Annotated in this window: 106 protein-coding genes and 1 tRNA gene (1 of these 107 cut by a window edge); 59 read left to right on the forward strand and 48 right to left on the reverse strand. The window is 68.2% G+C overall.

Going from position 1 to position 114,301, the window contains the following annotated elements:
• On the reverse strand, nt 1-553 hold a 553-nt coding region (locus PSV00_RS10705; RefSeq protein ID WP_300446932.1), incomplete at its 3' end, for a gamma-glutamyltransferase.
• A 133-nt stretch (nt 554-686) separates the two neighbouring features.
• On the opposite strand from PSV00_RS10705, the gene PSV00_RS10710 reads away from it, so the two are divergent.
• On the forward strand, nt 687-1,031 hold the full coding sequence (locus PSV00_RS10710; RefSeq protein WP_300446934.1) for a hypothetical protein: 345 nt from the start codon (nt 687-689) through the stop codon (nt 1,029-1,031).
• On the opposite strand, the gene phoB is transcribed toward PSV00_RS10710, so the two are convergent.
• From phoB to PSV00_RS10740, 6 genes are all read right to left on the reverse strand, one after another.
• A complete protein-coding gene (gene phoB, locus PSV00_RS10715; RefSeq protein WP_300446936.1) occupies nt 1,028-1,717 on the reverse strand; it encodes a phosphate regulon transcriptional regulator PhoB in 690 nt (229 codons plus the stop codon). The two genes, PSV00_RS10710 and phoB, sit on opposite strands and share 4 nt — an antisense overlap.
• Before the next feature lie 28 nt (nt 1,718-1,745).
• Complete coding sequence (gene phoU, locus PSV00_RS10720; RefSeq protein WP_300446938.1) at nt 1,746-2,474, reverse strand: phosphate signaling complex protein PhoU; 729 nt, start codon at nt 2,472-2,474, stop codon at nt 1,746-1,748.
• Nucleotides 2,475-2,488: 14 nt separating this feature from the next.
• Complete coding sequence (gene pstB / locus PSV00_RS10725; RefSeq protein WP_300446940.1) at nt 2,489-3,385, reverse strand: phosphate ABC transporter ATP-binding protein PstB; 897 nt, start codon at nt 3,383-3,385, stop codon at nt 2,489-2,491.
• Between the two features lie 4 nt (nt 3,386-3,389).
• Nucleotides 3,390-4,694, reverse strand: coding sequence for a phosphate ABC transporter permease PstA (gene pstA, locus PSV00_RS10730; RefSeq protein ID WP_300446943.1), 1,305 nt, complete (start codon nt 4,692-4,694; stop codon nt 3,390-3,392).
• Nucleotides 4,687-6,132: a phosphate ABC transporter permease subunit PstC gene (gene pstC, locus PSV00_RS10735; RefSeq protein WP_300446945.1), complete on the reverse strand. Its 1,446-nt coding sequence runs from the start codon at nt 6,130-6,132 to the stop codon at nt 4,687-4,689. The genes pstA and pstC overlap by 8 nt, the downstream gene beginning before the upstream one ends.
• Nucleotides 6,133-6,248: 116 nt before the next feature.
• A complete protein-coding gene (locus PSV00_RS10740; RefSeq protein WP_300446947.1) occupies nt 6,249-7,637 on the reverse strand; it encodes an ATP-binding protein in 1,389 nt (462 codons plus the stop codon).
• Nucleotides 7,638-7,795: 158 nt separating this feature from the next.
• Here PSV00_RS10740 and PSV00_RS10745 point away from each other — a divergent pair, with 158 nt between their 5' ends.
• Nucleotides 7,796-10,093, forward strand: coding sequence for an ATP-binding protein (locus tag PSV00_RS10745; RefSeq protein ID WP_300446949.1), 2,298 nt, complete (start codon nt 7,796-7,798; stop codon nt 10,091-10,093).
• A gap of 22 nt (nt 10,094-10,115) precedes the next feature.
• Here PSV00_RS10745 and PSV00_RS10750 read toward each other — a convergent pair whose 3' ends face one another.
• Both PSV00_RS10750 and aceA read right to left on the reverse strand, forming a co-directional pair.
• The gene (locus PSV00_RS10750; protein ID WP_300446951.1) at nt 10,116-10,325 is read right to left on the reverse strand and encodes a hypothetical protein; all 210 of its coding nucleotides are present in this window, start codon (nt 10,323-10,325) and stop codon (nt 10,116-10,118) included.
• A gap of 14 nt (nt 10,326-10,339) precedes the next feature.
• Nucleotides 10,340-11,620: an isocitrate lyase gene (gene aceA / locus PSV00_RS10755; protein ID WP_300446953.1), complete on the reverse strand. Its 1,281-nt coding sequence runs from the start codon at nt 11,618-11,620 to the stop codon at nt 10,340-10,342.
• 158 nt (nt 11,621-11,778) lie between these two features.
• Here aceA and PSV00_RS10760 point away from each other — a divergent pair, with 158 nt between their 5' ends.
• Nucleotides 11,779-13,209, forward strand: coding sequence for a short-chain fatty acyl-CoA regulator family protein (locus PSV00_RS10760; RefSeq protein WP_300446955.1), 1,431 nt, complete (start codon nt 11,779-11,781; stop codon nt 13,207-13,209).
• A 3-nt stretch (nt 13,210-13,212) separates the two neighbouring features.
• On the opposite strand, the gene PSV00_RS10765 is transcribed toward PSV00_RS10760, so the two are convergent.
• Together PSV00_RS10765 and PSV00_RS10770 are read right to left on the reverse strand one after the other, a co-directional pair.
• The gene (locus PSV00_RS10765) at nt 13,213-14,643 is read right to left on the reverse strand and encodes a hypothetical protein (protein WP_300446957.1); all 1,431 of its coding nucleotides are present in this window, start codon (nt 14,641-14,643) and stop codon (nt 13,213-13,215) included.
• Nucleotides 14,644-14,675: 32 nt separating this feature from the next.
• Nucleotides 14,676-15,680, reverse strand: coding sequence for a WYL domain-containing protein (locus tag PSV00_RS10770; RefSeq protein WP_300446959.1), 1,005 nt, complete (start codon nt 15,678-15,680; stop codon nt 14,676-14,678).
• An 89-nt stretch (nt 15,681-15,769) separates the two neighbouring features.
• Between PSV00_RS10770 and PSV00_RS10775 the strand changes: the two genes are divergently transcribed.
• Entirely contained in the window at nt 15,770-16,009 is a 240-nt protein-coding gene (locus PSV00_RS10775; protein ID WP_300446961.1) for a hypothetical protein, read from the forward strand.
• Nucleotides 16,010-16,014: 5 nt separating this feature from the next.
• Here the strand turns inward: PSV00_RS10775 and PSV00_RS10780 are convergent, their stop codons facing one another.
• Nucleotides 16,015-17,562 carry a carboxylesterase family protein gene (locus PSV00_RS10780; RefSeq protein ID WP_300446963.1) on the reverse strand — a complete coding sequence of 516 codons (1,548 nt, stop codon included), beginning with the start codon at nt 17,560-17,562 and terminating at the stop codon, nt 16,015-16,017.
• A 124-nt stretch (nt 17,563-17,686) separates the two neighbouring features.
• Between PSV00_RS10780 and PSV00_RS10785 the strand changes: the two genes are divergently transcribed.
• Nucleotides 17,687-19,204 (forward strand): HWE histidine kinase domain-containing protein, encoded by a 1,518-nt coding sequence (locus PSV00_RS10785; protein ID WP_300446966.1) that lies wholly within the window; start codon nt 17,687-17,689, stop codon nt 19,202-19,204.
• Nucleotides 19,201-19,578: a response regulator gene (locus tag PSV00_RS10790; protein WP_300446967.1), complete on the forward strand. Its 378-nt coding sequence runs from the start codon at nt 19,201-19,203 to the stop codon at nt 19,576-19,578. The genes PSV00_RS10785 and PSV00_RS10790 overlap by 4 nt, the downstream gene beginning before the upstream one ends.
• A 22-nt stretch (nt 19,579-19,600) precedes the next feature.
• On the opposite strand, the gene PSV00_RS10795 is transcribed toward PSV00_RS10790, so the two are convergent.
• Genes PSV00_RS10795 through PSV00_RS10810 form a run of 4 tightly spaced genes read right to left on the reverse strand, consistent with a single transcriptional unit; the run spans nt 19,601 to nt 24,014 of the window.
• On the reverse strand, nt 19,601-21,187 hold the full coding sequence (locus PSV00_RS10795) for an NAD(P)/FAD-dependent oxidoreductase (RefSeq protein WP_300446969.1): 1,587 nt from the start codon (nt 21,185-21,187) through the stop codon (nt 19,601-19,603).
• Complete coding sequence (gene hutI / locus PSV00_RS10800) at nt 21,184-22,401, reverse strand: imidazolonepropionase (RefSeq protein WP_300447317.1); 1,218 nt, start codon at nt 22,399-22,401, stop codon at nt 21,184-21,186. Before hutI ends, PSV00_RS10795 begins: the two co-directional genes overlap by 4 nt.
• Entirely contained in the window at nt 22,401-23,303 is a 903-nt protein-coding gene (locus tag PSV00_RS10805; RefSeq protein ID WP_300446971.1) for an agmatinase family protein, read from the reverse strand. The genes hutI and PSV00_RS10805 overlap by 1 nt, the downstream gene beginning before the upstream one ends.
• A 3-nt stretch (nt 23,304-23,306) precedes the next feature.
• A complete protein-coding gene (locus tag PSV00_RS10810; protein ID WP_300446973.1) occupies nt 23,307-24,014 on the reverse strand; it encodes a UTRA domain-containing protein in 708 nt (235 codons plus the stop codon).
• A gap of 67 nt (nt 24,015-24,081) precedes the next feature.
• Here PSV00_RS10810 and hutU point away from each other — a divergent pair, with 67 nt between their 5' ends.
• Nucleotides 24,082-25,746, forward strand: a complete 1,665-nt coding sequence (gene hutU / locus PSV00_RS10815; protein ID WP_300446975.1) for a urocanate hydratase — start codon at nt 24,082-24,084, stop codon at nt 25,744-25,746.
• Nucleotides 25,747-25,954: 208 nt separating this feature from the next.
• Complete coding sequence (gene hutH / locus PSV00_RS10820; protein ID WP_300446978.1) at nt 25,955-27,484, forward strand: histidine ammonia-lyase; 1,530 nt, start codon at nt 25,955-25,957, stop codon at nt 27,482-27,484.
• A 10-nt stretch (nt 27,485-27,494) separates the two neighbouring features.
• On the opposite strand, the gene fni is transcribed toward hutH, so the two are convergent.
• Together fni and PSV00_RS10830 are read right to left on the reverse strand one after the other, a co-directional pair.
• A complete protein-coding gene (fni, locus tag PSV00_RS10825) occupies nt 27,495-28,526 on the reverse strand; it encodes a type 2 isopentenyl-diphosphate Delta-isomerase (protein ID WP_300446981.1) in 1,032 nt (343 codons plus the stop codon).
• Nucleotides 28,527-28,563: 37 nt separating this feature from the next.
• A complete protein-coding gene (locus tag PSV00_RS10830) occupies nt 28,564-30,417 on the reverse strand; it encodes a PPC domain-containing protein (protein WP_300446984.1) in 1,854 nt (617 codons plus the stop codon).
• Nucleotides 30,418-30,513: 96 nt separating this feature from the next.
• Between PSV00_RS10830 and PSV00_RS10835 the strand changes: the two genes are divergently transcribed.
• From PSV00_RS10835 to PSV00_RS10855, 5 genes are all read left to right on the forward strand, one after another.
• Nucleotides 30,514-31,437 carry a bifunctional methylenetetrahydrofolate dehydrogenase/methenyltetrahydrofolate cyclohydrolase gene (locus PSV00_RS10835; protein ID WP_300446986.1) on the forward strand — a complete coding sequence of 308 codons (924 nt, stop codon included), beginning with the start codon at nt 30,514-30,516 and terminating at the stop codon, nt 31,435-31,437.
• Nucleotides 31,438-31,504: 67 nt separating this feature from the next.
• Nucleotides 31,505-32,185, forward strand: a complete 681-nt coding sequence (locus PSV00_RS10840; protein ID WP_300446989.1) for a LemA family protein — start codon at nt 31,505-31,507, stop codon at nt 32,183-32,185.
• On the forward strand, nt 32,182-33,021 hold the full coding sequence (locus PSV00_RS10845) for a TPM domain-containing protein (protein ID WP_300446992.1): 840 nt from the start codon (nt 32,182-32,184) through the stop codon (nt 33,019-33,021). Before PSV00_RS10840 ends, PSV00_RS10845 begins: the two co-directional genes overlap by 4 nt.
• Nucleotides 33,021-33,707: a TPM domain-containing protein gene (locus tag PSV00_RS10850; protein WP_300446995.1), complete on the forward strand. Its 687-nt coding sequence runs from the start codon at nt 33,021-33,023 to the stop codon at nt 33,705-33,707. Before PSV00_RS10845 ends, PSV00_RS10850 begins: the two co-directional genes overlap by 1 nt.
• Before the next feature lie 63 nt (nt 33,708-33,770).
• Complete coding sequence (locus PSV00_RS10855) at nt 33,771-34,529, forward strand: endonuclease/exonuclease/phosphatase family protein (RefSeq protein WP_300446998.1); 759 nt, start codon at nt 33,771-33,773, stop codon at nt 34,527-34,529.
• Here PSV00_RS10855 and PSV00_RS10860 read toward each other — a convergent pair.
• Nucleotides 34,480-35,994: a phospholipase D-like domain-containing protein gene (locus PSV00_RS10860; RefSeq protein WP_300447001.1), complete on the reverse strand. Its 1,515-nt coding sequence runs from the start codon at nt 35,992-35,994 to the stop codon at nt 34,480-34,482. The two genes, PSV00_RS10855 and PSV00_RS10860, sit on opposite strands and share 50 nt — an antisense overlap.
• Nucleotides 35,995-36,180: 186 nt before the next feature.
• Between PSV00_RS10860 and PSV00_RS10865 the strand changes: the two genes are divergently transcribed.
• From PSV00_RS10865 to PSV00_RS10875, 3 genes are all read left to right on the forward strand, one after another.
• Complete coding sequence (locus PSV00_RS10865) at nt 36,181-36,366, forward strand: hypothetical protein (protein WP_300447004.1); 186 nt, start codon at nt 36,181-36,183, stop codon at nt 36,364-36,366.
• Between the two features lie 124 nt (nt 36,367-36,490).
• On the forward strand, nt 36,491-39,052 hold the full coding sequence (locus tag PSV00_RS10870; RefSeq protein ID WP_300447007.1) for a tipN: 2,562 nt from the start codon (nt 36,491-36,493) through the stop codon (nt 39,050-39,052).
• Between the two features lie 113 nt (nt 39,053-39,165).
• On the forward strand, nt 39,166-39,765 hold the full coding sequence (locus PSV00_RS10875; RefSeq protein WP_300447009.1) for a hypothetical protein: 600 nt from the start codon (nt 39,166-39,168) through the stop codon (nt 39,763-39,765).
• On the opposite strand, the gene PSV00_RS10880 is transcribed toward PSV00_RS10875, so the two are convergent.
• The gene (locus tag PSV00_RS10880) at nt 39,762-40,940 is read right to left on the reverse strand and encodes an MFS transporter (RefSeq protein ID WP_300447012.1); all 1,179 of its coding nucleotides are present in this window, start codon (nt 40,938-40,940) and stop codon (nt 39,762-39,764) included. The two genes, PSV00_RS10875 and PSV00_RS10880, sit on opposite strands and share 4 nt — an antisense overlap.
• A gap of 50 nt (nt 40,941-40,990) precedes the next feature.
• On the opposite strand from PSV00_RS10880, the gene PSV00_RS10885 reads away from it, so the two are divergent.
• Both PSV00_RS10885 and pip read left to right on the forward strand, forming a co-directional pair.
• Entirely contained in the window at nt 40,991-41,362 is a 372-nt protein-coding gene (locus PSV00_RS10885; RefSeq protein ID WP_300447015.1) for a DUF423 domain-containing protein, read from the forward strand.
• A gap of 28 nt (nt 41,363-41,390) precedes the next feature.
• A complete protein-coding gene (gene pip, locus PSV00_RS10890; RefSeq protein ID WP_300447018.1) occupies nt 41,391-42,371 on the forward strand; it encodes a prolyl aminopeptidase in 981 nt (326 codons plus the stop codon).
• Between the two features lie 3 nt (nt 42,372-42,374).
• Here pip and PSV00_RS10895 read toward each other — a convergent pair whose 3' ends face one another.
• The 9 genes from PSV00_RS10895 to PSV00_RS10935 all read right to left on the reverse strand — a co-directional run bounded on the left by PSV00_RS10895 (nt 42,375) and on the right by PSV00_RS10935 (nt 51,796).
• On the reverse strand, nt 42,375-42,815 hold the full coding sequence (locus PSV00_RS10895; RefSeq protein WP_300447021.1) for a DUF6173 family protein: 441 nt from the start codon (nt 42,813-42,815) through the stop codon (nt 42,375-42,377).
• A gap of 41 nt (nt 42,816-42,856) precedes the next feature.
• Entirely contained in the window at nt 42,857-44,008 is a 1,152-nt protein-coding gene (rodA, locus tag PSV00_RS10900) for a rod shape-determining protein RodA (protein ID WP_300447024.1), read from the reverse strand.
• Nucleotides 44,005-46,083 carry a penicillin-binding protein 2 gene (gene mrdA, locus PSV00_RS10905; RefSeq protein ID WP_300447026.1) on the reverse strand — a complete coding sequence of 693 codons (2,079 nt, stop codon included), beginning with the start codon at nt 46,081-46,083 and terminating at the stop codon, nt 44,005-44,007. Before mrdA ends, rodA begins: the two co-directional genes overlap by 4 nt.
• Nucleotides 46,080-46,598: a hypothetical protein gene (locus PSV00_RS10910; RefSeq protein ID WP_300447028.1), complete on the reverse strand. Its 519-nt coding sequence runs from the start codon at nt 46,596-46,598 to the stop codon at nt 46,080-46,082. Before PSV00_RS10910 ends, mrdA begins: the two co-directional genes overlap by 4 nt.
• Nucleotides 46,595-47,791: a rod shape-determining protein MreC gene (mreC, locus tag PSV00_RS10915; protein WP_300447033.1), complete on the reverse strand. Its 1,197-nt coding sequence runs from the start codon at nt 47,789-47,791 to the stop codon at nt 46,595-46,597. The genes PSV00_RS10910 and mreC overlap by 4 nt, the downstream gene beginning before the upstream one ends.
• 140 nt (nt 47,792-47,931) lie before the next feature.
• Nucleotides 47,932-48,972, reverse strand: a complete 1,041-nt coding sequence (locus PSV00_RS10920; protein WP_300447036.1) for a rod shape-determining protein — start codon at nt 48,970-48,972, stop codon at nt 47,932-47,934.
• 215 nt (nt 48,973-49,187) lie between these two features.
• Nucleotides 49,188-49,805 carry a glutathione S-transferase C-terminal domain-containing protein gene (locus PSV00_RS10925; protein ID WP_300447039.1) on the reverse strand — a complete coding sequence of 206 codons (618 nt, stop codon included), beginning with the start codon at nt 49,803-49,805 and terminating at the stop codon, nt 49,188-49,190.
• A 70-nt stretch (nt 49,806-49,875) separates the two neighbouring features.
• Entirely contained in the window at nt 49,876-50,589 is a 714-nt protein-coding gene (locus PSV00_RS10930) for a VTT domain-containing protein (RefSeq protein WP_300447042.1), read from the reverse strand.
• A 382-nt stretch (nt 50,590-50,971) separates the two neighbouring features.
• The gene (locus tag PSV00_RS10935) at nt 50,972-51,796 is read right to left on the reverse strand and encodes a hypothetical protein (protein ID WP_300447044.1); all 825 of its coding nucleotides are present in this window, start codon (nt 51,794-51,796) and stop codon (nt 50,972-50,974) included.
• Nucleotides 51,797-52,012: 216 nt separating this feature from the next.
• Between PSV00_RS10935 and PSV00_RS10940 the strand changes: the two genes are divergently transcribed.
• Complete coding sequence (locus PSV00_RS10940) at nt 52,013-53,218, forward strand: pyridoxal phosphate-dependent aminotransferase (RefSeq protein WP_300447047.1); 1,206 nt, start codon at nt 52,013-52,015, stop codon at nt 53,216-53,218.
• Between the two features lie 22 nt (nt 53,219-53,240).
• Here PSV00_RS10940 and PSV00_RS10945 read toward each other — a convergent pair whose 3' ends face one another.
• A complete protein-coding gene (locus tag PSV00_RS10945) occupies nt 53,241-54,257 on the reverse strand; it encodes a polyprenyl synthetase family protein (RefSeq protein WP_300447050.1) in 1,017 nt (338 codons plus the stop codon).
• 132 nt (nt 54,258-54,389) lie between these two features.
• Here PSV00_RS10945 and PSV00_RS10950 point away from each other — a divergent pair, with 132 nt between their 5' ends.
• The 11 genes from PSV00_RS10950 (at nt 54,390) to PSV00_RS11000 (ending at nt 67,475) form a co-directional block, all read left to right on the forward strand.
• Nucleotides 54,390-55,154: a methyltransferase gene (locus PSV00_RS10950; protein WP_300447053.1), complete on the forward strand. Its 765-nt coding sequence runs from the start codon at nt 54,390-54,392 to the stop codon at nt 55,152-55,154.
• Nucleotides 55,155-56,250: 1,096 nt separating this feature from the next.
• Entirely contained in the window at nt 56,251-56,574 is a 324-nt protein-coding gene (locus tag PSV00_RS10955; RefSeq protein ID WP_300447055.1) for a hypothetical protein, read from the forward strand.
• A 73-nt stretch (nt 56,575-56,647) separates the two neighbouring features.
• Complete coding sequence (locus tag PSV00_RS10960) at nt 56,648-57,952, forward strand: amidohydrolase family protein (protein ID WP_300447057.1); 1,305 nt, start codon at nt 56,648-56,650, stop codon at nt 57,950-57,952.
• Between the two features lie 10 nt (nt 57,953-57,962).
• Nucleotides 57,963-58,574, forward strand: coding sequence for a TIGR02466 family protein (locus PSV00_RS10965; RefSeq protein WP_300447060.1), 612 nt, complete (start codon nt 57,963-57,965; stop codon nt 58,572-58,574).
• A gap of 131 nt (nt 58,575-58,705) precedes the next feature.
• Nucleotides 58,706-60,373, forward strand: a complete 1,668-nt coding sequence (ettA, locus tag PSV00_RS10970; RefSeq protein ID WP_300447063.1) for an energy-dependent translational throttle protein EttA — start codon at nt 58,706-58,708, stop codon at nt 60,371-60,373.
• Nucleotides 60,374-60,484: 111 nt separating this feature from the next.
• Nucleotides 60,485-61,429 carry a 2-hydroxyacid dehydrogenase gene (locus tag PSV00_RS10975; RefSeq protein ID WP_300447066.1) on the forward strand — a complete coding sequence of 315 codons (945 nt, stop codon included), beginning with the start codon at nt 60,485-60,487 and terminating at the stop codon, nt 61,427-61,429.
• 68 nt (nt 61,430-61,497) lie between these two features.
• Nucleotides 61,498-62,460 carry a metalloregulator ArsR/SmtB family transcription factor gene (locus PSV00_RS10980; RefSeq protein WP_300447068.1) on the forward strand — a complete coding sequence of 321 codons (963 nt, stop codon included), beginning with the start codon at nt 61,498-61,500 and terminating at the stop codon, nt 62,458-62,460.
• Complete coding sequence (metF, locus tag PSV00_RS10985; RefSeq protein WP_300447070.1) at nt 62,460-63,407, forward strand: methylenetetrahydrofolate reductase [NAD(P)H]; 948 nt, start codon at nt 62,460-62,462, stop codon at nt 63,405-63,407. The genes PSV00_RS10980 and metF overlap by 1 nt, the downstream gene beginning before the upstream one ends.
• The gene (locus PSV00_RS10990) at nt 63,404-64,471 is read left to right on the forward strand and encodes a homocysteine S-methyltransferase family protein (RefSeq protein WP_300447072.1); all 1,068 of its coding nucleotides are present in this window, start codon (nt 63,404-63,406) and stop codon (nt 64,469-64,471) included. Before metF ends, PSV00_RS10990 begins: the two co-directional genes overlap by 4 nt.
• The gene (gene metH / locus PSV00_RS10995; RefSeq protein ID WP_300447320.1) at nt 64,459-67,116 is read left to right on the forward strand and encodes a methionine synthase; all 2,658 of its coding nucleotides are present in this window, start codon (nt 64,459-64,461) and stop codon (nt 67,114-67,116) included. Before PSV00_RS10990 ends, metH begins: the two co-directional genes overlap by 13 nt.
• A 101-nt stretch (nt 67,117-67,217) precedes the next feature.
• Nucleotides 67,218-67,475 (forward strand): DUF6289 family protein, encoded by a 258-nt coding sequence (locus PSV00_RS11000; protein WP_300447075.1) that lies wholly within the window; start codon nt 67,218-67,220, stop codon nt 67,473-67,475.
• Nucleotides 67,476-67,584: 109 nt separating this feature from the next.
• Here PSV00_RS11000 and PSV00_RS11005 read toward each other — a convergent pair whose 3' ends face one another.
• Nucleotides 67,585-68,124 (reverse strand): hypothetical protein, encoded by a 540-nt coding sequence (locus PSV00_RS11005; RefSeq protein WP_300447077.1) that lies wholly within the window; start codon nt 68,122-68,124, stop codon nt 67,585-67,587.
• Nucleotides 68,125-68,300: 176 nt separating this feature from the next.
• Entirely contained in the window at nt 68,301-71,285 is a 2,985-nt protein-coding gene (locus tag PSV00_RS11010; protein ID WP_300447079.1) for a TonB-dependent siderophore receptor, read from the reverse strand.
• A gap of 283 nt (nt 71,286-71,568) precedes the next feature.
• On the opposite strand from PSV00_RS11010, the gene PSV00_RS11015 reads away from it, so the two are divergent.
• On the forward strand, nt 71,569-72,126 hold the full coding sequence (locus tag PSV00_RS11015) for a hypothetical protein (protein WP_300447081.1): 558 nt from the start codon (nt 71,569-71,571) through the stop codon (nt 72,124-72,126).
• 40 nt (nt 72,127-72,166) lie between these two features.
• Here the strand turns inward: PSV00_RS11015 and PSV00_RS11020 are convergent, their stop codons facing one another.
• Nucleotides 72,167-72,313, reverse strand: a complete 147-nt coding sequence (locus tag PSV00_RS11020) for a hypothetical protein (RefSeq protein ID WP_300447083.1) — start codon at nt 72,311-72,313, stop codon at nt 72,167-72,169.
• 69 nt (nt 72,314-72,382) lie between these two features.
• Here PSV00_RS11020 and PSV00_RS11025 point away from each other — a divergent pair, with 69 nt between their 5' ends.
• Nucleotides 72,383-73,285, forward strand: a complete 903-nt coding sequence (locus tag PSV00_RS11025) for an MBL fold metallo-hydrolase (RefSeq protein WP_300447085.1) — start codon at nt 72,383-72,385, stop codon at nt 73,283-73,285.
• Here PSV00_RS11025 and PSV00_RS11030 read toward each other — a convergent pair.
• Entirely contained in the window at nt 73,270-73,968 is a 699-nt protein-coding gene (locus tag PSV00_RS11030) for a DUF1499 domain-containing protein (protein ID WP_300447087.1), read from the reverse strand. The two genes, PSV00_RS11025 and PSV00_RS11030, sit on opposite strands and share 16 nt — an antisense overlap.
• A 20-nt stretch (nt 73,969-73,988) precedes the next feature.
• Nucleotides 73,989-75,620 (reverse strand): long-chain-fatty-acid--CoA ligase, encoded by a 1,632-nt coding sequence (locus tag PSV00_RS11035; protein WP_300447089.1) that lies wholly within the window; start codon nt 75,618-75,620, stop codon nt 73,989-73,991.
• 162 nt (nt 75,621-75,782) lie between these two features.
• Here PSV00_RS11035 and udk point away from each other — a divergent pair, with 162 nt between their 5' ends.
• Together udk and PSV00_RS11045 are read left to right on the forward strand one after the other, a co-directional pair.
• Complete coding sequence (gene udk / locus PSV00_RS11040) at nt 75,783-76,451, forward strand: uridine kinase (protein ID WP_300447091.1); 669 nt, start codon at nt 75,783-75,785, stop codon at nt 76,449-76,451.
• Between the two features lie 64 nt (nt 76,452-76,515).
• Nucleotides 76,516-77,199 carry a TetR/AcrR family transcriptional regulator gene (locus PSV00_RS11045; RefSeq protein ID WP_300447093.1) on the forward strand — a complete coding sequence of 228 codons (684 nt, stop codon included), beginning with the start codon at nt 76,516-76,518 and terminating at the stop codon, nt 77,197-77,199.
• On the opposite strand, the gene pdxH is transcribed toward PSV00_RS11045, so the two are convergent.
• Nucleotides 77,146-77,820 carry a pyridoxamine 5'-phosphate oxidase gene (pdxH, locus tag PSV00_RS11050; RefSeq protein ID WP_300447095.1) on the reverse strand — a complete coding sequence of 225 codons (675 nt, stop codon included), beginning with the start codon at nt 77,818-77,820 and terminating at the stop codon, nt 77,146-77,148. The genes PSV00_RS11045 and pdxH overlap by 54 nt on opposite strands.
• Before the next feature lie 97 nt (nt 77,821-77,917).
• Here pdxH and PSV00_RS11055 point away from each other — a divergent pair, with 97 nt between their 5' ends.
• From PSV00_RS11055 to PSV00_RS11070, 4 genes are all read left to right on the forward strand, one after another.
• The gene (locus PSV00_RS11055) at nt 77,918-78,649 is read left to right on the forward strand and encodes a DnaJ C-terminal domain-containing protein (protein ID WP_300447097.1); all 732 of its coding nucleotides are present in this window, start codon (nt 77,918-77,920) and stop codon (nt 78,647-78,649) included.
• A gap of 12 nt (nt 78,650-78,661) precedes the next feature.
• A complete protein-coding gene (gene aroC, locus PSV00_RS11060) occupies nt 78,662-79,747 on the forward strand; it encodes a chorismate synthase (RefSeq protein WP_300447098.1) in 1,086 nt (361 codons plus the stop codon).
• Nucleotides 79,748-79,830: 83 nt separating this feature from the next.
• Entirely contained in the window at nt 79,831-80,526 is a 696-nt protein-coding gene (locus tag PSV00_RS11065) for a pirin family protein (protein ID WP_300447099.1), read from the forward strand.
• Between the two features lie 63 nt (nt 80,527-80,589).
• Entirely contained in the window at nt 80,590-80,862 is a 273-nt protein-coding gene (locus PSV00_RS11070; RefSeq protein ID WP_300447100.1) for a hypothetical protein, read from the forward strand.
• 4 nt (nt 80,863-80,866) lie between these two features.
• Here the strand turns inward: PSV00_RS11070 and PSV00_RS11075 are convergent, their stop codons facing one another.
• Genes PSV00_RS11075 through queC form a run of 3 tightly spaced genes read right to left on the reverse strand, consistent with a single transcriptional unit; the run spans nt 80,867 to nt 82,586 of the window.
• Nucleotides 80,867-81,229, reverse strand: coding sequence for a 6-carboxytetrahydropterin synthase (locus PSV00_RS11075; protein WP_300447101.1), 363 nt, complete (start codon nt 81,227-81,229; stop codon nt 80,867-80,869).
• Nucleotides 81,230-81,237: 8 nt separating this feature from the next.
• Nucleotides 81,238-81,873, reverse strand: a complete 636-nt coding sequence (gene queE / locus PSV00_RS11080) for a 7-carboxy-7-deazaguanine synthase (protein WP_300447102.1) — start codon at nt 81,871-81,873, stop codon at nt 81,238-81,240.
• Nucleotides 81,870-82,586, reverse strand: coding sequence for a 7-cyano-7-deazaguanine synthase QueC (gene queC / locus PSV00_RS11085; protein ID WP_300447103.1), 717 nt, complete (start codon nt 82,584-82,586; stop codon nt 81,870-81,872). The genes queE and queC overlap by 4 nt, the downstream gene beginning before the upstream one ends.
• Nucleotides 82,587-82,792: 206 nt before the next feature.
• Between queC and PSV00_RS11090 the strand changes: the two genes are divergently transcribed.
• The 7 genes from PSV00_RS11090 to PSV00_RS11120 all read left to right on the forward strand — a co-directional run bounded on the left by PSV00_RS11090 (nt 82,793) and on the right by PSV00_RS11120 (nt 87,467).
• A complete protein-coding gene (locus PSV00_RS11090) occupies nt 82,793-84,415 on the forward strand; it encodes a response regulator (RefSeq protein ID WP_300447104.1) in 1,623 nt (540 codons plus the stop codon).
• A gap of 100 nt (nt 84,416-84,515) precedes the next feature.
• Nucleotides 84,516-84,989, forward strand: coding sequence for a PaaI family thioesterase (locus PSV00_RS11095; protein ID WP_300447105.1), 474 nt, complete (start codon nt 84,516-84,518; stop codon nt 84,987-84,989).
• A complete protein-coding gene (locus PSV00_RS11100; protein WP_300447106.1) occupies nt 84,986-85,387 on the forward strand; it encodes a PaaI family thioesterase in 402 nt (133 codons plus the stop codon). The genes PSV00_RS11095 and PSV00_RS11100 overlap by 4 nt, the downstream gene beginning before the upstream one ends.
• A gap of 63 nt (nt 85,388-85,450) precedes the next feature.
• The gene (locus PSV00_RS11105; RefSeq protein ID WP_300447115.1) at nt 85,451-85,843 is read left to right on the forward strand and encodes a hypothetical protein; all 393 of its coding nucleotides are present in this window, start codon (nt 85,451-85,453) and stop codon (nt 85,841-85,843) included.
• Between the two features lie 39 nt (nt 85,844-85,882).
• Entirely contained in the window at nt 85,883-86,245 is a 363-nt protein-coding gene (locus tag PSV00_RS11110) for a hypothetical protein (RefSeq protein ID WP_300447117.1), read from the forward strand.
• An 89-nt stretch (nt 86,246-86,334) separates the two neighbouring features.
• Nucleotides 86,335-86,763, forward strand: a complete 429-nt coding sequence (locus PSV00_RS11115) for a hypothetical protein (RefSeq protein ID WP_300447119.1) — start codon at nt 86,335-86,337, stop codon at nt 86,761-86,763.
• A gap of 68 nt (nt 86,764-86,831) precedes the next feature.
• On the forward strand, nt 86,832-87,467 hold the full coding sequence (locus PSV00_RS11120; RefSeq protein WP_300447121.1) for a helix-turn-helix transcriptional regulator: 636 nt from the start codon (nt 86,832-86,834) through the stop codon (nt 87,465-87,467).
• A gap of 259 nt (nt 87,468-87,726) precedes the next feature.
• On the opposite strand, the gene PSV00_RS11125 is transcribed toward PSV00_RS11120, so the two are convergent.
• The 3 genes from PSV00_RS11125 to PSV00_RS11135 all read right to left on the reverse strand — a co-directional run bounded on the left by PSV00_RS11125 (nt 87,727) and on the right by PSV00_RS11135 (nt 91,457).
• Nucleotides 87,727-88,194, reverse strand: coding sequence for an SH3 domain-containing protein (locus PSV00_RS11125; RefSeq protein WP_300447122.1), 468 nt, complete (start codon nt 88,192-88,194; stop codon nt 87,727-87,729).
• Nucleotides 88,195-88,299: 105 nt separating this feature from the next.
• Complete coding sequence (locus tag PSV00_RS11130; protein WP_300447323.1) at nt 88,300-89,970, reverse strand: lysine--tRNA ligase; 1,671 nt, start codon at nt 89,968-89,970, stop codon at nt 88,300-88,302.
• 56 nt (nt 89,971-90,026) lie between these two features.
• Nucleotides 90,027-91,457 (reverse strand): response regulator, encoded by a 1,431-nt coding sequence (locus PSV00_RS11135; protein WP_300447124.1) that lies wholly within the window; start codon nt 91,455-91,457, stop codon nt 90,027-90,029.
• Between the two features lie 119 nt (nt 91,458-91,576).
• Between PSV00_RS11135 and queA the strand changes: the two genes are divergently transcribed.
• Genes queA through tgt form a run of 3 tightly spaced genes read left to right on the forward strand, consistent with a single transcriptional unit; the run spans nt 91,577 to nt 94,247 of the window.
• Nucleotides 91,577-92,668 carry a tRNA preQ1(34) S-adenosylmethionine ribosyltransferase-isomerase QueA gene (queA, locus tag PSV00_RS11140; RefSeq protein ID WP_300447126.1) on the forward strand — a complete coding sequence of 364 codons (1,092 nt, stop codon included), beginning with the start codon at nt 91,577-91,579 and terminating at the stop codon, nt 92,666-92,668.
• Nucleotides 92,665-93,135, forward strand: coding sequence for a hypothetical protein (locus PSV00_RS11145; protein WP_300447128.1), 471 nt, complete (start codon nt 92,665-92,667; stop codon nt 93,133-93,135). The genes queA and PSV00_RS11145 overlap by 4 nt, the downstream gene beginning before the upstream one ends.
• On the forward strand, nt 93,132-94,247 hold the full coding sequence (gene tgt / locus PSV00_RS11150; protein ID WP_300447325.1) for a tRNA guanosine(34) transglycosylase Tgt: 1,116 nt from the start codon (nt 93,132-93,134) through the stop codon (nt 94,245-94,247). Before PSV00_RS11145 ends, tgt begins: the two co-directional genes overlap by 4 nt.
• Here the strand turns inward: tgt and PSV00_RS11155 are convergent.
• Nucleotides 94,244-94,801 (reverse strand): hypothetical protein, encoded by a 558-nt coding sequence (locus PSV00_RS11155; RefSeq protein ID WP_300447130.1) that lies wholly within the window; start codon nt 94,799-94,801, stop codon nt 94,244-94,246. The two genes, tgt and PSV00_RS11155, sit on opposite strands and share 4 nt — an antisense overlap.
• Nucleotides 94,802-95,098: 297 nt before the next feature.
• Nucleotides 95,099-95,175: transfer RNA gene (locus PSV00_RS11160), tRNA-Lys, on the reverse strand.
• 123 nt (nt 95,176-95,298) lie between these two features.
• Between PSV00_RS11160 and PSV00_RS11165 the strand changes: the two genes are divergently transcribed.
• Entirely contained in the window at nt 95,299-96,387 is a 1,089-nt protein-coding gene (locus tag PSV00_RS11165; RefSeq protein WP_300447131.1) for a CaiB/BaiF CoA-transferase family protein, read from the forward strand.
• Here the strand turns inward: PSV00_RS11165 and PSV00_RS11170 are convergent.
• On the reverse strand, nt 96,384-98,123 hold the full coding sequence (locus PSV00_RS11170) for an ATP-binding protein (protein ID WP_300447132.1): 1,740 nt from the start codon (nt 98,121-98,123) through the stop codon (nt 96,384-96,386). The two genes, PSV00_RS11165 and PSV00_RS11170, sit on opposite strands and share 4 nt — an antisense overlap.
• A 145-nt stretch (nt 98,124-98,268) precedes the next feature.
• On the opposite strand from PSV00_RS11170, the gene PSV00_RS11175 reads away from it, so the two are divergent.
• The 3 genes from PSV00_RS11175 to PSV00_RS11185 all read left to right on the forward strand — a co-directional run bounded on the left by PSV00_RS11175 (nt 98,269) and on the right by PSV00_RS11185 (nt 104,677).
• Complete coding sequence (locus PSV00_RS11175; protein WP_300447133.1) at nt 98,269-98,532, forward strand: hypothetical protein; 264 nt, start codon at nt 98,269-98,271, stop codon at nt 98,530-98,532.
• Nucleotides 98,533-98,645: 113 nt separating this feature from the next.
• Nucleotides 98,646-100,436 (forward strand): autotransporter assembly complex family protein, encoded by a 1,791-nt coding sequence (locus PSV00_RS11180; protein ID WP_300447134.1) that lies wholly within the window; start codon nt 98,646-98,648, stop codon nt 100,434-100,436.
• A complete protein-coding gene (locus PSV00_RS11185; RefSeq protein WP_300447135.1) occupies nt 100,433-104,677 on the forward strand; it encodes a translocation/assembly module TamB domain-containing protein in 4,245 nt (1,414 codons plus the stop codon). Before PSV00_RS11180 ends, PSV00_RS11185 begins: the two co-directional genes overlap by 4 nt.
• 4 nt (nt 104,678-104,681) lie before the next feature.
• Here the strand turns inward: PSV00_RS11185 and PSV00_RS11190 are convergent, their stop codons facing one another.
• Nucleotides 104,682-105,137 (reverse strand): hypothetical protein, encoded by a 456-nt coding sequence (locus tag PSV00_RS11190; RefSeq protein WP_300447136.1) that lies wholly within the window; start codon nt 105,135-105,137, stop codon nt 104,682-104,684.
• A 116-nt stretch (nt 105,138-105,253) separates the two neighbouring features.
• Between PSV00_RS11190 and PSV00_RS11195 the strand changes: the two genes are divergently transcribed.
• From PSV00_RS11195 to PSV00_RS11220, 6 genes are read left to right on the forward strand one after another with little or no spacing between them, the layout of a single operon-like run.
• Entirely contained in the window at nt 105,254-106,504 is a 1,251-nt protein-coding gene (locus PSV00_RS11195; RefSeq protein WP_300447137.1) for a hydrolase, read from the forward strand.
• Between the two features lie 4 nt (nt 106,505-106,508).
• Complete coding sequence (locus PSV00_RS11200) at nt 106,509-107,516, forward strand: arginine N-succinyltransferase (RefSeq protein WP_300447138.1); 1,008 nt, start codon at nt 106,509-106,511, stop codon at nt 107,514-107,516.
• A 23-nt stretch (nt 107,517-107,539) separates the two neighbouring features.
• Nucleotides 107,540-108,958, forward strand: coding sequence for a succinylglutamate-semialdehyde dehydrogenase (gene astD / locus PSV00_RS11205; protein ID WP_300447147.1), 1,419 nt, complete (start codon nt 107,540-107,542; stop codon nt 108,956-108,958).
• Complete coding sequence (gene astB / locus PSV00_RS11210; protein WP_300447156.1) at nt 108,955-110,292, forward strand: N-succinylarginine dihydrolase; 1,338 nt, start codon at nt 108,955-108,957, stop codon at nt 110,290-110,292. The genes astD and astB overlap by 4 nt, the downstream gene beginning before the upstream one ends.
• A 60-nt stretch (nt 110,293-110,352) precedes the next feature.
• Nucleotides 110,353-110,970, forward strand: a complete 618-nt coding sequence (locus PSV00_RS11215) for a DUF998 domain-containing protein (protein ID WP_300447158.1) — start codon at nt 110,353-110,355, stop codon at nt 110,968-110,970.
• Nucleotides 110,967-112,259, forward strand: coding sequence for an MFS transporter (locus PSV00_RS11220; RefSeq protein WP_300447160.1), 1,293 nt, complete (start codon nt 110,967-110,969; stop codon nt 112,257-112,259). Before PSV00_RS11215 ends, PSV00_RS11220 begins: the two co-directional genes overlap by 4 nt.
• Here the strand turns inward: PSV00_RS11220 and phhA are convergent, their stop codons facing one another.
• Both phhA and hspQ read right to left on the reverse strand, forming a co-directional pair.
• A complete protein-coding gene (gene phhA / locus PSV00_RS11225; protein WP_300447162.1) occupies nt 112,260-113,135 on the reverse strand; it encodes a phenylalanine 4-monooxygenase in 876 nt (291 codons plus the stop codon).
• A gap of 83 nt (nt 113,136-113,218) precedes the next feature.
• Complete coding sequence (gene hspQ, locus PSV00_RS11230; protein ID WP_300447164.1) at nt 113,219-113,533, reverse strand: heat shock protein HspQ; 315 nt, start codon at nt 113,531-113,533, stop codon at nt 113,219-113,221.
• A 145-nt stretch (nt 113,534-113,678) separates the two neighbouring features.
• Here hspQ and PSV00_RS11235 point away from each other — a divergent pair, with 145 nt between their 5' ends.
• On the forward strand, nt 113,679-114,301 hold the 5' portion of the coding sequence (locus PSV00_RS11235) for a Ppx/GppA phosphatase family protein (protein ID WP_300447166.1). Its footprint extends 484 nt past the window's final position; 623 of the gene's 1,107 nt are visible here — the first part of the coding sequence; it begins with the start codon at nt 113,679-113,681; its stop codon lies off the right edge, out of view.

Raw genomic sequence — 114,301 nt, forward strand, 5'->3', positions numbered from 1 at the left:
GCAGCTTGCCGTAGCGCTGGTGCGCGCTCCACCAGGCGTCGACCGTGCCGGGCACATTGACGGTGACGGCGCCGTATTTGGGCAGGAAGCCGTCGACGGCCTTCGACCGCGCCGTGTCCAGCGACAGGCCGCGTGGACTGTTGCCCGAGCCGTTGAGTCCGACCACCTTCCGCTGCGCCGGGTCCCACAGCATGCAGAAGGCGTCGCCGCCGATGCCGTTGGCCGTCGGCTCCAGAAAGCCCAGGGCCGCATTGATGGCGATGGCCGCGTCAATGGCCGAGCCCCCGCGCCTCAGGGTGTCGATCCCGATCAGGGTCGCGCGCGGATGGGCGGTGGCGGCCGCCCCATGCGCGCCCCAGACCGTCGAACGCCCGACGAACTGCAGGCCGCTGTTGCGATTCCCGGGCCCGACCCCGGCATAGGGGTCGACGGACGGGGCATTTTGAACGGCGGGGCGGGTGGCGGCGGCCTGAACCGCTGCGGCATTGGCGACGCCGGCGCCGGCGAGGATGGCCCCGGCGGGCAGGGTCGAGAGAAAGGTGCGGCGACGCATGGGCAAACTCCTGTCGGGTACGAGGGAGCCTAACCCGTTCGCGTCCGGTGGGAAGACGAAACCCGACGAAAGCGCTCACCCCGTGACAGACTTCGCGACCTCGAGTAGGCTGGTGGCACACGGAGAAGTTGTCATGTTGCCGCTTATACTGATGCTGGTTCAGGCTCCAGTCACCACGACCGGGCCTATCCCGCCACCTGCATCCGAAATTCGCGTGCGGGAGATCGACGCCAATGGCCTGACCTTGGCCCGCTGCGATCGCGGCGGATTTCAGCGGATTGACCAGTCGACCGGCGATGTCCGGGATTTGCGGCCCGATCTGACCTACAGGACGGATGGCCAGGTCAGGCACTATCTGTTGCTGGATCGGAGTGTCAGGGGCTGTCCGGCACCGATCTCATATGCGCTTCCGGACCGGCAGGGGGGCTTCATTCGGGAACTGGGAAGCGCCGCGACGCCAGCCCCGGACCGCGATTAGCCGCCCAGGTCCAGCGAATAGCCTGCCGACCGGACCGTGCGGATCGGATTGACCGTGCCCTCGACGTTCAGCGCCTTGCGCAGCCGACCGACGTGCACATCCACCGTGCGGGCCTCGACATAGACGTCCGAGCCCCAGACCGCGTCCAGCAACTGCTCGCGGCTGAACACCCGGCCCGGATGCTGCATCAGGTGGTCCAGCAGGCGGAACTCGGTCGGGCCGAGGTGGATCTCGTTGCCGGCCCGGCGCACCCTGTGGGCGACGCGGTCGATGACGATGTCGCCGTGGTTGATCCGGTCGTCGGCCAGGCCGGGCCGGATGCGGCGCAGCACCGCGCGGATGCGGGCGATCAGCTCGATCATCGAGAACGGCTTGGTCAGATAGTCATCGGCCCCGGTGTCGAGCCCGCGGATCCGGTCGCTCTCCTCGCCGCGTGCCGTCAGCATGATGATCGGCAGGTTGCGGGTCTCGGACTTGCCGCGGATTCGCCGGCAGACCTCGATCCCCGACAGGCCCGGCAACATCCAGTCCAGCAGGACCAGGTCCGGCAGCCGCTCGTCGATCTGCAACATACCCTCGTCACCGTCCGAGGCGATGACGACACGATAGCCTTCCTTCTCCAGATTGTACTGGAGCAGGGTCGCCAGGGCGTCCTCGTCTTCCATCACAAGAATATAGGGCTGCATGGGTGCGCTCCGGTCTCGGATCGTTCAGCTAGTGGGCGTCGGGGTCGGTAGTCGGGGCCGCCGCGTCATCGGGCGTCGGGGTCCAGCGGGGGCGGTCACCGACGATCTCCTCGCCCGTGATCTCATAGTGGATCGACTCGGCGATATTGGTCGCATGATCGCCGATCCGCTCGAGGTTCTTGGCGATGAACAGCAGGTGGGTGCAGGCCCCGATCGTGCGCGGATCACCCATCATGTAGGTCAGCAGTTCCCGGAACAGGGCGTTGTAGTGTTCGTCGACCTCGTCGTCCGTGCCCCAGACCGCCAGGGCCCGGTCGACCTCGCCGGCCGTATAGGCGTCCAGCACATCGCGCAGCCGGGTCGAGACCAGCTTGCCCATCCGCTCGATCGACCGCGTCAGCGGCTGCATCGGCTCGCCCTCGGCCAGGACCAGGGCGCGTTTGGCGATGTTGCGGCCCAGATCGCCCATCCGTTCCAGATCAACGGCCAGCTTCATCGCCGACAGGGTCTTGCGCAGGTCACTGGCCACGGGCTGGCGCAGGGCGATCAGGCGGATGGCCTTTTTCTCGATGTCGCGATGCATGGCGTCGAGCCGGGCGTCGCGCTCGACGACCGCCTTGGCCAGGGCGACATCGCGGCGGGCGACCGAGTCGACGGCGTCGGCCACCTGGGCCTCGGCCAGGCCGCCCATGCGCGCGACCTCGGCGGTGAGCTGGTTCAGCTCGTCCCCATAGGCCTTGACGGTGTGCTGGTTCATGACAGTCGTCGATCCTAGCCGAATCGGCCGGTGATATAGTCGAGCGTGCGACGTTCGCGCGGGTTGGTGAAGATGTCCTCGGTCGAGCCGGTCTCGACCAGCCGGCCCATATGGAAGAAGGCCGTGCGCTGGCTGACGCGCGCCGCCTGGGCCATGGAGTGGGTGACGATGACGATGCAGTAGCGCTCGCGCAGCTCGTCGATCAGCTCCTCGATCTTGGCCGTGGCGATCGGATCCAGCGCCGAGCAGGGCTCGTCCATCAGGATCACTTCCGGATTGACCGCGATGGCCCGGGCAATGACCAGACGCTGCTGCTGGCCACCCGACAGCCCGGTCCCCGGCGAGTGCAACCGGTCGGCGACCTCTTCCCACAATCCGGCCCGCTTCAGGGAGACCTGGACCACCTCGTCCAGTTCCGCCTTGGTACTGGTCAGGCCGTGGATGCGCGGCCCGTAGGCGACGTTTTCATAGATGGTCTTGGGAAAGGGGTTCGGCTTCTGGAACACCATGCCGACCCGCGCGCGCAACAGCACCGGGTCGACGGATTTGGCATTGATGTCTTTGCCGTCGATCTCGATCCGTCCGCTCACCTTGCAGCCCGGGATGGTGTCGTTCATGCGGTTCATCGTCCGCAGGAAGGTCGACTTGCCACAGCCCGACGGACCGATCAGGGCGGTCACCGTCTTGTCCGGAATATCCAGGCTGACGTCGAACAGGGCCTGTTTGTCGCCATAGGAGACCGACACGTCGCGGGCAGCGATCTTGGTCGGGCCGACGGGAACGTCGCCGTTCGAGCGCGGCTGCGGCACATTCAGGGCCCGGGAGGCAGCCGTCCGGGAATCGGCGGGCGCAGAGGCACCGGTCCCCCCGCTCTCACCGCCGTCCGCGGCGCGATAAAAATTGAACTTCATAGGCTTACCACCGGCGTTCGAAACGCCGACGCAGCACGATGGCGGCGGCGTTCATGACGATCATGAAGGCGAGGAGCACCAGGATGGCGGCGGCGGTCCGCTCATGGAATGCCCGCTCCGAAGCATTCTCCCAGATATAGATCAGGGACGGCAGGGCCCCGGTCGGTTGATCGATCCCGGCCGGAATCCCCGGCACAAAGCTGACCATGCCGATCAGCAGCAGGGGCGCGGTCTCGCCGAGGGCGTGGGCCATCGAGATGATCGCGCCGGTCATCACGCCCGGCATGGCCAGCGGCAATGTATGGTGGAACACCGTCTGGGTGCGGCTCGCCCCCATGGCCAGGGCGGCCTCGCGGATCGACGGCGGCACCGCCTTCAGCGACGACCGGGTGGCGATGATGATGGTCGGCAGCGCCATCAGGGCCAGAACCAGACCGCCCACCAGCGGCGAGGACCGCGGCAGGTGCATCCAGTTGATGAACAGCGACAGACCCAGCAGGCCGTAGACGATCGACGGCACGGCCGCGAGATTGTTGATATTGACCTCGATCAGATCGGCCAGCCGGTTGCGTGGCGAGAACTCCTCGAGATAGACCGCCGCCCCCACGCCCAGCGGAATGGCGATCAACGCCGTGACCAGCAGCATCAGGGCCGAACCGATCACCGCACCGGCGACCCCGGCCAGTTCCGGCTGGGTCGAATCCCCGTTGGTGAACAGGGCGGTGTTGAAATGGGCCGAGACCACGCCTTCGGCCTTCATCCGGTCCAGCCAGTCCAGCTGCTCATTGCTCAGCCGTCGTTGGGCAGCCGGCGTATCCCGGGAAATGGCCCCCTTGAAATACTGATCGGACTGGTCCGACATCGGGGCCGCCACCGGTATCGTCTCGCCGATCAGCCCCGGCTGACGCTGCAACTGGTCAGCCATCCGGTATTTCAGTTCCGACGAGAACAGCTCGCGCATCTCGCGGGACGCCAGACCCCGGGCGTCATCCTGGATGCCGAACCGGGCCAGGGCCTGTTCGGCGACCATCTGTTCGAAATTGGTCCCCGCCGGATAGGCGCGGTCGATCCGGGCGGGGTCCATATAGACCGGTACCGTCACCGTATGGGCGTAGAAGGCCGTGTGGCCCTGTTCGATGATCCGGCCAAGCAACAGCAGCAAAAAGCCGACCGAGACGGCAATCGCCAGCAATCCATAGGTGCGGAACCGGTTTTCCCGGGCGTAACGGCGCTTCAGGCCCGCCCGCAGACGGTCCACACTCTGGTCGGCTGCCGCCGCCTCGGTGATCCCGGGGGTCGGTTCAGTCATACTGCTGCCGATAGGTCTGGACGATGCGCTGGGCGATGATGTTCAGCACCAGGGTCACCAGGAAAAGGGTCAGGCCCAGGCCGAAGGCCGACAGGGTCTTGGGCGTGTTGAACTCCTGGTCGCCGGTCAGAAGCGTCACGATCTGGACGGTGACCGTGGTGACCGTATCCAGCGGATTGAACGTCAGTTTGGCGGCCAGGCCCGCGGCCATGGTCACGATCATCGTCTCGCCGATGGCGCGCGACATGGCCAGCAGCATGGCCCCGGCCACACCCGGCAGGGCGGCGGGCAGCAGCACGCGCTTGACCGTCTCGGACCGCGTCGCCCCCATCGCATAGGAGCCGTCGCGCAGGCTCTGGGGCACGGCATTGATGATGTCATCGGACAGGGACGAGACGAACGGGATCAGCATGATCCCCATCACCGCCCCGGCGACCAGCGCCATCTGGTTCTGCACCAGCATCAGATACTGGCCGATCCCGTCCAGCGGCCCACCGGCCATCTGGGCCCCGAGGCCGTTGAAGAAGGCGCGGAAGGCCGGTCCCACGGTCAGGGCGGCGAAGAAGCCGTAGACGACGGTCGGAACCCCGGCCAGGATCTCGAGCACCGGCTTGATCACAGCCCGCATTGTCGGGCTCGCATATTCCGACAGATAGATGGCCGAGAACAGGCCGACCGGCGCGGCCACCATCATGGCGATGGCCATGATCAGGAAGGTGCCGGCGAACAGGGGCAGCGCCCCGAAAGCGCCGGTCGAGCCGATCTGGTCGGCGCGAATGGCCGTCTGCGGACTCCATTTGGTCCCGAACAGAAAGTCCATCACCGGTACGCTGGAGAAAAAGCGAACGGAATCATACAGCAACGAGGCGATAATCCCGATGGTGGTCAGAACGGCCACCGCCGAACAGGCGAACAGCAGGCCGATGATCCAGCCCTCAACCCGGTTGCGGGCCCGCATGCCGGGGCGGATCTGGCTGAAGACGAACAGGCCGCCCAGCAGGGCCGCCAGCAAGGCACCGACCATGCCCCCGACCTCGAGGGTCAGATGGATGCTCGCCGCGCGTCGCCCTTCCGGCGGAAGCTGCGCGGCCAGCGGGGCCGGCCAGATCTGGGCCGCGGGCTCGCCCGCCCCGACCCGGCGCGCATCGGCGAAAAAGGCCTCGCGGCGGAAGGGTTCAAGCTGGGAGACACTGTCCGGCGCGCCGGCCGACAGCAGCCGGTGTTCGATATCGCCGGAAAACACATTCGCCGCGATCAGCACGACCAGTGCCGGCACCGCCGTCCAGATCAGGGCGTACAACCCGTGCTGGGACGGGCGCGAATGCGGCGGCAACCCCTCGGCCAGGGCGCGCTCCCCGCGACGACGCGCAAGCGCCCGCGCACCGACATAGGCCGACGCCACGAACACGAACAACAGAGGTAGAAAAAGCCAGCTCATCGACATCCGGGGAAGCGAAGAATCACATCCAGTCCGGCACCCGGATCAGACGGGGGGATCAATGCCCGTGATTGGTTGGCGGATTACGACGGCTCCGTGACAGTTCTGTTACGTCGTCAGCCCCCGGACGCCGCCGGGAAATAGACGGTGAAGCGCGCACCCTGCCCCGGCGCGCTCTCAACGGTCAGACCACCCCGGTGGCGATTGACGATATGTTTGACGATGGCCAGTCCCAGGCCGGTGCCCGACTTCTCGCCACTCTTCTGTCCCTCGACCCGATAGAATCGTTCGGTCAGGCGAGGCAGGTGTTCCCGCGCCAGGCCGGGACCATGGTCGCGCACACTGACGGCGGCGTAGCGCATTCCCGGGACCCGGTCCGGCGTCAACAGTGGCAGACGCGTGGCCCCGTCGCCCCGGCTGCCGCCGGACCATGGGGTCGAGACCTCGTCCAGACTGACGTTCGGACGGATGGTGATCTCGACCGTCCCGCCCGTCGGAGAATATTTGATCGCGTTGTCGACGAGATTCTGGACCACCTGGATGATCTCGTCCCGGGTGCCCTGGACCGGCGCGGCCGGCTGGCCGTTGCCCGCGAGCTGCACGCTCACCTTCCGGTCGTCCGACAGCACGCTCACCGCGTCCACGACATCGCTGCAGACCCGGGACAGATCCACCAGCCCCGACGGCGGAATGTGTTCGTTCAGCTCGATCCGGCTCAGGGACAGCAGGTCGGCCACCAGCCGGCTCATCCGGTCGGCCTGGATGGCCATGATGTCCAGGAACCGGTCGCGGGCCTTCTCGTCGTCGCGGGCATGACCCTTCAGGGTCTCGATGAAGCCCGACAGGGAGGCCAGAGGGGTACGCAGTTCGTGGCTGGCGTTGGCCAGGAAGTCGACGCGCATCATCTCCATCCGCCGCACATCCGTATCGTCGTGCAACACCACCAGAGCCTGCGGTTCGCCGTCGCCGGACGGCAGGGGGCGGATCAGGGCCCGCCAGTGCCGCTCCCGTGACAGATAGTCGGTGGCCCGGGTCACATTGCCGAACAGGGCTTCGTCGACCGCCTCCAGCACCGTCGGGTCGCGCAGCACCGAAACCAGCAGGGCCCCCTCCCGCTGAATGCGCAGCAGTTCCCGCGCGGCCTGGTTCGCCAGCAAGACCCGCCGGCCGGCGATATCGTCCGGTTCGCCGCCGGCGATCACCAGCACAGGATCGCTCAGGGCTTCGAACAGCGCATCCAGCAAACGGGTCTCGGCCTCGCCGCCGCCGTCCCGATCCGCCTCCGGTGCGGCCAGGTCGAACGGGGTCTCAGGGCCCCGTCGGTTGACCCAACCGACCGAGATCGCGACCAGCAGCGCCGCACCGATCAGCCATCCGGCCAGGGACGGCTGAAGGAAGGCCAGCCCCAGCAGGATGATGATCGGTCCCCCCGCACTGGCGACCACCGTCGGCCAACGCGCGGCGATGGGGGGCACGACGGGGGATGGCGACAGTTCGTAGGGCATTCCGTCTCGCAGTCTGCCGGTCCGGTGACCGGAATCAGCATCGAGCACCATCCTTGCACGGAAATTGTGACGATGACGCCATGCAGCCGGAGCGCGTGAGCCACCCTTTATTCACGTCTTTCTGCCAGAGATCGGTCAAGGGAAAGATACTTGCGTCCATGATCGAGCAGCTCATTTCACACCATGACTGGCGCTGGATCGGGCCGGCGACGTTGATTTGCGCTCTGGGCATCGGCACGGCGCTTCATCTGATGGCCGTGGCGCGCACCCAGTCCGGCCGGCGCCGTCGAACCACCGGCATACTCGGTGCCCTGGTCGGCGGCATGGCCATCTTCACCACCCATTTTGCCAGCCTGCAGGGCATGCACTGGGCCACCAGCGCCCGGTACGACATCGCCCTGACCCTGCTGTCCTTCCTTGCCGCGACCGGCACCACCCTGGTCGCGGTCATGCTGATTCTGGCGGGCGACAGCCGCCGGCGTCGTATCGCGGGCGGAACCCTGGCCTTCTGCGGCCTGATTGCGATGCATTTCATCGGCTTTGCGGCCCTGCAACTGCCCGGCCACCTGACCTTCGCCCCCGCAGCGGTCGCCGCCAGCGTCGGCTTCGGATTCATCCTGGCCATCGCCACGGCCGGGCTCATCTTCGGATCGAGCCTGACGCGACTCGCCGCCACCACCGCCGCCTGCTCCATCCTTGTCCTCGGCCTCCATTTCATCTCGTTGACCGGCATGACCTTTATCAGCGATCCTCGCGGCATGAGCGTCACGGACGGGGCCTCCGCGGCGGCCATGTCCGTGATCGTGATCGGGATGATCCTGCTCATCACCATCGTGGCCGGTGCCGTCAGCGCCATGGGCTGGGCCACCCGCTCCAGCGCCCTGCGGCAGATCCGCGAGGCCATCGAGGCCATGCCCGACGGCCTGGCCTTCTTCGACGCCGAAGACCGCCTCGTGCTCTGGAACAGCCGCTACGCCGAAATCAACCCGGAGCTGAAAACCGCGCTTCAGGCTGGACAGACCTTCCGGGAGATCATCCAGATCGGCCTCGACGAGGGCCTCTACGCCGAGGCGAAAGGCCGTGAGGCGGACTGGATCGCCGAACGGCTTGCGGCCCGTCGCGAGCTGTCGACCACGATGGAGCAGCAGGTCGCGGGCAACCGCTGGCTCAGGGTCGCCGATCGCCGCAGTTCCGCCGGCGGCATCGTCACGGTCACCACCGACATCACCGACCTCAAACGGGCCGCCGCGAACCTGGCCGAGGCCCGCGATGCGGCCGAGGCGGCCAACGGGGCCAAGAGCCAGTTCCTGGCCAATATGAGTCACGAGATCCGCACGCCCCTGAACGGCGTGATCGGCATCGCCCAGGCCCTGGCCTCGACCGAACTGACATCGCACCAGCGTGAGATGCTGGACCTGATCCATTCCTCCGGCCGGACGCTGCAGGCGCTACTCAGCGACATCCTCGACCTGGCCCGCGTCGAGTCCGGCCGACTGTCCCTGTGCGACGACGCCTTCGATCTCGCCGCCGCCGTGCAGGAGGCCGCCCGGCTCTATGCGGCGACCGCCAGCGACAAGGGGCTTCAATTCTACGTCGAGGTCAGCCCCGAAGCCGAGATCTGGGTTTCGGGCGACGTCATTCGTCTGAAACAGATCCTGACCAACCTGGTCTCCAATGCCGTCAAATTCACCACCTCCGGCTTCGTCAGCCTGACGGTGGCTCTCGGCCCGGACAACGCGGCGGGCGACACCCTGCGGTTCACCGTCGAGGATACCGGTATCGGTTTCGACAGCGAGACCCGGCACCGTCTGTTCAAACGGTTCGAACAGGCCGACGGCGCGATCACCCGTCGCTTCGGCGGCACCGGTCTGGGCCTGGCCATCTCCCATCAGCTGGCGACCCTGATGGACGGAAACCTGGATTGCGAGAGCGAGCCGGGTGGCGGCTCTGCCTTCATCCTGACCATTCCCCTGCGCCGCGCCGCAAGCCCGGCCGCGACCGCCCCGGATGTAGCCGTGGTCGCCGCCAATCCGGACAGCCGCCCGCTGCGCGTGCTGGTGGCAGACGATCATGCGACCAACCGCAAGGTCGTCGAATTGATCCTCGCCCAGGCCCCGGTCGAGCTGACGATGGTGGAGGACGGTGCCCAGGCCCTGGAAGCCTATCGCGCCGGTGAGTTCGATCTGGTGCTGATGGACATGCAGATGCCGGTGCTGGACGGGCTCGCCGCGACCCGGGAAATCCGCCTGCATGAAACCACGATGGGGCTGCCGCGCACGCCCGTCATCATGCTGACGGCCAATGCCCTGGCCGAACATGTCGCGGCCGCTGCAGATGCCGGGGCCGACCTGCATCTGGCCAAGCCGTTCAACGCGGCCCAGCTTCTGTCCGTGGTGTTCGAAATGCCGGCCGCCGCGGCAGCCGAAGCCGCCGCGGCGAACGTCGCCGCCGCCTGACCGAAGCCGGCGAAGACCCTTTCTACTCGTAGCCGTGGGCCGCCTCGTTGATGACCTGCGAGGGCATCGACGAGAAGTCGACCGCGATCGGCCGGGCGGCCTTGGTCTGGAAGGTCTTGATCACATGCTCCAGCCGGCGGCGCACCTCACGGCTGGCCTCGGACTGCGGATCAAGTTCCAGCGGGGCCAGGCAGAAATCGATGATGGCCTTGGGGCGTTCCAGGGGTTCCATGGTCAGTCTCCTGTCTATTCGGCGGCGATGAACTGGGCGGTCTCGGTCGATTCCTTCATGGCGGTCGTGGACGACTGCCCGTTGGAGATCACGGTCGCGACCTGGTCGAAATAGCCGGTGCCGACCTCGCGCTGGTGGCGGGTGGCGGTGTAGCCGGCGGCCTCATTGGCAAACTCGCGCTGCTGCAGCTCGGAATAGGCCGACATACCGCGATCGCGATAGCCGCTGGCCAGTTCGAACATGCCGTTGTTCAGGCTGTGGAAGCCGGCCAGGGTCACGAACTGGAATTTGTAGCCCATGGCTCCCAGCTCGCGCTGGAATTTGGCGATCGTCGCCTCGTCCAGCCTGGCCTTCCAGTTGAACGACGGCGAGCAGTTGTAGGCCATCAGCTTGCCCGGATGCTCTTTCTGCACGGCTTCGGCGAACTTCTTCGCGTCATCCAGATCGGGATGCGACGTCTCCCACCACAGCAGGTCGGCGATCTTGGCGTAGGACAGGCCGCGGGCGATGCAGTGGGCCAGACCCGTGCCTTCCTTCAGGCGGAAGAAGCCCTCCGGCGTGCGGTTGTCGCGGTCAATAAAGGGACGGTCCCGCTCGTCGACGTCCGAGGTGATCAGCTGGGCGCTCTCGGCGTCGGTGCGGGCGACGGTGATCGTCGGCACGCCCATGACGTCGGCGGCCAGACGCGCGGCGACCAGATTGCGCTCATGCGCCTGGGTCGGGATCAGCACCTTGCCACCGAGGTGGCCGCACTTCTTCTCCGAAGCCAGCTGATCCTCGAAATGGACGCCGGCGGCCCCGGCCTCGATGAAGGCCTTCATGATCTCGAAGCTGTTCAGCGGCCCGCCGAAGCCGGCCTCGGCGTCGGCGACGATCGGGGCGAACCAGTCGCGCTTGGCCCCGCCCTCGCCGTGCTCGATCTGGTCGGCGCGCTGCAGGGTGCGGTTGATGCGGCGACACAGTTCCGGCGCGGCATTGGCCGGATACAGCGACTGGTCCGGATACATGGCCCCGGCGGTGTTGGCGTCGGCCGCGACCTGCCAGCCCGACAGATAGATGGCCTTCAGCCCGGCGCGAACCATCTGCATGGCCTGGTTGCCGGTCACCGCGCCCAGCGCATTGATATAGGGCTCGCTGTGCAGCAGGTCCCACAGCCGGTTGGCCCCGCGCTCGGCCAGGGTCTGGGCCACGGTGACCGACCCGCGCAGCTTCAGCACGTCCTCGACCGAATAGGGACGCTCGATACCGTCGAAACGACCGGCGGGGGCCGGAACCAGATCTGCGAAGGTGGTCATGATGCGGAGTCCTGAAATTGCGTGACGGTCGGGGTACCGCCTGTTCCCTTAGAACTACGCGCTTCAGTCACTTTTGATACAAGACTAGCCCGTCATTTCCAGTCATTATGTCACAATATGACACTTGTTATCCGGTCACATTATGACATAGTGTCACGATGACCGGGACCACGGATCGCAAGCTGTTTCTCGGAGGCCGCCTGAAACGGCTGCGCCGCGACATGGACCTGACCCAGACGGCCATGGCCGCCGACCTCGGGGTTTCCCCAAGCTATCTCAACCACATAGAGCGCAACCAGCGTCCGGTATCGGCCCAACTTCTGCTGCGTCTGGCCGACACCTATGACGTCGACCTGCGCGCCCTGGCCCAGCAGGCCGGCCCGGCGGGCGAGGCTGAACTGGCCGAAATCCTCGCCGATCCCGTGTTCGGCGGCCTCGCCGTACCGCGCCACGAGATCCTGCAGCTGGTCGATGACGCCCCGGGGGCCGCTGACGCCCTGGTGCGCCTGTACCGCGCCTTCGCCGACCGCCGCACCCGCGAACAGGCCGAAGGCGGCAGCGTCATCGGCGCGGAGTCACCCGCCGACTGGGTCCGCGACCATATCCAGGCCCGCAGCAACCATTTCCCCGAACTCGACACCCTCGGTGAAGCCCTGCACGACGCCCTGTTCCCCGACGATCCCGCCATCCGGGGCGAGAGCTTCGAGGTCCGCGCCCGGGCCCGGCTGGCCGACCGCCACACCCTGCCGGTCCGCATCATGCCGGCCGAGGTCATGGTGGAATGGACCCGACGGTTCGATCCCCATCGCCGGCGCCTGCTGATCTCGGAAACCCTCGGCCCCGCCTCCCGGGCCTTCGCCATCGCCTTCCAGCTGGTGCTGGTTGAGTACGACACGGAATTGGCCGCCACGGTCGAGGCTGCCGGCGCGCCGGACGACCCCACCCGCCGCCTGCTCAAGGTCGCCCTGACCAACACCCTCGCCGCCGCGACCCTGATGCCCTACGCCGCCTTCCAGCGCACGGCGGAAGAGACCGGCTATGACCTGGCGCGTCTGCAGGCCCGGTTCGGCGTCAGCTTCGAACAGGCGGCCCACCGGCTGACTACCCTGTCGCGGCCGACGGCGCGCGGCGTCCCCTTCTTCCTGATGCGGGTCGACCAGGCGGGCAATATTTCCAAACGCTATGCGTCCGGGGCCTTTCCCTTCTCGCGTTTCGGCGGGGCCTGTCCGCGCTGGCGGCTGCACAGCGCCTTCCGCACGCCCGGCCGGGTCGTCACCCAGATCATCGAGACGCCGGACGGCAATCGCTGGTTCACCCTGGCCCGCACCGTCGACCGCCAGGGTCATGACGGCTTTGGCGAGGGTCAGGACCTGGCCATCGGCCTGGGCTGCGAACTGAAGCACGCCCACCGGCTGACCTATGCCCACGGCCTCGACCTGGCGTCACCGGAGGTGACCCCCATCGGCCCCGCCTGCCGCCTGTGCCACCGCCATCCCTGCGCCGAACGGGCCGCCCCGCCGGTCGACCGGCCGCTGACCGTCGACGACTGGTCCAAGTCGGTCAGCCCCTATCCGTTCGGCGAGGCCTGAGGCTCAGAGCAGGGTCAGGGTGCCGCCGTCCAGCCGATGGGCGACGCCCGTGGCCATAAAGATCGTCGCCAGCACCGCCGCCGGATCGCCTACGCCCTCGTCCAGCATACGGGTGATCGCCCCGGCCGGGGCCGGGTCGGCGGCAAGCCGGGTCAGGGCCGCCAGCCACTCGTCGCGGGACAGGACCCCGTCGTCAGCACTCTCGCGCTGGAAGTCGGTCAGAATGTCAAAGAAGTCCCCGCCGTCGGCCCTGTGCCGGGCAGCTTCCAGCGCCAGCGACCAGACCGCGCCACAGGCGTAATAGGCCCGATGTTCGCCGCGTTCGCCGGCCCCGGCGACCGGCGAATCCCGGGCCAGGGACACGCAGTCCTCAACCTCGCGCTGCAGTTCGGTCCGCGCATCATAGGCCGGATCGATCGCCGCGATGGCGCGAACGGCCATCAGATCGGCCCCGCCCTCGGTGATCCAGGCCTCACGGCTGAACGCATAGCGCAGGCCATTGGAGCCGAGCCAGAAATGGGCCGCCTCATGGCCGATGAACCAGTGGGCCCGATCCAGCGCCTCGCGGTCCGGGTTCAGCACCCCCTCCCCCTCGAAACTCATCGAGATCAGTCCGGGCAGGACACTGCCGCCCATGCTGGACAGGTGTTCGGTAGGGCCCGTCCAGCTGACCATCAGGGTCGGGGCCCCGCCGCGACTGGGCCCCAGCCGGTCCGCGTAAAAGCCCATGACGCGGGGCGTGAACCCGCCCAGCTCATCGCCCAGCCAGCCCGGCAGGCCGGGATCGATCACCGTCGTCACCCCCTGGTCCTGACGAATATGGGCAGCGCCGAACAGGACATAGGTGCGGGCATCGACCGCCATCGCCTCATCCAGTCTTTCGCCGTTGAACAGCACCGGCCCGGCCCGGTCGCGCCAGGTGACCCGGGACGGCTCACCCTCGAGCTCAAGCCCGTTCAGGTCGGTCGGCAGCGCCCGGGCGGCCTCAATCGTGTCCAGCGGCATCACGTCAAACTGGCCCGAGAACAGGGCCACGGTCCCGTCGGAGAACATCAGGGCCGGGTCATAGTCGGCCTCCAGATCGCCGGCCTGGGGACGCAGGCTGATCCGCACCCGGGCAGGCACCGGTCCGCCGTCCGGGGTGCGCAGAACATCATAGCCCCCCTGCCGGTCGAGCAGAACGCCGGGGGTCTCGACCGACCACCACGACGGACGCCACGGCTCACGGCTCTCGCGCAGCAGGGCGGACTGGAAGAAGGCCCAGACCGGCGAGGCCTGTTCGAAGGTGAAATCAGCGGTCCAGTGATCCCCGTCGCGGGTCACGGTGACGGCGACCGGCGGGGCGGCATGCGGATCGACCCCGGCCGTCGAAACGTCGGGCAAGGCCAGCAGCAGGACGGCGAGCATCGCGCCCGCGAACGGTGTTCTGATCATGGACGTCTTTCTAGAGGCCGGCTTCGGACGCGTCAGCTTACGGATTGCTCATCCGCCGCCCGCGCCATCGCCCGCCCCGCCGCCGCCAGTTCGCCGGCCATCACCGCCTTCAGCCGCTGCGGGGCGACGATCGCCACCCGCTCGCCCCAGCTGAACAGATGCCAGGCCAGTTCGCGCATGCCGCTGGCGCGGAAGCGCACGAGCACCGATCCATCCGCCTCATCCTCCAGCGTCTGGGTCGGATGCCAGCGCCAGGCCCGGGCCTCGTCCGCTCCCTCGGGCGTCACCCGCAGGACCACATCCTCGATCTCGTCCTGATAGATGCCGAACGACTGGCTGGCGAAGGCCTGCAGGTCGAAATCGGCGGGCGGGGCCGCGATCCCGTCCAGGGCCTCGACCGCGCTCATCCGGTCCAGCCGGAAGGTCTGGATACGGCCGCTCTCCCGGTCCGCCCCGACCAGATAGTTGGCCCGGCCGAACATCACCCCGCACGGGGCCACGCTGCGCCGGCGCGCCTCGGCCCCGGGCCGGGAATAGGTAAAGCCCAGCGGCCGTCCCGCCAGCACCGCCCCCCGGATTTCGGCCAGAACCGCCTCATCCGCCGACGGCCGTGGGCCGGCCTGCACCGCGATGGTCTCGGCCCGGATCAGGGCCTCCAGATCCGGGGCCAGCCGGTTCAGGGTGGTCGAACGCATCGCCGACTTCAGCTTGCGTTCCAGCCCCTCCAGCGCCGCCGCCCGCCCGGGCTCGCCCGTCGACCGCAGACCCTGGGCCGCCCGCGTCAGCTCGACCAGTTCCGTCGTGGTCGGGGCCTGTTCGAAGGCCGACAGCCCGCCGCGGATACGCCAGCGTTTGGTCGGGGGATCGGACACTTCTTCCGCTGCCGGAAACAGCATCAGCACCGCGTCCCGCATGCGTTCGGCGGTCCGCCGGCCCACCTGCATCGCCGATGCCATGTCATCGAGGGTCAGCCCCTCGGCGCTGGCCGCCATATGGCGCGCCAGCTCGATGACCATCACCGCCTTGTCGTGTCTCATCGGGTCGCTCGATCCTATACGTCCGTTTCTGGCGCAACACTGTCGCAAAGTAGGATCATCAGCAAGCCACCCCGCTTCAGGAGTTCCCCATGGCCCGCGCCTTCGCCCCCCACGCCGCCGTCTCCGCCAACCGTTATCTGATCGTGCCCTGCGAGGCCGACGGCTGTTCCGACCTCGCCGTCATCTGGGACCGGCTGGAGGAACAGGTCGTCGACGTGATCGATGCCGCCGCCAGTGCCCGCTATTCGGACGAGGACGCCCTGTGGGACGAGTTCCGCGCCGCCGGCACCGAGACCCGCGCCGAGGATCATTTCCGCCTCGCCGCCTGACCGGGCTAGCGGATCCGGGCGTAGAAGGCCTCGATCAGGTCCAGCCGGTCGGCGAAGGGCACGGGGCCCGCCGCCGGGCCGTCATTGCCGAACATCAGCAGCTGCCCCGGCATCGCCCGATACTCGGGCCAGGCCGGTCGTCCGCCCCCGTTCGGATCGCCGGTCGCCGCAAACCCGGTCCAGTAGTCGGCCATCGCCGTCGCCGCCCGCTGATCGCGATCCTCCACCGCCCAGGACGAGGCCGACAGATTGTCGAACACATAGGGCCGCTCAGACGCATGGGTCGCGCCCCCGTGAGGCTCCGGCATGGCCGCTGACACCACATCAAAACGATAGAGCCAGGTCGGATGGCCTGCCCGGGCGTGCAGCCGCGCCAGATGACGGGCCGGTTCGTTGAAGGCCAGGTCACTGACCACATGGGCGTTATAGGCGTCCTCGCCGCCATAGGCGTTCAGCAAGGCGGCCCGTTCCCCGGGGGTCAGGGCGTCATCGATCTCACCGTAGGGGCTCAGATCCGACGGCTTCATCCACCAGAATTCCGCGCTGTTGGTGCCGATGATCAGCGGCACCGGGGCCTGCAGCCCCGCCGCAAAGGCCGGCTCGACATCCCCGTCGACCAGCCCGCCGCCGTCGGCCCCGTCGATGACCAGCAGATCACCACCGTAGAAGCTGGGCGCGGGCGTCAGAAAGGCCTCGGCGGGCACCGTGCGCAGCTGTTCGGCCGTGGCCCCGGCCAGCCCCAGCGAGGTCGCGAACGCCTCACCGCGCGCCTCCAGTGACGGACGGCCCGGACGGCTGTCAAAGGTCGGCGTCCCCCGGTCCCGGCCCAGTCCGGACTGGACCACCGCCCGGTGAAACAGGCCCCGTGCCGGTTCGGCAATCATCAGCCGCAACACCGCCGCCCCTCCGGCCGACTCGCCGAAGACGGTGACATTGTCCGGATCGCCGCCGAAAGCCGCGATATTGCCCCGCACCCATTCCAGGCTGGCGACGATGTCGGCCAGGCCGTAGTTGCCGACCAGAGCCTCACCGCCCGCCTCCGCCGTCAGGGCCGGATGGGCGAAGAACCCCAGACGCCCCAGCCGGTAGTTGACGGTCACGACCACGACGTCGCGCCGGGCCAGATTGGCCCCGTCGTACAGGGCCGCCGTTCCGGAGCCGTTGTTCAGCCCGCCGCCATGGATCCAGACCATGACCGGTACCGGGGCCTCGACCGCCGCCGGAGCCCAGACGTTCAGGGTCAGGCAGTCCTCGCTCATCGGCAGGGGGCCGACACCGGGATCGCCGCCGGAAGGGGGCTGGATGCAGATCGGCCCCACGGACGATGCATCGCGCATCCCCGTCCAGGCTGCGACAGGCTGCGGTTCCCGCCACCGCAGGGTGCCGACCGGCGGCGCGGCATAGGGAATGGCCTTGTAGGCGGCGATCCCGGCCTCGACCCGCCCGACCAGGGCCCCCTGCTCGACGCGGACGACCGGATTCACATCACCGGATGAGGGATCGGCTGTAGCCATATGGAGGGAGACCGCGGCAACCAGGCTGGCAAAACTCATAGGCCCCACCCTAGCCGGAATCCTCCGGGGGACCAGTCGCCGGCTGTCGGGAAAAATACTTGGGGCCGCGACGAACCAATTGGAGGGCTCGTGCGTTACCCGGACTCGTAATCCGGGGATCACGTTGAAAGAGCTAGCGATTTCGGGCGACCTGGCGGTCGATCTGGCGACAGCGTTCGACGCGTCGCCCAATCCTTATATGCTGCTGACGCCCGAGCTGCACTTTGCCGGTATGAATGCGGCCTATCTCGACGTGGTCGGCAGCACCCGTGCCGACCTGATCGGCCGTAACCTGTTCGAGGTCTTCGACGGGGGGGCCACGGACGAGGGCCGGGAGAACAGCCGCCAGCTGCGCGCCTCGTTCGAACGGGTGCTCGAGACCGGCGAGCCCGACCATCTGGCCGTGATCCGCTATGCCATACCCCGGACGCTGCCGTCCGGCGAGACCGTTCTGGAAGAGCGCTACTGGTCAGCGACGCACACGCCGATCCGCGACAGCGACGGCCGGACCGCCTACATCCTCCAGCACACCAACGACATCACCGAGCTGGAAATCCTGCGCCGCCAGGCCGCCGGTCGCCAGACCGAGACGGCGCTGACCAACATGGTCAGCGGCGACATCCTGACCCGCGCCGAACATGTGCAGGAGGACAATCGCCGCCTGCAGACTGAACGCAACCGCCTGTTCGACATCTTCATGCAGGCACCGGGCTTCATCACGGTCCTGTCCGGGCCGAACCACGTATTCCAGATGCACAATGCCGCCTATGCCCGGCTGGTGGGGCGCGACGACCTGGTGGGCAAGTCCGTGGTCGAGGCCCTTCCCGAGGTCCGCGAACAGGGGTTCATCAACCTGCTCGACCAGGTCTGGATCACCGGCGAGGCCATCGAGGGTCGCGGGTCACCCTTGCAGATCCGTCGTCACAACGGCGGTCCGCTCGAAACCGTCTATGTCGACTTCGTCTACCAGCCGATCCGCGACGCGGCGGGCCGGATCGTCGGCATCTTCGTCCAGGGGCATGAGGTGACCGACATCGTCCTCGCCGTCGAGCGCCAGCGGCTGATGATCGACGAGCTGAACCACCGGGTGAAGAACACCCTCGCCACCGTCCAGTCGATCGCGATGCAGACGGCCCGCACCCACATCGACCCGGCCTCATTCGCCGAAACCTTCCAGGCGCGGTTGATGGCCCTGTCCCATACGCACGACCTGCTGACCCGCAGTCACTGGGAAGGGGCCGAACTGGGGGCCATTCTCGAGCATGAGACCGAGGCCCACGGCCCGCAACGGGTCCTGCTCAACGGCCCGCCACTGGCCCTGACCCCGGCGACCGCCCTGTCCCTGGGCATGATCTTCCATGAGCTGGCGACCAATGCCGCCAAATTCGGGGCACTGTCATCCGTTGACGGCCGGGTTCTGGTCGACTGGACCATCATCGACCGACCCGTTCGCAGGCTGAACCTGACCTGGCGCGAGGTCGACGGTCCACCGGTCGAGGCCCCGTCGCGTCGCGGGTTCGGCAGCCGGCTGATCGAACGCAGCGTCCGCCACGATCTGGCAGGCAGCATCGATTTACGTTATTCAATTGGGGGGTTCGAGGCCACGATCTCGATCCCGCTGGACCGTGGAGACCCGACATGACCGCAGGACTGGACGGCCGACGCGTGTTGATCGTCGAGGATGAATCCCTCGTCGCCATGCTGCTTGAAACCATTCTCGAGGACATGGGCTGCCAGCCCGTGGGGCCCGCCTCCACGGTCGAGGAAGGCCTCGCCATGGCCGGCGACGAGTCCGCGCTCGACGCGGCCCTTCTCGACGTCAATGTCGCGGGCCAGCAGATCTTTCCGGTCGCCCGTCTGCTTCGGGCCCGCGGCGTGCCCTTTGTCTTCTCGACCGGTTACGGCGAGGGCGGCCTGCCCGACGAATGGCGCGGCCAGGCGACGATCCAGAAACCCTTCACCGAGACCGCCATCCGCGACGCCCTGATGAAGGCCATGGGCGTCGTCCTCGCCTGACATCCGCCTCGGGACGGCCGCGTCAGCGACGTTTGACGTCCTTCAGCACGGCCCGGGCCGCATTATGCCCCGGGGCCCCGGTGACCCCGCCGCCCGGATGGGCCCCCGAGCCGCACAGATACAGACCCGGCACCGGCATCCGGTGATCGGCATGGCCCATCACCGGCCGCGCGCTGAACAACTGGTCCAGCCCCAGCTTGCCGTGGAAGATGTCGCCCCCGACCAGGCCAAAGCGCCGTTCCAGATCCCTGGGGGTCAGGGCCAGACGCCCGACCACCGAAGCCTTGAACCCCGGCGCATAACCGTCGACCGTCTCGATCATCAGGTCCGCGACCGTGTCCCGGTGCTCGTCCGCCAGGGTCGGATCAACGTGCTGGCAGAACAGGCTGGCGACATGCTGCCCGGCCGGGGCCAGGCTGTCGTCCAGCGTCGAGGGGATCAGCATTTCGACGATCGGCTTCGACGACCAGCCGTTCAGCCGCGCCTCGGCATGGGCCCGGTCCATATAGGCCAGGCTCGGGGCCATGATGATCCCGGCCGTGTGATGATCGCCCGCCTCTGGCAGGGCGGTGAAGGTCGGCAGTTCGGACAGGGCCACATTCATGCGGAAGGTCCCGGACCCCGACGCATAGTTGCCGATCCGCTCCTGGAAATCCTTCGGCACCACCGCCGGATCGACGAACCGGTCAAACAGCAGACGCGGATGCAGGTTCGACACCACGGCCCGGGCCCGCACCGTATCCCCGGCCTCGGTCACCGCGCCCACGGCCCGGCCCTGTTCGGTCAGGACGGCGGCCACCGGTGCCTCCAGCCGGATGTCGACCCCGACCCCGGCACAGGCCCTGGCCATGGCCTGGGTAATCGCCCCCATGCCGCCGATCGCGTGCCCCCAGACGCCCTTGCGACCGTTCACCTCGCCGAACACATGATGCAGCAGCACATAGGCCGAGCCCGGCGTATAGGGGCTGGCATAGTTGCCGACGATACTGTCGAAGCCGAACAGGGCCTTGATCGGATCGCTCTCGAACCAGCCGTCCAGCCAGTCCCCGGCCGACTTGGTGAACAGGTCCAGCAGGTCGCGCTGCCCGGTCACGTCCAGACCCGCCACCCGCCGCCCGACCGCACCCGCCTTCAGCATCTCGGGCAGGGCCGCCAGCCAGCCACCCTCGACCACATTGGGCGGGGCCTGCAGCACCAGATCGCGCAGGATGGCCGCCACCGTTTCCAGCCGGGTCTCATAGGCCTCCAGCCGCTCGGCATCGCGGGTCGAGAAGCGGGCGATCTCGGCCCTGGTCCGCCCCTCCCCGGCCGTGAAATACTGACCGTCGTCCAGCGGCAGGAAGTTCGACATCCGCCGCTCGACCACCCTCAGACCGTGCCCGGCCAGGTCCATGTCGGCGATCACCTTCGGGTTCAGCAGGCTGACCGTGTAGCTGGCGGTCGAGTTGCGAAAGCCCGGGTGGAATTCCTCGGTCACCGCCGCCCCGCCGACGACATGACGCCGCTCCAGCACCGTCACCTTCAGTCCGGCCTTCGCCAGATAGAAGGCGCAGACCAGCCCGTTGTGGCCGCCGCCCAGAATGACGACGTCGGTATTTGTGGTGGTCATGGTTGCTCCGGCCAGCCGTCGACATAGCGTGAAAACAGCAGCGGCTTGCCCAGCCAGTAGCAGAGCTCGGCCGGGCGGGTGATGTCCCACACCGCCAGGTCCGCGACCTTGCCCACTTCAATCGTGCCGATCTCCGCTTCCAGCCCCAGCGCCTTCGCCGCGACCCGCGTCGCCCCGGCCAGCGCCTCCTCCGGCGTCAGGCGGAACTGGACACAGGCCAGGTTCAGCGCCGCCGTCATCGAGGCCAGCGGCGAGGTGCCCGGATTGCAGTCGGTCGCCACCGCCATGGCCACCCCGTGGTCCCGCAGCAGCGGGACCGGCGGCGGCCTGGTCTCGCGCAGCATCAGATAGGCCCCGGGCAGCAGCACGGCGACCACCCCGGCCTCGGCCATGGCCTTCACCCCCGCCCCGGTCGTGTGTTCGATATGGTCGGCCGACAGCGCGCCATATTTCGCCGCCAGCGCCGCCCCGCCGCCGTCCGACAGCTGGTCGGCATGCAGTTTGACCGGCAGGCCCAGCGCCTTCGCCTTGTCGAACAGCCGCGCCACCTCCTCGGTCGAGAAGGCGATCGGCTCGCAATAGGCGTCGACCATGTCGACCAGCCCCTCGGCATGGGCGGCGGGCAGGATCTCGTCCACCGCCAGATCGACATAGTGGCCGCGATCCGATTTCCACTCCGGCGGCACCGCGTGCAGGCCCAGATAGCTGGTCCGCACCCGCACGTTGGTCTCGGCCCCGATACGCCGGGCCACACGCAGCATCTTCAGCTCGCTCTCGCGGTCCAGGCCATAACCGGACTTGATCTCGACCGTCGTCACCCCCGTCGCCGTCAGCCCGTCCAGCCGGCGCATGGCCGAGTCGAACAGCGCCTCCTCCGACGCGGCCCGGGTCGCCTTGACGCTGGAGACGATCCCGCCCCCGGCCCGGGCGATCTCTTCATAGGTCGCCCCCTCCAGCCGCTGTTCGAACTCGCCCGACCGATCCCCGCCGAACACCAGATGGGTATGGCAGTCGATCAGCCCCGGCGTGACCCAGGCCCCGCCCAGCCGGTCAGTCTCTGTCGCCTCATGGTCCGGCAGGTCAGCCCGCGCCCCGACCCAGGCGATCCGCCCGTCGCGGATCAGGATCGCCCCGTCCTCGATCGCCCCGTAGGGTTCGCCACCCGCGACCATGGTCGCGATCCGGCAGTCGGTGATCAGGCGGTCGGCGCGGATCATCGCGAGGCGAACCCGGCCAGCAGTTCGCACAGCCAGCGCCCGGCCGTCAGCGAACCCAGGTCGCCGATCTCCAGCGACGGGTCATATTCGGTCAGGTCGACGGCCTTCACCTTCGGATGGGCCCCGATCACCCGGGTGGCGTCGAAGAAGTCATGCACGCTGATGCCGCCCGGCCGCGCCCCCGGCGAGGTCGGCCACTGGCTGCGGTCGATCACATCGATGTCGAAATCGACGAAGATGACCTCGACCAGAGCCGCCAGCCGCGCCAGCTCCTGCGCCACCACCACGGCGGTGCCCTGCTCGCGGCACTCCCGCGCCGTGCGCACCGAAATCCCCGCCGCCCTGGCCTTGTCATGCGCCCGCCGGGTATTGGCGAACGGGGCCAGGCCGATCTGGCTGATCCGCGCCCCGTCGAGGCCGTCCTCCAGCAGGGCCTGGACCGGATTGCCGTTGGTCAGCCCCTGATCGGTATCCCTCAGGTCGAAATGGGCATCCAGCGTCAGCAGCCCGGCGCGCGCCAGACCGATGCCGTGCACGCCCGGCCGCGTCACCGCATTATTGCCGCCCAGCAGGATGGTCAGCGCCCGATGGGCCTGTCCGGCCACCGCATCGCGCACCGGACCGAATCCGTCCGCCGGCGACAGGGCCTTCAGCGGCACATCGCCCGCCTCATGGATACGCAGGTCGGACAGGTCGACCCCGGTCTCGACGTCATAGACCGAGAAGCGCGGCAGTACCGCCCGCAGCGCCTTCGGGGCCAGGTCACAGCGGCCCGGCGTCAGCGACCGCTCGCCCAGCGGGGCCCCGATCAGGGCCACCGGCGCATCCACATGATTCCCCAGCAGATCGGCGATGGAGGTCCACGACAGGGCATCCGATTTCGGTGTGTCTTGCGTCATGCCTCAGGCTTTCGTCGGCGAGAATTTGGCGACCAGATCATAGGCGTCGCCGGGAAAGGTCTGCCAGGCCCAGGTCACGCCCTGACCGTCGCGCCAGGTCCGGCGCTCCAGCTTCAGACACGGGGCCCCCAAAGGCAACCGAAGCGCCCGGGCGATGTCGTGGTCCGCGCCCACGGCCGAAATCCTGTGCTCGGCCTCCGTCCACGGCGTCCGCGCCAGCAGCCAGCTGCCCGCGGCCTGCACGGCAAAGTCCGCAGCCTCCGCCTCCGGTGCCGCCGCCAGGGCGATCAGCCGCCGCTCGTGACCGAACGGCAGGTCGTCGGCCAGATGCAGGGTCTCGACCGCGATCAGCAGCCCCTGCCCGGCCAGCCAGGCCTCCTCCGCCGTCGCCGCCCGCACCTGACGCGACAACAGCCGATGGCCATAGGTCAGGCCCCGACCCTCGACCTCGGTCTGGATGTCAGGAATGGCCACCAGGGACGCCGAATGCAGCGGCGGGTGGGCCACCACCGACCCGGCCCGGCGTCGGCGCGTCACCAGTCCCCGCGCCGCCAGTCTCGACATGGCCTTGGAGGCCGTCATCCGCGCGCAGCCGTACTGGGCCATCAGCTCACCCTCGGTCGGCAGCCGGAAACCGGGCTTCCACTCCCCCGACAGGATGCGGCGCGCGATGTCGCCTTCGATCCGTCGATGGATGACCGGGGTGTCCATCGGCCGACTATCCGGCTTGCCCTGAGTTATGTCTAGACATAACCTGACGGCAGACAGGGAGCTTCTCATGACCGCCACCCCCAACACCCGCGTCATTCGCGCCCCCCGCGGCCCCGAGATGACCGCGAAAACCTGGGCGGCCGAGGCGGCCCTGCGCATGCTGATGAACAACCTCGATCCCGAGGTCGCCGAACGGCCCGAGGATCTCGTGGTCTATGGCGGCATCGGCAAGGCCGCCCGCGACTGGGCCAGCTTCGATCGCATCGTCCACGAACTGCGCGAACTGGAACCCGACCAGACCCTGCTGGTCCAGTCGGGCAAGCCCGTCGGCGTGTTTCGCACCCACGTCGACGCCCCGCGCGTGCTGATCGCCAACTCCAACCTGGTGCCCAAATGGGCGACCTGGGAGCATTTCAACGAGCTCGATCGCAAAGGGCTGATGATGTACGGCCAGATGACGGCCGGATCGTGGATCTACATCGGCACCCAGGGCATCGTTCAGGGCACCTATGAGACCTTCATGGAGGCCGGTCGCCAGCACTATGGCGGCGACTGGACCGGCCGCTGGATCCTGACCGCCGGGCTCGGCGGCATGGGCGGGGCCCAGCCGCTGGCGGCGACCATGGCCGGGGCCTCCTGCCTCGCCGTCGAATGCCAGCGCAGCCGGATCGAGATGCGGCTGAAGACCCGCTACCTCGACGTGATGGCCGAGACCCTTGATGAGGCCCTGGCCCTTCTTGAACAGGCCAGGGCGGACGGAAAAGCCATATCTGTCGGCCTGTTGGGCAATGCGGCGGATGTTCTGCCTGAACTGGTCCGGCGCGGCGTGCGGCCCGATCTGGTCACCGACCAGACCAGCGCCCACGACCTGATCAACGGCTATCTGCCCCAGGGCTGGACCGTCGCGGAATGGGAGGACAAACGCGTCTCCGACCCCGCCGCCGTCGCGGCCGCGGCCCGCCAGTCCTGCGCTGTCCACGTCCAGGCCATGCTGGACTTCCAGGCCGCCGGCATCCCGGTCACCGACTATGGCAACAACATCCGTCAGGTCGCCTTCGACGCCGGGGTCGCCAACGCCTTCGACTTCCCCGGCTTCGTCCCGGCCTATATCCGCCCGCTGTTCTGCCGCGGCATCGGCCCGTTCCGCTGGGCCGCCCTGTCCGGTGATCCGGCCGACATCGCCAAAACCGATGCGGCGATGAAAAACCTGTTCCCCGACAACGCCGGCCTGCACCGCTGGATGGACATGGCCGCCGAACGCATCGCCTTCCAGGGCCTGCCCGCCCGTATCTGCTGGATCGGCCTCGGCGACCGCCACCGGGCCGGCCTGATGTTCAACGACATGGTCGCCTCGGGCGAGCTCAGCGCCCCGATCGTCATCGGCCGCGACCACCTCGACTCCGGCTCGGTCGCCAGCCCCAACCGCGAGACCGAATCAATGATGGACGGCTCCGACGCCGTGTCCGACTGGCCCCTGCTCAACGCCCTGCTCAACACCGCCTCCGGTGCCAGCTGGGTGTCGCTGCATCACGGCGGTGGCGTCGGCATGGGCTACAGCCAGCACTCGGGCGTCGTCATCGTCGCCGACGGCACGCCCGAGGCGGCGAAACGTCTGGAACGCGTGCTCTGGAACGACCCGGCCACCGGGGTCATGCGCCACGCCGACGCCGGCTATGAGATCGCGAAGGACGCCGCGCGCGAACACGGGCTCAATCTGCCGGGCATTCTGTGACCCTCTCCCGGCGGGAGAGGGAGACCGCGCACGGCGTCCCGGACCTGATCCGGGACGTCGTTCTGGCGCGGTCGGGTGAGGGATTACGGCGTCCAGCCATCCCGCACCGAAACCCCTCACCCTTTCGCGCCAGAAGCGATCGCTACGCTCTCGCGCGCTCAAGCCCTCTCCCGCTGGGAGAGGGGTCGATGATCACGGAACACCTCGCATGACCAAACTCACCCTCGGCACCACGCCCCTGACCCTCGCCCGGCTGCGCGCCGTGCTCGACGGCCCCTGCACCGTCGACCTCACCCCGGCCGCCTGGGCCAATGTCGACAAGGGGGCCGCCACGGTCGCCGCCATCGTCGCCGAGGGTCGCACCGTCTACGGCATCAACACCGGCTTCGGCCTGCTGGCCAACACCTCGATCGCGCCGGAAGATCTCGAGACCCTGCAGCGCAACCTGGTGCTCAGCCATGCCTGCGGCGTCGGCCCGCTGCTGAGCGACCCGGTCGTGCGCCTGCTGATGGTGCTGAAGATCGCCAGCCTGTCGCGCGGGGCCTCGGGCATCCGCCGCGGGACGCTCGAGGCCCTGATCGCCATGGTCAATGCCGACGTCCTGCCCTGTATCCCGTCCAAGGGGTCGGTCGGGGCCTCGGGCGACCTCGCCCCCCTGGCCCATATGAGCTGCGTCCTGATCGGCGTCGGCGAGGCCCGTCACAGGGGCGAGCTCCTGTCCGCGGAAGCCGCCCTGGCCCGCGCCGCTCTCAAACCCCTGACCCTCGGCCCCAAGGAGGGTCTGGCCCTGCTGAACGGCACCCAGTGTTCGACCGCCCTGTGTCTGGCCGGCCTGTTCGCCACCGAGGCCGTCTATGCCGCCGCCGTCGCCGCCGGGGCCCTGTCGGTCGATGCCCTCAAGGGATCCGACGCCCCGTTCGACGCCCGCATCCACGCCCTGCGCGGCCAGCCCGGCCAGATCGCCGTCGCCGGACGCCTGCGCGCCCTGATGGCCGGCAGCGCCATCCGCGACAGCCACCGCCACGACTGTTCCAAGGTCCAGGACCCCTATTCCCTGCGCTGCCAGCCCCAGGTGATGGGGGCCATCCTCGACCTGCTCAACAATGCCGCCGCCACCCTGACGCGCGAAGCCAATGCGGTGACCGACAATCCGCTGGTCTTCATCGAGGACGGTGACGTCATCTCCGGCGGCAATTTCCACGCGGAGCCGGTGGCCTTTGCCGCTGACCAGATCGCCATGGCGCTGTGCGAGATCGGCAATATGTCTGAGCGCCGGACCTCGATTCTCGTCGATCCGAACATGAGCGCCCTGCCCGCCTTCCTGGTGAAGGAGAGCGGCCTCAACTCCGGCTTCATGATCGCCCAGGTCACCGCCGCCGCCCTCGTGGCCGAGAACCGGATGGTCGCCCATCCGTGCAGCGTCGACACCGTCCCGACCTCCGCCAACCAGGAAGACCACGTCTCCATGGCCACCCACGGCGCGCGCCGCCTGCTGGACATGGCCGAGAACACCGCCGCCGTCGTCGGGATCGAGCTGCTGGCCGCCGCCCAGGGGATCGAGTTCCACCGCCCGCTGACGTCCTCGCCCGATCTGGAACAGGTCTTCGCCATCGTCCGCGAGGCCGCCGCCGCCTACGGCAGCGACCACTATTTCGCCCCCGACATCGCCCGGGCCACGGACGGTGTCAGGGCCGGCCGCTACCGGGCCTTTGCGGCGGGCCTGCTGCCGTCGGAATAGGGGTCGACCTCTAGGGCCGTTCCGGCTGCAACGGCGCGCGTCGCAGCACCGCCAGACTGGACGAGCCGGTGCAGAAACAGACGGTCCGCAACTGCCGGATGACGATCTGGAAATGGTCGACCACCGCCTCGGTCGAGACAGTGGCCGCGCTCAGCAACCCGGCCGCCTGACCGACGATATCGGCCCCCAGCCGGATGGCGCGGGCCGCGTCGACGCCGTCGCGTACCCCGCCCGAGCCGATGATCAGCGTGTCGGGACAGGCCGCCCGTACCGCGGCGATGGCCGTCGCCGTCGGATTGCCCCAGTCGGAAAAGGCCGCAGCATGGGCCTTGTCGGCGGGATCCGGTGCCCGCTCGCCCTCGATCAGGCCCCAGTTCGACCCGCCGGCACCGGCCACGTCCAGCCCGGCGACGCCCATCTCGACCAGTCGCCGCGCGGTGGCGGCCGACAGGCCCGCTCCCGTCTCCTTGACCAGAACCGGCGCGTCCAGCCTGCGGATCAGCGCGCCCAGCGCCGCCCCGACACCCCACCAGTCGCGGTCGCCCTCGGGCTGACAGGCTTCCTGCAGGGGATTCAGATGCACGATCAGGGCGTCGGCCCCGATCATGTCGATGACCCGGCGCGCCGCGTCCACGCCAAAGCCGCGGGTCAGCTGGGCCGCACCGATATTGGCCAGGATCGGCGTGTCCGGGGCCCGTTGCCGCAGCCCCAGGTCCAGCCCGGGCGCGCCGCCGCTTTCCAGCGCTGAACGCTGCGAGCCGACCGCCAGGGCAATGCCCAGATGCTGGGCCGCCTCGGCCAGCCGGATGTTGATCGCCCCGGCCCGCGCCGGACCACCGGTCATGGCGCTGATCAGCAAGGGGGCCTGCAGCCGCCGACCCAGCAGGTCGGCCCCGAGGTCGATCTTGCCGTGATCCAGATCCGGCAGGGCCTCGTGCACGAAGCGCACGGCGTCGAAGCCGGCGTCGGTCCGGTGGCGGCCGCCGCCCGACAGGACCACGTCAAGATGCTGGTCCTTGCGGCCGGGGACGGCGTCGGTCACGCCGGGGCTCCGCCGGCCCGTGTCGGGACGGCAGGCCTCATCGGCGCTCGGGCTGACGGTCGACGGTCATCGCATAGGCCCCGGTCTGGCCCTGTCCGAAACTTCCGGCCCGGATGACATAGGTCCCTTCGGACGGTGCGGTCCATTCCAGCTTGGCATGGGTGTCGGACAGGCTGTCATCGTCCTGTTCCAGGGCTTCGAACGTGCCGTCTTCCTGGGTCTGTCCCAGGGTCAGTAAAGCGTCGAAATCGTTGGAGACCATGGTGATCACCAGCTTGTCGCCCTCCTTCACATGCACGGCATAGGCATCGAAATAGCTGCCGTCGTCCGCGGTGGCGTCATTGTCGACCAGGGTGCCGCGCGCGGTCGCCCCCACCAGGATACTGCCGGGCTCCGGCTGCGGACCCCGGTCGATCAGCTCGATCGAATACAGGCCCTCGGCCTCTGACCCGAGCGGCGAGGCGCGCAACACATAGTCGCCGGTGGCGGGCAGGGTGAAGTTGAGCCGCGAATCCGTGCCCTCGCCGAGGCCGTCGTCATCCTCTGCCAGGACGGTGAACTCGCCGTCGGACGCGCTGACCTGCAGATAGGTGTCGAAATCACCCGAGCGCATGATGATCTGCACCCTCTGCCCCTCGACCCCGCTGAAGCCGTAGGAATCATAGCCGCGGTCATCGCCGTCGCGCGGATCACCCTCGCCGATCTCGCCCTCGACGGTCACGCCGAACGCGAGGGCCTCGGGGGCCGGTTCCGGCTCGATCTCGTTCAGGGACAGGCTGTAGGCCCCGGTGGCGTCGCCGGAAAAGCTGCGCGCCTCCAGCCGGTATTCGCCGTCGGCCGGCAGGGTATAGGTCAGCCGGGAATCCGTGCCCTCGCCGCCATCGTCGTCCGATCGCAGACTGGTCAGCGCGCCGCTGGCAGCGTCGATGCTGAACAGTTCCAGATAGGTGTCGAAGGCCGACGAGGTCATCGTCGCCTGCAGTCGCTGTCCGCCCTGGCCGGAGAACCGGTAGCCGTCCGCCGTCTGACCGGCGTCATTCTTGCCGTCGGACTCGTTCAGCTCCCCGTCGATGCTCGCGCCGATGGTGATGGATTCGCCGGGCGCGACGGGCGCAACCTCCGACAGGCTCAGTGTATAGGCACCGGTGCCGGTCTCGGACAGCGGTGTAACGCGCACGATGAAGGTCTCGTTGCCGGGGGCCGTGAACACCAGATAGGAATCCAGCGCGCCGCCGCCGGGGCCGTCGTCGTTCTGGGCCAGTTCGACGAATTCGTTTCCGTTCATCCGCCCGACCCGCACCACCGGATCAAAGGCGGTGGAGGCCAGCCGGATTCCGACCCGGTCCCCGGTCCGCGCCCGGAAGCTGTAGGCGTCATAGAAGGACCCCTCTTCGGTCTCCGGGTCGCGCGCCGCCAGCTCGCCCGAGCGGTCCTGACCGATACGGATCGCCGTGGGCCGCGGGGCCCGCGCCGCCGGCGGCCGCTCGCTGATCGACAGCGTATAGGCACCGCCGTCCGGCCCGGACAGGGTCCGCGCCCGCAACAGATAGTCGCCGTCCCGGTCGGCGGTGAAGCGCAGACGCGAGTCGGTGCCCCCGCCGAAGCCGTCGTCGTCACCCTGCAGTTCGTCCGCGTCCGATTCGGCATTGTAGAGGCCAAGATAGGTGTCGAACGCCTCGGACCGCATGATGATGTCCAGCCGCTGGCCGGTGCGCGCGGTGAAGCGATAGTCGTCGTAGCGGTAGCCTTCATCGGCGGCGATCGCATCCGCCTCATCCAGCGTCCCGGTGACCGAAGCGCCGATCCGGATCGCTTCCTGGGCCAGGGCCGGAGCCGCAACGACCATCAGGGCCAGGACACTGACCGTGGCAATAGAGATTGAACGACGCATTTGAGCCCCCTTGTTCCTGGGCTGATCATAGACGCCGAACCGGGGGGGCTGTAAATCGCGCCTGACTTAATCGATTCATGACAACAGGAGCGCCGCATGACGGCCGAGACCGCCCGCGCGACCCTGATAGACGGCAAGGCCTTCGCCGCCGGCCTCGTCGATCGCGTCACCGCCGCCACCGCCCGCCTGATCGCTGACCGGGGCATCAAGCCCGGTCTGGCCGTCGTCATCGTCGGCGAGGACCCCGCCAGCCAGGTCTATGTCCGCAACAAGGGCGAGCGCACCCTGGCGGCCGGTATGCGGTCCGACACCCACCGCCTGCCGGACTCCACCGACCAGGAAACCCTGCTGGCCCTGGTCGCCGCCCTGAACGCGGATTCCGGCATTCACGGCATCCTGGTGCAACTGCCCCTGCCGGCCCACATCGACACCAGCGCCGTACTGGGCGCGATCGACCCGGACAAGGACGTGGACGGCTTTCATGTCGTCAATGCCGGCCGGCTCGCCGTCGGCCTGCCCGGCCTCGTGCCCTGCACCCCCCTGGGCTGTCTGATGCTGCTGAAGGCCGCGCTCGGCGACCTGTCCGGCCTCAATGCCGTGATCGTCGGCCGCTCCAACATCGTCGGCAAGCCGATGGCCCAGCTGCTGCTGGCCGAGAGCTGCACCGTCACCATCGCCCATTCCCGCACCCGCGACCTGCCCGCCCTGTGCCGCACCGCCGACATCCTGGTCGCCGCGGTCGGCCGGCCGGAAATGATCCGCGGCGACTGGATCCGCCCCGGGGCGACCGTCATCGACGTCGGCATCAACCGCCTGCCGTCACGCGATCCGGCCAGGGCCGCCGAGGGCAAGACCCGGCTGGTCGGTGACGTCGCCTTCGACGAGGCGGTGACGGTCGCCGGGCGGATCACCCCGGTCCCCGGCGGCGTCGGTCCGATGACCATCGCCTGCCTGCTGGCCAACACCTATACGGCCGCCTGCCGGGCCGCCGGGGTGACGCCGGACTCACTCGACGCTTGATGCCCTGTCCTCTTGGGCGGATAGTCGGGCTCCATCGCGCCCCGTCGGTTCCGCCCAGGAGACGTCCATGATCCGGTTCACCCCGCGTGCCTCTGCCATTGCCGCGGCTGTCATCATCCTGCCGTCGGTCGCCGGGTGCGGCTACAATACCATTCCGACCAAACAGGAAGCCGCCAAGGCGCGCTGGGCCGATGTCCAGTCGCAGTACCAGCGCCGGGCCGACCTGATCCCCAACCTGGTGTCGACGGTGCAGGGTGCCGCCATCCAGGAGCGCACCACCCTGACCCAGGTCATCGAGGCCCGGGCCCGCGCCACCGGGGTGACCGTCACACCCGAGACCCTGAACGACCCCGCCGCCTTCCAGCGCTACCAGGCGGCCCAGGGCGAACTGTCCCAGGCCCTGTCCCGTTTGCTTCTGGTGGTCGAACGCTACCCTGATCTGAAATCAAACCAGAATTTCCTCGCCCTCCAGTCCCAGCTGGAAGGAACCGAGAACCGGATCGCCATCGCCCGGCGCGACTACAATGCGGCGGTCCAGGACTATAATACGTCGCTGCGGACCTTCCCGACCGTGATCTGGGCCAAGACCCTGCAGTCCGATGCCGAGCCGATGCAGCTGTTCACGGCCACGGCCGAGGCGCAGACGGCCCCGACCGTCAATTTCGACGGCCTCGGTCCGGCCGCCCCCGGCGGCGCGGCGCCTCCGGTCACACCCGGCGCAACCCCGGCGGCGACCCCCGCCCCGTGACCCGGCCATGCCGGTCACTGTCGGATCGCAACGACGCGCGGACGATATCCGGTCTGGTCGTCGTCCTGCTGATCTGGCTTTTCGCCGCGGTGCCGACCCTTGCCGCGCCGACCTTTCCGGCCCTGACCGGTCGGGTCGTCGACGGGGCCGGGCTGCTCAGTCCGGCCCGCGAGGCCGCGCTGACCGAGACGCTCGCGGCCCTCGAGCGCGACACAACCGATCAGGTGGTGGTCGTCACCGTCGACAGCCTGCAGGGCTACGAGATCGAGGACTATGGCTACCAGCTGGGCCGCGCCTGGGGCATCGGCCAGCAGGCCGGAAACAACGGTGCCCTGCTGATCATCGCTCCGACGGAACGCAAGGTCCGCATCGAGGTCGGCTACGGACTCGAGCCGGTTCTGACCGACGCCCTGTCGGCCCTGATCATCCAGAACGACATCCTGCCCGCCTTCCGGACCGGCGGCTATGAGGCCGGGATCACCCGCGGCGTCGCGGCCATCGACACCCAGTTGCGACTCGACCCGGCCGAGGCCCGGGCCCTGGCCGCCGACGCCGCCAGGCCGAAGACCGAACTGCCGATCGGGGCGATTGTGGTCATCAGTGTGGTCTTCCTCCTGCTGCTGTTCGCCCTGATCGGGGCGGCCTCCTCGCGCGGACGACGTCGTCCCGGCGGTGACGGCCTGACCCCGATCCTGATCTGGGCGGCGACGGAGGCTTTGAGAAACAGCGGCCGCGGCGGACGCGGCGGCTTCGGCGGCGGTGGCGGCTTCGGCGGGGGTGGTTTCGGCGGCGGCGGCGGCAGTTTCGGCGGCGGCGGTGCCTCGGGAGGATGGTGATGAAATTCACAGCCGATGACCATGCGCGCATCGCCCGCGCCATCGCCGAGGCCGAAACCCGGACCTCGGGCGAGATTTTCTGCATCCTCGCGGGGCAGGTCTCCTCCTATCGTGACATCTCGCTCGGCTGGGCGGCAGCGGGGGCCCTGATCCTGCCGCTGGCCCTGGTCCCGTTCGGCTTCGACGCGACATGGCTGCCCGGCTTCGGCAATGGCTGGGAGGTCGCCCATCTGGCCGCGCGGGAGGTCACGGTCGGCCGTACCCTGGCCGCCTATGCGCTGATCCAGGCCGCGGTCTTCCTGGCCGTCTTCATCCTGACCTCGATCCCGACCGTGCGTCGCCTCGTGACCCCGCGCAGTATCCGTCGCGCCCGGGTCCGCCGCGTCGCCCTGAGCCAGTTCCTGGCCCACGGGCTGCAGGTGACCGAAGGCCGCACCGGCGTGCTGATCTTCGCCGCCCTGTCGGATCATCAGGTCGAGGTCATCGCTGACGCGGGCATTCACGCCCGGGTCGATCACGACATCTGGGCCGCCTCCGTCGAGGTTCTGGTCAGGGGACTGCGCACGAACCGCCCGGTCGAGGGCTTCGAACAGGCGATCGATCTGTGCGGCAAGGCCCTGGCCGAACAATTTCCCCCGGGCGCGAAAAATTCCAACGAGGTCGCCGACCGACTGGTCGTGATCTGACCCCCTGCCCGCCCCGAGACTCCGTCCGTCGCCGGACGGGCACCGCCACTCGCCAAGGATCCCATGGCCCGCCTGCTGACCTACAATGTCCACCGCTGCGTCGGGGTGGATCGACGCCTCGACATCGATCGCATCGTCGCCGTCATCGCCGAGCATCAGCCCGACATTGTCTGCCTGCAGGAACTGGACGTGGGCCGGGCCCGCACCGGCTTTATCGACCAGGCCTGTGCCATCGCCGAGGGCCTGGCCATGTCCTTCCATTTCCACCCGGCCATGCGGGTCGAGGCGGAACTGTACGGCGACGCCATCCTGACCCATCGCCCCGAGCAGCTGGTCAGGTCAGGCCCCCTGCCGACCGTTCGCGGCATTCCGGGACTGGAGCCACGCGGGGCCCTGTGGGTGGTCGTCGATATCGACGGCGTGCCGGTCAATATCCTCAATACCCACCTCGGCCTTGTGCCGCGCGAACAGCGGCTGCAGGCCGAGGCGCTGGCCGGTCCCGACTGGCTGGGCCATCCGGACTGCGCCGGACCGACGATCCTGACCGGTGACTTCAACGCCACCTCCCTGACCCGCCCCTACCAGACCCTGGTCCGCAGACTGCCCGACGCCCAGCGCACGCTCGGCCTGAAGCCGTCGATCAAGACCTTTCCGTCCAGCTTTCCGGCGATCCGCATCGACCACTGCTTCGTCAGCCCCGACATCACGGTTCGCGCGATGTCGGCCCCGTTCTCGCCCCTGGCGCGGATGGCTTCGGATCACCTGCCGCTGATCATGGATTTCGATGTGGATCCGGATGCAACTCGCCGCCCCGCGTCCTGAGATCACTCAGCCGCCCGGGCTCGGTCCGTTGTGACGGATTGCGCCGCCGCCACGGTCGCCAGGCGTCGTCGGACGACGAGGGATCGCCCAGCTGCCATTCGGCGATGAACCGTTCGACCACCGAGGGCGGCGCGGCCCCCAGCGGACGCATACGTCCCGTATCGAAATGCCGGATCGCCGCTCCGGTCGACCCCATCGCCGCCTCGGCGGCCGCAAACGCATCCGCCGTCACCCCGATGAAATGACCGATACTGTGGTGACGGATGCTGGCGATCCTCGCCCGACCGGCGGCCGTCGTCGGCTCCGCGGCCACGTCACATTCGGTATCCAGCCCCAGTGACCGGTTGTTCAGATTGGTCGAGCCGATCCGCAGCACCTGGTCGTCAATGACCGCGATCTTGGCATGGATGATGATCCGGGCTCCTTCCGGGGTCACCGGGGCAAAGGCCGAGAACCGGCCGTGGGTGTCGGCACTTTCCAGCCGGAACAGCACCTCGGACCGGGCCGTGTCCATCGTCATCCGGTCGAACCAGCTCGGGCTTCCGGCCGTCGAGATCAGCACCACCTCGGGTCCGTCCGCCTCCGCCAGCCGCTCGGCCAGGGCCGCGGCGATCACCGGCGAGGTGAAATACTGGTTCTCCAGATAAATCAGCCGGCGCGCCCGGCAGATCATCTCCAGATACAGGGCCTCATTCTCCCGAACCTCGCCGCGCCCGCCCCATTTGGGCTCGGTGCGGGCGATGGCGACGGGGGTGTCCAGCAGGTCGGGGGTGACCCCGTCGGGCCAGGGGTCGCCGGGCACCGTGTCGGGGACGGTCCGTTCCCAGGTCGCCCGGAACCAGCGTTCGCGGGCCAGGTCGCCCAGGGCCCGGGCCGCCGCGCCGTCCAGCACGCACATCATTTCGTGGCGCGGGGCCGAGATCAGGCCCGACGGCTGGCAGCGGCGCGGATCGCCGTCCAGATGTTCCGACGTGTCCCAGCGATCGGTCGAGATGTCACCACCGCCGCAGAAGGCGACCGCGTCATCGATGATCACCACCTTCTGATGGTGGCAGGCTCCGATCGGTCCCGGGGAGTCCAGACGGAACTCCACCATCCGCTTGCGGAACCAGCCCTGGGCCCGGTGCGGGTAAAACCCCTGGGAGGCGGCGATCAACAGCGGAGATTTCCAGATCAGCAGCCGCACATCCAGATCCGGTCGCGACTTGACCAGCATCCGCAGCTGGTGGCCGATCTCGGCCTGACGGTCGCCGTGACGGGTTTCCGGGTCCAGCCGTGTGCGGGGGTCGAACTGCCAGCCCAGGATCACGATCGAGCGCCGCGCCTTGTCCAGCGATGACTTCAGGGCGTCGAAATAGGCCTCGTTCTCCATCAGCACGGCGAAACGGCCTGCGGTCTCGACCCGCCAGCAATCCTGCCCCGGGTGCAGCAGGGTCTCGTCGGGGCTGTCGGTCTCGTCGTGCATGGCGTCAGCCTGACCGATTCGCATGACGTCGGGATGTGCGCCGTGTTCAGGACGTCTGAACCCGACTTCCGTTCCACGGACCAGCCATCAGGGTCAATATCCAGGCCTTCGCGGCGGCCGGTATTTGCCCGATCGCCGCTTTTGGCGCATAGAAACATCATCGTTTCTGAACCGGGGAGGTCGGCGATGCAGGCGCTGATCCAGATGATCGCAGGTTTTATCGCCATGCTGGCGGCTGCGGCCCTGTCCCAGTTCGGCGTCAATATGCACGCGCCCCGTCAGGCCGAACGCGAAATTCACCGCGTCACCGACTGCGAGACCCCGACGGCGGCCGTGATCGCGCCGGCGGCCGGATCCAAACGCGACTGTTGAGCATTCGTCGGCTCCCGGGGGAATTGACCCGGCCGCCTTTGCTCCCCTCCGCTAAGCCGCTAGGGTTGCTGGCCTGCGCGCGCGCTGTCCGCGACGACGTCCCCGGGATCGAGATCGACGCTCCATGAAGCCTCCGAAACGTACGCCGTTGAACCTGTCCGACCTTGAGCTGCCGACGCCTGACAGTCGCCCTGCGAGCGACGATGCGGCGGCACCGGAGTCAAAGGCCGACGGCGGTCCGGCCGTCGATTCCAACGCGCAACCGCAACGTCCGATGTCCGAGCGGCGGCGACGGCGACTGGCCGAGGAAAAGCGTCTGAACGCCGAACGCGCCGCCGAACCGGCCCCCGTCCTCGATGCCGAACCGGCCGCGACACCCGAATTCGCCGAATCCGCGGATGCACCGCCCGTCGCCTGGGATCCGCCCGCCATGCCGTCCCCGCCCCCGTCTTCGGCGGTGATGGCATCAGACCTGCCGGCCCCGGTCAGCCGCGCCGCCTATATGATCGCCGCGGCCGGGTCGGTCCTGTGGATCGGCGGCGTCGCCTCGATGCTGGCCTATGAGATCGGCTCCGGCGCGGTGGAGCTGGAACCGCTCAGACTGGCCATCTACGCCCTGATCGCCCTCGCCCCGACCGGCCTGGCCATCATGCTGGCCCACGCTGTGCGTCAGGGCTCGACCATCGCCGCCGAAACCCGCCGGGCCCGCGAACTGGCCCAGGCCCTGGTCGCCCCGACCGCCCTCGCCGCCCAGCAGGCCGGTGAGGTCCTTTCGACCCTGCGTCAGGACATCGACCAGGCCTCGCTGGCCATCGAACGCGCCCGCTCGGAGATGACCCTGCTGCGCGAGGCCCTGGCCGAAGAAACCACCCGGCTGAACGAGGCCGCCGAGACGGCCGGCCGCACCGCCCGCCGCCTGTCGGAACAGCTGGGCCGCGAGCGTGAGGGTATGCAAACCCTCGGCCTGCAGCTCGACACCCAGGCCGCCAGCGTTCTGGACGCGGTCGAACGCCAGTCGCGCATGGTCGTGGATGCCTCCGACCTGGCCCAGACCCAGCTGCGCGAGGCCGAGGCTGCCCTCGCCGCCCGGGCCGCCGATCTCGCCGCCGCCGCGGGCGAGGCCCAGGACGCGGCCCGCATCGCCGCCGACGACCTGGCCCGCCAGACCCTGCGACTGGAAAATGCCGGCACCGGCGTGTCCGAACAGATCCAGTCGGTTGAGGCCGGCCTCGGCCAGCAGCGTGCCGCCCTGGTCACCGCCGCCTATTCGCTGCGCACCGACCAGGAGGATTTCTCCGCCCAGGTCGAGAGCCAGCGCGCCCAGTTGATCGAACAGCTGTCGGCCGCCCGCGCCGCCGCCGCCGACCTCGGCCAGACCTCGGCCAGTTCGACCGACTCCCTCAAGGAACTGGTCGACGCGGCGACGGACCAGTTCCGCGCCCTCGTCGACATGTCCCAGCGCGAGGCCGATGGCTTCGACAATGCCACCAAGGTCGCCCTCGACCGCTTCGAGGCCATGGCCGCCGAGGCCCGGGACAACCTGGTCGAGGAAACCCGCCGCGCCCTGGCCGCGCTGCAGGCCACGGCCGAGGATTCCCGCCTCGCCGCCTCAGGGGCCGCTGACCAGGCCCAGGTGCGCGCCGACCGGCTGGGCGAGGCCCTGTTTGACGCGGCCCAGAAGGCCGACCAGGCCGCCGACGCCCGTATCGAGGGCGCGCGTCGTCTGGTCGGAGAGACCGCCGGTCTCGTCGACGAGGCCGGGGAACGGGCGCTGGAACGGCTCGAGGCCACGGTCGAGCGGATGAACATCACCTTCGCCCGGATGGAAGACGCCATCGGCGAACTGGACGAGCGGGCCAGCAACCTGCCCGACCAGGCCCAGAAGCGGATCGATGCCGTGCGGGCCTCTGTCGAAGAGGGACTGGCGGCCCTGACCGCCGCCTCGCGCAAGGCCGCCCAGGACACCGAGGCCCTCGACGCCGGCTTCCAGGAGCGGGTGCGTCGCAACTACGAAATGCTGACCGAGGCGGTGCGGCTGATGGGGGTCGTCTCCGGCGACACCCCCGCGCCCCGACGGCGCGAAACCACCGCCGCCGAGGATCAGACGTCGGGCGATCCGGCCGGCCCCCGTCCGGCACGCGCCGAAACCGGCCGGGGCTTCGGCCTGCGCGGCCGGCTGAAACTCGAGCCCGCCGGCAAATCCCCGCCGCCGACCCCGGTCGACGACCGGCTGGACTGGAGCGACCTCGAGAACAGCGACGCGGACGAACCGCCGCTGGATCTCGATACGCCCGTCATGCCCGAGGCCGCCGGCAACGATCAGACCGACGCCCAGCTCGATGTGCTGACCGAACGGATCATCGCCGCCATCCGCCGGATGGGCGTCGACCCCAACGCCCTGCTGCCCCGCTCCCGCGTCGAGGAATCCGCCCAGGCCATCACCGACCGGGACTCCGACCGGGCCCGCCAGATCGTCCGCCGGGTCGCTCCGGCCGCCGTGCGCAGCGTCTCGCGCCGGGTTCTCAGCGATTCCGATCTGCGCAATGACGCCGAACAGTTCGTCCACGGCTTCAGCCAGCGCCTGCGCGCCCGGACCGGCGACGGCGCGGGCGTCCTGGCCCTGCTGACCTCGGACGGGGGCCGGGCCTTCATGCTGCTGGACGCCGCGATCGGCGACCTCGGCTGATCGGCCGGACCGCACGCCGATGCCATGGATTGCCATTCGAAGCTTGACGCGGGCGGGGCGTTAAGGACACCGTTCTCCAGCCGTCATGTAAGTGTCACGCGCAAGCAGGATCCATGCTCGATATCCAGGCAGAAGCCGCGCCCGACCGCCGACCCGCGATCGTGATCTGCGCCTGGGATGCTGATGAATCCGGCTGGGACCCGGTCGAGGATCTGTCGGGCGTCGCCTGGAACCCCGTGGGGGCGCGAACCATTCCCGTCGCCGCCGATGATCCTGAAACCCTCGCCGCGACCCTGGAAGCCCATCTGCGCGAGCGCGGCTGCCGCGCCCTGCTGCTGGTCGGCCGCACCGGCCACGGCGACGCCTTCCAGATCCAGATGCGGGCCGAGAACCGCGTCCTGAACGGCACCGGCCGTCTTGATGACACCGGCCCCGGCCTGGCCCGGGCCACGGCCCCGGCCGCCGAAATCGTCCAGGCCCTGACCGATGCCGGCCTGGCCGCCGCCGCCTCCTCGGAGTCCGAGGCCGATGCCGGCAGCTATCTGCTGTACCGCATTCTCTCCAGCCTGCCCGACGGCACCGACAGCCCGGCCATCGGCCTGCTGCGCGCCCCGGAGACGGCCTCCGACGCCGCCGTCCAGCGCGGGGTCAAGGCCGCCGCCGCCGCCATGGCCAGCCACCTGTCACCCCTGCCCCGATCCTACGGCAACTAGGCCTGGGTCTGCCGGCCCACCGCTGACAACGACCGCCGCACCCACAGCGACGCCACCGCTCCGGTCAGGGCCATCCCCGTCATCGCCAGATAGCCGCCCGCCCCGAAGACGTCGTACAGCGGCCCCGCCAGCGCCGTCGCCAGCCCGATCAGCACCCCCGCCGACAGCACCGAACTCAGGGTCTGGGCCGCCGTCTGGCTGCCCGGCGGGCTCAGCCGCTCGACGATCTCGACCCCGGCCAGATAGGTGGCGGCGAAACTCAGCGCATGCAGGGCCTGCAGCGGCCACAGCAGCCACAACGGCGGGGCGAAGGCCATGGCGGTCCAGCGCACCATCGCTGCCCCGGAGCCGATCACCAGCATCAGCCACGGCCCGATGCCGCGCCGCCGCCGCCACGGCTCAATCCACCACATGAAGCCGATCTCGACCACGACCGAAAAGGCCCACAACAGGCCGGTCACGCTCTCGGCCAGCCCCTGCGCCTTCCACAGGATGGCCGAGAACCCGTAGTAGAAGGCATGGGCCGCCTGGACCGCGCCGATCGCGAACAGGGCGGTCATGAAGGCCGGATCGGCGACCAGCCGCCCCATGCCGCGGAACCGTTCGGCCCCGAGACTGGGGCCCGCCTCGTCGACCGGCTCGGGCGGCAGGACAAAGGCCGCGACCCCGGCGATCAGCAGGGCGGCCACCACGATCCAGACGATCACCAGGTCGACACTGGCCCGCACCAGCAGGGCCCCCATCACCACATTGGCGACGACGAAGGCGGCCGAGCCGAAGCCGCGCGGCACAGAAAAGGCGAAGCCGCCGTGCCGCGCCAGCCGCAGGCTCAGCACATCGGTCAAGGGGATGATCCCCGCCGCCGCCCCGGCCCCGACAAACCAGCAGGCCAGCCAGGCCCAGTAGCCCTCGACCAGTCCGGCCGCGCCATAACCCAGGGCCGCCGTCAGGCCCAGGATGGCGATCGGCGCACGCCGGGTCGCAAAGCCGTCGGCCCACACGGCGATCAACGGCCCGGTCAGGACCCGCGCCAGCATCGGCACCGCCAGCAGACTGCCGATCTGGGTCCCCGACAGCCCCTGGGCGCGGAACCACAGTCCGGCATAGGGCAGGCTCACTCCGGTGGCACCGAAGAGCAACACATATTGGAGCGCCATGCGGCGGGCGGGGGTCATGGGCGGACCGATAGCAGACTCGGCCCCTCCCATGGGCTAGGCTTTTCACCATGATCCAGTCCCGAAATCTGATGGTGTTCGCGGCGCTGAACGGCGCGATGGCCGTAATGACCGGAGCCTTCGCCGCCCACGGGGCCGGCCCGGCGGCCAAGGTCCTGCTGACCACCGGGGCCCACTACCAGCTGGCCCATGCGGTCCTGGCCCTGCTGTGCGCCGCCTGGCCGGTCCGCGACCGCCTTGTCCGCGCCGCCGGCTGGCTGGCCGCCTCCGGCGGTCTGGTGTTCGCGACGGCCCTGTCGCTGATCGCCCTCGCCGACCTGTCGCTGATGGGCGCGGTCGCCCCGGTCGGCGGCCTGCTGATGATCCTGGGATGGATTTTGCTGGCCATTGCCGGGTTCAAATCACAAAATACCATCGCCTGACCCGCCAAGCTGAAAGTTCCTGTCCCGTATGGCTTTTACCGTGTCTGAAACCACCCGCCGCGACCTCTATCCCGAGATCGAGCCCTTCGCCTCCGGCTGGATGGCCACGGACGGCCCGCATGAAATCTACTACGAGGAGAGCGGCAACCCCCAGGGCCTGCCGGTTCTGGTCCTGCACGGCGGGCCCGGCGGCTCGGTCAATCCGGGCATGCGCCGCTATTTCGATCCGGCCAAATACCGCATCGTCATGTTTGACCAGCGCGGCTGCGGCCAGAGCCGCCCCAATGCCTCGCTGGAGGACAACACCACCTGGACCCTGATCGCCGACATCGAACGGCTGCGCGAACGCTGCGACATCGACAAATGGGTCGTGTTCGGCGGCTCCTGGGGCTCGACCCTGTCGCTGGCCTACGCCATCACCCATCCGGAACGGGTCGCCAGCCTGGTGTTGCGCGGTATCTTCCTGCTGACCCGCAAGGAGCTGCACTGGTTCTACCAGGACGGGGCCTCGATGATCTTCCCCGACGCCTGGGAACGGTTCCTGGCCCCCATCCCCGAAAACGAACGCCATGACCTGATGGGGGCCTACTACAAGCGGCTGACCGGTGACGACCACGCCGAGCGCGACCGCTGCGCCGTCGCCTGGTCCAGTTGGGAGGGCGAGACCGTCAGCGTCCAGGGCCCGTCCAGCTGTCCCGACAAATTCGCGGACCCGGCCTTCGCCGTCGCCTTTGCCCGTATCGAATGCTGGTATTTCGTCAATGGCGGCTTCTTCCCGGAAGAGAACTGGCTGATCAGGAACATCGGCCGCATCCGCCACATCCCGACCTGGATCGCCCAGGGCCGGTTCGACGTGGTCACCCCGATCTCCGGAGCCTGGGCCCTGCACCGGGCCTGGCCGGACGCCAAACTCGACATCGTGCCCGACGCCGGCCACGCCTCGACCGAGCCGGGGATCATCGACAGCCTGATCCGGGCGACCGACTGGGCGGCGACGCTCCCGTCCTAGGCTTCAGTCCTTCGGATTGGTCTTCTCGACCAGTTCGCCCAGCTGGAAGCCGATCCGCCGGGCGGGCCGTTCCTCGGGCTTTTTCACGGCGTTCAGCAGCACGTTGATCTGGGTATAGTGCTGCACCAGACGCACCGTCTTGCCCTCGGCGTTCTTGCCCAGGAACAGGATCAGGTCCGGCCCCCAGAAGCCCAGGTCCTCGATCTGCATGGTGCCGTCGCCGGGCAGGCCGACCAGACGCGCCCCGACCTCCTCATCCTTGTCGATCCCCTTCTCGAAATCCTCGATCAGTTTCGACAGGCGGACGAAGGCCCATTCGGCCGGGTTCTCGCGCATCTTCACGCCCCGGGCCATGTCCGCCGCCGCCTCGGGAGCCAGGGCGCTGACCGGCTGCGGACAGGGGGCGAACATGGCCGGGTCGGCCTTGGGTATGGGACTGCTCATACGTCCAGCCTACCGCCTGGCCCGCGCCGCCGGAAGCCGGATCAGATCAGGCCGTGGCCCTTGGGCAGTTCGGCATAGCGGTGCACCCGCGTGGCCATGACCAGGCCGAAGCCGATCATCACCGTGGCCATCACCGTGCCGCCATAGCTGAGCAGCGGCATCGGCACCCCGACGACCGGGGCCAGACCCATGACCATGGCCCCGTTGATCAGCACATACAGGGCGAAGGTCGCCGTCATCCCCGCCGCGCCCAGCCGGCCGAAATGGCTGTGCGACAGCGACGATATCCGCAGGGCGATGACGATGATGGCGACATAGCAGGCCAGCACGGTGAACGAGCCGACGAAGCCGAACTCCTCGGACACGGCCGCGAAGATGAAGTCGGTGTGTTTCTCCGGCAGGAATTCCAGCTGGCTCTGGCTGCCCAGGCCGTAGCCCTTGCCCAGCAGGCCGCCCGAGCCCAGGGCGATCTTGGACTGGATGATGTGATAGCCGTTACCCGACGGGTCGCCCTCGGGATTCAGGAAGGTCAGGACCCGGTTGCGCTGGTAGTCGTGCATCACGAACAGTACGAACGGCACGGCCGCGGCCACGGCGGCCGAACCGGCGGCGACGATGATCTTCCAGCTCAACCCGGCCATGAACATGATCGCCGCCCCGGTCAGGCCGATCAGCATGGCGCTGCCCAGGTCCGGCTGGTGCGCCACCAGCAGGAAGGGGGCGGCGATCATCCCTATCGGGAAGATCAGCTTCCACGAGAATTTGGCGTCCTGGGCCGAGGCCCCGTGGTACCAGCGCGCCAGGGCCAGCACGAGGCCGATCTTCATGATCTCGGACGGCTGGATCCGGGTGATGCCGATATCCAGCCAGCGCGTCGCCCCCATGGCCGTATAGCCGAACAGTTCGACCCCCACGAGCATCAGCAGGGCGACTCCGTAGATCGGATAGGCGGCGCGGAACCACCATTTCAGGTGGACCAGCGACAGCAGCAGCATCACGGCCAGCATCACGCCGAAACGGATCAGGTGTTTGGCCGCCCACGGATCCCAGGATCCCTTGGCCACCGAGAACAGCATCCCGGCGCCGATCGAGGTCACGACCGTCAGCAGGCCGACGAAACGCCAGTCGATCTGGGTCAGCTTGACCGACAGACGGTCGCGTTCGCCGGGACGGGTCAGGGCGGAGGAGGTCATCGCGGCTCCGACAGATAGGGACGGGGGCCGGAGGTGGCCGTGCGCGCCGGGGCCGACGGGCTGGGCGTCAGCACCTCGGCCGCGGCCGCTCCGGTGACTTCGCCACCGGGCAGGGCCCCGGCCTCACCCTCGTCGGCCTCAGCGGTGGCGGCTTCGGGCGGCGCGGGACGCTCGATACGGGCCCGCATGTCCGGATCCTTCAGCAGCACGGTCTTCATGATCTCGCGCGCCCGCGGCGCAGCATCGGCGGCCCCGCCGGCGGGCGCATGCTGGATGATCAGGGCAATGGCATAGCGCGGCGCGTCGTGGGGGGCGAAGGCTACGAACAGGGCGTGGTCGCGCCGGGTCCAGACGGCGTCGCGCGGCCCGCGCGAGCCCGAGCCGTAGTCGCGCGACTGGGCCGTGCCGGTCTTGCCCGCCATCTGGATGTCGCCCAGCCCCAGCTGCGACGCGCGATAGGCGGTGCCGGTCACATCATTGGCCACCGCCGCCATGCCGCCGCGGACGATGTCCAGATGCTCCTGGCTGAACGGCAGGTTGGGCACCTCGGCCCCGGACCGGCGGTCCTCGTCGCCGACCGACCGGACCAGGCGCGGCTGGATCGCCTTGCGGCCGTTGGCCAGGCGCGCGGTCATCACCGCCAGCTGCAGGGCACTGACCGACAGCGCCCCCTGGCCGATCGCCACCGACAGGGTTTCGCCCGGATACCAGGTGCCGGCGTCGGGATGGGTGGCCCCGGTGCGGCGCGCGTAGTCCGCCTTCCACTTCTGCGACGGCACCGTGCCGCTGGACTGGCCGGCGATGCCGATCTCATAGGTGTTGCCGAAGCCCAGATCCCCGGCCACCCGGGCGATACGGTCGATGCCGGCCCGGTTGCACATGTGGTAGAAATAGGTGTCGCACGAGTTCTTGATGGCGTTGTGCATGTCCATCGCGCCATGCCCGCCCCGCTTCCAGCAGCGGAAGGTGCGGTTGCCGTAGCGATAGCCGCCGGTGCAGACGACCCGCTCCGTCGGATTGACCCCGGCATCCAGCAGGGCCAGGGCCGTCGTCATCTTGAAGGTCGAGCCGGGCGGGAAGGTGCCGTAGATGGCCTTGTCCAGCAGCGGCTTGCGCTCATAGTCCCGCAGGGCATTGTAGATATTGCCCGGCACGCCGCTGACAAACAGGTTGGCGTCAAACGACGGGGCCGAGACCATGCACAGGATGTCGCCGTTGCGGACGTCCATCACCACGCAGCCGCCGGCCTCTTCGCCGAACACCTCCAGCGCCCGGTTCTGCACATCGGCGTCGAGGGTCAGGACCACGTCCTTGCCCGGCGTCGCCGCCAGCGAGCCGCCGACGTCCTCGCCGACGACGCGGCCGCGCGCATCGACCTCGACCCGGGTTCCCCCGGCCTCGCCGCGCAGATCCTCGTCCAGCGACTTCTCGACGCCGGACCGGCCGATGCGGAAACCGGGATTGTACAGCAGCGCCGGCGGGTCCTCGCCCTTGTCGCGAATGGCCTGGATGTCCCGGTCCGAGACCTTGGCCACATAGCCGATCACATGGGCGAACGAGCCACCGAACGGATAGTAGCGGGCCTCGTTCATGTCGGCCATCACGCCGGGCAGTTCGTTGGCGTACAGATTGACCCGGGCGAACTCCTCCCAGCTCAGGTCGCTCTTGACCGGAACCGGCGAGAAGCGCGGGGCCGCGTTGACGTCGCGGATGATCGCCCGACGCCGCTCCAGCGTGTCCGGCAGCAGCCGGCCCAGCAGGTCCAGCGTATCGTCCAGGTCCTTGGTCTCGTCGCGCACCACCAGCACCCGGAAGCTGGGCCGGTTGCCGGCGATGACCACGCCGTTGCGATCCAGGATCCGACCGCGCGGTGGCGGCACCAGGCGGAAGTTAAACTGGTTGTTGGTCGCCAGGGTCGCATACTGCTGCGCCTGGATGACCTGCAGCTGGGCCAGACGCGCGGTCAGGGCCACCACGCCCAGGGTGGTCAGCCCGCCCAGCACGAAGGTCCGCCGCAGGAAGGACCCCTGGCGCTCGTTGACGTCCGAGAAGAAGATGGAGGGTTCGTGGCTCATCGGAACCGCACATCCCCGTCGTCGAACCGCTCGATCATGATGTGGGCCAGCGGGAACACCAGAAGGGTGGGCACGATCTGGGCGATCGTCGCCAGCACGCTGGGCGCGGTCGGCGAGCCAATGGTGACGATGATATAGGCCAGGATGAAGGCCATCAGGGTGCAGGCCGTATACCAGACGAACAGGACGCTGGTCTCCTGACCCAGCAGGAAGCTGCGCGACAACAGCACCACGCCATAGACCGCCGACAGCGCCAGCCCCCACATCCCGAGCGGACCGGCCCAGAAAATATCCAGCAGCAGGCCGAGGCCCAGCAGGACCGCGGGGGCCAGGACCGACGGGCGGATCAGGGGCCAGGAAAAGGCCAGCACCATCGGCAGGATCGGCTCGGGCAGGGTCAGGCCGAACAATTTCACCGGCGTGGCCAGGACAATCGTGGCCGCAATCGCGATCAGGGCCGGATACACGATCCATTGCAGGGGGCCGACGACCCGGACCGCCATCGAACGCCTCACCCGTCAGCTCCTGGCTGGGGGGGCGTGGCGGCTGCCGGTGGCGTCGTCGCGGGCGGTGTCGCCGGCTGATAGGGGCGCGGTCCCGATGGCCGCGGGCGGGCCGGAGCAGGTGCCGGTGTCGTCGTTGCCGCTGCGGTCGTAGTCGGTCGCGCGGCCGGTGGCGGAGCCGGGGTCGGCGTCGGAGCGGGTCGCGCTGCGGTCGCGCCGCCATTGCGGGTGGTCGCCTCGGCCGAAACCGCCGCGCGGCGGGCGGCGGCATCGGTGATGGCCGCGGCCTGGGCCGCCGTCGGGGACGGGGCCGAGATCAGGCCGGCCAGCGGCGCGGCATTCAGATCATCCGATTCCAGCAGCTGGCCGAAATCCTGGAACAGCATGACCCGGACATAGTCGATCGCGCCGCGGTCACTGAACAGCTTGACCCGCCAGGAGCCGTCGATCCCCTTGGCGGCCACACCGATCGGCAGGCCGCGCGGAAAGCCGCCGCCGTCGCCGGAGGTCAGCACCCGGTCCCCGACCTCGATCGCACCGAAGCCGCGGACGAATTCCAGTCGGGGGTTGCCGCTGCCGTCGCCCTTCAGAATGGCGCGGGCGTCGCTGCGGGCGATCAGCACCGGCGTCTGGCTGGCCACATCGGTCAGGTGCAGCATCCGGCTGACATGGGTCGAGGTACCGATGATCCGGCCGACCAGCCCGTGTTCGTTGATGACCGGATTGCCGACCGTGACGCCCTTGGCGCTGCCGACGTCCAGCAGGCGCGCCCGGTTGAACGGGCCGCGCGATTCCGAGATCGACCGGGCCGTGGCCATCGGCACCGGGGGCTCGGTCCGAACGCCCAGCATCACCTCATAGCGGGCATTGACGTTCTTCAGCGCGATGACCTGATCGCGCTGCTGCTGGAATTCCGACAGCTGCTGCTTGAGCTTGCGATTTTCGGAAACGGCGAAGAAATAGCCGCCGACATAGTCGCTCGCGGCCCCGGCCCAGCGCACCGGGGCGGCAAACACCCCACCGACCGGCCCGGCCACGGCATCGGTGGTCGCGCGCGCCGCGCCATAGCCGGCCTGGTCGCCGCTGGCCCTCTGGTCGTTCAGCAGCAGCAGGACCGAGGCCACGACGGCGGCCACGACAACAACTGCCGCGGTCCAGACCAGCGGCACCTTGAGATTTTCGAACGGTCCGTCGCGAAACGCCACGGCGCGCCTTCCAGCAAAGAGCAAGAATCAGCGGGACATTCCCGCTGATCCACACAGGCTATCGCAAAATACGGGCCGGTTGGGAACCGGCGCGACGTCCACGATGACAGGGATTTGAGACGGCCCGGGGACCGCCCGGATCAGAGCGCCGAGTCGAGGACGCCCTTCATCCAGCGCGGATGCTCCAGCACCCGGCCACAACCGATGGCCACGCAGGACAGGGGATCGTCGGCCACCGACACCGGCAGGCCGGTGTGGTCACGGATTTCGGCATCCAGGCCGCGCAGCAGCGCGCCACCACCGGTGAGCATGATGCCCTTGTCGGCGATGTCGGCGGCCAGTTCCGGCGGGGTGGCTTCCAGCGCGACCTTCACGGCCTCGATGATCTGGGTGACCGGCTCGGCCAGGGCCTCGGCGGCCTGGCGCTCGGAGATGCGCACCTCGCGCGGCACGCCCTGCATCAGGTCGCGGCCCTTGACCTCGATCGACAGGCCTTCGCCGTCGGCCGGGATGCGGGCGGTGCCGATGTCCTTCTTGATGCGCTCGGCGGTGGTCTCGCCGATCAGCAGATTATGGTTGCGGCGCATGTACGAGATGATCGCCTCGTCCATCTTGTCGCCGCCCACGCGCACGGAGCGCGAATAGACGATACCCGACAGCGACAGCACGGCCACCTCGGTGGTGCCGCCGCCGATGTCGACGACCATCGAACCGGTCGGCTCGTGGATCGGCAGGCCGGCCCCGATGGCCGCGGCCATCGGCTCGTCGATCAGGCCGACGCGGCGGGCCGAGGCGTTCAGGCAGGAATCATTGATCGCGCGACGTTCGACGGCGGTGGCCCCCGACGGCACGCAGACGATGACCTTGGGGTTCACGAAACCCTTGCGGTTGTGAACCTTGCGAATGAAATGCTTGATCATTTCCTCGGCGACCTCGAAGTCGGCGATGACCCCGTCGCGCATCGGACGGATGGCTTCCATATGGCCCGGGGTGCGGCCCAGCATCTGTTTGGCCTCGATGCCGACGGCATGAACGATCTTGCGACCACCGACATTCCTGAGCGCCACAACGGACGGCTCATTCAGCACAATCCCCTTGCCCTTCATATAGATAAGGGTGTTTGCGGTGCCGAGGTCGATGGCGATGTCGTTCGACATCATGCCGAAAAATGGAGAGAACATGGGCGCGGGATACCGTCTGGTTCAGGCCTGAAGGGCGATCGTCGTGTCAGTCCGCTTCAGCGACGCCCCGTCGCACGCATCCCCATACGCACCACGTTTCTGACCGTCTTCGCCGAGCCGACTAGGGGCTCGTTTGCCCGCATGACGGGGGGATTACAAGCCCCGATGACAATCCTCCGCAGGCCGGACGATGACGAAACCGGCATCGCCCCGCTTCAGACGGCGTCCAGCCCCTCGGCTTCCAGCACACGCTGGACGGCTGCCCGTCCCTGGACCCGGTCGAGATGAGCGTTCAGCCCGGGAAACCGCCCCGGATCCAGCAGGTCAGCCCCGCGGGCCCAGCGTTCGAACACCATCAGATAGCCGTCAGCCAGCGTATAGGTATCGCCCATCACCCACGGCCCTTCCAGCAGGCCGTCCTCGACCAGTTGCAGCTTCACCAGCACGGCCTCGACCGCCTCGGTCCGGGCCTCCCCCTCCAGCGGCGGGCGGCTGAACAGCAACCTGCCCATGGCCGGATGCAGCGACGATCCCAGCCAGCCGTTGAAGGCGTTGAAACGCGCCATCCGGAACGGATCGCCGACCGGGGCCAGGTTCTGCTGCGGGCGGGTCTGGGCGATGAAGCCCAGGATGGCGGCGTTCTGGGTGATCACCCCGCGCTCGGTCTCCAGGGCCGGGGTCACCCCCGCCGGATTGATGGCCAGATAGGCCGGGGTCTTCTGCTCGCCCTTCTTCAGGTCGATCCTGACCGCGTCATAGGGGGCACCGGATTCCTCAAGGGCGATGTGCGAGGCCATGGCGCAGGCCCCGGGTGAGAAATACAGTTTCAGCATGTCGGGCTCCGGTCGGGTTCGATGGGACAACGCACATAGGCGGCCCTGTTATCCGTAACAAGTGCAGTGCCTATTTGGCGGTCCGGTCCTCGCGGCGCTTCACCAGTTCGCGCACGCCCAGCATGATCGCCAGCCAGACCACGGCCACCGCGGCCAGGATCGCCGAGGTCCAGACCCCGTCGCCCCGCGTCGCCGCCACCACCGCCCCGCCGAAAAAGGCCACCAGCGCCGTCTTGGGCAGCACGCCCAGCGCACACCCGGCCAGGAAGGCCCAGAACGAGGCCCGGGTCACCCCGAACGCCATATTGACGACGATGAACGGGGCCGAGGGCACATTGCGGATCATGAAGCTGGCATAGAAGGCGTTCTTGCCGACGAACCGCGACAGCCGGTCCAGCGTTTTGCCGCCGAACCGCTCCAGCAGTCCCCCGCCGGTGATCCGCCCCAGCCAGAAGGTCGCCGCCGCCGACACCACGGTCGCGAACCAGCTGTAGGCAAAGCCCAGTGACGGCCCGAAGGCGACGACACAGGCCGCGATCAGGATGAACTGCGGCACGCCGATAAAGGCCGCGAGAATGAACAACGCCACCGTCGCCAGCAGCGCCAGCGGACTGCCGGCATAGCCCTGCAGCCAGGCCTCCAGCCGGACCTCGGCGTCCAGACCCAGCTGGCTCTTGCCGACCATCAACAAGGCCACGGTGGCCCCCAGCAACAGGCTGGTCGCCAGCAGGGCCCGCCAGCGGCGGCCCTCCATATTCAGCAGAAAATCGACCAGCCGGCGCATGATTTCAGCACCTAGCATTCCCGCCGGGGGGATCGCCAGACTGTTGCGTTTGATCAGGGCCAGGGGGTCAAGCCCAGAAGGCCGCCAGACCCGCACAGGGGTCTGGCGGTACCGCCTAGCTGTCGCCTACCGTCGAGGATGGGGCCTCAGCTTCGGCTTCCGGTACCGCTGCGGGCAGCGGTAGGGACAGTTGAGCAGGTAGCAGCGCTTCTTTCGCCGCCGTTGGGCACGCGTAGTCATTGCCGGAGTCTCCCGGTTTGCAGTTTGCAACTCGGGCCGGATTCGCCTACATTCGCTTTGCTAGAAGACGAGGTTGCAGGGTCATCTGGCCCGAGTCAGTTTCGGGGGAGGCCCGCCGCAAGGCGGGCTTTTCTGTTTGGGGTTACACGGCCTCGCCCCCCTCGTGCCATTGAATCCATTTGCTGTCGGGGCTCCGAGGCGCCATGCGGCCGCCCGGGAAAATGAGCCCGTCGTCTCTGCGGATCAGCTGGCCTCGCTTGGTCAGCCGCGCAATGACGTTGTAAGCTCCTGAGGTGTGAGGGGTCAGGGTCGCGTTGAATTCGGCATCGTTGCGGAGGACGGCGATAATGTCTTTGCCGACGATACCGTGCTCCCGGTTCGCCCAGACGATATCCATCACCGCCTCGCCCATCGGTGAATGCGAAGAGGGCATCGGGGCCGGAAGGTCCACGATCAGCCCGCCGGCCACCTTCCGCCGATAGCGTTCGAACGCTTCGGCGGTGAACAAGCGACCGTTGTGCCTGATCAACTCCTGCCGATTCACCAAGCGGCTCAGCGCGTTGTAGTAGCCCTTGTCACTGATGGCGAAGCGTTCGGAGATCTTCGGGTGCTTACCGATCATCCCCCGCAAGTCGGCATAGCTGAGGCCATCGTATGAGGCACCCACCCACTGCCGGACTAAATCGACCCACTTCGCGTCGGTCTTCACCTCGACAGGATGACTCCCGACTTCAGGAATCATTAACTGCGTGCCGGAGTGACTGGACTCCTCGCGCTCAGCCGGTCTGATCATCTCGACAGGGGGCTCACTGCCCATGATGTCTAGCAGCCGCTTCGCCGCTTCAAGCTTTTCCAGCACCTGACCACGGCGAGCATCCATCGCCCGCAGCTCCGCCTCCCAGCGCGAGACGACGCTGCGAAGGACTTGGTGCTCAGAAGCAGCGGCGAAGGAGGAAGACTCGGTCATGACACCCCCCAATTGCACACCCCGAGTGGAAAGGGAAGAGCAATGACCGGTCGACTAGAACGCAGAGTGAACACAGAGGGGTTCGGCGTGAGTGAACCGGTGGATAAACGGCAATTACTGCGCCGCACGAAACGGCGCAGGTCCAATACGTACATAGGTCCCGTTTGATCGCGCCTTCGCAACTGCGTAAGGACATGGGCAGCATCGGGAGATTCCATGTCCAGCCTGCAATCCGCCGCCCTGTCCCGGGTCAAGCCCTCGGCCACCCTCGCCGTCACCGCCCGGGCCCGTGAGCTCAAGCGCGAAGGCCGCGATGTGATCGGCCTCGGGGCCGGCGAGCCGGACTTCGACACCCCCGACAATATCAAGGCCGCCGCCATCGCCGCCATCCAGCGCGGCGAGACCAAATATACCGACGTCGACGGCCTGCCCGAGCTGAAGGCGGCCATCGTCGCCAAATTCGCCCGTGAAAATGCCCTGGCCTACACCCCGGCCCAGATCCACGTGGCCCCGGGCGGCAAGGCCGTGCTGTTCAACGCCCTGATGGCCACCCTGTCGGCCGGGGACGAGGTCATCGTCCCCGCTCCCTACTGGGTCAGCTATCCCGACATGGTCCTGCTGGCCGGCGGCGAGCCGGTCGAGGTGGTCGGGCTCGAGGCCGACGGCTTCAAGCTGCAGCCCGCGGTGCTGGAAGCGGCCATCACGCCCCGGACCAAATGGCTGATCCTCAACTCCCCCTCCAACCCGACCGGGGCCGCCTATACCCGGGCCGAGCTGGAAGCCCTGGCCGTTGTCCTGCGTCGTCACCCCCAGGTCTGGGTCATGACCGACGACATGTATGAGCACCTGATCTACGGCGATTTCGAATACACGACCTTCGCCCAGGTCGCGCCCGACCTCTACGACCGCACCCTGACCGTCAACGGCGTGTCCAAGGCCTATGCGATGACCGGCTGGCGCATTGGATACGCGGGTGGTCCCAGGCCGCTGATCGACCTGATGCGCAAGGTCGCCGGCCAGACCACCTCCAACCCCTCATCGATCAGCCAGTGGGCCGCCGTCGAGGCCCTGAACGGGCCGCAGGCCTTCATCGCCGAACGCGGCCGGGCCTTTGAGAAGCGCCGCGACCTGGTCGTCTCGATGCTGAACCAGGCCACCGGCATCCGCTGCCCGGTGCCCGAGGGGGCCTTCTATGTCTATCCCTCGATCGACGGGCTGATCGGCAAGACCACAGAGGGCGGCGTGGTCATCGACAGCGACGAGACCTTCACCACCGAACTGCTGAACGGCGAGGGCGTGGCCGTGGTCCAGGGTTCGGCCTTCGGCCTGTCGCCCTATTTCCGCATCAGCTACGCCACCAGCGAGGCGGTGCTGGAGGAAGGCTGCCGCCGCATCCAGCGGTTCTGCGCCAGCCTGCGCTAGACCGGCCGCGGCCTATCGGGACTCAGGCCGCGCGGCTGACCGCGAAATCGGCCAGCTGCTCCAGCGCCGCGCGCCAGTCGCTGTCCGGCAGCACGTCGAGTGCGGCCCGGGCCAGATCGGCATAGTCCCCGGCCAGGTCCAGCGTCGCCCCGATCGCACCCGAGCCGATCACCAGCGCCCGCGCCCGCACGAAATCCGCCTCGTTGCGGTCGCCACTGTTGATGGTCCGGTCCCAGAAGGCGTCCTCGGTCCCCTTGGTCCGCGCCGCCGCCAGCAGCAGCGGCAGGGTCACCTTGCCCTCGCGGAAATCGTCGCCGGCGTTCTTGCCCAGGGCCTCGGACGTGCCGCCATAGTCCAGCGCGTCATCGGCCAGCTGGAAGGCCAGGCCGAGGTTCAGTCCATAGGCCCGCAGCGCCGCGATCTCGGCCTCCCCGGCCCCGCAGCCCACGGCCCCCGCCTCGGCGGCGGCGGCGAACAGTTCGGCGGTCTTGGCCGAGATGATCTGCAGATAGGTGTCATGGTCCAGGTTCAGGTCGTGGGCCCGCGTCAGCTGCAGCACCTCGCCCTCGGAAATCACGCTGGACGCCTTGGCCAATATGCCCAGCGCCCGCATCTGGCCGGTCTCGACCATCAGTTCGAAGGCCCGGGCGAACAGAAAGTCCCCGACCAGCACGCTGGACGGCGCGCCCCAGATCAGATGCGCCGCCACCTTGCCGCGCCGCATGTCCGAGGCGTCGACGACATCGTCGTGCAACAGGGTCGCCGTGTGAATGAACTCGACCGCCGCCGCCAGCTTGCGCGGGGCGTCGATGTCGCCGGTCGCCCCGGCCGCGCGCGCCGCCGCCACGGTCAGCATCGGCCGCAGCCGCTTGCCCCCGGCCGCCACCAGATGGTCGGCCAGCAGCGGAATCACCGGCACCTGGCTCTGCATCCGCGCGATGATCAGCGCGTCGACCGCCGCCATGTCAGCGGCTGCCAGTCGAACCAGGGGCTCGACGTCGCCCTTCGAGCGGGGAGCGGCGGCGGAAACAGCGTCCAAGGGAGAACTCTTCACATCAGGCGGAGACGGGGCGGGCGGACACGGGGAGAATCGCGCCTGAAATCCAGCCGCAGCCTTGCCCCGCAGCGATGCGGCGCACAATGATGATCACGCATTAAAGGGTCAAGCCGCGTGACCGTCGCACCGACAGACACCGCCAGCACCGAGACCGTCGAGAACGCCCTGCTGGGCGGTCGCGTCCGGCTGCGCCAGCCCGCGCGCGGCTATCGCGCCGGCATGGACGCCGCCCTGCTGGCCGCCGCCGTCCCCGCCCGGCCGGGCCAGACCGTGTTCGAGGCCGGCTGCGGGGCCGGGGCCGTCCTGACCCAGATCGCCGCCCGCTGTCCGGGCACCCGCCTGACCGGGCTGGAGCGCGACCCCGCCGCCGCCGCCCTGGCCCGCGACAACGCCGCCCTGAACGGCATCGCCGACCGCGCCACCGTCCTGACCGGCGACGTCGCCGCCGGCTTCCGCGCCCTGGACACCGCCCCGGCCGACTGGGCCGTCTCCAACCCGCCCTTCTTCGACGACCCCACCGCCCTGCGCGCCCCGGCTCCCGGCAAGGCGGGCGCGTGGATGGCCGACGACGGCCTCGCCGCCTGGACCCGGTTCCTGCTCAAGGCCGTGCGCGAGAACGGCCGTATCGTGATGATCCACCGCGCCGACCGCCTGGCCGACATCCTCGCCCTGCTGGGCCCCGGGGCCGGCACCTTCGCCATCCGCCCGGTCCAGCCCTTCGCCGACGAACCCGCCAAACGCATCCTCGTCCTGGCCGTCAAGACCGGCAAGGCCCCGCTGCGCCTGCTGCCCGCCCTGATCCTGCACGACCGCACCGGGGCCAAACACACGCCGGAAGCCGAGGCCATCCTGCGGGGCGAGGCGGCGCTGGGCTGGTGACTCCCCGCCAAACGCCCCCCACCCGTCATCCTCGGGCCTGTCCCGAGGACCCATTTCACCACCGCACCAGCGGCTGACGTCTCGCGCCCTCAAGCGGCATTCCCTGATCCAAAGGTCGAAACCGCTGAACCCTGGGTCCTCGGGACAGGCCCGAGGATGACGGATTTAAAGGGGGGAGCCACACACCTTGTCATCCCGGACGCCGCAGGGCGGCGATCCGGGACGGCGTGCCCTGACCTTCCCGACACCCCTAACGATCAAAGCGTTCACCAAACCGGTGCTTGGTAAAATCCAGGCCGCATTCGGGACAGTGTTTACGGGTCCACATCGAATTGTATTCCCGCGGCAACCAGGACCCGGCCTTGCGATAACCGACCATCGTAGAGAGTCCACAGCGTGGACACTTCAAGAAGTAGGATAGAAGTGCATAAGAACAAAATACGCCGAACCCAATCCATCCATTCAGGTAAGCAGCCGCCGCAACAAACAATGCGAAGGCGACAAACATGCCGGGCCAACGGTATAGGTTCGAAACAATATATATCATTGATCGCACTCTTTCGCTCAGAACGCCCCGGCATGATCGGGCGGCTTTCTGCAGCCTATACCGCCCTCGCCCCGGTGCCACACCCTTCCCCAAAACCCGCGCATCTCCCCTCCCCCTTCCCCAACCGATTCAACCCCTTCGTCTCCACGCCCCGCTAAAAACCCGCCCCGGTCCAGCCCTGTGCCAGACTCCCTCCCATCCCCGCCGATGGGGAGGGCGTCGGATCCAGCGCCCGCACGGCGGCGGGGCTGTGGTCGAGCGATGAAGCCCGGGGGCGGATTCCTCCGGGGGTCCCTTGGACGGCGCGGGATGCCGTTCACTGCTCGCCGCGGGCCCGAGGGCGGAGCGATCCCGGCACGACCGGCACCTCCGTCCCGACCCCCGCGCCCGGCAACGGGCGCGGGACGGTCCGGCAAGGTCCGAACAGGGCCGCCAGCCGGAGGGCGCGTGGAAAACGGCTGCGCGGGGCGTCATCCTCGTCGAAACGGTTTTTATCCTTTGCTCCGGGCGAGGCCCGGCAGCCCCGCACCCTCCCCGCCCCTGTGTCGCTTGCGCCGCAGGTCACCGCCGCACGTCCGGCGTCCAACCCAACAGGAGATCACCATACGCCCGCGTCCGCCCGGCCCCCGTCGCCGCGACCGCCTGTTCGCCCGCGCCCTGCAACAGGTCCGGCTGGAGATGTTGATGCGGGGCGAGGCCCAGCCCGTCGGCCCGCGCGAAACCCTGTTCGTCGCCGCCCTCCGCGCCGGTGACCGGCCCGACCCCGAGGAGTACATCCTGTCCGCCACCCTGTTGCTGGCCGAGGCGGTGGCCTTGCAGGCCGCGCGCGGGCACGACCCTGACCGGCCCGATGCGGACCAGCCCGCCCCCTGAGCTTTGCCCCGGACGCCTTGCTCCGCCGCCCCGGTCGCGCTTCAGTGCCGCGTCGGTCACCGGGGTCCCCACCATGCGTCTTGTTCTGTTGCTTCTGGCCCTGCTGGCTGCCGCCCCCGCCCAGGCTCAAGCCCCGGCGCAAGCCCAGCCCCGCCCCCCCGCCCAGACGGTCGTCCTGCTGCGCCCGGACCGGGTCTTCGACGGGGTCGAGGCCCGCCCGCACGAGGGCTGGTCGGTGCTGGTGCGCGGCAACCGCATCGTGGCGGCCGGTCCCGATCTGGTCGCGCCGGACGGGGCGACGGTCCTCGACCTGCCCGGCCTGACCCTGATGCCGGGCCTGATCGAGGGCCATGCCCACCTGTTCCTGCACCCCTATGACGAGACCAGCTGGGACGATCAGGTCCTGCACGAACCCCTGGCCCTGCGCACCGCCCGGGCCACGGTCTCGGCCCGGGCCACCTTGATGGCCGGCTTCACCACGGTGCGCGACCTCGGCACCGAGGGGGCCGGCTATGCCGACGCCGGGCTGAAACAGGCCATCGACCAGGGCATCGTCCCCGGCCCGCGTCTGCTGATCGCCAGCCGGGCCATCGTCGCCACCGGGGCCTATGGTCCGCGCGGATTCGAGCCCGGCCTCACCACCCCCCTGGGGGCCGAACCGGCCGACGGCCCCGACATCGCCCGCGTCGTGCGCAGCCAGATCGCGGCCGGGGCCGATCTGGTCAAACTCTATGCCGACTATCGCTGGGGCCCGGGCGAGCCCAGCCGCCCGACCTTCTCCCAGGCCGAACTGACCACCGCCGTCGAGACCGCCCATTCGGCCGGGCGCACCGTCGCCGTCCACGCCGGTACGGTCGAGGGCATGCGCCGCGCCATCCTGGCCGGGGCCGACACGATCGAACACGGCGACGCCGGCACGCCCGAGATCTTCCGCCTGATGCACGACCATGGCGTGGCCCTGTGTCCGACCCTCACCGCGACCGACGCCATCACCCGCTATCGCGGCTGGGACGGCCAGGAATTCGCGCCCGAAAACGTCCTCGCCAAGCGCCGCGCCTTCGCCGCCGCCCGCGCCGCCGGGGTGACGATGTGCATGGGCGGCGACGTCGGCGTCTACAGCCACGGCACCAATGCCCGCGAGATGGTGCTGATGGCGGCCGAGGGCATGCCGGCCTCCGAGGTCCTGATCGCCGCCACCTCGGGCAATGCCCGCATCTTCCATGTCGACGACCGGCTGGGCGCGGTCCGGCCCGGCCTGCTGGCCGATCTGGTGGCGGTGGCGGGTGACCCGACCCGGGACATCACCGCCGTTCTGGCCGTGCGGCTGGTGATGAAGGACGGCGTGATCGTGCGCGACGACACGGCCGCCACGCGCTAGAGGAACGCCCATGTCCCTGCGCCCCCTCTTCGTCACCCAGGTCTATGAAGCCAGCCTCGCGGCCGAGCCGGACTTCGACACCTTCAACGCCGACCTGGCCGAGGCCTGCCGCAGCCTGGCCGAGGAGGACGGGGCCGGCCGCGCCTGGTGCCGCGAACACGCCTATCGCGGCTACACCTCCTACGGCTCGCTCAACGACCTGCCGCAGCGCATGCCCGAGTTCGCCGACCTGAAACGGCTGCTGGACCGCCACGCCCTGGCCTATGCCCGGGCGCTGAATTTCGACCTGGCGCGCAAGCCGAAGCTCGACAATCTCTGGGTCAATATCCTCAAGCCCGGCGGCGGCCATTCCGGCCACATCCATCCGCACGCCTATCTGTCCGGTACCGTCTATGTCGAGGTCCCCGACCGCGCCTCGGCCCTGAAGCTGGAGGACCCGCGTCTGGCCATGATGATGGCCCGCCCCGCCGTCACCGCCGACGCCCCCCTGGCCGAGAAGCCCTTCGTCTATCTGTCCCCCGCCGCCGGCACGATCCTGATGTGGGAAAGCTGGCTGCGCCACGAGGTGCCGCCCAATGCCGCGAAATCGGAGCGCATCTCGATCAGCTTCAACTACGCCTGAGAGGTCCCCCCCGGCGGATCGGCCATCAAACCGCCCTTCCCGGCCCCTATGATTTGCCCAAACCCGGCGTGGCGGCTACATCCCCCGCCTACCTCCCCCCACCGATCAGACGACAGGGCGCACCGCACCTCATGGCGCAGCAATATATTTTCCAGATGCAGGGTCTCACCAAGACCTTCCCCGGCGGCAAGAAGATCTTCGAAAACATCTGGCTGAGCTTCTATGCCGACGCCAAGATCGGCGTCGTCGGCGTCAACGGTTCGGGTAAATCGACCCTGCTGAAGATCATGGCCGGGCTGGACAAGGAATTCACCGGCGAGGCCAAGGCCGCCGACGGCATCAAGCGCGGCTACCTCGAGCAGGAGCCCCACCTCGACGACACCAAGAACGTCTGGGACAACGCCATCGCCTGGTGCGAGGAGAAACAGCTGGTCGACCGCTTCAACGCCGTCGCCATGGAGCTGGGTGAAAACTACACCGACGAGCTGATGGAGGAGATGACCGCCCTCCAGGAGAAGATCGACGCCGGCGACCTGTGGGACATCGACAGCCGCGTCGAGATGGCCATGGACGCCCTGCGCTGCCCGCCCAATGACTGGTCGGTCGAGAACCTGTCCGGCGGTGAGAAGCGCCGCATCGCCTTGGCCCGCCTGCTGCTGTCCAAGCCCGACATGCTGCTGCTCGACGAACCGACCAACCACCTCGACGCCGAGTCCGTGGCCTGGCTGCAGCACCACCTCGAGGCCTTCCCGGGCTGCGTCATCCTGGTGACCCACGACCGTTACTTCCTCGACCTCGTCACCAAATGGACGCTGGAACTCGATCGCGGCAAGGGCATCCCCTATGAGGGCAACTACTCCAGCTGGCTGGAGCAGAAGACCAAGCGCGTCGTGCAGGAGCAGTCGGAATCCGAAGCCCGCCAGCGCGCCCTGACCCGCGAACTGGAATGGGTCCGCTCGGGGGCCAAGGCCCGTCAGGCCAAGTCCAAGGCCCGTCTGGCCGCCTATGAGCGCATGGTCTCCGAACAGGAAGGCCAGCGCGGGGCCCAGACCCACGCCGTGATCCAGATCCCGCCCGGTCCGCGTCTGGGCAATGTGGTGCTGGAGGTCGAGGGGCTGAAGAAGTCGTACGGCGACAAGCTGCTGTTCGACAACCTGACCTTCAAACTGCCGCCCAACGGCATCGTCGGCGTGATCGGCCCCAACGGGGCCGGCAAGTCGACCATGTTCCGTCTGATCACCGGCCAGGAGACGCCGGACGGCGGCACCATCAAGGTCGGCGAGACGGTCAAACTGGCCTATGTCGACCAGTCGCGCGACAGCCTCGATCCCAACAAGACCATCTGGGAAGAGATCTCGGGCGGCACCGATGTGATGATGGTCGGCAAGCGCGAGATCAACACCCGCGCCTATGTCGGCAGCTTCAACTTCAAGGGCGGCGACCAGCAGAAGAAGGTCGGCCAGCTGTCGGGGGGTGAACGGAATCGCGTGCACCTGGCCAAGACCCTGGCCACCGGCGGCAATCTGATCCTGCTCGATGAACCGACCAACGACCTCGACATCGAGACCCTGCAGAACCTCGAGGAGGCCCTGGAGGAGTTCGCCGGCTGCGCCGTGGTCATCTCCCACGACCGCTGGTTCCTCGACCGTCTGGCCACCCACATCCTCGCCTTCGAGGGCGACAGCCACGTCGAATGGTTCGAGGGCAATTTCGAAGCCTACGAAGAAGACAAGAAGCGCCGCCTCGGCACCGACGCCCTGATCCCCCACCGGATCAAATTCCAGAAGTTCGCACGCTAGACGGCCTGGACCGGCTGATTGTCCCGCACGGGACGGTCAGCCGGAGCCGCCTCTGCCGGCGTTCGAATTCTGATTTGCTAGCAGGCCCCGGGGCTGGTGTAGGATCACCCCATGACCCACCGCCCCGCCATCCTGATCATGCAGCGGCACCTCGCCCCGCTGACCGCCTTCCTCGAGGCGACCTATACGGTTTACCGGTTTTGGGAAGGCCCCCCGGTCGAGGCCCGCGACGATATCCGCGCCATGATCGTGGCCGGCGAATATCCGATCGACAAACAGCTGATCGAGCGCCTGCCCAATCTGGAACTGCTGGCCTGTTTCACCTCGGGCTATGACGGCATCGACGTGGCCTGGTGCCGCGCCCGCGGTCTCCCGGTCACCCATGCTCCCGGCGTCAATCACGAGGACGTCGCCGACCACGCCCTGGGCCTGATCCTCGCGGCGCGCCGCCAGATCGTCGCCGGCGACCGCCAGATGCGGGCCGGCGGCTGGACCGCCGATGTCCGCACCATCACCCCCTCCCTGCACGGCCAGCGCGTCGGTATCGTGGGTCTGGGCCGGATCGGCACCGCCCTCGCCCGCCGGGTCGAGGCGATGAGGATGCGCGTCCAGTGGTGGAGTCCGCGCGACCGGCCGGCCGACTGGCCCCGCGCTGCCTCTCTTTTGGACCTGGCCCGCGACAGCGACATCCTGGTCGTGGCCTGCCGGGCCGACGACGACAATATCGGCCTGATTTCCCGCGAGGTCATCGACGCCCTCGGCCCCGACGGTCTGCTGGTCAATGTCGCCCGCGGCCAGCTGGTCGACGAGGCCGCCCTGATCGCGGCCCTGAAGGATGGCCGCCTCGGCCAGGCCGCCCTCGACGTCTTCGAGGACGAACCGACCGACGCCGCCCGTTGGGCCGATGTCCCCAATACCGTCCTGACCCCCCATACCGCCGGGGCCACCACGGAGGCGGTCCAGGGTATGCTGATGCTGCTGATGCAGAACCTGCACGCCGCCTTCGCCGGCGAGCCGCTGGTGTCGCCGGTCACGGACCCGTCCCCAGCTTCCTGAGCGGACAAGGGAATTGCCTTGCATGATCATATAAGGATATCCTTATATGATCCGCAGAAGCAGGACCCATGACACTGACCGCCGACCAGACCGTCGATATGCTGCGCGCCGCCGGCGAGCCGACCCGCCTGCGCATCCTGTCGCTGCTGGCCGGCGAGGAGCTGTCGGTGATGGAGCTGTCGGGCATCCTCGACCAGAGCCAGCCGCGCGTGTCCCGCCACCTGAAACTGATGACCGACGCCGGCCTGGTCGAACGCTTCCCGGACGGAGCCAGGGTCTTCTACCGCCTGTCCTCCGATGGCGGAGCCCGGCGACTGGTCGACACCGTCCTGGACCTGCTCGAGGACGAGGCCGGCGAACGTGACCATGCCCGTCTGGGCGACGTCCACCGTGAACGCGAGGCCGACGCCGCCGCCTATTTTGAACGGGTCGCCCCCCAGTGGGACCGACTGCGCTCCCTCTACGTCTCGGAAGGCGCGGTCGAGGCCGCGATCGAAACGGCGGCCGGCCCCGGTCCGTTCGAACGGATCGTCGACCTCGGCACCGGATCGGGCCGGATGCTGACCCTGCTGGGCCGGAAGGCCAAAATGTCCGTCGGGCTGGACCTGAGCCAGAGTATGCTCAACATCGCCCGCAGCAATGTCGCCCGCGCCGGGCTCGACAGGATCGAATTGCGACATGGCGACATCTTCGCTACCCGTCTGCCGAGACACAGCGCCGACCTCGTTCTGGTGCACCAGGTGCTGCACTATCTGGTCGACCCCGCCGCTGCCGTGGTCGAGGCCGCCCGTCTGGTCGCCCCGGGCGGGCGTCTGCTGATCGTCGATTTCGCGCCGCACGAAATGGAAGAGCTGCGCGAGCAGCACCAGCACCGCCGCCTTGGCTTCACGGATGAGGAAATCGGCCACTGGCTGGCCGAGGCCGGACTGGTTTCGGCTCCCCCGGTCGCCCTACCCCCCGACACCGCCGGCCTGACCGTGACCATCTGGTCCGCGGCGCGCCCGGCCGATACCTCACGGAGTCCGGACTAATGGCGACCCTGGCCGAAGCCCGCGCCCTGCTGCTGTCCCCTCTGGGGCCGGTGGCCCGCGCCGGCCAGAACGACAATCCCGTGCGGGTCTCGTTCGAATTCTTCCCGCCCAAGTCCGACGAGGCCGAGGTCACCCTCTGGCAGGCCGTCCGTCGGCTGGAGCCGCTGAACCCGGCCTTCGTCTCGGTCACCTACGGGGCCGGCGGCTCGACCCGCGAGCGAACCCATCGCACCGTCCAGCGCATGATCGCCGAGACCAGCCTGCGCCCCGCCGCCCACCTGACCTGCGTCGAGGCCAGCCGGGCCGAGGTCGATGAGGTGATCGAGAGCTACAAGGCCATCGGCGTCGACCATATCGTCGCCCTGCGTGGCGATCCGCCCGGCGGTCACGAGAGCGCCGGCGGTATCGGCGGGGCCTATCAGCCGCGCGCCGACGGCTATGCCAATGCCACCGAACTGAGCCAGGCCATCAGTGCCGTCGGCGGCTTCGACATCACCGTCGGGGCCTATCCCGAGAAACACCCCGAAAGCCCGTCGATCGACCACGATATCGATGTGCTCAAGGCCAAGATCGACGCCGGGGCGACCCGGGCCGTCAGCCAGTTCTTCTTCGACATCGACGCCTTCCTGCGCTTCCGCGATCGCATCCGCGCCGCCGGAATCACCATTCCCCTGATCCCGGGCATCATGCCCGTATCCAATTTTGCGGCCCTGCAGCGGATGAGCGCCAGCTGCGGCACGGCCGTTCCCGCCTGGCTGGCCACCCATTTCGACGGCCTCGACGACGACCCCGAGACCCGCAAGCTGCTGGCCGCCTCGGTTGCCGCCGAGACCTGCGCCCGGCTGCAGGAAGAGGGCTTTGCCGACTTCCATTTCTACACCCTGAACCGCGCCGACCTCGTCTATGCGATCTGCCGGGTTCTGGGCGTGCGTGAGACTGCCAAATGACCCGTGCCGACCGTATCGCCGCCCTGCATGCCGCCGCCAAGGCGCGCATCCTCGTCCTCGACGGGGCCTGGGGGGTGATGATCCAGCGCCAGGACCTGTCCGAAGAGGATTTCCGCGGCGCGCGTTTCGCGGACCACATCGGCCAGATGAAGGGCAATAACGACATCCTGTGCCTGACCCGGCCCGACATCATCGCCGGCCTGCACGACCAGTATTTCGCCGCCGGTGCCGACATCTCCGAGACCAACACCTTCAGCGCCACCGTCATCGCCCAGGACGACTACAAACTCGGGGCCGACGCCGTCTGGGACATCAATCTTGAGGGGGCGAAACTGGCTCGGGCCGCCGCCGATCGCTGGACAGCGAAGGAACCGCACAAGCCGCGCTTCGCCGCCGGCTCGATCGGCCCGCTGAACAAGATGCTGTCCATGTCGTCGGACGTGAACGACCCCGGTGCCCGGCTGGTGACCTTCGACCAGGTCTATGACGCCTACAAACAGCAGGTCCGGGCCCTGAACGAGGGCGGCGTCGACCTGTATCTGATCGAAACCATCACCGACACGCTGAACTGCAAGGCGGCGATCAAGGCGATCATGGACCTTGAGGACGAGGGCATGGAGGCCCTGCCGATCTGGATTTCGGGCACCATCACCGACCGCTCGGGCCGCACCCTGTCGGGCCAGACGGCCGAGGCCTTCTGGAACAGCGTGCGCCACGCCAAGCCTTTCGCCGTCGGCTTCAACTGTGCCCTCGGGGCCGACCTGATGCGGCCCTTCATCGCCGAACTGAGCCGCGTCGCCGACACCCTGGTCGCCGCCTATCCCAACGCCGGTCTGCCCAACGCCATGGGCCAGTATGACGAGGAACCGCACCAGACCGCCCATTTCATCGAGGAATGGGCGGCCTCGGGGCTGGTCAATATCGTCGGCGGCTGCTGCGGCACCACGCCCGACCACATCCGCCACACGGCCGAGGCGGTGGCGAAACTGCCGACGCGGGTGATCCCGGAACGTCCCGTGGCCATGCGCCTGTCCGGCCTCGAACCTTTTGAATTGGTAGCCTAGTGCGTCCCACCTTCATCAACGTCGGCGAGCGGACCAACGTCACCGGCTCGGCCAAATTCAAGAAGCTGATCATCGACGGCGACTATCCGGCTGCCCTGTCGGTCGCGCGCCAACAGGTCGAGGCCGGGGCCCAGATCATCGACATCAACATGGACGAGGGCCTGCTGGATTCGCAGCAGGCCATGGTCACCTTCCTCAACCTGATCGCGGCCGAGCCGGACATCGCCCGGGTGCCGGTGATGATCGACAGCTCCAAATGGGAGGTGATCGAGGCCGGGCTGAAATGCGTCCAGGGCAAGCCGATCGTCAATTCGATCTCGATGAAGGCGGGCGAGGCCGAGTTCCGGCAGCAGGCGGTCAAATGCCTGCGCTACGGTGCCGCCGTGGTGGTCATGGCCTTTGACGAACAGGGCCAGGCCGACACCGCCGCGCGCAAGATCGAGATCTGCACCCGCGCCTACAACATCCTGGTGGACGAAGTTGGTTTCCCGCCCGAGGACATCATCTTCGATCCCAACATCTTCGCCGTGGCGACGGGGATCGAGGAACACGACAACTATGCCGTCGACTTCATCGAAGCCACGCGGGTCATCAAGGCCACCCTGCCCCATGCCAAGGTGTCCGGCGGGGTGTCGAACGTCTCATTCAGCTTCCGCGGCAATGAGCCGGTGCGCCGGGCGATCCACTCGGTCTTCCTGTACCACGCCATCCAGGCGGGCATGGACATGGGCATCGTCAACGCCGGCGACCTGCCGGTCTATACGGACATCGACCCGATGCTGCGCGAGGCCGTCGAGGACGTGATCCTGAACCGGCCGCAGCGGACCAATGTGTCCAACACCGAACGCCTCGTCGACATCGCCCCCAACTACAAGGGCGACAAGGGGGTGGCCCGGGTCGTCGATCTGAAATGGCGCGAGGGCCCGGTCGGCAAGCGCATCGAACACGCCCTGGTCAACGGCATCACCGACTGGATCGTCGAGGACACCGAAGAGGCCCGACTGTCGGTCGAACGCCCGCTGCACGTGATCGAGGGCCCGCTGATGGACGGGATGAACGTGGTCGGCGACCTGTTCGGCGCAGGGAAAATGTTCCTGCCCCAGGTGGTCAAGTCCGCGCGGGTGATGAAACAGGCGGTCGCCCACCTCGAGCCCTTCATGGAGGCCGAGAAGGCCGGCAAACCCCGCGAACAGGCGGGCCGGATTCTGATGGCCACGGTCAAGGGGGACGTCCATGACATCGGCAAGAACATCGTCGGCGTCGTGCTGCAGTGTAACAATTACGAGGTCATCGACCTGGGCGTCATGGTCCCGGCCGACCGGATCCTGGACGCGGCGATCGAGCACAAGGTCGACATCGTCGGCCTGTCCGGCCTGATCACCCCCTCGCTGGACGAAATGGTCTTCGTGGCCCGGGAGATGGAGCGGCGCGGCTTCACCATTCCGCTGCTGATCGGCGGGGCCACCACCAGCCGCACCCACACGGCGGTCAAGGTGGAGCCGGGTTACAAGGCCGGGTCGACCACCTATGTCGTTGACGCCAGCCGTGCCGTCGGCGTGGTCGCCGGCCTGCTGTCCAAGACCGAACGGGCCAAGAACGAGGCCATTACCCGCGAGGAATACGTCCGCATCCGCGAACAGTATGCCCGGGGGCAGGAGGTCAAGGCCCGCGCCACCCTGGCCGCCGCCCGCGCCAACCGCTTCCGGCCCGATCCGGCCACGCCCCTGCCCGGCGCGCCGTCCTTCCTCGGCGTGCGCGCCTTCGACGCCTGGGACCTGCAGGACCTGGCCGACCACATCGACTGGACCCCCTTCTTCGCCAGCTGGGAGCTGATCGGTCGCTATCCGATGATCCTCGAGGACGAGATCGTCGGCACGGCGGCCCAGGACCTGTTCCGCGATGCCCAGGCGATGCTGAAGCGGATCATCGACGAGAAATGGTTCACGGCGAAGGGCGTGGTCGGCTTCTGGCCCGCCAATGCGGTCGGCGACGACATCGCTGTCTATGCCGACGAGAGCCGGACCGACGAGATCGCCCGCTTCCACACCCTGCGCCAGCAGATCAAGAAGTCGAACGGCAAGCCCAACCTGGCCATGTCGGACTTCGTCGCCGAACAGGGTCAGGACTATATCGGGACCTTCGCCGTCACCGCCGGTCACGGCGAGCTGGAGGTGGCCAAACGGTTCAAGGACGCGGGCGACGACTATTCGTCGATCCTGGCGACCTCACTGGCCGACCGGCTGGCCGAGGCCTTTGCCGAGGCCCTGCATCGCAAGGTCCGCACCGAACTGTGGGGCCATGCGGCCGATGAGGCGCTGAGTGTCGACGACCTGATTGCCGAGAAATATCAGGGTATTCGCCCGGCACCCGGCTATCCGGCCCAGCCCGATCACACCGAGAAGGCCACCCTGTTCCGCCTGCTGCAGGCTGAACAGAACGCCGGCATGGCCCTGACCGAGAGCTTCGCCATGACGCCGCCGGCCTCGGTCTCGGGCCTGTATTTCGGCCATGCCGGCAGCCACTATTTCGGCGTCGGCAAGATCGATCGCGACCAGGTCGAGGACTATGCCCGGCGCAAGGGCTGGGATGTGGCCACCGCCGAACGCTGGCTGGCCCCGATCCTCAACTACGACCCGGCAGGGTGAGGTTCGAAAAACACAGGGTTGTGAACCGAGTTGTGTTTCGCCCTTAGGTTGGCCAACCTACCCTCACCCACCATCACAGGTGGTCGAACCAGGAGGGTCTCATGTTAGTGAAAGCCGCCAAATTGCTCGCTCTGGGCATCGCCATCGCGTCCCCGATGCTTGCCGGTCCCGCAAGCGCCACCGACTTTATGCGAGAACGCGAATACTATTCCGACGCGACCTTCACGGTCCAGGTCGGCTACTGGATCAATACATGCCAGCGGCAGTTCCGCGGCTGGGGCACGGTTACGCCCTACTATATCGAGATCAGCAATGAACGATGCGAAGGCAACTGGCCGCCGGTCGGCTGGAATCCCTGACAGCTTTCGTTCTTTACCTGAGACAGGGGCACAGCAGATGATCTCTGCTGTGCCTCATTCAATTCGACTAACCGATTGTCTGCTGGATTGATCCGATAGCCCCCTCGCCTCAGGCGGCCGGGTCTTCCAGACCCACGTCTTCAGGGGTCGCCGGGGCGGTGGTGACGTTTTCCCGAATCCGGCGCGCGGCATGTTCACACCGGCCCGGCAGGCCGAAGAACAGGCCGAAGGCCTGGCTGCGGACGGCCTCGTCCTGGGCCATCAGCGGGGCCCAGCGCGCCGTGGCCTCGGCGGCGGCCTCACGGGCGGCGGCCCGGGTCGCAGCCGTCTGACGCGGTTCGGCGGTTCTCAGCGCGGCGCGGAAATCGGCCGCCTCCAGCCTGCCAAGCCGAATGATGTCGAGATCCAGCGGATCCCCGTTGGTCAGGCTCTCGCCGATGGCGACATGGCCGCTGACCAGGGCATCGCACCAGGCCACCAGGGGATAGTCGGCCGTCGGCGCGCCCCGCGGCATCGGATTGGCATAGGCCACAGCCTCGCGGTAACGCACCGCATCCGCAGCCTCGGCGGCCGGCGCGGTCATGATCGGTCCGTCCTGGGGCAGGCCGTGAAGGGCAGCGGCGGCGGCGATGACGGCAAGAATACTCATGGATCAACCTTCAAAAACGGCGGCCACCCGGTGGCGGCCCGTCTAAACGCACCAAAGCTCTGATCGGTGCCCATGGCTTTTTCGGGACGTCGAAAACACCCGGCATAGCCACCACACAAGAAAAAGGGCGGCGGGGTTTCCCCCGCCGCCCCCAGTCTTGAGCTCCAGGTCGAGACCTAGAAGCGCATCCGTGCGTTCAGGGAGAACGTACGACCCAGGACACGATAGACCTGCGGGTCGGTGTTACCCTGCGAGAAGATGCCGTTCAGCGTCTGCGGTGCTTTTTCGTCAAGCACGTTGCCGATGAAGGCCGACAGGGCGACGTTATCGGTCACGTTCCAACGAGCGGACATGTCGATGTACGACGCTTCCGGCTGGTAAGGCGTGATCGTGAAGCCGAAGCCCGGATCATCAGCCAGCTCGGGCAGGTAGCTCCAGCGCGTCATGAACGTCCAGTCATCGATATCGTAGAAGGCGGACAGGACGTTCTTGAAGTCGAACGTCGCGCCACCGATACCGGCGCTGGTGGTGCCCACGAACTCGGAACCATTGAAGGTGAACGAGTCGACGAAGCTGGCCAGTTCGTTGATGCGCAGACGACCAACCAGGCCGACGTCAGCCAGATCGATCGAGTATTCCACGGCCAGGTCGACACCGTTGGTGGCGAACTCACCCTGGTTGCCACGCGAGGTGTTCACGTAGTCGATCTGACCATCGTTCGTGTCGCGGACGACGCGGGCGCAGGACGAGGCGACAGCGTTATCGTAGCAATCGTTGATGAAGTACTGGGCACCAAACGACGCGATAACGTCGGTGATTTTGATGTCGTAGTAATCCACCGTTGCGCTCAGACGACCAACCGGCAGGAAGTCAGGCTGGAACACGAACCCGACCGTAAAGGTCTGGGCGGTTTCGGGCTCCAGGTTCGGGTTACCGAACGAGAAGGCCTCAACCTGGGAGTTGGCAGCCGTGAAGCCGGCCCAGGTAGCGGGAGCCAGAGCACCGCCGGTTTGAGCCGAGCAGAAGGCCGCATCAGCGCCAGTGGCACCAACGCAGGGGTCGATGTAGGACGGGAAGCCCTGGTCACCGTTCTGGAACAGTTCGAACACCGACGGAGCACGGGTGGCTTCGTTATAGACGGCGCGGAAACGGAGCGACGGGATCGGAGCGAACTCCAGACCGACCTTGCTGGTCCAGACGCTGCCGATCGAGGAGTAGTCCGAATAACGCAGGCCCAGCTCGAGGCCCAGGTAGCTGGCGTAGGTCATGTCGGCGAGCAGCGGCACCGAGATTTCGGTGTACAGCTCTTGAACGTTGACCGCACCGGCTTGGTCCTGAGTGGCGTTGAAGCCGAAGATGTTGCCGGTACGCTGCTCGTTGTCGACGCGGAACTCAGCGTCGGTTTCACGATATTCGAAGCCGAACACCGAAGCGACCGGGCCCGCGGGAAGCGAGAACAGGTTGCCGCGGGTATAACCGGCGATCCGCGTTTCCTCGACCTGGGTGGTCGAGAAGGTGTTGACGCGCACGAAGTCGGTCATGGCGTCGGTCATGGTGCCGGCACCGAACAGGTCGAGCGCAACGCAACCCGGCAGGGCGTTGACACCGAGCGACAGGCCGCTGGTAGCGTCCTGGCAACCGGCGAGGCCTTGAGCCAGAGCAGTCGCGTTGACCGAGTTGGAACCACGGCTGTCGAACTTGTTCGAGCCGTAGGAAGCGGTCAGGCTCCAATCCCAGGCCGGCGAGAACTCACCTTCCAGGGTCGTCAGCAGGTAGAACGAGTTGTTTTCGTCATACGAGTTACGCGTGCCGACTTCGTTCATACGACGGTTCAGCGTGAACGAACCAAGCGGGTTCGGACGCGAAGCCAGGGCAGCCGCCAGATCCGGGTGGCTGGCGCTGATCAGGGCCTGCATGGCCGGCGTCATCGACACGGTCAGGCCGGTCGCGGGCGTCGGGGCCAGCTGAACTTCCGACGAGCTGTTGACGTAGTTCAGGTGAACCTTGGCCCGCAGGGTGTCGGAGAAGTCGTAGGTGCCGATGGTGGTGAAGTTAACGCGCTCGGCCGGGATGATCAGATAGTTGTCCGGCGCATAGTTGTAGCGCGAGGAACCAGCGGCACGATCCGGAACGCCGCAGGAGTTGCTTGCACCGTTGCGGGGCTCGAGGTTACCGGCTTCGTCGAACGACAGGTTACGCTCGCCGGCACCGTAAGCGATGTTCGCCGTAGCCGGGTTACAGTCGTGGTCGTAGGAGGCGAACTGGCCGGCGGTCAGCGGATTGGCGATCAGCGCGGCGGCGTTGAACGGGTTGGCACCCGAGTTGGCAATCCAGCCCCAGGACGGCGTAGCCGAACCACCGGAGAACAGGACGCCGCCACCGGCAGTGCGGGCGGCCTGGGCTTCAGCAGCCGTGTCGCAGACATAGGCTTCTTCGAAGTCAGGGCGGTCCGAGCAGAGAGCGCCCGAAGTGCGCGAGAAGTCGAACTCGCTCTGGCTGACCGAACCACGGTTATAATAGGCACCGTAGGCCGTCATGTTGCCACGGCCGTTGGCGAAATTACCGCCGAAGATGCCGTTGATTTCGATTTCCGGCGCGTTGCCTTCCCACGAAGAACCGTAGGTCACCGACATTTCGGCACCTTCGTAGTTGTCCTTCAGGATGAAGTTGACCACGCCCGAGATAGCGTCCGAACCGTAAACGGCCGATGCGCCGCCGGTGACGACTTCAACGCGTTGAACCAGCGAGGCCGGGATGGTGTTCAGGTCGACCGTACCCGTGGTCGAGGACCCGGGGATGCGCTCGCCGTTGACCAGCACGAGGTTACGGTTGGCACCGAGGCCACGCAGGTCGATGGTTGCAAACGCTTCACCGCCCGAGTTGTTGGACGTGCGCATGTTGCCCGGAACGACCTGGGGCAGTTCGTTGAGAAGCGACTCGACCGTAAGGGTCTGGGTCAGCTCGAGCTGCTCCTGACCAACGGTGGTGACCGGGCTGATCGCCGTGAAGTCCTGACGGACGATGCGCGAACCGGTGACAACGACTTCGTCAACCTGAGTGGCGGCCGGCTGCGTCTGCGCCATAACGGGCGCGGCGAAGGCGACAAGACCGCCGATGATAGTGGTAGCCAGCAATTGCTGGCGGATGGTGTGGGCTTTCAAAGCTTGTTCCTCCTGGGTTCGACATCGGGACCGGATGGGCCACAGAGCCGAAATGACGGACATGATAGTCAAATCACTGCGGCGAAGAATCCACCTCAGTTATCTTCAAACTATCCGCTTCGCCCCCATTTAGGCCACTCCAATTACACATACGTAACAAACTTGCCCCGGGACTGTCGTATTCCGGCCACGTTCGCCTAGAGGGCGATCACTGGTGAGCATGATCGTGTTCATGCATAAGGAAGGGGCGCATCAGCCTGCGCGTCATAGAGCGTTTCAAGCCATGATCCGATCGCGTTTCACCGCCCTGGCCGCCCTGGCCGCCCTGGCCCTGTCCGCCACGGCTGTAACCGCCGCCCAGCCTGCCCAGACCCCCGGCGGGGCACCGGCCATGGAACGGGCGGATTTGCTGGCCAGACTGGTCGCGTGCCGCTCGACCGGCGACGCAACGGCGCGGCTCGCCTGCTATGATACGGCCGTCGCCGCGGTGGATGCCGCCGAGCGCCAGGGCGACCTCGTGGTGGTCGATCGCAACCAGATCAGCACCGCGCGCCGGGAAAATTTCGGCTTCAGCCTGCCGTCCATGCCGAACCTTTTCGAGCGCGGCAGCGGCCCGGAAGCGGTCGAGGCCATCGAATCAACCCTGGCCAGCGCCACCGAGAACTGGGAAGGCCGCTGGACCTTTACCCTGGCCGACGGCAGCGTCTGGCAGCAGATCGACACCGCCCATGTCAGCTTCCGCAACCGGGGCAATCCGCCGGTGACGGTGCGCAGCGCGGCCCTGGGCAGTTTCCTTCTGGTCGTCGGGGACAGCCGCGCGGTGCGGGTTCGCCGGCAATAGTCACGCCCCCCCCTCGCCGTCCGGCGTCAGTGTCAGGGTGTCAACGCTGGATCATGACCCGGGTCGCATAGGGCACCGGCTCGGGCGTGCACGACGCCATGACCAGCTGCACCGCCATGAGACACAACAGGGCGACAGCGACTGGCTGGAGCCGATTTGAGACAGCCAAAGCGATGGAAACAGCCATTACGCGCACTCCGCAGAAGGTTTACGAAGTCCTAACGCAAGCCCTGGGCCGGGCCCCGGGACGCGCGGCGTGATCCCCTACATCCGTGCGTTTCCGGTCCGCTATGGCGAGGCTGAACCGGTGTCGCCGTTGATCCGGCGGGTGACCGCCCGCAATCCCGGCCCGTTCACCTTCACCGGAACGGGCACCTATATCGTCGGTCGAGACGGCCCGGGCGCGACGGTGGCGGTGATCGATCCCGGTCCCGCCGACGACGCCCATCTGGCCGCCCTGCTGACGGCGCTGGACGGGCAGACGGTCAGCCACATCCTGGTGACCCACACCCATCGCGACCATGCGCCCCTGTCCCGGCCACTGGCCGCGGCGACCGGAGCCATCATCCTGGCCGCCGCCCCCGTCAGCCGTCCGCACGACACCGCGGTGGCGATCGAGGAGGATGACGATGACGACTTCCGCCCGGACCGGATCCTGGCCGACGGCGAGGTCGTCACCGGCGACGGCTGGACCCTGGAGACCCTGGCCACGCCCGGCCATGCCTCGAACCACCTCGCGTTCGTGCTGTGCGAGGAGAACGCCCTGTTCAGCGGCGACCATGTGATGGGCTGGTCGACGACCGTTGTGGCCCCGCCGGATGGCGACATGGTGGCCTATATGAAGAGTCTGGATGCGGTCATCGCCCGAGACTTCGCCACCCTGTGGCCGACCCACGGCGCGCCGGTCACCGATCCGGGCCCCTTCCTGCGCGCCTATCGCGACCACCGACTGGGCCGCGAGGCGCAGATCCTGGCCCGGCTGGCGGCCGGCGACCGCACCGTCGCAGCGATGGTCCCTGTTCTCTATGCATCGGTAGATGAAAGACTATGGCCGGCGGCCAGCCTGTCGGTGCTGGCCCATCTGATCAAATTGGTGGCCGAGGGCCGGGTCGTGGCCGAGCCGCAGGCGACCCTGACCGCCAGCTACCGTCCGGCCTGAAGCCCGTCGACGATCTTGCGGGCCAGCCGGCAGGCGGCATCCCCCTGGGGCCGGCCGTCGCGGGCCGTGACCCGCACATCGGTGCGTCCGGGGCGGATCCGCACCACCGCGTCATGGCGCAGGCCGAACCAGAAGCCTTCGTGCAGCCCCTCGGACTGGAACAGCCCGGCCTTCTGGACGGTGAACCCCGCCTCCTCCAGCGCTGCCGTGGCCGATTCCGAGACGACCTGGCTCGGAATCGGGACCAGGCCCGGACAGGCGGACGGGGCATGCGGCGAGCCGATGGCCGCCCGGAGTCCGGCCGTATCGACACTGAAGCCCGGCGCGTCGGCCGGGTCGGTGGTCGCGTCCAGCGGAGCCGGGGCCGTCAACTGCGCCTGCTGACGGACATACAGACCGACCGTCGCCAGCGAGACCACAAGGCAGGCGACCGCCACCGGACCGAGGCGACGCAGGTCGCGGAAGGCCATCATCAGGGCCAGGACCGCGGCGGCCAGACCGACCAGGGCCAGCCAGCGGCCGACCTGCAGCGTGAGCAGCTCGCGACCGACGTCGACCGACCACAGGCCGGACCGCGTGCCCATCACCGCGATGAAGACCAGCAGCGGAGCCGCCAGCACGGTCAGGACCAGCCAGCCCATGCCGATACCGCGGCCCTTGCCCGGCTTGCCTGACTGGGTCATCGCGGCTCCCCCTCCGGAAATCAGTCTGCGGCGGGCAGACGATAGTCCTTCATCTGCTCGCGCAGCAGCTTCTTGTCGATCTTGCCGGTGGCCCCCAGCGGAATATCCTCGACGAAGACGACATCATCCGGCGTCCACCATTTGGCGATCTTGCCGGTCAGGAAGTCCAGATGCTCCTGCCTGTCCTCGGTCTGGCCCGGCTTGAGCTTGATCAACAGCACCGGGCGCTCGTCCCATTTGGGATGGGCCGCGCCGATCACGGCGGCCAGTTCGACCTTGGGATGGCCGACGGCGATGTTCTCGATCTCGATGGAGCTGATCCACTCGCCGCCGGACTTGATCACGTCCTTGGCGCGGTCGGTGATCTGCATGAAGCCCTGTTCGTCGATGGTCGAGACGTCCCCGGTGTCGAAGAAGCCCTCATCATCGAGAATGCTGCCGCCCTCGTCCTTGAAATAGGCCCCGGCGATGGTCGGTCCCTTGATCATCAGCCGACCATAGCTGTGGCCGTCGTGCGTGATCTCCTTGCCTTCGTAATCCTTGAGCTTGAGCTCGACGCCCAGCGGCGGCGTGCCCTGTTTGACGCGCCACTTCATCTGCTCGTCGTACGGCAGGGCCGCCAATTCCGGCGGCAGGTTGGACAGGGTGCCGATCGGTGAGGTCTCGGTCATGCCCCAGCCCTGCAGCACCTCGATGCCGAACTCGTCGTGGAAAGCCCGGATCAGGCTCTCGGGCACGGCCGAGCCGCCGATCAGCACCCGCTTGACCGTCGGGATCTTGAGATTGTTATCGCGCAGGTGGGTCAGCAAGCCCTGCCAGACCGTGGGCACGGCCGCCGAAAAGGTGACGCCCTCGGTCTCGATCAGCTCATAGATGGAGGCCCCGTCCATCTGGGCCCCGGGCAGGACCAGCTTGGAGCCCGCCCCCGGACCGCCAAAGGCGATACCCCAGGCATTGGCGTGGAACATCGGCACCACCGGCAGGATCACCTCGCTGGGGCTGGCCCCAAGCACCGTGGCCTGCAGGCCCAGCAGCGTATGGATGAAGTTCGACCGGTGCGAATACAGCACCCCCTTGGGATTGCCGGTCGTGCCCGAGGTGTAGCAGAGGCCGCAGGCGGTCTGTTCGTCGAACTGGCCCCAGGCCGCGTCCTCGGTCGCCTCGGACAGGACCTGCTCATAGCATTCGGCCGCAGGCAGCTTGGTCGCCGGCATCGTCCATTCGTCGGTCATGACGATGACCTTCTCGACGCAGGGACAGTGGGGCAGGATCGCCTCGAGCAGGGGCACGAAGGTCAGGTCGACGAAGATCATCCGGTCTTCGGCGTGGTTGATGATGTAGATCAGCTGTTCCGGGAACAGGCGCGGGTTCAGGGTGTGGCACACCGCGCCGATGCCCATGATGCCGTACCAGGCCTCCATGTGCCGGCCGGTGTTCCAGGCCAGGGTGGCGATACGATCGCCGGGCTTTACGCCCCAGGCCAGCAGGGCGTTCGAGACCCGCTTGGCGCGGCCGTGCATCTCGCCGTAGGTGGTACGCACGATCGGCCCCTCGACCGATCGGGTCACCACCTCGCGATGGCCATGCCAATTCTTCGCATGATCGATGATCTTGTCGACCGTCAGCGGCCAGTCCTGCATCAATCCAAGCATCGCGATTCCTCGTCTGTGCCTGCTCAACGAGACACTTGAGCCCACGCTACCGAGGTGATCGGCGATAAGCAACGTGACCTAGCGTCACCTGGAGGCCGTTCGGGATGGCCTTAACCCACGCCCGCTCCTAGAAGGGCCGGGCTTGAACGCCGGAGGCACCCCATGAGTATTCTGATCGCCATTACCGGGGGCTCGGGCTCGGGCAAGAGCACCCTGGCCGAGGCGCTGGTGTCCGCCCTGCCGGACGGTGTGGCCGTGCTGTTGCGCGAGGATTCCTATTACCGTGACGCCGCCAGCCTGCCCGATTTTGACGCCGCGACCTTCGATTTCGACGACGTGGCCGCACGGGATCACGATCTGATGATCGCCGACCTCGTCGCACTCAAGGCCGGCCGCGACATCGTCGCGCCCCTCTATTCCTTCATTCATCACGGTCGCGATCCGGGCGGCGAGCCCGTACGCGCCGCCGATGTCGTCGTGGTTGAGGGCACCCATGTCCTGTGCACCCCCGCCCTGTCGACCCTGTTCGATATCCGGGTGTTCGTCGACACGCCCGCCGACATCCGCTTCATCCGCCGTCTGCTGCGCGACCAGGTCGAGCGCGGCCGCACAGCGGACTCGGTGATCGCCCAGTACCTGGCCACGGTCCGTCCCGGTCACGAACGGCTGACCGAACCGTCCCGCGTCAACGCCGATTTCGTGGTCGCGGACGCCACCGCAGCCGTGCGGCTGGAGGAACCCCAGGCCGTCGTGCGGCTGGCCGCCCCGGTCCTGGCCCACCCGCTGCTGGCAGCATGGCAGGCGCACAGGGGGAGTATTACTACGGACTAGGATCGGGTTGCCCCGCTGAAGTCGAAGCTTCAGTGTGGTGGCAACCAGAAGACGTTGTGTGCTCATGAATGGCTCTGCTGTTTCGACCCCGCCATCCTCAGACCCGCGCCGCGACGCCATTCTCCGTCACGCCCGCAGTCATTTCATGAGCGTCGGCTATGCCGCGACCCGGATCGAACCGATCGCCCGCGAGGCCAATGTCTCGACCGCGACCCTCTATACCTACTTCGCCGGCAAGGCCGACCTGTTCGATGCCGTGATCGATGACGCCGCAACCGACTTCATTGCCCATATGCAGGGTGTAAAATCGGTCTCCGGCTCGGCCCGCGAGCAACTTGTGCTCTTCGCAGAAACCTATGGCACCTTCATGGGCGACCCTTTCGTCCGCTCGGTCTTCCGGCTGGTCATGGCGGAACGGCCGCGCTTCAAGGGGGTCGCCATGCGGTTCTACGAAGTCGGCCGGCAGAATTTCGGAGCCGTTTTGATCGACGCGCTGCAGGCGCTGTGCCGGAGCGGGCAGCTGAAGATCGAGCATCCGTCCTGGGCCGCAAGCCAGCTGCTGGGCATGGTCGAGCATCCGGTCTTCTTCGTGTCCCTGGTCACCGGCGACGAGGTGAAGACCCGACGGTCCGTGCCGGAAATCGCCGCCGATGCCGTGGAGACTTTCCTGGCCCGCTACGGCGTCCCCGGCGTATCACGGCCAGAGCCGGGTCCGGGTCCAGCCGGAGCCGTCGCGCTCAAACCGTAGCCGGTCATGCAGGCGGAACGGCCGATCCCGCCAGAACTCCAGACTTTCAGGTACCAGCCGCCAGCCGGTCCAGCGGGCCGGACGCGGGACATCGTCGCCGTCGAACCGCGCCGTCTCCCGGGCCACAGCCGCCTCCAGCTCGGCCCGGTCCACCAGCGGCCGTGACTGGTCCGAGGCCCAGGCCCCGATGCGGCTCTCGCGGGCCCGGCTGGCGAAATAGGCATCGGCCTCGGCCGGACTGACCGGTTCGACCGTGCCCCGCACCCGCACCTGCCGACGCAAGGTTTTCCAGTGAAACAGCAGAGAGGCGGCCGGCCGGGCCGCCAGCTGCTCGCCCTTGGCGCTCTCGCTGTTGGAATAGAAGGTGAAGCCGCGCGCATCGACGTCCTTCAACAGCACCATACGACAGTCCGGCAGGTCGTCAGCGTCCACGGTCGCCAGGGCCATGGCGTTGGCGTCGTTCGGCTCGGTGCCCCGCGCGTCGGTCAGCCAGTCGGTGAACAGGCCGGTCGGGTCGTCGCGGGTGAAGATCGACTCATCGCCATTGGCGGCCAGGGCGGCGGCATAGTCGGCCGCATACTCTTCACGGGTGGGGCTGGACGGGATCACAGGTGCGGTCATGGGCTGACATAGCGCCGTTGGACCGCACGGCGAAAGGGTGCGCGACCCCGGGTCGCGGTTAACCGCCCGTTGACCCTGTTCAGGGCCTTTGTCAGGGATGCGTGCCCGTTCCGACACCGAGGTGACCTCGATCCGCGAGGCCTATGCCCTGCTGGGGCTGCACGGCCCGGTGGACGGTGCCGCCCTGACCGGTGCCTTCCGCCAGGCGGTCAAGGCGGCGCGCCCCGATCTGCCGGGCGGGGACGCCGACCGGTTTCGTCGCATCATCGCCGCCTGGAGGCTGATCCAGCAGACCGGTCCCGGACATCTCGCCCTCGCCGCCCCGGCCTCGCGGCCCGCAGCCCGGCCGGTCATCCGACTGACCCCGATCCAGGCCGTGAACGGCGGCAGCGTCGCCGTGGCTATCGGCAGCCGCGCCCTGCGCGTTCGCGTCCCGCCCGGCCTGCGCAGCGGCGAACATCTGCGTCTGCGCCGCGCCACGGCAGACGGTGGCGATATCTATCTGGCGGTGCTGATCCGGCCGACGGACGGCCTGTCGGCCATGGGCGACGACCTGTTCATGACCTGGCCGGTGTCACCGCGCGTGCTCGAGGACGGGGGGCGGGTCGAGATCGACACCCATGCCGGAACCCGCCAGGCCTGGGTTGTCGCCGACATGCAGGCCCCCGTCCGGCTGCGCCTGCGTGACCTCGGCCTGCCGGCGCGCGGGTCCCGCGCCGCGGGCCATCTGTTCGTGACACTGATGCCGTGCGCGGACGCCCCGTCGTCGGCCGAAGACTTGCTGGCCCGGTTCACCCGCGTCTGGACGGCGGACCGTCTGGCGGCCTAAGCCGGAGCCACCATGTCCCACAACACCTTCGGCCATCTGTTTCGCGTGACCACCTGGGGCGAGAGCCACGGGCCGGCGATCGGCTGCGTCGTCGACGGCTGCCCGCCGCTGATCCCCCTTACCGAGGCCGATCTGCAGCCCTGGCTGGACCGGCGCAAGCCCGGCGGAAGCCGGTTCGTCACCCAGCGCCGCGAGAGCGACACCGCCCGCATCCTGTCGGGCGTGTTCGATGACGGGAACGGCCCGGTCACCACCGGCACCCCGATCGCCATCCACATCGACAATGAGGACGCCCGTTCCAAGGACTATGGCGAGATCGCCCGCGCCTACCGCCCCGGCCATGCCGACCTGACCTATCAGACCAAATACGGCGTCCGCGACCACCGCGGTGGCGGACGCTCCTCGGCCCGCGAGACGGCGATGCGCGTCGCCGCCGGGGCCGTGGCCCGCAAGGTTCTGGGCCCGCACATCCAGATCCGCGCCGGGGTGGTCCAGCTGGGACCGCATCGCATCGCGCCGGAGGCTGTCGATTTCGACGCAGTCTATGACAACCCCCTGTTCGCCGCCTCGGCCGGGGTCGTGCCCGCCTGGGAGGCCTACCTCGACGGCATCCGCAAGGCGGGCTCGTCGATCGGGGCGGTGGTGGCGCTGGAGGTCACCGGCCTGCCCGCCGGTTGGGGCGCGCCGGTCTATGGCAAGCTGGACGCCGAACTGGCCGCAGCCCTGATGTCGATCAATGCGGTCAAGGGCGTCGAGTTCGGCGCGGGCTTCGAGTCGGCCGAACTGACCGGCGAACAGAACGCCGACGAGATGCGTCTGGGACCGGACGGCGAGCCCGTCTTCCTGTCCAACCATGCCGGCGGCGTGCTGGGCGGCATCTCGACCGGCCAGCCGCTGACGGCGCGGGTGGCGTTCAAGCCGACCTCATCGATCCTGACCCCGCGCCAGACCATCACCCGCGACGGCACCGAGACCGACCTGCGCACCAAGGGCCGTCACGACCCCTGCGTCGCCCTGCGCGGCGTCCCGGTGGTCGAGGCCATGGCCGCCTGCGTGCTGGCCGATGCGATGCTGCGGCACCGGGCGCAGGTGGGGTGAGCCCCTTTCAGCCACTGACACTGTTACCTATATAGGCTCCGAACCGCGCCGCACGATACGCGCCCCAATCGGGAGACCACAGCATGATCGACGTCCGCCCCTTCGCCAGCCTTGGCGGTGCCAACCACGGCTGGCTGAACGCCAAACACCATTTCTCCTTCGCCAACTACTTCGATCCCAACCGCATGGGCTGGGGCCGTCTGCGCGTCTGGAACGACGACGAGATCGCCGCCCGGTCCGGCTTTCCGCCCCACCCGCACGCCGACATGGAAATCATCACCTATGTCCGCACCGGGGCCATCACCCATGAGGATTCCATGGGCAACAAGGGCCGCACCGGGGCCGGCGACGTCCAGGTGATGAGCGCAGGCACCGGGGTGCGCCACTCGGAGGTCAACCTGGAGGACGAAACCACCACCCTGTTCCAGATCTGGATCGAGGCCGACAGGCGCGGCGCGACACCCTCCTGGGGCGCACAGACCTTTCCCAAAAGCGACCGCAGCGGCAAATTCTCGGTGCTGGCGTCCGGCGATCCGGATGACGGAGCCCTGACCATCAATGCCGACGCCCGGGTGCTGGGTGCGACCCTGGGCGCGGGCGAGACCCTGCGCTACAGCCTGCCGGCCGGTCGCCGCGCCTATCTGGTCCCGGCCGTGGGTTCGGTCGCGGTCAATGGCACGACCCTGAACGCCCGCGACGGTGCCGCCATCGTGGATGAGGCCGAGATCGTCATCACCGCCGGCAGCGACGCCGAACTGGTCATGGTCGACAGTCTGTAGGCTGCGGGTCAGGCTCTGTTCACCATTCCCGGGCAAGGTCTGCCCTGCCCCGGAGAGCCTGCCATGACCCGATCGATCACCCGCCTTGTCACCCTGTCCGCCGTCCTCGCCGGATCCTTGCTGCTGCAGGGCTGTCTGGTCGGGGCGGTCGTGGGCGGCACCGCCGCCGTGGTCGGCGGCACGGCCAAGGCGGCCGGATCGGTGGTCGGGGCCGGCTTCGACGCCGTCACCACCTCGGACGAGGAAACCCGGGCCAAACGCGAACGCGATGAGCGCAACTATGAGCGCGAACAGCGCCGCTGCGAACAGCGCCGGGCTGCGGGCCGCCGCTGCTAGACCCCTACAGCGTCAGCGTACAGCGCTCATGGATGGTCGGGCGGGCAACGGTGATGCGACTCAGGCCCGGCCAGTCCGACTTCAGCTGGTTGGCGAACCACAGGCACAGGTTCTCGAGACTGGGCAGTTCAAGTCCCGCCTTCTCGTTCAGCATGCCGTGATCCAGTTCCCCGGCCGCGGCCTTCAGCGCCCGGTCCAGCGCGCCCAGATCGGCGACCCAGCCGTGCTCGGCGTCCAGCGTCGCCGAACGCACCGTCGCCTCGACCGTGAAGGAGTGGCCGTGGACGCGGCGATAGATGCTGCCCTCGGGCTCATTGGGGAAGTGGTGGGCGGCGTCGAACGTCGCCTGTTTGGTGATCTCGAACATCGTCATGTCTAGCGGACGCCAATGTATTTGTGGGTCTGGACGCTGAGGCGCCATTGGGGGTGGGTCAGGCAGTAGTCGAGGGCGGCGGTGGTATTGGCGGCCTGGTCGGGACCGTCCATCGGCTGCAGCCAGAAGCGTTCGAACGCCAGATGTTCGAACCGGTCGGGCATGGCCGTGGGCTGGGGGAAGACCAGTTTCAGCTCCTGGCCCGTGGTCTGGACCACCGGGGCCTCGGCCTTGGGGCTGACGCAGACCCAGTCGATCCCGGCCGGGGCCTCCAGGGTGCCGTTGGTCTCGACCGCGATGTCGAAACCACGTGCGTGCAGGGCGTCGATCAGGGCCGCGTCCAGCTGCAGCAGCGGCTCGCCCCCGGTGCAGACCACCAGTTTCGGATCGCCCTCGCGTCCCCGCCAGAAGGAGGCGACATGGTCGGCCATGGCCTCGGCCGTGCGGAATTTGCCGCCGCCGTCCCCGTCGGTGCCGACGAATTCGGTGTCGCAGAAGCTGCAGACGGCGCTGGCCCGGTCGCGTTCCAGACCGCTCCAAAGGTTGCAGCCGGCGAAACGCAGGAAGACGGCCGGACGCCCGGCCTGGCCGCCCTCGCCCTGCACCGTCAGGAAGGTCTCCTTCACCGCATAGGTCATCCGGCGACCCACTGCTGATAGCCGGCGGCGCGCAGCTCGCAGGCCGGGCAGGTGCCACAGCCATAACCCCACGGATGGCGCTGCGTGCGGTCGCCCAGATAGCAGCTGTGGCTGTCCTCAAGGATCAGGTCGACCAGCGGTTGGCCGCCGATGCGCGCGGCCAGGGCCCAGGTCTCGGCCTTGGTCAGGGCCATCAGCGGGGTCTCGATCACCACCGGCCGGTCCAGACCGAGACTCAGGGCCGTGGCCATGGCGTCGATGGTGGCGCGGCGGCAGTCGGGATAGCCCGAGAAATCCGTCTCGCACATGCCGCCGACCAGCACCGCCAGCCCGCGCCGGTCGGCCAGGGCCGCGGCACAGGTCAGGAACACCAGATTGCGCCCGGGGACGAAGGTGGTCGGCAGGCCGCGCGCGTCCATCTCGATGGCCCGGTCTGTGGTCAGGGCGCTCTCGGCGATCCGACCGTAGCCGGTCAGGTCGACCACATGGTCCGGTCCCATCCGCCCGGCCCACTGCGGCAGGGCCCGGGACATCGACTCGCGCACCACCAGACGGGCCTGCATCTCGACCGCATGGCGCTGGCCATAGTCGAAACCGACGGTCTCGACGCGCTTATAGCGCTCCAGCGCCCAGGCCAGGCAGGTAGCGCTGTCCTGCCCGCCCGAGAACAGGACGAGGGCGGAAGCGGCGGTATTGGCGTGGAATTCGCTCATGACGACCCTGCGGTCGGCCGTCGGCCGCGCGCATGCAAAAAGGGATGGGACTGTGAAGATCGGGCGGCCTTCTACACCAGCCGGTCGCCGGGTGCAAAAGGCCGGGATCGTGCCGCCAATCGGGAAACCGGTTTCCGTCCGCAGTTAACCGTTCCGAAAATGGTTCGCAGCTACGGTCTCTAGGTTGCATTGGAGTAACGGCGCGTATGCCGACGATCGAAACCCTGACCCGGCACACCGAACCGGTGAGCCCGGACACACCGGGAAGCGTGATTTTTGCGCGCTTTCAGCAGGAGCCCGACACCCTGGGCATCGCTGTGGTCAAGGACGGCCGACCCATCGGCCTGGTCGAACGCGACGCCTTCCTGCTGAAATTCGCCGCACCTCTGGGTCATGCCCAATATGCTGATCGCCCTGTCACCGCGGCGATGGACACCGAACCGGCCGTGGTCGAGGCGGGGGTGCGCATCGATACCTTCTCCGCAACCCTGCTGACCGGCGGGCCCGCCGCGCTGATGCGCAGCTTCATCGTCACCCGGGACGGGATCTACCAGGGCGTGGGCACGGCGGTGTCCCTGCTCCAGGCCAACAACGGCCGGCAGCGCGCGCAGATCGGCACCCTGACGGAAGAGGTGCGCACCCTCAAGGATTCGACTGTCCAGGGTCTGGCCTCGGCCAGGACCCTCAGCCAATTCATGTCCGTATTGAACCGGGAGCTGCGCACGCCGATGAACGGCGTCCTCGCCGTGGCCGAACTGCTGCGACGACTGCCCCTGCCGTTGGCGGCGCGGTCCCACGTCACCACCATCGTCGAATCCTCCGACACCCTGCTGCAGGTCCTGCAGGACGCGGTCGACGTCGCGCGCGCCGAAGCCGGCGAGCTGGAGCTGAGCCTGGAGCCCACGCCGCTCCGCGCCCTGATGGATGGAATCCAGGACGACTGGGCCCCGCGCGCCGCTGAAGACCACATCACCCTGATGGCCAGCTATGAGGGTGACACCGAACTCGGGGCCCTGATCGATGCGCCCCGCCTGAGACAGGTGCTGGACAACCTGATCAGCAATGCTCTCAAATTCACGCGCAACGGCGTTGTCGAGACCAGTCTGAAGGCCATCGCCCAGGGCGATCGCGTCCGGCTGGAGGCGCGGGTCCGCGACGACGGCCCGGGGATAGACCCCACCCTTGTCGACTCCCTGTTCGAACCCTTCGTCCATGGATCCGGGTTGAACGGTGCAGGTCTCGGCCTGACCATCAGCAACCGTATCGTCAGTGCGATGGGTGGCAGCCTCACGGCCGAAAACAACGCCGGCCGCGGCGCGACCTTCGCCTTCCAGCTGGACGTTCAGCGCACCGAGATCGAGACCGGAACCGACAGCAATGTCACCGGGCTGTCGAATTTCGCCTTCGAACGGACGCCGCACATCCTGATCGTCGACGACAATGCCACCAACCGCGTGGTGGCCCAGGCCCTGTGCGAGATGTTCGGCTGCACCTCCGAAACCGTCGAGGACGGGCTCGAGGCCTTGCAGGCCGTTCAGGAACGCGCGTTCGACCTGGTCCTGATGGACATCAAGATGCCCCGGATGGACGGCGTCCAGGCCACCTGCGCCATCCGCGCCCTGACCGGCCCCGCTGCGGACATTCCGATCGTCGCCCTGACCGCCAATGCCGACCCGGACGATGCCAAGACCTATCTGTCGATCGGCATGTGCGACGTGGTCGAGAAGCCGATCAAGCCCGAACGCCTGCGTCGGGCGATCAATGGCGCGCTGAATGCGGAAACCGGTGCCACCGACGATGTCCTGGCCGCGGACCGCTCGGTGGCCTGACCGTCCCGCCATCGCTGCGGACGGACAAGCGGCTCGACGGCACGGGGCGTGACACTTATTCAGGACCCGGGCAGACGCCGCCCGGCTGCACAAGATACCCATGACGGACCCCTTCATCACCGACCTCCTGCCCCAGCTGGCCGGAGGAGCTGCCCACACCCATGCGCTCGGTTTCGCCTTCGAGGGGCTGGACGGCGATCGCGTCCGTATCCGCGCCCCCTATCGTGCCGACCTGGTGGGTGATCCCGAGACCGGCGTCCTCGCCGGCGGCCTGGTCACCACCCTGCTCGATCACGTCGGCGGGCTGGCAGTCTGGGTCGCGCTCGGCGGCTTCAAACCCATCGCCACCCTTGACCTCAGGGTCGACTATATGCGTGCGGCCGAGGCCGGGCGGGACCTGATCGCCGAGGCCCGCTGCTTTCAGCTGACCCGGTCGATCGCCTTTGTCAGGGCCTGGGCGTTCGAGGACAGTCCCGACAGTCCGGTCGCCGCCTCCCAGGCGGCCTATGTGATCGAATCCACGGGCGGACGCCCGGTCGGGGCCAATCTCCGGACCCCGAAGGGGACGGCATGACCGACCTGCTGGATACCCTCCCCTATGCCCGCTTCCTCGGCCTGCAGAGCCGGTTGAGCGGCGATGATCTGGTTGTGGTCATGCCGTTCGCCGAACGGCTGGTCGGCAACCCGATGCTGCCGGCGCTGCACGGCGGATCCACCGCCGCCCTGCTGGAAATGACCGCCGTCGCCCAGGTAGCGCTGAGCTACCCCCGCCTGCGCCTGCCGCGCCCCATCAATGTCACCGTCGCCTATCTGCGGTCCGGCCGCCCGTTCGACGTCCACGCCCGGGCCCGGATCAACAAGGCCGGACGCCGCGTCGCCCACGTCCTGGCCGAGGCCTGGCAGGGAGACGAGTCCCAGCCGATCGCCAGCCTGACCGCCCACTTCCTCCTCGATGAGGAAGACAACCTCTAGGTGGTAGACGTGGCGCGTTAAGATTGTTTTCCTTCGCTGGCACACGCCAACGGAGAAAACACCATGTCCCGGCAGTCCATCGGCGAGACCCTGAGCCATCAGCTCCACAAGTCTGAAGCCGCCATCGACACCGCCCTGTCCGAAACCGCCGGCCTGGCGGTCCTGTTGCCGCGCGCCCGGGTCGAAGCCGGGCTGGCGGCCGTCACCGGCCAGGGAGCGTTCGACGGAACGGCGGCCGCACTGACCGCCCTGACCGAGGCTCGCGCCCATCTGATCCGCACCCACGTCACCCTTGCCGCCCTGGCCCGGCGACTGGGCCTGCAGGCCCTGGCCTTCGGCCCGGTCGACAAGCCGGACGACCGCCCGCCCGTCGGCGGGAATGTCCTGTCCCTGGCGGATACGGCCGGCGGCCCAAATCCTAACAAAATCCTACCAAGGCAACCGCGAGTATGTTAAGAAACTGTTTACCAGTAATTTCATTGTGAGGGGCTTTTCGTGAATAGAGATCAAGTCATCGCCAGCGTTGCCGGCGAACTTCATGCGACCGAGGCCGCCCTGGACTCCGCCATCGTCCAGGCCGCGACGCTCGTCCAGTCGATGATCGGTGCCCGTACCGAACTGTCGTTGTCCCCGGTTACCGCTGCCGCTTCCCAGGCCAAGGCCATGGAAACCATCGCCGCGCTCAGCGCCGCCCGTGAGGCCATCGTCGCCTGCCACGCCGAGCTCCAGAAGGATCATCGCCGTATGGGCTGGGGCACCTATGCCTTCGGCATTCTCGACAAGCCGCCGGAAACCCAGCCTGCACCGCCGGCGACCAACAATGTTGCCCCGGCCCCGACGCATCTTCGCGCGGTCTGAATTCGACGTAATGTTATCGACCGGCCATTCCGGTCTGTATCGATTCGATGCATTGTCGCCCCCATGTCCATTGGCATGGGGGCGATTTGATGCCTGAGACAATTTTCGGTCAAATCGGCGCGGTGTTTATGATCGCCGGTTGCGCCTTCGCCCTGCTGAAGGGCGATGAGCCTGAACGGATCGCCGGCGGACTCTTTTCCATCGCCTGGTTTGCCTCGCTCCTGATTCAGGGCGACGGCGATCTCTACAATGTCCAGTGGGGCATCTTCTATCTCGACCTGACCATGCTCACCGTTCTGGTAGCGCTGACCTGGAAATCGCGGCGGGCGTGGCCGGTCTGGGCCTGCGCCTTCCAGCTGCTGGCTGTGACGGGGCACATCATGAACATGACGGACATGCGCCCCCCGATCGCGGCCTTTTATGCGGCGATCAATCTGTCAGGGCTCGGCGTCATCGCCAGCCTCGCCGTCGGCACCTTCTGGGCCTGGCAGGACCGCCGGGCCGCCGGCCTGGAATAGGTGGATATTCCTAGAATCCGGCGCTAGACTCGACCCGGTCCGCCTACCGGGCCGTCGGGTCGCCTGCCATGTCCCTGTCCCATTCCCAGATCTGGTCGGCGATCGACAGCCTCGCGCGCCGCGAGGGGCTGAGTGCCTCGGCCCTGGCACGCCGGGCCGGACTGGACGCGACCGCCTTCAACCCCTCGAAACGGTTCGGTCCCGGAGACCCGCCGCGGCCGCGCTGGCCATCGACCGAAAGCCTGACCCGGATTCTCGGGGTCACCGGCCTGTCGCTGGGGGCCTTTGCCGCCCTGGCCGGGGATGCCGCACCTGCCCGAACCACCGTACCGCTTCTGGGGCTGGCCCAGGCGGGTCAGGACGGCTTCTTTGACGACGCCGGACTGCCGACCGGCGACGGCTGGGACCAGACCGAGCTGCCGCAATCGCGTGACAGCCTGCTGGGGCTGCGTATCACCGGCGATTCGATGGTGCCCCTGTATCGCGAGGGCGACCGCATCATCGTCGACCGCGAGGCCGGCGACGTGCGCAAGGGCGACCGGGTCGTGGTCCGCACCACCGGCGGCGAGACCCTGGCCAAGGTGCTGACGGGGATCAGCGCCGCCAGCATCACGCTGGACTCGATCAACCCCGCCTACCCACCCCGCGCCCTGCCCCGCCGCGACATCGTCTGGATGGGGCGCATCCTCTGGGTCAGTCAGTAGGTTCGGCCGCGGTCACAGGGCTCCGCCCTGTCGACCCGACGCGGTGTTTTTTAGTGGGCCGCGGTCACAGGGCTCCGCCCTGTCGACCCGACGCGGTCTGGCGGCTTCGCCGCGCGCTCAAGCAGCGAGCCGCCGCATGGCGAGCGTTAGCGCTCAAAAAAGTGCTCAAGCAGCGAGCGACCGCGTTGCGAGCGCTAGCGCCCACAAAGAAGAGGCCGCCCCCTGCGGAGCGGCCCCTCTCGGTGTTCAGCGGGTAGACCTAGTTCGGAGCCACATAGTGGGCGCTGACCCAGCCGCCGCCGGCGATCTGGACCCATTCGCCCTGCGAGCCGATGGCGGTGAAGGGCTGGCCGGCCGAGAGGCTGCCGCGCTGGCGGTACTGGGTGCCCGGACCCGAGCGGATGCGCAGGTTGGACGTGGCGCGATAGTCGCCGCCGCTGGCCTCGCCGGCGACGCGGGCGCGTTGCTGGTTGCAGCCGATATAGGAGCCTGCGGCAGCCCCGGCCCCGGCCCCGACGACGGTGCCGAGGGTACGCTCGTTCTTGGCCACGGCATTACCGGCGAAACCGCCGATGACGGCCCCGATCAGGGCTCCGGCCTGCTGGCGGCCGCCGGGGGCGTCGCAGCTGGTGATACCGTTCGACTGGGCCTGGGCGGCCATGGGAGCGGCGGCGATGAGGGCCGCCACGGCGGCGGCGGTCATCGTGAATTTGGTCAGGTTCGACATGGGCACTCCAATCATCGAAAGAGATCGATGCCGAAGTAATGCGCCGTCCCGGACAAAGGCTCCCGTCCCGGGAGTCGTTGTTTTCAGTTCATCTTCGTGAATGGCTCAGGCCGCCAGTTCACCCGCCGCCCCGGCCTCGATCAGGGCGATGGTCTGGGGCAGGCCGTAGATGGCGGCGAACGAGCCGAAGCGCGGCCCCTGGCTTGCGCCCAGCAGCACTTCGTACAGCGCCCCGAACCAGCCGCGCAGCGGTTCGAAGGCGTGGTCCTTGCCCACGGCATAGACCTCGGCCTGGATCAGTTCGCCGTCAGTGGTGTCGGCCGGCAGGGCCTTCAGCCGCGCCGCCAGGTCCGTCAGCGCCGCCTTTTCCTGGTCGTTGGGCCGCCGATAGGATTTCGCCGGCTTCACGAGATCCTCGTAGTAGTTCAGCGCATGGCCCATCAACCGGTCCAGCAGCGGCTCGGACTGCGGCGTGGCCTCGGGCAGGTAGTTGGCGAAATAGGCCCAGAGCTGGTCCCTGGACGAGGCATTGGCGACCCCGACCAGATTGAGCAGCAGCCCGAACGACACCGGCGAGGTGTGGGTCGGTGGCGTGCCCGAATGGATCGACCAGACGGCGTTGTCGATCTGCTTGGCCGGCTCCTGGGTCTTCCAGGCCTCGATCGCCGCCAGATAGTCGTCGATGGCCCGCGGGATCACGTTGAAATGCAGGCTCTTGGCCGATTTCGGCGACTGGAACATGTACCAGCTCAGGCTCTCCGGCGTGCCGTAGCGCAGCCATTCGTCCATGGTCAGGCCATTGCCCTTGGACTTGGAGATCTTCTTGCCTTCGACGTCGAGGAACAATTCATAGTTGAAGCCCTCGGGCGGGACCCCGCCGATGGCGCGGCACACCTTGGAGCTTTCGCGCACGCTCTCGATCAGATCCTTGCCCGACATCTCGTAGTCGATGTCCAGAGCGGTCCAGCGCATGGCCCAGTCGGGCTTCCACTGCAGTTTCACATGACCGGCGGTGACGGGCACCTCTGTGCGGCCACCGGCGGGGTCGTCAAAGGTGATGGTGCCCCGCTCGAGATTCCGATCGAGGGTCGGCACCTGCAGCACATGGCCGGTGATCGGACTGACCGGCAGGAAGGGCGAATAGGTCGCGCGCCGCTCCTCGCCCAGGGTCGGCAGCATGATGGCCTGGACCGCATCGAACCGCGCCAGCACCGTCAGCAGGGTCTGGTCGAACCGGCCCGAGCGGTAGCATTCGGTCGAAGAAAAGAACTCATACTCAAAGCCGAAGCCGTCGAGGAAGGCGCGCAGCCGGGCGTTGTTGTGGGCCCCGAAGCTGTCATGCGTCCCGAACGGATCCCGCACCACGGTCAGCGGCTTGTGCAGATCCTCGGTCAGAATTTCGGGATGGGGCACACCCTCGGGCACCTTGCGCAGACCATCCATGTCATCGCTGAAGGCGATCAGCCGCGTCGGCCAGTGGTCGCCGGTCAGGGCACGGAAGGCGTTGCGCACCATGGTCGTGCGCGCCACCTCGCCGAAGGTCCCCATATGCGGCAGGCCCGAGGGGCCATAGCCGGTCTCGAGGATCACCGGACGGCGCAGAGCCTCGAACGTCGCCAGCGCCTCATCGGCCTTGCCGTGGCCGATCAGGGTCGCGGCCAGATCGCGTTCGGCGTCCGACAGCCGCTTCTTCAGCACATGGGCCAGCAGGTTGCGGGCCTGTTCAAACGGCCAGGACTTGGCCTCACGGGCGAGGGTTTCGAGGTTCTGCAGCATAAGCGTGGGTTTGGCGCGGATGGGGGAGCGGGTCAACGCCTCCAGCCGGCAGAGGCTCAGTCCGCGCCAGTCATGGCCCCTGCACCGACCGTCTCACGCCAGCCGCTGCCGCCCCACTGGGTGACCTTGGTCAGCAGTTCGATCATGTCGACCGGCTTGGCGATCAGGTCATCCATCCCGGCGTCGAAATAGCCGCGGATCTGTTCGTCCAGGGTGTTGGCGGTCAGGGCGATGATCGGCGTGGCCGCGACCTGCCCGTCGAGGGCCCGGATCCGCCGCGCCGCCTCAACCCCGTCCATCACCGGCATCTGGATATCCATCAGGATCAGGTCCCAGTCGCTCGCCGCCGCCGCGTCCACGCCCCGGGCCCCGTCATCGGCGGTCTCGCAGGCGATGCCCTGGGTGGCCAGCATGGCCCGGACCAGGGTGCGATTGCTCGCATTGTCATCGACGTACAGTACGCGAAGGGCGGGGGACTCCGTCTCCGGCTCCATCGCGGACACGGCGTTGGTTTCGGTCGCGGGTGACTCCTCCGGCCGCCCCCCAGGCTCTGTCGCCTCGGCATCCGGCCGGGCAATCATGCGGTTGACCACCGTCAGCAGATCCTGACCGGCCTCGTGAATGCGGCGGGCCTGATCGGTCCGGCTGGCCGCCAGCCCCGCCTCGACCAGCAGGCCGGAGAAGCCGATCACGGCATTCAACGGGGTCCGCAATTCGTGCGACATATCGGTCAGGAAACGCTGTCGGGCGTCAGACATGGCCGCCTTCTGCTCGGCCGCGCTACGGGCCATCTCGGCCTCGACCCGCGCGGTGACATTCTGCTCGTTCAGCAGCACCCCTGCGGCCCCGGTGACCGGATCGATCACCGGTCGGGCGTCCATATGGTGCCAGCGGTGCCCGTCGCTGGCCACGACCGGATAGATGCCCGCCATACTCTGGCCCGCGACGGCGGCGGTGAACATTGCCTCGCCCTCGGTCGGATCGGCGAAACGCGCCGCGAACGCGACGTCATCGGACCCGTAGCTCGCAAAGACCGCCGGATTGGCGAACAGCCGCCCGCCGTCACGATCAAACAGGGTGATGATCGCCGAGGTATGACGCAGGGCCTCGACCGCGCGGCGCTCACCCGCGTCAACCTCGGTCGGTGAGGCCTCGAACAGCAGGACCTCGCGGCCATCGTCCATGGAGAAGGCGGAAATCGAAGCCTGGACGGTAAACGGCTGTCCGTTCGGATAGAAGGTCCAGCGCTCGCTGACCTCACCGCCGTCAGCCGTCAGGGCCACCAGCCGGTCGGTGCGCACCTTGACCGCCGGCGACAGCACGGAAAAGTCCCGGGCCAGTAGCTCGTCCAGCGTCTCCGCCCCCCACAGGACCAGCGCCGCGGGATTGGCATAGACCCCGCGCGAGGTTTGGGGATCATACAGCCACACGGGCCGCCGCAGGCGGTCCCAGGTCTGGGCGATAAGGGGCACCGGAGAAGCGGACATCCGGCAATCCTAGCGGGCTATCCCTGAACCGGGATTTAACCGGGTCACGACGCGCGCAGGGCATTTCAGAATCGTCCAGCTTGACCCGGCTGCGGCCGCATGTGCCTAACCCCCGCCTTATGAAGACCGCCGATTTCGACTTTGACCTGCCGGACGATCACATCGCCCTGCGCCCGGCCGAGCCGCGCGATTCCGCGCGCCTGCTGGTGGTGCGCGACGGTGTCCTCGAGGACCGGATCATTCGCGACCTGCCGGACTTCCTGCGCCCCGGCGACGCCCTGGTGTTCAATGATACACGGGTGATCCCGGCCCGGCTGTCGGGCGTGCGCCAACGCATCGGGGCCGGGGGCGAGACCCTGACGGTGGCCGTCGAGGCCACCCTGCACCACCGCGACGCCCCGAACGTCTGGTCGGCCTTTATGAAACCCGGCAAGCGGCTGAAGGCGGGCGACCGGATCCGGTTCGGCCGCCTGCAGGATGCGGCCTGCGATCTGGGCCGCCTCGACGCCACCGTCGCGCACAAGGACGAGGACGGTCTGATCACCCTGCGCTTCGATCTCGCCGGGCCGATGCTGGACGAGGCGATCCGTGACGTCGGGGTCATGCCCCTGCCCCCCTATATCGCGGCCAAACGGCCCGAGGATGATCGCGACCTCAGCGACTACCAGACCCTGTTCGCCAAATGGGACGGCTCGGTCGCCGCCCCGACCGCCGGCCTGCATTTCACCCCGGCCTTGATGGAAGCGATCCGGGCAAAGGGCGTCTCGACCCACGCCGTGACCCTGCACGTCGGGGCCGGCACCTTCCTGCCGGTCAAGGCCGACGACACCGCCGACCACAAGATGCATTCTGAATGGGGCGAGGTGTCCGCCGAAACCGCCGCGGCCCTGAACGCCACCCGCGCCGCCGGGGGGCGGATCGTCTGCGTCGGCACCACCAGCCTGCGCCTGCTGGAAAGCGCCGCGACCCCGGACCGGGTCATCCACCCCTTCCATGGCGACACGGCCATCTTCATCACCCCCGGCTACGACTTCCGCGCCGCCGACGTGTTGATGACCAATTTCCACCTGCCGAAATCGACCCTGTTCATGCTGGTCAGCGCCTTCGCCGGGCTGGACACGATGCGGGCCGCCTATGCCCATGCCGTGGCCGACGGCTATCGCTTCTACTCCTATGGCGACGGCAGCCTGTTGTTCCGGAGCATAGGATGACCGACCACCTGCCCGGGCCGCTGCTCGCCACCCTGGATATCGTCGTCTCGGCTGCCGCCTGCCTGCAGGATCCGTGGTGGGTGTTTGGCGGCACCGCGATGGCCCTGGCCGGTCTGGAAGACCTGCATATTCCCGACGTCGATATCCTGGCCAGCCCGCGCGACGCCCGCGCCCTGGTCAAGGGCCTGCACGGTCATCTGTCAGAGGATCCCGGCGAAGGCCGGTTCCGCTCGCAGGTCTTCGGCCAGATTCTGACGACCCCAGTGCCGGTGGATGTGATGGCGAACATGGATGTGCGCGACGGCGGTGACTGGACCGCCGTCACCTTCCAGACCCGCGTCCCCGTCGACGTGGACGGCGCGACCGTGTTCATTCCCGCCGTGTCCGAGCAGATCGCCACCTGCCGCCTGTTCGGCCGGCCCAAGGACCTGGAGCGGGCTGCCCGCCTTGAGACGTTGATCCACTGATGCCCTTTCCCTTCGACATCACCGCTACCGAAGGCCGCGCCCGCACCGGGGTGCTGAAGACCGCGCGCGGCGACGTCCGCACCCCGGCCTTCATGCCGGTCGGCACCGCTGCCACCGTCAAGGCCATGACCGTCGACCAGGTGGCCCAGACCGGGGCCGACATCCTGCTGGGCAACACCTATCACCTGATGCTGCGCCCCGGGGCGGAGCGGATGCAGCGACTGGGTGGGCTGCACAAATTCATGGGCTGGACCAAACCCATCCTGACCGACAGCGGCGGGTTCCAGGTCATGTCGCTGGCGGGCATCTCCAAGGTGAAGGAGGAGGCGGTGACCTTCTCCAGCCATATCGACGGCTCCAAACACGTGCTGACGCCGGAACGGTCGATCCAGATCCAGGCCGACTGTATCGGGGCCGACATCTCGATGCAGCTGGACCAGTGCGTGGCCTGGCCGGCAGAGGAACCGGCCGCCCGTGCCGCGATGGAACTTTCGGTGCGCTGGGGCGCGCGGTCCAAGGCCGCCTTCGGCACCCGCGAGACCCAGGCCCTGTTCGGCATCCAGCAGGGCTCGACCTTCGAAAACCTGCGCCGGGAATCGTCCGAGCGGCTGCAGGAAATCGGTTTCGACGGCTATGCGCTCGGCGGGCTGGCCGTCGGCGAGGGCCACCAGGCCATGTGCGAGGTGCTGGACTATGCGCCCGAAATGCTGCCCGCCGACCGGCCCCGTTATCTGATGGGCGTCGGCAAGCCCGTCGATCTGGTCGAGGCGGTCTGGCGCGGGGTCGACATGTTCGACTGCGTCCTGCCGACCCGGGCCGGACGTCACGGCCAGGCCTGGACCTGGGACGGGCCGCTGAACCTCAAGGGGGCGCGCTTCGCCGAGGACCAGGACCCGCTGGACCCGGACAGCGCCTGCCCGGCCTCCAGCGCCTATTCAAAGGCCTATCTGCACCATCTGGTGCGGACCGACGAGATTCTGGGCAAGATCCTGATCAGCTGGCACAATATCGCCTTCTACCAGACGCTGACGGCGGCGATGCGCGAGGCCATCGCCCACGGCCGGTTCGAGACCTTCCGGCGCGACTTCCACGCCCGCCACACCTCGAACTAGCGGCGCGCGGTCCGCGCGGGCTCGAACCAGCTGGGGGCCGCCGGCGGGGCACAGTTGCGCTGCATACCCATCCCCTTGAGGAAGGCCCGGCGCATCCGCCCGGCCTGAAGCGCCGCCTGGACGTCGCGCTCATGCCGGGCCGCGCCGCTGAGACGCCGGATCCAGTTGCTGCCCGGGATGAAGTCGGTCGTGGTGTCGCGCACGACACCCAGGGCCGCCTGGGCTGTCGCATCCGCAGCCCGTTCGCTCATATAGCGACCGTCCGCGGGAGGCGGCTCATCCATATCCGGCCCGAGCGCGTCATCCAGCCGAACGACTTCCGCCCCGATGGTCGCGCAGCGGCCCATGTTGCGCATGTCGTAGGGATTGGCCTGGGCCTGCAGCAGCACCGTCGGAATGACCTCGGGACGCAGGTTGAGAATGTCCATCGGGGCCGTGGCCGCCTGGCCGAAGCCCGCGCCGAACTGTTCAGCGCCATCCATGGCCGAATGCCCGGCGTTGCAGCCCGCGACGGCGAAACAGGACAGGGTGATGATGAAAACTGGCGTACGCATTCTTGTCTTACAGCACGGCCAGATGGCGATCGGAAGGCCGTTCACCGGGATGTTGCGCAAGCCGCAGACGTCATGCTTGTCTTGGAGGAACACGATTCCCGCTACCCGCATGCCGGGTGCGCTGAGCCCACGGTGTGACACCATGCTGAAAGCCCTGCTTCAACGCCTGCGCTGCAAGCACGAATACAGATACAGCCGCAGCAGGCCCGGAAGCCTGGTCTGCAAGAAATGCGATGCCCGCAAGGCCAACCCCTGAGGCGGGGCGGCCAGACCGGCGACGCGAATATAAAGAGGGGATGGTACGCCCCCCCGGGCTCGAACCGGGGACCCTCTGATTAAAAGTCAGATGCTCTAACCAACTGAGCTAGGGGCGCACACTGGATTCGCGCTTTGCGAACCACCAGACGGCGGCTTTTGTTGCATCCGCGCGGTCGGGTCAAGACCATGGACGCATCCAAATGCTCGACCATCCGGTTTTTGCCGCCTAGTCAGGACCCATGAAACCCCTTTCCGGCCTGCGTATCATCGAATTTGACGGCCTCGGCCCAGTGACCTTCGCCGGTATGATGCTGGCCGACCTGGGGGCCGATGTATTGCGGTTGACGCGCAGTGCGGCGGCCGGAACCGGCGCGTTCAGCGAGGTCGGCGGCGAGATCCTGCACCGCGGCCGGTCGGCGGTGAGCGTCAATCTGAAGGATCCGGCCGACCATGTCCGGGTCATGGACCTGATCGGGGCGGCCGACGCGGTGATCGAGGGGTTTCGCCCGGGGGTGATGGAACGGCTGGGCCTGGGACCCGACGACTGCGCCGCGGCCAATCCCCGCCTCGTCTATGGCCGGATCACCGGCTGGGGCCAGACCGGGCCGATGGCGCAACAGGTCGGTCATGACCTCAATTACATCGCCCTCACGGGGGCCCTGCACGCAACCGGCGAGCCCGATCGACCGCCACGGCCACCGCTGAACCTGGTCGGGGACTATGGCGGCGGGGCCATGCTGGTCGTGGTCGGGGTGCTCGCCGCCCTGCTGGAAGCGAAGGCCACCGGCCGCGGCCGGGTGGTCGACGCCGCCATGACCGACGGCTCGGCCCTGCTGATGAGCCTGTTCTATGCCCTGCAGGCGCGAGGCCTCTGGAGCGACACGCGCGGAGGCAATCTGCTGGACGGCGGGGCCCCCTTCTATCGTTGCTACACCTGCGCCGACGGACGATTCGTCGCCGTCGGCGCGCTGGAGCCCCAGTTCTATGCGGCCCTGATCGCCGGACTGGGCCTGACGGCGGATGAAGCCCCCCAGTACGACATGGCCGGTTGGCCAGAGCTGCATGCCCGGTTCGAATCCCTGTTCGCCACCCGCGACCGCGACGACTGGGCCGCCCGCTTCGCCGGCACCGACGCCTGCGTCACCCCGGTCCTCAGCCTCGCCGAAGCCCCCGGCCATCCGCACAATATGGCCCGCGGCACCCTTGCCGGCACCCCGGTCCAGCCCGGGCCCGCACCCCGGTTCGATGGCGGCATCATCGCCCCGACCGGGCGGCCGGACGATCTGTCCCTGGACGGAGCCGTGGCCGCCTGGAGACGACCCGGCTAGGCGACCGCTGCCGCCTCGGGCCGCGCCGACCGGTCGTCGACACAGGCGTCAAGCAGGGCCGCCGCCAGGGCCGTCGGATCGATCGGCTTGGTCAGGAACACATTGACCCCGGCCGCCTCCCAGGCCTCACGATGCGTGCCCAGGGCATTGGCCGTCAGGGCGATGACCGGCGTATCGCGGTTGACCCCCTCCTGACGCAGCCGGAGACTGGCCTCGATTCCGTCCATCACCGGCATCTGCATGTCCATCAGGATGGCGTCGAAGCGTTCGATCGCCGCCGCCTCAACCGCCAGGGCCCCGTTCTCGACCAGGGTCAGACGGCAACCGTGCGGCTCCAGCAGCAGGGTCAGGATCTGACGGTTCACGGCATGGTCCTCGGCTGCGAGGATCGATCGTCCGGCCAGCGACCCCACCTCGGACACAAACGGGGCCGCCACCGGCTCAGACCGTTCCATCGTCTCGACCGGCAGGACCAGGGTGAAGGTCGTCCCCTCTCCCTCGACACTGTCGACGGCAAGCGTGCCGCCCATCAGTTCGGCCAGACGCCGGCTAATGGCCAGGCCGAGCCCCGTGCCGCCGAAACGGCGCGTTGTGCCGACGTCGGCCTGTTCAAAACTGTTGAACACCTCGACAAGACGATCGGCAGGGATGCCGCAACCACTGTCGCGGACGGCGACACTCAGCTGCTGTCCGGCCTCATCCCAGCCAGCCGAAACCCGGATTTCACCTTCGGCGGTAAATTTGACGGCATTGGACATCAGGTTGAACAGGATCTGCTGAAACCGCAGCGGGTCGGTGCGCAGACAGTCCGGCACCTCCCGGGCGACGGTGATCTTCAGGCCAACGCCGCTGGCCCGCGCCCGGGGTTCCCACAGGCGTTTCAGCGAGGCCAGCCGCTCGCGCACGTCCATTTCAGCGGCTTCCATCTGCATCTTGCCGGCCTCGATCTTCGAGAAGTCCAGCACGTCGTTGAGCAGGCCCATCAGCACATCGCCGGCATCGGTCAGCATCGAGACATGGGTCTTCTGCGGCCCACTCAGTCGGGTGCGACCCAGCAGGTTCCCGGCCGAGATCACCGCATTCATCGGCGTGCGGATCTCGTGGCTGACCACCGCCAGAAAGTCGGATTTCGCGGCGCTGGCGATCTCGGCCTTTCGCCGCTGCTCATCGGCCTCGCGTTTGGCTTCGCGCAGCACCCGGTTGGTCATGGAGCTCTGGCGCACGGCCACGACCAGATGCGCCATATAGAGCAGCCCCCCGACCGGAACGAGCAGGTCAATCCAGCTTTGACTCTGCAGAGCCCCGATCAGGGGCAGGCCCAGAAAATAGGCGGCGTGGGGTGTGACGGCGCAAAACAGAATCCCGCGATCATGGTGCATGTGCAGGCTGACGTGCAGCAGCCCGCCGGTACACTGGACCATGGCGAAGATCCGCCCGACCTCACCGCCGTTGAACCAGAGGTAGGCGGTAATTCCGGCATAGACGATGACCGACACCATCGTGACGCCGCAGCACAATACCCGATAGGCCGTGCTCACGGCCATGTCCGGAGTCAGCCGGAGCGGGCGGAAGATCGCCGCATCCAGATACTGGGTGGCGACCACGGCCAGAAACCACCACAGGGGCCAGGCCGAAGGGGCCATGATCCAGGCGGCCACGCCGATGAAAGCCGCCAGTCCAATTCGGGACTTCAGCTCCCTGAAACGGACCTGGGCAACGGTGGCGCACGCAGACATCGCTATTCAAATCTCCCAGCGGCTTCACCAAACCAGCAATTGGCGAAGGATTGGTTGCCGGTCGGGATGACCGCTGCCACGATCCCGGCTATGGAACGCCGCTGGCTGGCTTTGCGTTGAGCTTCTGAGCCTGGGGAGACATCTGATGAAGCGTTTGATTCTGGCGGCCGTATTCGGAGCCGCCGCGGTCGTGAGCGGCTGCGACAGCCGCGGATCGGTCAATGACTACGACGAGGCCGCCCAGCCGGCAGAAGACGCACCGGTCGCGCCGATGACCGAGGAAATTCCGCTGCCGGATCCGACTCCGGCCGTGACGGACACCCCGCCCGTGGATTCCTCGACCGTTCCCCCGGAAAAACGCACCTCTGCCGAAACCGTCCGGCCCGAGAGCGAAACCCTGTTTTACTGACCCGAAGTCTCCGGACTCGCCACAGGAGCGCCACAGGCTGATGCGATGGCGAAACCCAACCCGGCGCTCCGGCTTCCTCCCGGTCTCCGACTGACGTTGCCGAAGGTTCGAGTTTGACGCCCAGGCCCATCTTACTGCTCACCGGGCTGGCGCTCTGGTTGACCTGGACGGTCGCTGCGGTGGCCGAGCCCCGGGCCCAGATCCGGGGCGATCTGGACGGGGCCCTGCGCGAGCAGCTGGAACGCGCCATCGGCGACGTCGACGGTGCCCCCGACAGCCGGTTCGAGGCGCGTCGTCGCGCCCGCAGCGCCGTCGAGTCTGCCGACGCCCTGCTCCGCTCCGAAGGCTATTATCAGTCCTCGATCCAGGATGTGGTCGAGGGGGACGAGACCCCCGTGGCCATCGTCGATATCCAGCCTGGCCAACGCTTTCGACTGACCGAGCCCACGATATTGTGGGCTGCCCCCGTCCCCGATCCGGAAACCAGCGCGGCCGTAACCGGCGAAGTCGGGTTGACCGCCGGCGAACCCGGCCGTGCGGTGGATGTGATCGCCGCCGAAGGCCGGATCATCGCCGGTCTGACGCGCCGGGGCTATGCTGACGCCCGGACCGAGCCGCGCCGGGTCGTCGTCGACCACGCGACCTTCACGGTCGAACCCAATTTCAACATCCTGGCCGGCCGACTGGTGCAACTGGACGGCGTCCGGCTGGAAACCCGCGGCCCGACCAACCCGGCCTGGGTCGCCGGTCTCGCGCCCTGGAGTCCGGGCGACCGCTATGATCCGGACAAGGTGGCGGAACTGGAACGCCGACTGCTCGAAACCGGTGTCTATGACGGCGTGGGTGTCGCCCTGTCGCCGCAGGAACAGGTCACCGACAACGGCCTGCGGCCGATCATCGTCACCCTCACCGACCGTCCGCGCCGGATTCTGGAAGCGGGGGCCAGTTTCTCGACCGCCGAGGGCTCGGGCGTCGACGTCATCTGGACCCACTACAACCGGTTCGGGCGCGCCGACACCCTGCGGTATCAGGCCCGGCTGGCCAATATCAACAGCCGGATCGGCGCTGACCTCAGCCTGCCCCACTGGCGGCGTCCCGGCCGGACCCTGACCCTGTCGGCCGCGGTGGTCAACGAGGACACCGACGCCTATCGCCGGACCGCCATCAGCCTCGCCGCCGACCTCCGCCAGCGGCTGGGCCGGACCTCATGGATCAGCTACGGCCTGGGTGTCGACGCCGGCAACTATGATGAGAATCGCTTCGATCCACTGTCGTCGCTGCCGCTCAATTTCAACCGCGACCTGGTGATCCTGACCGGTCGCGGCAATGCCTATATCGACCGTTCAAACGACCCGCTGGACCCGACGAAGGGCTGGCGCATGACCATATCGGCCCAGCCGACGCTCGTGGGCGGCGAGGAGACGGCAGCCTTCCTGAGAGCCGAGGGACAGGTCACCGGCTATCTGCCGCTTCAGGGCAGTGCCAGGACCGTGCTGGCCGGGCGCCTGCGGCTGGGCTCCATCCTTGGCGGCAGCGAGCTGTCGGTGCCGTCCGACCGGCTGTTCTATGCCGGCGGCGGCGGCTCGGTGCGGGGCTTCACCTATCAGGGCGTCAATCCCCGGCTCCCGGATGACACACCGCGCGGCGGCGTCTCCCTGTTCGAGACCGCGATCGAGCTGCGTCAGGACATCGGCCACGGCTTCGGCATGGTCGCCTTCCTGGACGCCGGGTCGGTCGGCTTCCAGCCGACTCCCGATTTCGCCAATCTGCGCTACGGCGCAGGCTTCGGCGTTCGCTACAAATTACCGTTCGGGCCCATCCGCGCCGATATCGCCATCCCGCTCGACAAACGCGACGGTGACGCCGACTTCCAGGTCTATGTCAGCATCGGCCAGGCGTTTTGACCGACTCCCCCGCCCCCGAAACGGACCCGGCCACGGTGCCGGATACCCCGGCTGAAACGGCCCGGAAAAAGCGCACGCGCCTGCAGGCCTTCGCCTTCTTCGGCGGCATCGCCACGGCGATCGTGCTCGCCCTGCTCGTGGTGGGTCTCGTCGGCGGCCGTATGTACCTGCTGTCGGATTCCGGACGGACCCTGGTCACCACCTTCGCCTCGGGCCAGAAGATCGGCCGGTTCGGCCGGCTGAACGTCGAGGGAGTCCGGGGCGACCTGTTCGACGACTTCACCATTGATCGCGTCACGGTCACGGACGCCAAGGGTGTCTGGCTCGAAGCCCGCAAGGTCCATGTCGACTGGTCCTACTGGGCCCTGGTCGGCCGCCGCTTTCATGCGACCACGGTCACCGCCGACGTCATCCGCCTGATCCGCCGCCCCGAGGTGGAACCGTCGCTGGAGCCGCCGGGTCCGGCTCCGCTGGCCATCGACATCGATTCCTTCAGCGCCGACGTCGAACTGCTGGAAGACTTCAGCAAGGAGTACGGGCGCTGGAAACTGACCGGTGAGGCCGACATCCCGCGCACCGGGACCAAGACGGCCACCATCAGCGCCCTGAGCAACAGTCGCGAGGGCGACTTCCTGCGCCTGACCGCTGCCTTCGGCGGCAAGATCGAGGATATGCGGGTCAATCTGCGGGCCAGCGAGGCTCGGGGCGGCCCCATCGCCGGGGCCCTCGGCTATTCGCCGGACCAGCCCTTTTCAGCCACCGCTGTCGTCAACGGCGAGGTCGTCGACGCCCTGGTGCGGACCGGCGACTTCACCCCCCTGATCGTCAAGGGACGCTACGGCAAGGACGGGGCCCGGATCGGCGGCTTCATCGACTTCTCCGGCTCGGACCTGCTGCGCCCCTTCATCAGCCGGGTCGGCCGCAAGGCGCGGTTCGGTTTCGCGACTGTGCCCGACGCCCGCCGTGACGGCTACCAGGGCATCGCCTGGCGTCTGCGCGCCGACAATATCAACTCCCGCGCCCGCGGGATGATCCGTCTGGCCGACCGCAGTGCGCCCGACGGTATCCAGGTCGAGGTCTCGACCCCGTCACTAAGCCGCATGCTGGACCGCCCCCTGGCGGAGGCCGCGACCTGGACCGGTGTGTTCAAGGGCGAGGCCTCGGTCTGGACGCTGGACGGGGCCGCCACCCTGGCCGCAACCAACCTGCTCAGCTACCGGGCCGACCGCATCGCCGGCCCTCTGGACATTCAGGCCCGCAACGGTCGCTACACCGTCGATACAGTCCTGACCGCCAGCGGCGGATCGTCCGCGGGCGTGGTCGGGGCCCTGCTCGGTGCGACGCCGCGGGTTCAGTTGAAGGCAACCCGATCGATCGACGGTGCCATCCTGCTCGACCAGGTCGAGGCCAAGGGGCAGGCGCTGGACATCACCGGCTCCGGCGGTCGCAATCTGGGCGGTGCCCTCAGCTTCCGGGGCCGGGCCGCCATTACCGATCTCGCGCGTCTGCGCCCGGAGGCTCGCGGTGCTCTCAGCGGCACGGTCACGGCTGTCGCCAACCGCCCGAATGCCCCTTGGAACCTGAGCTTCGACGGCCGGGGCCAGCGGCTGACGACCGGCGTGGCGGAGCTGGATCGCCTGCTTGGCGCGACGCCCCGACTGCAGCTGGACGGGGCCCTGACGGCCGGCCGGGTCGAGATCGAGTCGGGACGGCTGACCGGGGCCGCCGGCAAGGCGACCACCAGGGGATTGATCGAGGGCGACGGTCGCCTGCGCCTGGCCCTGGACTGGACCGCGGAAGGCCCGTTCGGCGTCGGCCCGGTCGAGGTCGGCGGCACCATGACCGGTGACGGGGCCCTGACCGGTACCCTGGCCAATCCCCGCGCCGACCTGCGCGCCCATTTCGACACTGTCGCCGCGGGTCCGCTGAACCTGACCGCGGCCGATCTGGTCCTCAGCTTCCGGCGCGGTGACGACGCCTCCGACGGGCGGATCGCCATGACCGCCGGTTCGAAATACGGACCGGCCACCGCCTCGGGCAATTTCTTCCTCGGCGGCAACCGGATTCGCCTGACCGACGTCGATCTGAACGCCGGCGGCCTGGCGGCCCGGGGCGCGATCGGCCTGTCCAGCCGCGTGCCGTCCAGCGCCGACCTGACCTTTACCGCCCGTCCCGGGGCCTTCCTCGCGACCGGCACCGCCGACGGCCGGATCCGCCTGACCGAGGATACCGGCGAGGCGTCGTCCAGCGCCGCCATCGTCAATGTCCGGGGTCGAAACGTCCGGCTGTCCGGCTCCGCCTATGTGCTGCGTACCTTCGACCTGAACGGCACCGGCACCCTGGCCAGCCTGCCCTTCACCCTGTCGGCCGATGTCGGCGGGACCATCCCGGTCCAGTTCAACGGCGCGGGCACCTATTCACGCCAGGCCCAGGCCCAGACCGTGGTGCTGCGCGGCGGCGGCCGGGTGCGTGACATCGCCTTCAGCACCCGCAACCCGGCCGTGGTCGCCCTGTCCGGCGACGGCCGGCTGATCCGTCTGGATGTCGGCGTCGGCGGCGGCGTGCTGCTGGGCGAGCTGCGCCAGGACTCCAATGCCGCCATCCTCCAGGCCGATCTGACCAGTGTCGAACTGGGCTCCCTGGCCCCGGACATGCGCGGTCGGGTTACCGGTCGCGTCGCCTTGCGGGGATCGGGCGATGATCTGTCCGGTTCAGCCAATGTCACACTGCAGGATGTCCGCAGCATCGACGCGCCGCGCGGACTGGCCATCGACGGCACCCTCAACGCCCTGCTGGTCGACAACAGCCTCAGCATCAAGGCCAATGTCCAGGATGAGGGCGCGGTCGCCGCCGTTGTCGACCTGACCCTGCCTGTCGTGGCCTCGGCCGCACCGCTGCGGCTGGCCGTGGCCCGCACCCGGCCGATGTCCGGCACGGTCTCGATCCAGGGCCAGATCCAGCCGATCTGGGACCTGTTCCTCGGCGGCGAACGCTCGCTGGCCGGTCAGGTCAATGCCAACGCCACCCTGGCCGGCAGCCTGAACGAGCCGCGGCTGAACGGTCGCCTCGACCTCAGGGAAGGGACCTTCCGCGACACCACCACCGGTGTGCGTCTCGCCGACATGACCCTGGCCAGCCGCTTCGACGACACCACAGCCCTGATCGAGGCCTTCAGCGCCGGCGACGGCGCAGGCGGCACCGTCACCGGCGAGGGCCGTATCGGCCTGCGTCAGGGCTCGGATTCCAACTTCGAACTGGCCCTCGACAATTTCCGCATCATCGACAACGACATCGCCAGGGCCCGGGCCACCGGCCCGCTGACGGTGGTGCGCGCCACCGACGGCGACATCCAGCTGACTGGCCGGATGGACATCGACGAGGCCCGGATCGAGGCCAATGTGCCGGGCTCGAACGGTATCGTCCGCATGGATGTCGTCGAGATCAACCGGCCCGGGGGCGATCCCGTGGTCGACGATCAGGCCCGGGCCCGCGGCCTCCAGATCGGCCTCGACGTCGTCCTGCGCTCGCGCGGCGGCAATACCGTCGTCGTCGGCCGCGGCCTGAACGTGGCCATGAGCGTCGATGCCCGGGTCACCGGCTCGATCGCGCGACCGATCCTGACCGGCAATGCCGCTGTGATCCGCGGTGACTATGAATTCGCCGGCAAGCGGTTCGTCTTCGACGATCAGGGGACGGTCAGCCTGTCGACCGATCCGGCCCGTATCCGGCTGAACCTGTCGGCCGTGCGCGACGATCCGGCCCTGACCGCCACGATCCGGGTCACCGGTACGGCGGAGTCGCCGAAGATCGCCCTGACCTCGACCCCGTCCCTGCCCCAGGACGAGATCCTGTCCCAGGTCCTGTTCGGGCGTTCGGCCTCCCAGCTGTCGCCGTTCGAGGCGGCCCAGCTGGCCTCGGGCGTGGCCTCACTGGCCGGGGGCGGAGGCTTTGACGTGATCGGCAACCTGCGCGAACTCGCCGGCCTGGACCGGCTGTCGTTCGGCGGCGAGGCCTCGGCCCTGACCGTCGCCGGCGGGCGCTACATCACCGATGACGTCTATCTCGAGATCATCGGCGGCGGCGAAGGCGGAGCGGCCGTCAATGTCGAGTGGCAGGTGCGCCGCAACCTGGCGGTCAGCTCCAAATTCGGCGGACAGGGCGACGCCAGCCTGTCCATTCGCTGGCGTCGCCAATCGCGGGTTCCGGGCACCACCGGCAATGAGCGACGTCCCAACCGCTAAGGGGTCAGGCGGTGGCCCGCCGCTTTTCCAGCGCCATTGCGCCACGGACGGCGGCGATATGCAGGACCAGGGCCACGACCATGATCGCGATGCTGATCATCGCCAGCGTGCCGACGCCACCGGCCAGCTTCATCCCCGCTTGGTACAGGGCATAGGCGGTCAGCATTCCGGCGACGATCGGCACCATCGTACCGGCCCGCTTCCATTGAAACAGGCCCGCCGCAATCTGGATCACCACCAGCACCGCCATCAGGCCCAGCGAAATGGCCACGCCGTTCGGACCGGCCGCGGAGGTGGCGGCCGTCAACAGCGGGATCGATCCCAGCAGGTACACCAGCAACATCGCGTCCTTCGCCGCGGTCAGCCACAGGGCCACGGCCCCCATCCGGGCGGCCCGGATCTGCTCGTCCTCGGTCACGCTTTTCGCCAGCGGATTGGCCGCCCTGATCCAGGTGTTCATATGGGTCTCCCTCCTGATTGGACCCCACGCTAGACCGCAATCACGCGGATTCGAAGTCGCAAGATCGGGCCGGCTCGCCTTCACCTTTGGCTTCAGCCCCGCTAGGGTCCGCCCGCATGCAAATTCTCCCCCACGACCAGATCGCGCTCGACCACGTCGCAGCGCGCGAAGCCACGATCATCGGGCGCACAATCGCCTGGGCCGCGATCAATTCCGGCAGCCGCAACGCCGAGGGTCTGAACGCCATGCTGGCCGTGCTGGAGGCCGAGGCCCGGACCCTGCCCGCTGATGTGGTCCGCATCCCGACCAGGGGCTCGACCACCGTCGGTGACGACGGTTCGGTCCGGACCGAGGCCCATGCCGACGCCCTGAAGATCATCTGCCGGCCCGACGCCCCGATCCAGATCGTCCTGACCGGCCACTACGACACCGTCTTCCCGGTCGAAAGCGCCTTCCAGACCGTGGTCACCCGCGCTGACGGAGCCCTGAACGGCCCCGGCGTCGCCGACATGAAGGGCGGCATCTCGGTGATGCTGGCCGCACTGGAGGCGTTCGAGACCCATCCCGAACGGGCGCGCGTGGGCTGGACCGTGCTGCTGTCACCGGATGAAGAGATCGGCTCGCCCGCCTCGGCCCCGCTGCTGGCCGAACTGGGCGCGCGCGGCCATGTCGGCCTGACCTATGAGCCGGCCATGTCCGACGGCTCGATGGCCGGGGCCCGCAAGGGCAGCGGCAATTTCCACCTGATCGTCTCGGGCAAGGCCGCCCATGCCGGCCGCGCCTTCCACGAGGGGGCCAATGCCGTGGCCGGGGCCGCGATCATTGCCGCCGCCCTGCATGCGCTGAACGGTCAACGCGAAGGCGTCACCGTCAATGTGGCGAAGATCTCCGGCGGCGCACCGCTGAACGTCGTCGCCGACAATGCCGTGGTCCGGTTCAACGTCCGGGTGCCCGACAAGGTCGCCGCCGACTGGACCCTGGCCGCGGTGAAGGCGATCGCCGCCAGCCCGCCGTTCGCCGGCCTGACCCTGGACCTGCACGGCGGCTTCACCCGCCCGCCCAAGCCGATGGATGCCGCCCAGGCCGCCCTGTTCGAGGCCGTGCGCGAGGCCGGAGCCCTGCTGGGCCAGCCGATCACCTGGTCATCGTCGGGTGGGGTCTGCGAGGGCAACAACCTGCACGCGGCGGGCCTGCCCAATATCGACACCCTCGGCGTCCGTGGTGGCGACATTCACTCGGACCAGGAATTCGCCTGGCCCGACAGTTTCGTGGAACGGGCGCAGCTGAGCACCCTGATCCTGTGCAAGATCGCCTCGGGCGAGATCGATGCGGAGCGGCTGAAGGCCCTGCGTCTGGAGACGATGTAAGCCCATGCTTGTTGTACGCCCCGCCGGCCCGGCCGATCTCGACCACCTGCTGGAACTGGCCATCCTCAGCGGCCCGGGCTTCACCAGCCTGCCCGAGGATCCCGACCAGCTGGCCGAACGCCTCGACCTCAGCCGCGACAGCTTTTCGGGCAAGCTGGACCCCAAGGCCTGCTGGTACACGGTCATGCTGGAAGAGACCGACACCGGCGACGTCGACGGCATCGGCTCGGTCAAGGCGGCGGTCGGTCTGAACCGGCCCTTCTTCTCATTCCGGCTGGTGACCAATACCCAGTCGTCTCCGTCGGTCGACGTCAAGCTGGATCACCAGACCCTGGTGCTGGTCAATGAATGCACCGGCTGGTCCGAGGTCGGGTCGCTGTTCCTCAAGGCGGACCGCCGCAAGGGCGGAGCTGGTCGCCTGCTCAGCCAGGCCCGATACATGCTGATCGGGGCCCAGCCCGAGCTGTTCAACGAGAACGTCCTGGCCGAGCTGCGCGGGGTCTTCACCCCCGACGGCGGCTGCCCGTTCTGGGACCATGTGGCCCATAAATTCTTCCCGATGCCGTTCGACGATGCCGACCTGATGTCCGGCTCGACCGACAAACAGTTCATCCTCGACCTGGCCCCGCGCCACCCGATCTATGTCGAACTGCTGCCGGAACCGGCACGGGCCGTGATCGGCAAGGTCCACCCCCAGGGCGTGCCCGCCATGGCCCTGCTCGAGAGCGAGGGCTTCCGCCCCAACGGCCTGATCGACATCTTCGACGCCGGGCCGACCGTGGCCTGCGGCCGCGACAATATCCGCACCGTGCGCGACGCCCGGGCGATGACCGTGGCCATCGCCGATCATGTCGAGGCCGAGCTTCCCTCGCTGATCTCGACCGGATCGGTCACCGCCTTCCGCGCCGTACGCCAGAAGGTCGGCATCGAAGGCGATGTCGCCACCCTGTCCGCTGAAACTGCCGATGCCCTGCGGGTCAAGGCCGGCGACGTCGTGCGTGTGAAGGCCTGAGCCCCCGAAAGATGAGCAGCCCCATGACCCGTTTCACCTCCCTCGACCCCGCCACCGGCGACACCGTCTGGGAAGGCCATGCCGCCACCGGCGAACAGGTCGCCGCCGCCGTGAGCGCCGCCCGCACCGCCTTCCCCGACTGGGCCGACCGCCCGCGTCAGGACCGGATCGACGCCATGGTCCGCTATCAGGCCGCGCTGAAGGCCCGGGCCCCGGCCATGGCCGAGGCGATCAGCCGCGAGACCGGCAAGGCCCTGTGGGAGACCACCGCCGAGCTGGGCTCGATGGCCGGCAAGGTCGACCTGTCGATCAAGGCCTATGACGAACGCACCGGCGAACGTACCAGCGAGACCCCGTTCGGCACCGCCACCCTGCGCCACCGGCCGCACGGCGTCGCCGCGGTGCTGGGCCCGTTCAACTTTCCCGGCCACCTGCCCAACGGCCATATCGTCCCGGCCCTGCTGGCCGGCGACACCGTGGTGTTCAAGCCGTCGGAAGAGACGCCGCACACGGGCCAGCTGATGGCCGAATGCCTGGCCGAGGCCGACCTGCCCACCGGCGTGTTCAACCTGATCCAGGGCGCGCGCGACACCGGCGCGGCCCTGCTGGACCAGCCGATCGACGCCCTGATGTTCACCGGCTCGGGCGCGGCGGGCGCGCATTTCAGGCGCAAATTCGCCGAGGATCCGCACGTCATCCTCGCCCTCGAACTGGGCGGCAACAACCCGCTGGTGGTCTGGGATGCAGCCGATGCCGAGGCCGTGGCCGGGATCGTGGTCCAGTCGGCCTTCATCACCACCGGCCAGCGCTGTTCGTGCGCCCGCCGCCTGATCGTGCCCGAGGGTCCGCAGGGTGACGCCATCATCGAGGCCGTCGCCGCCCTGGTCGACCGGATGATCTTCGCCCCGTGGAACAGCCCGTCCGAACCCTATGGCGGCCCGCTGATCTCGCCGAAGGCGGCCGAAGCCGCCCTGTCCGCCCTGCAGCAACGCATCGCCGCCGGGGCCCGGGTCATCCGCGCCTCGGGCCCGGTCGACAACCTGCCGGGTGCCTTCGTCAAACCGGCCATCATCGAGGTCACCGGCGTCACCGTCCCGGACGAGGAGATGTTCGCCCCCTTCCTGTCCGTGACCCGCGCCGCCAGCTTTGATGCCGCCATCGCCGAGGCCAATGCCACCCGCTATGGCCTGAGCGCCGGTCTGGTCAGCGACAATCCGGCCCACTGGGACCATTTCATCCGCCGCATCCGCGCGGGTGTTGTGAATTTCAACCGCCCGACCACCGGGGCCGCCGGCAACATGCCGTTCGGCGGTCTGGGGGCCAGCGGCAACCACCGGCCCAGCGCGTATTACGCCGCCGACTACTGCGCCTATCCGGTGGCCAGTTTCGAGGCCGGGGCGGTGAAGAATATCGAGGGTGAGATCAAGGGTCTGCGCGGGTGACCCCCGCCCTTGAAGCCAATGCCGACGGCCTGATCGGCCCGACCCATTCCTATGCCGGGCTCAGCCCCGGCAATCTGGCCTCCAGCCTGAACAAGGGCGAGGCCTCGAACCCGCGCGCGGCGGTGCTGCAGGGGCTCGACAAGATGAAGACCCTGGCCGACCTCGGCCTGCCGCAATATGTGCTGCCGCCGCATGAGCGGCCCGACATCCCCTTCCTGCGCACGCTCGGCTTCACCGGCAGCGACGCCGCCGTGCTGGAGCGGGCCTGGAAGGAGGCCCCCGGCTTCGCCGCCGCCGCCTGTTCGGCCTCGCCGATGTGGGCCGCCAATGCCGCCACCGTGACGCCCAGCGCCGACGCCGCCGACGGCCGGGTCCATTTCACCCCGGCCAATCTGCACACCAACCTGCACCGTTCGCTGGAGCATCAGCAGACCAAACGGGCGCTGGACGCCCTCTTCCCCGACCCGACCCGGTTCGCCGTGCATGACGCCCTGCCCGCCGTGGCCCATCTGGCTGACGAGGGGGCCGCCAACCATGTGCGTCTGTGCGCCGAACATGGCGCGCCCGGGGTCAATCTGCTGGTCTGGGGTCGCGAGGCCTTCGAACCCTGGGCCGACGCCTTCCCGGCCCGCCAGACGCATGAGGCCAGTCAGGCCATCGCTCGCCGCCACCAGGCCGGGCGGCCGGTCTTCCCGCGCCAGTCGCGCGCCGCCATCGCCGGCGGCACCTTCCACAATGACGTGGTCTGTGTCGGCGCGCTGGACACCCTGTTCTTCCATGAGCTCGCCTTCGAGGACACGACCGGGACCAGGGCCGCGATCCGCGCCGCCGCCGACGGCCTGTTCGAACCGCAATTCGTCGAGGTCTCCCTCGCCGACCTGCCGCTGGCCGACGCCATCTCCAGCTATCTGTTCAACTCCATGCTGGTGCAGATTCCCGGCGAGGATCGGCTGACCCTGATCTGCCCGACCGAGACGCGCGACAACCCGCGCAGCCATGCGGTGGCCCAGTCCCTCGCCGCCTCCAACGGCCCGATCGGGGCGGTTCGTTACGTCGATGTGCGCCAGTCGATGCGCAACGGCGGCGGCCCCGCCTGTCTGCGTCTGCGTGTCGTCCTGACCGGGGCCGAACAGGCCGCGACCAATCCGGCCATGCGGCTGACCGACGCCCTGCACGCCCGCCTGTCGACCTGGGCCAACCGCTGGTATCGCGAATCCCTGCGCCCGGCCGACCTCGCCGATCCGCAGCTGCTGGCCGAGAGCCGCGGCGCGCTGGACGAGCTGTGCACCATCCTCGACCTGGGCACCGGCTTCTATCCGTTTCAGCGCGGCTGACGTCCGGGTGTTCGGGAACAGCGAACCCCGCTAGCCTTCGACTCGAACCGGCACGAGGACATGATGATCAGAAACCTGGCCTTCGGCTCCGCCATCCTCAGCCTGCTGATCATGGCCGGGCTGACCATCGGCGGCGGTCTGATCTATCCTGACTACGACCACCTGACCCAGTTCATCAGCGAGATGGGGGCTACCGGCACCATCACCGGCCCGACGGTCAGCGCCGCCTTCATCGTTTCGGGAATGCTGCTGACCCTGTTCTGGCTATTGTCCGCACGGCTCCTGCCCGGCTCGTTCCTGAGCATCACCGGCTGCGGGTTGGGAGCGGTGAACGGTCTCGGCCTGATGTTCGGCGGGGTCTTCCCCTGCGCCTTCGAATGCAGCCTGGCAGACCCGACCCCGTCAGCGATCCTGCACGATGTATTCGGCGGCATCGGCTATCTGGCCGGGATCGCCGGGATCTGCCTGATCGCCCTGGCCGCCCGGCGCTGGACCCATGGTCGCTTCCTGTATCCGCTGGGTCTGGCCTGCGGCATCCCGGCCGCTGCCGCCGTCTGGCTGCTGCATCCCGGCTTTGAATGGTACGGCGCGGCCCAGCGCGTGGTCGAACTGGCGCTGGCCATCTTCACCATCGCGGTCGCCCTGACCGTGCGCCGCGCCCCCGAAAGTGCCGAATGACCGACAGCGCGATGACCCCCGCCCGCCGCCTGCGCAACATTATCGGCGGCTCGGCCGGCAATCTGGTCGAATGGTTCGACTGGTTCGCCTATTCGGCCTTCGCCCTGTATTTCGCCCCGGTCTTCTTTCCCGAGGGCGACGACACCGCCACCCTGCTGAAGGCCGCGGCGGTCTTTGCCGTCGGCTTCCTGATGCGGCCGATCGGGGCCTGGATCATGGGGGTCTATGCCGACCGGCGCGGGCGCAAGGCGGGCCTGACCCTGTCGGTGACCCTGATGTGCACCGGCAGTCTGATCATCGCCTGCACGCCCGGCTATGCCACCATCGGCCTGGCGGCCCCGGCCCTGCTGCTGCTGGCGCGGATGATCCAGGGGCTCAGCGTCGGCGGGGAATACGGCTCCTCGGCCACCTATCTGTCCGAGATGGCCACGGCGAAGCACCGCGGCTTCTGGTCCAGCTTCCAGTATGTGACGCTGATCTCGGGCCAGCTGCTGGCCCTGATGCTGCTGATCGGTCTGCAGAAGACCCTGACCCCCGACCAGCTGGCCGCCTGGGGCTGGCGCGTGCCCTTCTTCGTCGGGGCCGCCCTGGCGGTGATCGTCTTCTGGCTGCGGCGGCGTCTGGACGAGACCCGCGCCTTCATCGCCAGCGACGCCGCCGAGGCCCCGAAATCCAGCGCCCTGCTGCTGGTGCTGAAACACCCCAGGGAGGCCCTGCTGGTGCTGGGCCTGACCGCCGGGGGCACGCTGGCCTTCTATACCTACACCACCTACCTGCAGAAATTCCTCGTCAACACGACGGGCTTCAGCAAGGCCACGGCGACCGAGATCAGCGCCGCGGCCCTGTTCGTCTTCATGCTGCTGCAGCCGGCCGTCGGGGCCCTGTCGGACCGCATCGGCCGCCGCCCGGTGATGATCGCCTTCGGCGTCGGCGGGGTGCTGTTCACCGTGCCGATCATGACCGCCCTGTCGACGGCGCAGAGCCCGCTGGTCGCCTTTGCCCTGTCGATGAGCGCCCTGGTGATCGTCAGCGGCTATACGGCCATCAACGCCGTGGTGAAGGCCGAGCTGTTCCCGGCCCACATCCGCGCCCTGGGCGTGGCCCTGCCCTATGCGGTGGCCAACGCCCTGTTCGGCGGCACCGCAGAATACGCGGCCCTGTGGTTCAAGGACATCGGCATGGAGAGCGCCTTCTACTGGTATGTCACCGGCATGATCGGCGTGTCCCTGCTGGTCTTCATCTTCATGCGCGACACCCGCAAGGCCAGCCTGATCGTCCACGCCGACTGATCAGGCCGCGAACCGCCCGCCCTTGCCTGCATAGGCCTGGGTCCCGCGGGTGAAGACCCGGTCGGTCGGCAGGATGGCGTCGATGGCGATCGGCGCGGCCCCCTCCAGCCGCTGATAGATCGGACCGAAATCCTTCAGCGTCTCGGCCTTCAGCGCCTCGATCGAGTCGATGACGAAATAGACCTGCTGGAAGTCGTCGATCCGGTAGAGGGTCCGCATCACCCGTTCGAGGTCGAAGCCGAGCCGGTTCGGCGACGGGTCCTCCAGCGAGAAGACGCTCTCCGTCGCCGAGGACACGATGCCCGCGCCGTAGATGCGAAGGCCGTCCGCGTCCTGCATCAGGCCGAACTCGACCGTGTACCAGTAAAGCCGCGCCAGGTTCTGCAGCATGCCCAGCGAGGCGGCGCGCTGCCCGCCCCTGCCATAGGCCTCCATATAGGCGGCGAAATCAGGGTCGGTCAGCATGGGCACATGGCCGAAGACATCATGAAAAATGTCCGGCTCCTGCAGATAGTCCAGCTGGTCCGGCTTGCGGATGAACTGGCCCGACGGAAAGCGCCGGTTGGCCAGATGGTCAAAAAAGACCTCGTCCGGCACCAGGCCGGGCACACACACCACCGTCCAGCCGGTCAGGGCCTGCAGCTTGGGATTCATGACGGCGAAATCGGGAATGCCGCCGGTGTTCAGGTCCAGCGCCTTGAGCCCCTGCAGGAAGACATCACAGGCCCGGCCCGGCAGGATCTGCATCTGCCGTGCATACAGGGTGTCCCAGGTGCCGTGCTCGACGGCCGTATAGGCGTCCCAGTCCTGCGGAATGGTCCAGTCGGCGGCCGCGCCTTCGGGCGGAGTTTCAAAGACGTGCTCGAAATCGGACATGGACGCGCTCCTGCACTGAACTCTGACGACGACGGGGCCAGTCTAGTCCCTCACTCCGATGGCGTCATCAGCGACGGGGAGTCTCAGTGAATCTGGTGCGCCCTTGGGGCCATGCGGCCACGGGTGTCGATGCGGAACATCTTCACCTCGTCAGCCCGGGGCAGGCGCGACAGCTCGGCATCAGCCTCCAGCATCGCCTCGGCGGCATAGACGACGAAGCCGCTGTCCTCCCCGATGGCGTAGATCTGGTAGAAGGGCTCGTCCACCTGGGCCGCGCTCGGCTCATCGGCCGGGCCAGCATAGGTCGCGTCGACATCCACCACCACTCCGCGAAAGGCGTTGTCGCGGTGACGAACGATCTGGCCGAGGCCGAATTTGGCAGTGTGCGAATTGATCATGCCGACATCCTGCACCGCCGCGCCTGAGCGGAAGGCCCGTGTCCCCGTTCATTTTCGCGACAGTTTGGCTTGGCACTGACGACGCCCACGGACTACGATGATCGGGACGGGCGCCGTTCTGGACCGCCCATTTGAAAGTTCGGCCATGCCGGAGATCGACGGCGCGCCTGCACGGCGCGACGACCGGTCCCGGCCCCGAAGGCCTGAAGGTCACGGGGCGACAGGCCGGGATGCGCCGCTCTATGGCGCGCTCGACCTGGGGACCAACAATTGCCGGCTGTTGATCGCGAAACCCGCGCGTGACGGCTTCCACGTGGTCGATTCCTTCAGCCGGATCGTGCGCCTCGGCGAGGGCCTGTCGCGCACGGGCCGGCTCGACGACGACGCGATGGAACGGGCCTATCAGGCCCTGGTCCTGTGTGCCGAACGGGTTGCCCGCAAGGGACTCGAGGCAGGCCGCCTCTCCGCCGTCGCCACCCAGGCCTGCCGTCAGGCCGACAACGGCGCAGCCTTCATCGACCGGGTCCGGACCGGAACCGGCCTGCGCCTGCGCATCATCGATCCGATCGAGGAGGCTCGGCTGGCGGTCGAGGGGTGCCTCAATCTGTTTGACCACAAGGCCGAGGCCATTCTGGTCGTCGACGTCGGCGGGGGCTCGACCGAGCTGTCATGGCTGAAACGCGAGGACGGACGGTTCCGGACCGTGGGCTGGATGTCGGCACCGATCGGTGTCGTCACCCTGGCGGAGCGTCATCCTGAACCCGCCGG

This window comes from Brevundimonas sp., from assembly GCF_029945885.1.
In the GTDB taxonomy this organism is placed as follows: domain Bacteria; phylum Pseudomonadota; class Alphaproteobacteria; order Caulobacterales; family Caulobacteraceae; genus Brevundimonas.

Coding starts and splice junctions, on each gene's coding strand:
- PSV00_RS10965 (WP_300447060.1), top strand. CDS start 57,963: ATGTCCCTGCGCCCCCTCTTCGTCACCCAGGTCTATGAAGCCAGCCTC.
- astD (WP_300447147.1), top strand. CDS start 107,540: ATGACCCGTTTCACCTCCCTCGACCCCGCCACCGGCGACACCGTCTGG.
- PSV00_RS11175 (WP_300447133.1), top strand. CDS start 98,269: ATGAAGCGTTTGATTCTGGCGGCCGTATTCGGAGCCGCCGCGGTCGTG.
- pstB (WP_300446940.1), bottom strand. CDS start 3,385: ATGAAGTTCAATTTTTATCGCGCCGCGGACGGCGGTGAGAGCGGGGGG.
- PSV00_RS11090 (WP_300447104.1), top strand. CDS start 82,793: ATGCCGACGATCGAAACCCTGACCCGGCACACCGAACCGGTGAGCCCG.
- PSV00_RS10835 (WP_300446986.1), top strand. CDS start 30,514: ATGACGGCCGAGACCGCCCGCGCGACCCTGATAGACGGCAAGGCCTTC.
- metF (WP_300447070.1), top strand. CDS start 62,460: ATGGCGACCCTGGCCGAAGCCCGCGCCCTGCTGCTGTCCCCTCTGGGG.
- PSV00_RS11195 (WP_300447137.1), top strand. CDS start 105,254: ATGCAAATTCTCCCCCACGACCAGATCGCGCTCGACCACGTCGCAGCG.
- PSV00_RS11075 (WP_300447101.1), bottom strand. CDS start 81,229: ATGTTCGAGATCACCAAACAGGCGACGTTCGACGCCGCCCACCACTTC.
- PSV00_RS11125 (WP_300447122.1), bottom strand. CDS start 88,194: ATGTCGAACCTGACCAAATTCACGATGACCGCCGCCGCCGTGGCGGCC.
- PSV00_RS10895 (WP_300447021.1), bottom strand. CDS start 42,815: ATGAGCAGTCCCATACCCAAGGCCGACCCGGCCATGTTCGCCCCCTGT.
- pip (WP_300447018.1), top strand. CDS start 41,391: ATGGCTTTTACCGTGTCTGAAACCACCCGCCGCGACCTCTATCCCGAG.
- PSV00_RS10925 (WP_300447039.1), bottom strand. CDS start 49,805: ATGCTGAAACTGTATTTCTCACCCGGGGCCTGCGCCATGGCCTCGCAC.
- PSV00_RS11155 (WP_300447130.1), bottom strand. CDS start 94,801: ATGCGTACGCCAGTTTTCATCATCACCCTGTCCTGTTTCGCCGTCGCG.
- PSV00_RS11065 (WP_300447099.1), top strand. CDS start 79,831: ATGATCGACGTCCGCCCCTTCGCCAGCCTTGGCGGTGCCAACCACGGC.
- hutH (WP_300446978.1), top strand. CDS start 25,955: ATGACCAAACTCACCCTCGGCACCACGCCCCTGACCCTCGCCCGGCTG.
- PSV00_RS11000 (WP_300447075.1), top strand. CDS start 67,218: ATGTTAGTGAAAGCCGCCAAATTGCTCGCTCTGGGCATCGCCATCGCG.
- ettA (WP_300447063.1), top strand. CDS start 58,706: ATGGCGCAGCAATATATTTTCCAGATGCAGGGTCTCACCAAGACCTTC.
- PSV00_RS10780 (WP_300446963.1), bottom strand. CDS start 17,562: ATGAGTTTTGCCAGCCTGGTTGCCGCGGTCTCCCTCCATATGGCTACA.
- PSV00_RS10760 (WP_300446955.1), top strand. CDS start 11,779: ATGACCGGGACCACGGATCGCAAGCTGTTTCTCGGAGGCCGCCTGAAA.
- queE (WP_300447102.1), bottom strand. CDS start 81,873: ATGACCTATGCGGTGAAGGAGACCTTCCTGACGGTGCAGGGCGAGGGC.
- PSV00_RS11020 (WP_300447083.1), bottom strand. CDS start 72,313: ATGGCTGTTTCCATCGCTTTGGCTGTCTCAAATCGGCTCCAGCCAGTC.
- PSV00_RS11145 (WP_300447128.1), top strand. CDS start 92,665: ATGACCGACCACCTGCCCGGGCCGCTGCTCGCCACCCTGGATATCGTC.
- PSV00_RS11170 (WP_300447132.1), bottom strand. CDS start 98,123: ATGTCTGCGTGCGCCACCGTTGCCCAGGTCCGTTTCAGGGAGCTGAAG.
- PSV00_RS10775 (WP_300446961.1), top strand. CDS start 15,770: ATGGCCCGCGCCTTCGCCCCCCACGCCGCCGTCTCCGCCAACCGTTAT.
- PSV00_RS10745 (WP_300446949.1), top strand. CDS start 7,796: ATGATCGAGCAGCTCATTTCACACCATGACTGGCGCTGGATCGGGCCG.
- hutU (WP_300446975.1), top strand. CDS start 24,082: ATGACCGCCACCCCCAACACCCGCGTCATTCGCGCCCCCCGCGGCCCC.
- phoB (WP_300446936.1), bottom strand. CDS start 1,717: ATGCAGCCCTATATTCTTGTGATGGAAGACGAGGACGCCCTGGCGACC.
- phoU (WP_300446938.1), bottom strand. CDS start 2,474: ATGAACCAGCACACCGTCAAGGCCTATGGGGACGAGCTGAACCAGCTC.
- PSV00_RS11095 (WP_300447105.1), top strand. CDS start 84,516: ATGACGGACCCCTTCATCACCGACCTCCTGCCCCAGCTGGCCGGAGGA.
- PSV00_RS11135 (WP_300447124.1), bottom strand. CDS start 91,457: ATGTCCGCTTCTCCGGTGCCCCTTATCGCCCAGACCTGGGACCGCCTG.
- PSV00_RS10740 (WP_300446947.1), bottom strand. CDS start 7,637: ATGCCCTACGAACTGTCGCCATCCCCCGTCGTGCCCCCCATCGCCGCG.
- PSV00_RS10980 (WP_300447068.1), top strand. CDS start 61,498: ATGACACTGACCGCCGACCAGACCGTCGATATGCTGCGCGCCGCCGGC.
- PSV00_RS10765 (WP_300446957.1), bottom strand. CDS start 14,643: ATGATCAGAACACCGTTCGCGGGCGCGATGCTCGCCGTCCTGCTGCTG.
- mrdA (WP_300447026.1), bottom strand. CDS start 46,083: ATGAGCCACGAACCCTCCATCTTCTTCTCGGACGTCAACGAGCGCCAG.
- PSV00_RS10790 (WP_300446967.1), top strand. CDS start 19,201: ATGACCGCAGGACTGGACGGCCGACGCGTGTTGATCGTCGAGGATGAA.
- pdxH (WP_300447095.1), bottom strand. CDS start 77,820: ATGACCGCACCTGTGATCCCGTCCAGCCCCACCCGTGAAGAGTATGCG.
- PSV00_RS10885 (WP_300447015.1), top strand. CDS start 40,991: ATGATCCAGTCCCGAAATCTGATGGTGTTCGCGGCGCTGAACGGCGCG.
- PSV00_RS11130 (WP_300447323.1), bottom strand. CDS start 89,970: ATGCTGCAGAACCTCGAAACCCTCGCCCGTGAGGCCAAGTCCTGGCCG.
- PSV00_RS11215 (WP_300447158.1), top strand. CDS start 110,353: ATGATGATCAGAAACCTGGCCTTCGGCTCCGCCATCCTCAGCCTGCTG.
- PSV00_RS10750 (WP_300446951.1), bottom strand. CDS start 10,325: ATGGAACCCCTGGAACGCCCCAAGGCCATCATCGATTTCTGCCTGGCC.
- PSV00_RS10940 (WP_300447047.1), top strand. CDS start 52,013: ATGTCCAGCCTGCAATCCGCCGCCCTGTCCCGGGTCAAGCCCTCGGCC.
- PSV00_RS11070 (WP_300447100.1), top strand. CDS start 80,590: ATGACCCGATCGATCACCCGCCTTGTCACCCTGTCCGCCGTCCTCGCC.
- PSV00_RS10770 (WP_300446959.1), bottom strand. CDS start 15,680: ATGAGACACGACAAGGCGGTGATGGTCATCGAGCTGGCGCGCCATATG.
- PSV00_RS10975 (WP_300447066.1), top strand. CDS start 60,485: ATGACCCACCGCCCCGCCATCCTGATCATGCAGCGGCACCTCGCCCCG.
- PSV00_RS11035 (WP_300447089.1), bottom strand. CDS start 75,620: ATGCTTGGATTGATGCAGGACTGGCCGCTGACGGTCGACAAGATCATC.
- PSV00_RS11015 (WP_300447081.1), top strand. CDS start 71,569: ATGATCCGATCGCGTTTCACCGCCCTGGCCGCCCTGGCCGCCCTGGCC.
- pstC (WP_300446945.1), bottom strand. CDS start 6,132: ATGAGCTGGCTTTTTCTACCTCTGTTGTTCGTGTTCGTGGCGTCGGCC.
- PSV00_RS10830 (WP_300446984.1), bottom strand. CDS start 30,417: ATGCGTCGTTCAATCTCTATTGCCACGGTCAGTGTCCTGGCCCTGATG.
- aroC (WP_300447098.1), top strand. CDS start 78,662: ATGTCCCACAACACCTTCGGCCATCTGTTTCGCGTGACCACCTGGGGC.
- hspQ (WP_300447164.1), bottom strand. CDS start 113,533: ATGATCAATTCGCACACTGCCAAATTCGGCCTCGGCCAGATCGTTCGT.
- PSV00_RS10880 (WP_300447012.1), bottom strand. CDS start 40,940: ATGACCCCCGCCCGCCGCATGGCGCTCCAATATGTGTTGCTCTTCGGT.
- PSV00_RS10840 (WP_300446989.1), top strand. CDS start 31,505: ATGATCCGGTTCACCCCGCGTGCCTCTGCCATTGCCGCGGCTGTCATC.
- PSV00_RS10870 (WP_300447007.1), top strand. CDS start 36,491: ATGAAGCCTCCGAAACGTACGCCGTTGAACCTGTCCGACCTTGAGCTG.
- PSV00_RS11190 (WP_300447136.1), bottom strand. CDS start 105,137: ATGAACACCTGGATCAGGGCGGCCAATCCGCTGGCGAAAAGCGTGACC.
- PSV00_RS10935 (WP_300447044.1), bottom strand. CDS start 51,796: ATGACCGAGTCTTCCTCCTTCGCCGCTGCTTCTGAGCACCAAGTCCTT.
- PSV00_RS10860 (WP_300447001.1), bottom strand. CDS start 35,994: ATGCACGACGAGACCGACAGCCCCGACGAGACCCTGCTGCACCCGGGG.
- PSV00_RS10865 (WP_300447004.1), top strand. CDS start 36,181: ATGCAGGCGCTGATCCAGATGATCGCAGGTTTTATCGCCATGCTGGCG.
- aceA (WP_300446953.1), bottom strand. CDS start 11,620: ATGACCACCTTCGCAGATCTGGTTCCGGCCCCCGCCGGTCGTTTCGAC.
- PSV00_RS11055 (WP_300447097.1), top strand. CDS start 77,918: ATGCGTGCCCGTTCCGACACCGAGGTGACCTCGATCCGCGAGGCCTAT.
- PSV00_RS11115 (WP_300447119.1), top strand. CDS start 86,335: ATGCCTGAGACAATTTTCGGTCAAATCGGCGCGGTGTTTATGATCGCC.
- PSV00_RS10960 (WP_300447057.1), top strand. CDS start 56,648: ATGCGTCTTGTTCTGTTGCTTCTGGCCCTGCTGGCTGCCGCCCCCGCC.
- PSV00_RS10710 (WP_300446934.1), top strand. CDS start 687: ATGTTGCCGCTTATACTGATGCTGGTTCAGGCTCCAGTCACCACGACC.
- PSV00_RS11045 (WP_300447093.1), top strand. CDS start 76,516: ATGAATGGCTCTGCTGTTTCGACCCCGCCATCCTCAGACCCGCGCCGC.
- queA (WP_300447126.1), top strand. CDS start 91,577: ATGAAGACCGCCGATTTCGACTTTGACCTGCCGGACGATCACATCGCC.
- PSV00_RS10810 (WP_300446973.1), bottom strand. CDS start 24,014: ATGGACACCCCGGTCATCCATCGACGGATCGAAGGCGACATCGCGCGC.
- rodA (WP_300447024.1), bottom strand. CDS start 44,008: ATGACCTCCTCCGCCCTGACCCGTCCCGGCGAACGCGACCGTCTGTCG.
- pstA (WP_300446943.1), bottom strand. CDS start 4,694: ATGACTGAACCGACCCCCGGGATCACCGAGGCGGCGGCAGCCGACCAG.
- PSV00_RS10920 (WP_300447036.1), bottom strand. CDS start 48,972: ATGTTCTCTCCATTTTTCGGCATGATGTCGAACGACATCGCCATCGAC.
- PSV00_RS10990 (WP_300447072.1), top strand. CDS start 63,404: ATGACCCGTGCCGACCGTATCGCCGCCCTGCATGCCGCCGCCAAGGCG.
- PSV00_RS11005 (WP_300447077.1), bottom strand. CDS start 68,124: ATGAGTATTCTTGCCGTCATCGCCGCCGCCGCTGCCCTTCACGGCCTG.
- PSV00_RS10855 (WP_300446998.1), top strand. CDS start 33,771: ATGGCCCGCCTGCTGACCTACAATGTCCACCGCTGCGTCGGGGTGGAT.
- PSV00_RS10850 (WP_300446995.1), top strand. CDS start 33,021: ATGAAATTCACAGCCGATGACCATGCGCGCATCGCCCGCGCCATCGCC.
- PSV00_RS10805 (WP_300446971.1), bottom strand. CDS start 23,303: ATGACGCAAGACACACCGAAATCGGATGCCCTGTCGTGGACCTCCATC.
- PSV00_RS11165 (WP_300447131.1), top strand. CDS start 95,299: ATGAAACCCCTTTCCGGCCTGCGTATCATCGAATTTGACGGCCTCGGC.
- PSV00_RS11105 (WP_300447115.1), top strand. CDS start 85,451: ATGTCCCGGCAGTCCATCGGCGAGACCCTGAGCCATCAGCTCCACAAG.
- PSV00_RS11200 (WP_300447138.1), top strand. CDS start 106,509: ATGCTTGTTGTACGCCCCGCCGGCCCGGCCGATCTCGACCACCTGCTG.
- PSV00_RS10930 (WP_300447042.1), bottom strand. CDS start 50,589: ATGCGCCGGCTGGTCGATTTTCTGCTGAATATGGAGGGCCGCCGCTGG.
- PSV00_RS11120 (WP_300447121.1), top strand. CDS start 86,832: ATGTCCCTGTCCCATTCCCAGATCTGGTCGGCGATCGACAGCCTCGCG.
- PSV00_RS10875 (WP_300447009.1), top strand. CDS start 39,166: ATGCTCGATATCCAGGCAGAAGCCGCGCCCGACCGCCGACCCGCGATC.
- udk (WP_300447091.1), top strand. CDS start 75,783: ATGAGTATTCTGATCGCCATTACCGGGGGCTCGGGCTCGGGCAAGAGC.
- queC (WP_300447103.1), bottom strand. CDS start 82,586: ATGAGCGAATTCCACGCCAATACCGCCGCTTCCGCCCTCGTCCTGTTC.
- phhA (WP_300447162.1), bottom strand. CDS start 113,135: ATGTCCGATTTCGAGCACGTCTTTGAAACTCCGCCCGAAGGCGCGGCC.
- PSV00_RS11030 (WP_300447087.1), bottom strand. CDS start 73,968: ATGACCCAGTCAGGCAAGCCGGGCAAGGGCCGCGGTATCGGCATGGGC.
- PSV00_RS10795 (WP_300446969.1), bottom strand. CDS start 21,187: ATGACCACCACAAATACCGACGTCGTCATTCTGGGCGGCGGCCACAAC.
- PSV00_RS11220 (WP_300447160.1), top strand. CDS start 110,967: ATGACCGACAGCGCGATGACCCCCGCCCGCCGCCTGCGCAACATTATC.
- PSV00_RS11100 (WP_300447106.1), top strand. CDS start 84,986: ATGACCGACCTGCTGGATACCCTCCCCTATGCCCGCTTCCTCGGCCTG.